Raw genomic sequence first — 115,343 nt, forward strand, 5'->3', positions numbered from 1 at the left:
GGTCACGTCACGGTCCAGCAGCACCAGGTCCGCCGCCCTGCCCGCTTCGACCGTGCCCGTCAGGGCCTCCTGGCGCAGTTGCCACGCAGTCCCCGAGGTGTGCATCCGCAGCACCGTGTCCCGGCCGAGGCCCTCCAGCTTCCGGTACAGCTCGCCCGCGCCGTGGGCGCCCTGCCGGTCGATCGCGGTCCGCAGCTGGTTCCACACCTGGAGCGCGTCCACGGGCCAGTCGGAGCCGCCCGTCAGGCGGGCCCCCGCCCTCTCCAGGCTGCGCGCCGGGTACATCCACCGGTGCCGCTCGGGCCCGATGTACGGCAACAGGGCCTCCATGGTCCAGGTGTCCTTCGCGGCCCACTGGAGTTGCATGCAGGCGGCCACGCCGAGCCGCGCGAAGCGCCGCAGGTCCGCCGGGTCGACGAGTTGGAGGTGCGCGACGGCGTTCCGCGGGTCCCGCCGCCCGGTCGCCTTGAGGGCGTACTCGTACCCGTCCAGCGCGGTGCGCACCGCCCGGTCCCCGAGGCCGTGGGCGTGCATCTGCCACCCGGCGGTGTTGAAGGCCGCGGTCAGCCGGCCGTACTCGGCCGCGGAGGTGTACAGCTCGCCCCGGTTCGTCGTCGGCCGGCCGTTGCCGTCCAGGTACGGCTCCAACAGCGCGGCCGTCTGCGCCGGGTGCTCGATGACCCCGTCCAGGAACACCTTGACCATCCCGAACCGCAGGCCCGGCACGCCCTCGAACTCCCGGCGCAGCCCGCGCGCGTACGCCAGGGCCGCCGCGGGATCCTTGGTGTGCCCCACCTCCAGGCGGATGGCCGGCACGATGCGCTGCGGCAGCCTTCCGGCCGCGGACAGGGCCCGGTACAGCTCCAGCTCGTGCCGCCCGACGAGGGCGTCCATCATCGTCGTCACCCCGGAGGCCGCCGCCAGCCCCAGCACCTCGGCGCAGGCCGCCACCAGTTCCGCGCGGGAGGGCTCCGGCACGTGTCGTTTCACCAGTACCTGGGCGTCGTCCTTGAGGACGCCCGTCGGCTGCCCGTCGGGCCCCTTGACGATCCTGCCGCCCACCGGGTCGGGGGTGGCCGCCGTGATCCCCGCGATCTCCAGGGCCCGCTTGTTGGCCCACAGGTTGTGTCCGTCGCCGCCGACCAGCGCGATCGGCCGGCGGGTGGGCAGCGCGTCCAGCAGCGAGTGGTGCGGGGCGGTGCCGACGGGCAGCAGGCCGACCGGGTTCCAGTCCTCCACGACCAGCCAGCCGTCGGGCTCCGCGCCCGGGCCGCCGGTGTCGGCGAGGAATCCGCGCAGGATCTCCGAGAGTTCGGCCACGGTGGTCTCGGCCCCCTCCAGCGAGGGCCGCAGCGACCGTTCCCCGGCGCCCAGCGGGTGGGTGTGCCCGTCGTGGATGCCGCTCATCACGGTGTTCCCGCGCGCGTCGACGACCTCGGTGTCCCGGCCCACGTGACGCCGCACCACCGAACCGCTGCCGGTGGCCAGGATCCGCCCGTCCCGTCCGACGGCCACCGCCTCCACCGGCCGCCCGCCGGGCAGGCCGGTGAACACCCGGGCGTTGTGGAACACCAGGGCCGCCGAGCCGCGCCGGGCGGCCGGGGCGACGGCGGCCGAGGCCGGGCCGGCCCCCAGCAGGCCCGCGGCGCCGGCGGCCCCCACGGCGGAGAGGAGTCCCCGGCGGGACAGGGGTGAAGAGGTCATGGCCACTCCCAGAGTCGGTAGGTGGCCTGGAGACTCGGTGGTTAACCCCTTAACCGGAACCCGCCCCGGACAACGGAATCCGCAGCCGAGGCCCGTAGCCGTCACCCGCCCCCGGCACCCATGCCCGGCACCCGCGCGCCCGGCCCCCGTCCCCGGCGCCCAAGCCCGGCACCCAAGCCCGGCACCCATCCCCGGCACCCGCGTGCCCGGCCTCCGTCCCCGGCGTCCGTCCCTGTACCCGCCGCGCCCCGCTCCGTACGATGTCCGCGTGCCAGGCCCCGGACCGACCCTCGCCGACATCGCGCGCGCCGCGGAGGTCTCCACCGCGACCGTCTCCCACGCGCTCGGCGGCACCGGCCGGCTCGGCGAGGGCACCCGCCGCCGGGTCCGCGAGGTCGCGGCGGCCCTCGGCTACGGCACCCGGCGCGGGCCGCTCACCCGCAGCCTCGGCATCGCCGTCACCACGTACGCCGGCTCGCCCTGGGACTTCGCCGGGGTCGCCTACTTCTCCCGGCTGCTCACCGCCGCCACCTCGGCCGCGCACACCCGCGGCTACGCCCTGACCACCCTGCCCGCCGCCCGGGGCGGCGATCCCCTCTGGCACACCCTCGCCGTCGACGGCATGCTGCTGCTGGACAGCCCGGCCGGGGACCCGGTGCTCCGGGCCCTGCGGGCGCGCGGCCTGCCGGTGGTCTTCGACGGCCGGCCCGCCGACCCGTGGCCCGGGGACGCGTGGGTGGACAACGACCACGTCGCCACCACCCGTGAGGTGCTGGACCACCTCGCGTCCTCGGGGGCCCGCCGGATCGCCCTGCACGCCGCGTACGGCCGGGAGTTCTACACGGGGTCCGTCACCGCCGCCTACGCCCGGTGGTGCGCCGAGCGGGGCGTCCCCGAGCTGGTCGTCCCCTTCGATCCCGAGGACGCGCCGGGCCACGCCTTCGACGGCGCCTTCGCGGCGCGCGAGCGGCCCGACGCGGTCTACACGGTGTACGACCCGGGCGGCAGGCAGGTTCTCGCGGCGGCCGCGCGCCACGGCCTGCGCACCCCCGGAGACCTGTTGCTGGTCTGCGCGAGTGAGGATCCGGTGTACGGGGAGAAAGAACTCTCCGTGACCACCGTCACGCTGAATCCCGAACGGATCGCCGCATGTGCGGTGTCCTTGCTGGTCAAGTTGGTGGAATCCGGGCATGCGGAATCCCCCGGCCAACTGACCGTCCCGGCGGGCATGCGGGTGCGCGCCTCGTCCCTTCCCCCGGACATGTACTAGAGTTATCTCGACATCGAGATATCTGCCGAAGGCGTACCGCAGCCGCCCCCGCTGGTAAGGGTTACCTAACTTAGCCTTACCTTAGCGGATTGGCCAAGGGGCGTGGCGGCAGGATTGCGGTAATACGCGCGAATTCATGCATGAAGGAGACTGTCGTGTCGGCGAACAGCTTCGACGCCCGCAGCACGCTGCAGGTGGGCGACGAGTCGTACGAGATCTTCAAGCTGGACAAGGTCGAGGGCTCCGCCCGCCTTCCCTACAGCCTGAAGGTCCTGCTGGAGAACCTGCTCCGTACCGAGGACGGCGCGAACATCACCGCCGACCACATCCGGTCGCTCGGCAACTGGGACTCGCAGGCCCAGCCCAGCGAGGAGATCCAGTTCACGCCGGCCCGCGTGATCATGCAGGACTTCACCGGTGTGCCCTGTGTCGTCGACCTCGCCACCATGCGCGAAGCCGTCAAGGCCCTCGGTGGCGACCCGGCGAAGATCAACCCGCTCTCGCCCGCCGAGATGGTCATCGACCACTCGGTCATCGCCGACAAGTTCGGCACGAAGGAAGCCTTCGCGCAGAACGTCGAGCTGGAGTACGGCCGCAACAAGGAGCGCTACCAGTTCCTGCGCTGGGGCCAGACCGCCTTCGACGACTTCAAGGTCGTCCCCCCGGGCACCGGCATCGTCCACCAGGTCAACATCGAGCACCTGGCCCGCACGGTCATGGTTCGGGGCGGCCAGGCGTACCCCGACACCCTCGTCGGCACCGACTCGCACACCACCATGGTCAACGGCCTGGGCGTGCTGGGCTGGGGCGTCGGCGGCATCGAGGCCGAGGCCGCGATGCTCGGCCAGCCGGTCTCCATGCTGATCCCGCGCGTCGTCGGCTTCAAGCTGACCGGCGAGCTGCCGGCCGGCACCACCGCCACCGACCTGGTCCTCACGATCACCGAGATGCTGCGCAAGCACGGCGTCGTCGGCAAGTTCGTCGAGTTCTACGGCGAGGGCGTCGCCGCCACCTCGCTCGCCAACCGCGCCACCATCGGCAACATGTCGCCGGAGTTCGGCTCCACCGCCGCGATCTTCCCGATCGACGACGAGACGCTGAAGTACCTGCGCCTGACCGGCCGTGACGCCCAGCAGGTCGCCCTCGTCGAGGCGTACGCCAAGGCCCAGGGCCTGTGGCTGGACCCGGCCGCCGAGCCGGACTTCTCCGAGAAGCTGGAGCTCGACCTCTCCACGGTCGTCCCCTCCATCGCCGGCCCGAAGCGCCCGCAGGACCGCATCGTCCTCGCGAACGCCGCCGAGCAGTTCGCCGCGGACGTGCGCAACTACGTCAGCGACGACGAGGAGGCCGGCAAGGAGTCCTTCCCGGCGTCCGACGCCCCGGCGTCCTCCAACGGTGTGCCCACCAAGCCCACCCCGGTGACCCTGGCCGACGGCACCTCCTTCGAGATCGACCACGGCGCCGTCACGGTCGCCGCGATCACCTCCTGCACCAACACCTCGAACCCCTACGTCATGGTCGCCGCGGCGCTCGTGGCCAAGAAGGCGTCCGAGAAGGGCCTGACCCGCAAGCCGTGGGTCAAGACCACCCTGGCCCCGGGCTCGAAGGTCGTCACCGACTACTTCGACAAGGCCGGTCTGACCCCGTACCTCGACAAGATGGGCTTCAACCTCGTCGGGTACGGCTGCACCACCTGCATCGGCAACTCCGGTCCGCTGGACGAGGAGATCTCGAAGGCGATCAACGAGGCCGACCTCGCGGTCACCTCGGTGCTCTCGGGCAACCGCAACTTCGAGGGTCGCATCAACCCCGACGTCAAGATGAACTACCTGGCCTCCCCGCCGCTGGTCGTCGCGTACGCCATCGCGGGCTCCATGAAGGTGGACATCACCCAGGACGCCCTGGGCACCGACACCGACGGCAAGCCGGTCTTCCTGGCCGACATCTGGCCGTCGGAGGCCGAGGTCAACGACGTCGTGGCGAACGCCATCGGCGAGGACATGTTCAGCAAGTCCTACCAGGACGTCTTCGCGGGCGACGCCCAGTGGCAGGCGCTGGAGATCCCGACCGGCAACACGTTCGAGTGGGACCCCCAGTCCACCTACGTCCGCAAGCCCCCCTACTTCGAGGGCATGACGATGGAGACCACCCCGGTCTCGGACATCGCCGGCGCCCGCGTCCTGGCCAAGCTGGGCGACTCGGTCACCACCGACCACATCTCCCCGGCCGGTGCCATCAAGGCCGACACCCCGGCCGGCAAGTACCTCACGGAGCACGGCGTCGAGCGCCGCGACTTCAACTCGTACGGTTCCCGCCGAGGCAACCACGAGGTCATGATCCGCGGCACGTTCGCGAACATTCGCCTGCGCAACCAGATCGCCGCGGGCACCGAGGGCGGCTTCACCCGCGACTTCACCGTCGACGGCGCGCCGGTCGCCTTCATCTACGACGCCTCGCAGAACTACCAGGCCGCCGGCATCCCGCTGGTCATCCTGGCGGGCAAGGAGTACGGCTCCGGCTCGTCCCGCGACTGGGCGGCCAAGGGCACCGCGCTGCTCGGCGTCAAGGCCGTCATCGCCGAGTCCTACGAGCGCATCCACCGCTCGAACCTGATCGGCATGGGCGTCCTGCCCCTGCAGTTCCCCGAGGGCGCCACGGCCGCCTCGCTGGGCCTCACCGGCGAGGAGACCTTCGCCTTCACCGGTGTGGAGGAGCTGAACAACGGCACCACCCCGCGCACCGTCAAGGTGACCACCGACACCGGTGTGGAGTTCGACGCGGTCGTCCGCATCGACACGCCGGGCGAGGCGGATTACTACCGCAACGGCGGCATCATGCAGTACGTGCTCCGGAACCTCATCCGAGGCTGATAGCGCGCCGGGCGGAGCGATCCGCCGGCAGTCGGCACCATAGGGCCGTACCCCCGTCAAGGGGGTGCGGCCCTTCCGCTTGTCCGGGCGGTCGGGTATCGGCCAGGCAGGTGACGGTGAGGTCTCAACTCGGAAAAGCCGGGGCAGATACTTGTGCACGATCTTGCTCACCCGAGCGGAAGTGGACTATACCTGTGCCCGTCCGGACCACCGCGAAACGAGCGGCCCCGGACCGGGGGACGGCGGGGACCTGCGGCGATGTCCGCATGCGCGGCTACCGCTTGCGGCTGTCGTTTTCCCTTCCTCCTTCACACTCCTGACGAAGGCGAGGACTTGAGCATGGGATCCACCTCCGCCCACGGCGAGAACAGCACCGATGAGGGCCTCGGCCGCCGAGACCTGATCAAGCGCTCCGCGGCACTCGGCCTGATCGCCGTACCGACGATGAGCTTCCTGTCCGCCTGCGCCTCCGGCGGTGAGGAGGCCCCCAAGGGCGGCGCCCCCAAGGGCGCGGTCACCAAGGAGAACCCCTTCGGCGTGGCCAAGGGCAGCAAGATGGACGTCGTCGTCTTCAAGGGCGGATTCGGTGACGACTACGCGAAGGCCTGGGAAGCGGCCTTCGACAAGAAGTGGGGCACCACCAGCACCCACCTCGGCACCCAGGAGATCACCGCGAAGCTCCAGCCGCGCTTCAACGTCGGCAACCCGCCGGACGTCGTCGACGACTCCGGCGCCCAGCAGATCAAGATCGACGTGCTCGCCAAGGGCGGTCAGCTCGCCGACCTCACCCAGGTCCTCGACTCGCCCTCGCTCGACGACCCGAGCAAGAAGGTGCGCGACGTCCTCATCGCCGGCACCGTCGAACAGGGCACCCAGGGCGGCAAGTTCGTCGCCCTCAACTACGTCTACACCGTGTTCGGCCTCTGGTACTCCGGCAAGCTCTTCAAGGAGAAGGGCTGGACCGAGCCGAAGACCTGGGACGAGTTCCTCGCGGTCTGCGCCAAGGCCAAGGAGGCCGGCATCGGCGGCCTCGCCCACCAGGGCAAGTTCCCCTACTACATCAACGTCGTCATCATGGACCTGATCGCCAAGAAGGGCGGCCTGGACGCCATGAAGGCGATCGACAACCTCGAACCGAACGCCTTCGAGGGCAACCCGGCCGCCCTCGCCGCGGTCGAGGCCGTGTACGAGGTGGTGGAGAAGGGCCTCCTGATGCCGGGCACCAACGGCCTCACCCACACGGAGTCCCAGACGGCCTGGAACCAGTACAAGGCCGCCTTCATCCCCTCCGGCTCCTGGCTGGAGAACGAGCAGCTCAAGCAGACCCCCGAGGACTTCGACATGAAGTTCCTCCCGGTCCCGGTGCTCGCGGACAGCAAACTGCCCTTCGAGGCGATCCGCGCCGGCGCCGGCGAACCGTTCATCGTCCCGGAGAAGGCCGCCAACAAGGCCGGCGGCCTGGAGTTCCTCCGCTCGATGCTGTCCCGCGAGTGGTCCACCCTCTTCGCCCAGCAGGCCAACTCCCTCACCGTCGTCAAGGACGGCGTGGACCCGAACGTCAAACTGCGTCCGGGCACGCAGTCGGCCGTCACCGCCCTCAAGGGAGCCGGCACGAACACGTTCAACTACCTGTACCCCGACTGGTACAGCGAGATGGACGCCGACATCCAGAACGCGTCCAACGAGCTGATGGCCAAGCGCATCCAGCCCAAGGAATGGATCAAGCGGGCCCAGGCCGCGGTCGACAAGGCCGCCAAGAGCCCGAACGCCAAGAACAACAAGCGCAGCTGACACCGCGTCCACCGGTCACCCGGCACCTCCAGGGACGGACACCATGAGCCAAGTAGCCCAGAGCAGGGGAAGGCTCGGTTTCATCACCGGCTTCCTCGTCCTGCCTCTCGCGCTGTACCTGACCTTCGTCATCTGGCCGTACATCCAGACGTTCGGCTACTCCTTCACCGACTGGTCGGGCCAGTCGCCGACGTTCCGGTTCGTCGGCGTCGAGAACTACACGGCCCTGATGAAGGACGAGGTCTTCCGAGGCGCCCTGTGGCACAACCTGCTGCTCCTGGTGTTCGTCCCCACGATCACCATCCTGCTGTCCCTGTTCTTCGCCTTCATGCTGAACGCGGGCGGACGCGGCGGGGCCGGCGGGGTCAAGGGCGTCCGCGGATCCGCCCTCTACAAGGTCGTCTACTTCTTCCCGCAGGTCCTCTCCCTCGCCATCCTCGCGGTGCTCTTCGGCGCCGTGTACCGAAGTGACGAGGGGGGCCTGCTCAACGGCTTCCTCACCAAGGTCGGCCTCGTCGACGCGGACCACCCCGTCGAGTGGCTCAACGAACCCGACCTGGTGCTCTGGTGCCTGCTGATGGTGGTCGTCTGGCACGGCGTGGGCTTCTACCTGGTGCTCTTCTCCGCGGCCATGCAGTCCGTGCCGAAGGACATCTACGAGGCCGCGCTGCTCGACGGGGCGGGACGCGCCCAGACCTTCTTCAAGGTCACCCTGCCCCTGCTGTGGGACTCCGTGCAGACCTCCGCGGTCTACCTGGGCATCGCCGCCATGGACATGTTCGTCCTCGTGTCCACCATGACCTCGGGCCAGTTCGGCGGTGGACCCGACCACCACAGCGAGGTCATGGCCACGGTGCTGATGCGCAACTTCCTCTACTTCGGCAAGAGCGGATACGCCTGCGCCATGGGCGTGGTCATGCTGATCCTCACCATGATTCTTTCCCTCGTCACGCTGCGCGCCACCCGCCGCGAGCGCATCGAGTTCTGAGCGGGAGACACGATGACCACAGTGACCAAGAGCGCCGGCACGACCGAGGCCGAGCGGTCCGGCGGAGGCCGGCGCGTCAAGAAGGACGGCGGGAGCCCCCCGTCCGAGGGCGTGGCGCTCAATGTCTTCTCGCACGGCTTCCTGGCCGTCTGGGCGGTGCTGATCGTCCTGCCGCTGGGCTGGCTGATGCTCGGCTCCTTCAAGACCGACTCCCAGATCGGCGGCTCGGCACTCAGTTGGCCCTCCAACTGGCACCTCGACGCCTTCTCCCGCGCCTGGGACAAGGGCATCGGCGACTACTTCGCCAACACGGTGATCGTGATGGTGTTCTCGGTCCCGCTGACCATGCTGCTCGGTTCGATGGCGGCGTACGTACTGGCCCGGTACCCCTTCCGGGGGAACCGGGTCATTTACTACTTCTTCGTGTCCGGAGCGATGTTCCCCGTGTTCCTGGCGCTGGTACCGCTGTTCTTCATGGTCAAGCGCCTTGACATGCTCAACACGTACCAGGGCCTGATCATGGTGTACGTCGCCTACTCGATGCCCTTCACCGTCTTCTTCATGTACTCGTTCTTCCGCACCCTGCCGACGGCGGTGCACGAGGCGGCGGTCATCGACGGGGCGTCCGACACCCGGATCTTCTTCCAGGTGATGCTGCCCATGGCCAAGCCCGGCCTGATCAGCGTCGGGATATTCAATGTCCTGGGCCAGTGGAACCAGTACATCCTGCCCTCGGTGCTCATGCAGCCCCAGAGCGGATCGGACCCCGAGCGCTACATGCTCACCCAGGGCCTGATCCAACTCCAGTACCAGATGGGCTACGAGACGGACCTGCCGGTGCTGTTCGCCGGCGTGACCATCGCGATGATCCCGATGCTGGTGGTCTACCTGTCCTTCCAGCGACAGATCCAGGCCGGCCTGACCTCCGCCACCCTCAAGTAGCGCCGCGTCAGAAGGAGGACGTCGGCACCACCGACCAGCCGGCCGCCGAGACCGAGGGGTCGAGCGAGAGGGTGCTGACCGCGTCCTCCAACGCGCGGCCCCCCTCGCCCTCGGCGGTCAGCAGCGCCGACACCGTCACCCGACCCGGCACCGGGCCGTCCTGGCTGCGGATCGAGCGCAGCTGGTGGCCGGGTCGGGCGAGGGCGTCGACCAATCGGCGCCGGATGCGGGCCTCGTCCTCCTCCAGGCACACGGCCTCGAAGTGGAAGTCGGTGGCCACCTCCGCGCCGCCGCGCGGCTCCCGGTCCAGGCGCCGGCCCAGCGGGCGCAGCAGGAGGTTGGCCCCCACCACGCCCACCGTGCCGCAGGCGGCCAGGACGAACATCCCGGTACCGGCCAGGCAGCCCACCGCCGCCGAACACCACAGGGTGGCGGCCGTGTTCAAGCCCCGAACGCTCAGCCCGTCGCGCATGATCACGCCGGCGCCGAGGAAGCCGATGCCCGACACGATCTGGGCCGCGACCCGGGAGCCGTCGTACTGCACCTCGGAGACGGTGCCCATGAACCCGTACTGCGAGAGCAGCACGAAGAGCGCCGCCCCGCCCGCCACGAGGGCGTTGGTCCGCAAGCCCGCCATCCGGGCCCGCCACTGACGTTCCAGGCCGATCGCCGCCCCGAATCCGAGCGCGGCGGCCAGGTGCCCGGCCATCGCCCATTCGTCGAGCGCCATGTGCCCGCCCCTCCCTTGGTCGTGCGGATTCCCGCGGTCGTGTCGAGTCCCGCGCTCGTGTCGATCAGAGCCAGGTGCCGAACCGGCGGATGTACCAGGTCTTCACGACCTGAGTGAGCGTGCAGTACGCGAGGAGTACGCCGATCAGCCAAGGGAAGTACCCCGCCGGCAGGGCCACGAAGCCCAGCGAGCCGGCCAGCGGCGAGAAGGGCAGCCAGAGCCCGGTCAGTACCGCGAGGACGGTCATCACCATCACCGGCCACGAGGCGCGGGACTGGATGAAGGGGATCTTCCGGGTGCGGATCATGTGGACGATCAGGGTCTGCGACAGCAGTCCCTCGATGAACCAGCCGGACTGGAAGAGCGCCTGCCCGGCCTCGCTGTTCGCGCCGAAGACGTGCCACATGATCAGGAACATCGAGATGTCGAAGATCGAGCTGACGGGGCCGATGGTCACCATGAAGCGGCCGATGCCCTTGGCGTCCCAGTTGCGGGGCTTGCGCAGGTACTCCTCGTCCATCCGGTCCCACGGGGTCGCCAGCTGCGAGATGTCGTAGACCAGGTTCTGCACCAGCAGCATGATCGCGAGCATCGGCTGGAACGGGATGAACGCGCTCGCCACCAGCACGGAGAAGACGTTGCCGAAGTTCGAGGACGCGGTCATCTTGATGTACTTGATCGTGTTGCCGAAGGTGGTCCGGCCCTGGATCACACCCTGCTCCAGGACGGTCAGGTCCTTCTCCAGCAGGATGATGTCCGCGGACTCCTTCGCGATGTCGACGGCGGTGTCCACCGAGATGCCGACGTCGGCGTCGCGCAGCGCGGCGGCGTCGTTGATGCCGTCCCCGAGGAAGCCGACGGTGTGACCGTCCGTCTGCAGGGCCCGTACGATCCGGGCCTTCTGGACCGGGTTGACCTTCGCGAAGACGGTCGTGCGGGCGGCCGTCGCGCGCAGGCCGGTGTCGGCCAGGGCGTCGATCTCGGTACCGAGCACCACGCGTCCGACGTCGAGGCCGACGTCCGCGCAGACCCGCGCCGCGACCAGGTCGTTGTCCCCGGTGACCACTTTGACCTCGATGCCCTTGTCGGCGAGGGCCCGCAGGGCCCGGGCCGCGTCGGCCTTCGGCGGGTCGAGGAAGGCGAGGAAGCCGACCAGGGTCAACCCGTCCTCGTCGGCGACCGTGTAGGTGTCGCGCGGTCCGGCGAACGTACGGGTGGCGACGGCGAGGACGCGCAGGCCCCGACGGTTGTTGTCCTCGGCGATCCGGGTGACGTGACCGCGCAGCCGCTCGGTCAGCTCGACCCTCTCGCCGCGGTCCGTCATGTGGGTGCACAGGGAGAGGACTTCCTCGACCGCGCCCTTGGTGACCATGACGTGCTCGGCGCGACCGCCGGCCACGATGCCGTTGCGGTTCAGCACCACGGACATCCGGCGCCTGGCGAAGTCGAAGGGGATCTCGTCGACCATCGAGAACCGTGCGTCGACGACAACCTCCTCGGCCTCGTCGACGCGGTCGATGACCGCCCGGTCCATGAGGTTGCGCAGGCCCGTCTGGAAGTGCGCGTTGAGGTAGCCGTACTCCAGCACCTCGTCGTCCTCGTCGCCGTGCACGTCGAGGTAGCGGTCCAGGACGATCCGGTCCTCGGTGAGGGTGCCTGTCTTGTCCGTGCAGAGCACGTCCATCGCGCCCAGGTTCTGGATCGCGTTGAGCCGCTTGACGACCACCTTGCGCCGGGACATGGCGACCGCGCCGCGCGCCAGGTTGGCGGAGACGACCATCGGCAGCATCTCGGGGGTCAGGCCCACCGCGACGGCGATGCCGAACAGGAACGCCTCGTCCCAGTCGCCCTTGGTGAAGCCGTTGATCATGAACACCACGGGGACCATGACCAGCATGAAGCGGATCAGCAGGAAGCTGACCTTGCGCACCCCGGTGTCGAAGTTGGTCTGCGGGCGCTCGCCGACGAGCGAGCCGGCCATCGAGCCGAACCAGGTGTCGGCGCCGGTGGCGACGACGACCCCGGTGGCGGTGCCGGAGGTGACCGAGGTGCCCATCAGGACCAGGTTGTCGGCCTCGACGGGGTCGCGCGTCAGCGTCTGCCCCGGGTCGTCCGCGCGGGTGTCGGCCTTGGCCACCGGCAACGACTCCCCGGACAGGGCGGCCTGAGAGACCATCAGGTCCTTGGAGGTGACGAGCCGCAGGTCGGCGGGGATGAGGTCGCCGGCCGCCAGCCTGACCAGGTCGCCCGGGACCACCCGGTCCATGGGCATCTCGAAGGTGGTCGGAGCCGATCCCCCGCCGGCGCGACGCTGTACCGCGCAGGTGGTGGTGACGAGCCTCTTCAGCGCGTCGGCGGCCCGGCCCGAGCGGAACTCCTGCCAGAACCGCAGCAGTCCGCTGATGCCGATCATCACGGAGAGGATGACGACGCCCGGGTCGGCCGGGTCCTGCCAGTACATGATCCCGGCCAGGAAGACCAGGACGCCGATGAAGGGGTTGGCGTACGCCTTCGCCAACTGCGCGTACCAGCGCGGGGCGCGCTCCCGGGCGACCACGTTGGGGCCGTGTCGCTCCAGGCGCAGGGCCGCCTCGTCGTGGGTGAGGCCGTGGCGGCCGGCGGACAGGTCCCGCAGGACCTGGTCGCCGGGGCGGGCGCTGAGGTCGGCGAGCCGCTCACCGACGAGTCGGGTGCGCGCCTCCAGCTCGGCGGCCTTGCGTTCGCGGCGGGCCCGGCCCGGCGGTGCGAGCTTCGTCGGGGTGCGCGGGGTGAGCATGGTCATGGCAAATACCTCCCTCCACGGCGTCCGGGCAGCGCGAAGCCGCGCGGTCACGTGGAGTGATCACAGGTCGGCGCGAGGCGGCGCGAAGCGGCCACGGGTACGCCGACGGGCATGGATGACGCACATCCGTCGAGGGATCGGGGGGATCCGGGACGTGCGGAGGGGAAGGGATGGCGGGCCCGAGGGGCCGCCGGACGCACGGTGACGGCGTGGGGCCGCGACGGTGCGTGCGCGAGGAGGTGGATCAGTCGATGGACTGGTCAGCCGGCGAGGGCGCGGCAAGGACTTCGATCGGGACTCATCCCGAACACCTCCTTGCGTAGCGCCGTCACATGAGGCGCCCGGTCCGGCCGGAAAGGCCGCAGAGGATCGGCGCCTCAGCGACCGTAGCATGATGTTGAGGGGGTTCTTTCATACTTATGACCGGTAGTGGCCGTTTCGTGCCGCGTCAGCCTCTTGACGTGTGGAGGGCCAAAGGCTCGACTTAAGGTTCACAAGTTGGAGAGACGCCGGTGTCTCGGAGCACACAGCCGCGACTGCCGGCCGGGGGGCGACGGCTCGCCGTCGCTAAAGGGCAGGAGTGGATGAGTCGTGCAGACTCCCGGATCGCAGTCCTCGCTGCATCGCGCGAATCTTGAACGGGTCGTGCGGGCGGTGCGCCTCGCGGGTTCACTGACCCAGGCGGAGATCGCCCGTACCACCGGACTGTCGGCGGCCACGGTCTCCAACATCGTCCGCGAGCTCAAGGAGGCCGGGACCGTCGAGGTCACCGACACCTCGGCCGGTGGCCGGCGGGCGCGCAGCGTCTCGCTCAGCGGCGACGCGGGCATCGTGATCGGCGTGGACTTCGGCCACACCCACCTGCGGGTGGCCGTCGGGAACCTCGCGCACCAGGTGCTGGCCGAGGAATCCGAGCCGCTGGACGTGGACGCGTCCTGGGTGGAGGGCTTCGACCGGGCCGAGGCGCTGGTCGGGCGGCTGATCGAGGGCATCGGGGTGGGTCGGGACAAGGTCATCGGGGTCGGGCTCGGCGTGCCCGGCCCGATCGACGTAGAGTCCGGAACCCTGGGCTCCACCGCGATCCTGCCGGGCTGGGCGGGCATCAACCCCCGCCAGGAGCTCTCGCAGCGGCTGGGTGTACCCGTGTACGTGGACAACGACGCGAACCTCGGAGCCCTCGGGGAGCTGGTCTGGGGGAGTGGCCGCGGGGTCAAGGACCTCGCGTACATCAAGGTCGCGAGCGGCGTCGGCGCGGGCCTGGTGATCAATGGTCAGATCTACCGGGGCCCCGGCGGCACGGCCGGCGAGATCGGGCACATCACCCTCGACGAGTCGGGCCCGGTCTGCCGCTGCGGCAACCGCGGCTGCCTGGAGACCTTCGCCGCGGCCCGGTACGTGCTGCCCCTCCTCCAGGGCACCCACGGCCCGGAGCTGACGATGGAGCGGGTGGTGGAGCTGGCCCGCGAGGGCGACCCGGGCTGCCGTCGGGTCATCACCGACGTGGGCCGGCACATCGGCAGCGGTGTGGCGAGCCTGTGCAATCTCCTGAACCCGAGCCGGGTGGTCCTCGGCGGCTCCCTCGCCGACGCCGGTGAACTGGTGCTGGCCCCCATCCGTGAATCAGTGGGGAGGTACGCGATCCCCAGCGCCGCCCGGCAGTTGTCGGTCCTCACGGGGTCGCTCGGCGGGCGTGCGGAGGTGCTGGGGGCGCTGGCCCTCGTCCTCAGTGAGATGGGCGATTCGACGCTTTTGGCGGAGAACGGGGTAGGCCTGCGCACGCTGACGGCCATGTCTTCAGTTAGATAACGGATGGCACCGTTGTCATCTCGTTAAGGATTCACTCCTTGACGGCAAATCGCGGCCGGGGTTGACTCACATCCACCTCGGCCGCAGTGTTGCGGCCTCGTCAGGGAGGTTCAAGTAATGAACACTCGTATGCGTAGAGCCGCCGTAGCCGTCGCCGCCGGTGCCATGGCCGTATCGCTTGCCGCTTGTGGCAGTGCGAAGGAGGCCGGCGACAAGCCGAAGGACTCGGGCGCCGCCAAGGGCGACGCGATAAAGATCGGTCTGCTCCTCCCGGAGAACCAGACCGCGCGCTACGAGAAGTTCGACAAGCCGCTGATCGAGAAGAAGGTCGCCGACCTCACGGGCGGCAAGGCCGAGGTCGTCTACGCGAACGCCAAGCAGGACGCGACCACGCAGAACTCGCAGGTCGACACGATGATCACCAACAAGGTGAACGTCCTGATCATCGACGCCGTGGACGCCAAGGCCATCGCCGGTTCGGTCAAGCGGGCCAAGGACGCCGGCATTCCGGTCGTGGCCTACGACCGCCTCGCCGAGGGCCCGATCGACGCTTACACCTCCTTCGACAACGAAGAGGTCGGCAAGGTCCAGGGCAAGGCGCTCCTGGAGGCGCTGGGCGACAAGGCCAAGGACGGCCAGATCGTCATGATGAACGGCTCCGTCACCGACCCGAACGCCGCCCTGTTCAAGAAGGGCGCTCACTCCGTCCTCGACGGCAAGGTGAACGTCGGCAAGGAGTACGACACCAAGGAGTGGAAGCCGGAGAACGCCAACACCAACATGGCGGGCGCGCTCTCCGCGATCGGCAAGGACAAGGTCGTCGGCGTCTACTCCGCCAACGACGGCATGGCCGGCGGCATCATCACCGCCCTCAAGGCGGCCGGCCTGTCCCCCCTGCCCCCGGTCACCGGTCAGGACGCCGAACTCGCCGGTGTGCAGCGCATCGTCGCCGGTGAGCAGTTCATGAGCGTGTACAAGCCGTACGCCCCCGAGGCCGCCGCCGCGGCCGAGATGGCCGTCGCCCTCGCCAAGGGCGAGAAGATCGACGGAATCATCAACCAGAAGGTCGACAGCCCGACCACCAAGGGTGTTCCGTCCGTGCTGATCCCGGTCGTCTCGCTCACCAAGAACAACATCAAGGACACCGTCATCAAGGACGGCGTCTACACGGCCGACGAGATCTGCACCGACAAGTACGCGGCCAACTGCACCACCCTCGGCCTGAAGTAAGGCCCCGTCGCTCCCTCTTCGAGCCGTCGAGGCGAGCAGACCCCCACGCCTGTCCGGCGCCCCGCCCCTCTCTTCCCCGCCACCGCGGGGCGCCGGGCAGAAACGTTTCCCCAACGCTCCACCCCAACGCTTCACCCCCACGCTCCACCCCCCCATTCGCGTTCCTGCTCTTTTGCACGACATCCCCGCCGGTCAGGCGGCGAAGGAGATGGTTCATGTGTCCGCTGCGCCCGTGCTGGCGTTGCGAGGGGTCTCGAAGCGGTTCGGCGCCGTTCAGGCCCTGACCGACGTAGAACTCGAGATCCACTCCGGCGAGGTGGTCGCCCTCGTCGGCGACAACGGCGCCGGCAAGTCCACGCTGGTCAAGACCATCGCCGGCGTGCACCCCATCGATGACGGGGTCATCGAGTGGGAGGGCCGCCCGGTCTCCATCGGCAAGCCCCACGACGCCCAGAACCTGGGCATCGCGACGGTCTACCAGGACCTCGCGCTGTGCGACAACATCGATGTCGTCGGCAACCTCTTCCTGGGCCGCGAGCTCAAGCGCCGCGGCATCCTCGACGAGGTGGAGATGGAGCGGCGTGCCCGCGAGCTCCTGACCACCCTGTCGATTCGGATCCCCAGTGTCCGTATCCCGATCGCCTCGCTCTCCGGCGGTCAGCGCCAGACCGTGGCCATCGCCCGCTCGATGCTCGGCGAGCCCAAGCTGGTCATCCTCGACGAGCCGACCGCCGCCCTCGGCGTCGAGCAGACCGCGCAGGTCCTCGACCTGGTGGAGCGGCTGCGCGAACGCGGTCACGCCGTCATCCTCATCAGCCACAACATGGCCGATGTGAAGGCCGTCGCCGACAAGGTCGCGGTCCTGCGGCTCGGCCGCAACAACGGCGTCTTCAGTGTCGCCGACACCTCGCAGGAAGAGATCATCTCCGCCATCACCGGTGCCACGGACAACGCCGTGACCCGCCGGGCGGCCCGCACCGGGGAGGCCCGCAAGTGAGCACCCAGAACCCTGCCGCCGGACCGCTGGACAAGGGCCCGACCGACCGCGTCGGGCACGTGGACCCGGTCAACCCGGCGGCTGCGGCCGACGCCATCCCGGCCGTCGACCCCCGTCTGCTCGTGCGCGAGCAGGGCTTCGCCGGCTACCTGAGCGAGTTCGGCCGCAAGATGAAGGCCGGTGACCTGGGATCCCTCCCGGTCGTCGTCGGCCTGATCGTCATCTGGAGCATCTTCCAGAGCCTGAACTCGAACTTCCTCGGCCCCGAGAACCTGACCAACATCGCGATCACGATGGTCGCCACCGGCATGATGGCCGTCGGCATCATCTTCGTGCTGCTGCTCGGCGAGATCGACCTCTCGGTCGGCTCGGTCAGCGGTGTGTCGGGAGCGATCGTCGCCGTCCTCGCCGTCACCCACGGCGTGAACGAGTGGCTCGCGATCCTCGCCGCCGTCGCCGGCGGCGCCCTCATCGGCGCGATCCACGGCTTCTTCTTCGCCCGGATCGGCGCCCCGGCCTTCGCCGTCACCCTGTCGGGCCTGCTGTTCTGGTCCGGCGCCATGCTGCAGATCCTCGGCAGCAACGGCACCATCAACCTCGACTCCGAGGGCGTGGTCGGTCAGCTGACCACGTACTTCTTCTCGGACGTGGCGGTCGGCTACGGCCTCGCGGCCCTGGCCGTGGCCGGATACTTCCTGGCCACCTACTTCGACAACCGGCGCCGACAGGCGGCGGGCGTCCCCGCCCGGCCGCTCACCGAGATCCTGCTGCGCACCGGCGTCCTCGCGGTGTTCACCTTCGGTCCCGCCGTCGTGTTCAACCAGTACAAGGGTCTGCCGCTCGCGGTGGTGCTCTTCCTGCTGGCCCTCGTCGGCACGGACTTCCTCCTGCGCCGCACCTCCTTCGGCCGTCAGGTGTTCGCGCTCGGCGGCAGCGTCGAGGCGTCCCGTCGCGCCGGCATCAACGTGAACCGGGTGCGGATCACGGTCTTCGCCATCGCCGGCACCTTCGCCGCCGTCGGCGGGCTCTTCTGGGCCTCCAAGATCGCGGCCGCCAACCAGAGCGCCGGCGCCGGCGACCTGCTGATGAACGTGATCGCCGCGGCCGTCATCGGCGGCACCAGCCTCTTCGGTGGCCGGGGCCGGACCTGGAACGCCCTCCTGGGCGTCATGGTCATCACCTCCATCCAGTACGGTCTGGCCCTGGAGGGCATCGCCACCCCGATCCAGTACATGATCACGGGTGCGGTCCTGCTGGCCACGGTCGTGATCGACTCGGTCACCCGCAAGACCCAGAAGACGGCCGGACGCGCCTGACCTCTGTCCCAGGCAGTACCCGGCGGTAAGACCCGTCACAGTGCCCGGTGCCACTTCCAGTGGTGCCGGGCGCTCGTGCGTACATTCGTGGGTACAACTGTGCGGGTATACACCCGTTTGGGATGTGTGATTTGGCGATCAGGTGTACAGGTATGACAAAGGCGTGACCCTCCCGGTACCGCCCGATGACGCTCGTCGCGAGCGGAACATTAGACTCGACAGACCAGCAAGCAACTGCAAGGAGGCACGGGTGCTGCTGACCCGCATCAAGGGACCGCGCGATCTGGACCGGCTCAGCCAGGAGGAGCTCGAACAGCTCGCCGCCGAGATCAGGTCCTTCCTCGTCGACGCCGTCTCCAAGACCGGCGGGCACCTCGGCCCCAACCTCGGTGTCGTCGAGCTGACGATCGCCCTGCACCGGGTCTTCGACTCGCCCAAGGACAAGGTCCTCTTCGACACGGGCCACCAGGCCTACGTCCACAAGCTGCTCACGGGCCGCCAGGACTTCGGCGGCCTGCGCACCAAGGGCGGCCTGTCCGGCTACCCCTCCCGCGCCGAGTCCGAGCACGACGTCATCGAGAACTCCCACGCCTCCACTGTGCTGGGCTGGGCCGACGGCCTGGCCAAGGCCAACGAGGTGCTGGGCCGCGAGGACCACCACGTCGCCGCCGTCATCGGCGACGGCGCGCTGACCGGAGGCATGGCCTGGGAGGCGCTGAACAACATCGCCGCCGCCAAGGACCGCCCGCTGGTCATCGTGGTGAACGACAACGAGCGCTCGTACGGTCCCACGATCGGCGGCCTCGCCAACCACCTGGCCACCCTGCGCACCACGGACGGATACGAGCGCTTCCTGGCCCGCGGCAAGGACCTCCTGGAGCGTACGCCGGTCGTCGGCAAGCCGCTCTACGAGACCCTGCACGGCGCCAAGAAGGGCCTCAAGGACTTCATCGCCCCGCAGGGCATGTTCGAGGACCTCGGCCTGAAGTACGTCGGCCCCATCGACGGCCACGACATCGAGGCCCTGGAGTCCGCGCTCCAGCGCGCGAAGCGCTTCGGCGGCCCGGTCATCGTGCACTGCCTCACCCAGAAGGGCCGCGGCTACCAGCCGGCCGTCCAGGACGAGGCCGACCGCTTCCACGCGGTCGGCGTCATCCACCCGGACACCGGCCTCCCGGTCAAGACGGCGGCCGCCAGCTGGACCTCCGTCTTCGCCGACGAGATGGTCAAGCTCGGCCGGGAGCGCGCGGACATCGTCGCGATCACTGCGGCCATGCTCCAGCCCGTCGGCCTGAAGAAGTTCGCGGACGCCTTCCCGGAGCGCATCTTCGACGTGGGCATCGCCGAGCAGCACGGCGCCACCTCGGCCGCCGGACTGGCCACCGGAGGGGTCCACCCGGTCTTCGCCGTGTACGCGACCTTCCTCAACCGCGCCTTCGACCAGGTGCTGATGGACGTCGCCCTGCACAAGTGCGGGGTCACCTTCGTCCTGGACCGCGCGGGCGTCACCGGTGACGACGGCGCCTCCCACAACGGCATGTGGGACATGTCGATCCTCCAGGTCGTGCCCGGCCTGCGGCTCGCCGCCCCGCGCGACGCCGAGCAGCTGCGCGCCCAACTGCGCGAGGCCGTCGAGGTCAAGGACGCGCCGACCGTCGTGCGCTACTCCAAGGGAGTCGTCGGCCCGGCCGTGCCGGCCGTCGGCAGGATCGGCGGCATGGACGTGCTGCGCACCCCGGCCCCCGAGGTCACCCGTCCGGACGTACTGCTCGTATCCGTCGGCGCGCTCGCCCCGATGTGCCTGGAGATCGCCGATCTGCTCGACAAGCAGGGCATCTCCACGACCGTGGTGGACCCCCGTTGGGTCAAGCCCGTGGACGAGGCACTGGCCCCGCTCGCGGAGCGGCACCGGGTCGTCGTCACCGTCGAGGACAACGGCCGCACCGGCGGCGTGGGCGCCGCCGTCTCGCAGGCCCTGCGGGACGCGGGCGTCGACGTACCGCTGCGGGACTTCGGCATCCCGCAGCGCTTCCTCGACCACGCGCTGCGCAAGGAGATCCTGGCCGAGATCGGCCTGACCGCCCCGGACATCGCCCGTCAGGTGACCGGCCTCGTCGCCAAGCTGGACGGGCGCTACGACAGCGAGCCGGCCGCCACCGTCGACTAGTCGACGGGCCGTCGAGCCCCCGACGCGCGGTTGCGTCCCACGGGCCGGGAGATCACCCTTGAAGGGTGGGCCTCCCGGCCCGTTTCGCGTACGCGTCACCTTTCGGAGGTGCGTCGGTGAGCACGGATCGCAACAGTCCTTTCCGCACCAAGTCGGTGGAACAGTCCATCCGCGACACGGAGGAGCCCGAACACGCCCTCCGCAAGTCGCTCTCCTCCTGGGACCTGATGGTCTTCGGCGTCGGTGTCATCATCGGCACCGGCATCTTCGTCCTCACCGGCAAGGTCGCCAAGGAGAACGCCGGCCCGGCCACCGCCCTGGCGTTCGTGGCCGCCGGCATCGTGTGTGGGCTCGCCGCCCTGTGCTACGCCGAGTTCGCCTCGACCGTCCCGGTCGCCGGTTCGGCGTACACGTTCTCCTACGCCTCGATCGGTGAGCTTCCCGCCTGGATCATCGGCTGGGACCTGGTGCTGGAGTTCGCGCTGGGCACCGCGGTCGTCGCGGTCGGCTGGTCCGGGTACGTCCGTTCGTTGATGGACAACGCCGGCATCCATCTACCCGCGGCCCTGGAGGGGCCGGACGTGCCGGGCGGCACCTTCGACCTGCTCGCCTTCCTCCTGGTCCTGGTCCTGACGGTCGTCCTCGTCATCGGCGTGAAGCTGTCGGCGCGCATCACCGCGATCGTCGTCGCGATCAAGGTCACGGTGGTGCTCATCGTGATCATCGCGGGCCTGTTCTTCATCACGGGCAGCAACTACAAGCCGTTCATCCCCGAGGCGGTGCCCCAGGAGGGCGGAGCGGGATTCGACGCGCCACTGGTCCAGCTGATCTTCGGCTACGAGCCGACCAACTTCGGCGTCATGGGCATCTTCACCGCGGCCTCCGTCGTGTTCTTCGCCTTCATCGGCTTCGACGTGGTCGCCACCGCCGCCGAGGAGACCAAGATGCCGCAGCGCGACATGCCGCGCGGCATCCTCGGCTCGCTGCTGATCTGCACGGTGCTGTACGTGGCGGTCTCACTCGTGGTGACCGGCATGCAGCACTACACCGAGCTGTCGGTGAGCGCGCCGCTGGCCGACGCCTTCAAATCCGCCGGACATCCGGTCTACGGAGGCATCATCAGCTTCGGCGCCGCGGTGGGCCTGACCACCGTCTGCATGATCCTGTTGCTGGGTCAGACCCGTGTGTTCTTCGCGATGAGCCGTGACGGCCTGCTGCCGCGCTTCTTCTCGCGCACGCACCCGAGGTTCCGCACCCCGTACCGGCCGACGATCCTGCTCGGTGTGATCATCGCGATCGTCGCCGGATTCACCAGCATCAACGAACTCGCCACCCTGGTGAACATCGGCACGCTGTTCGCCTTCGTGGTCGTCGCCCTCGGCGTGATCATCCTGCGCCGGACCCGCCCGGACCTGCACCGGGCCTTCCGGACCCCGTGGGTGCCGTTCGTGCCGATCGTGTCGATCGCCGCCTCGGTGTGGCTGATGCTCAACCTCCCGGCCGAGACCTGGCTGCGGTTCGTCGTCTGGATGCTCATCGGCATCGCCGTGTACTACATGTACGGGCGCAAGCACAGCCGACTGGGCCGGGGCGAGGGAGTGGGCCTCGACCCGCACCACGAGGAGCAGCACTAGAGGCATCCCCGGACCGGGCCCCGGCGGGCAGCAGCCCCGCCGGGGCCCGGTCCGTACGTCCTCGCACGACCCTGTCCCGCGGCGCGTCCCGTGACTAGCCTGGGCGCCATGAAGATCACGTTGGAAGCCTGGGCGGAAGACGACCACTGGCTGCTGCTCCGCACGAACGAGCCGGTCATGACCGCACACCTCGGCGGTCCGGAGTCCGAGGCCAAGCTCCGGGACCGGCAGAGCCGTTACCTCGCCCTCAGCGCCCGGGAGCCGGCGGCCGGCCGGATGTTCCGCGTCGTCGCCGACGGCGAGAGCGTGGGCAGCATCGGCTTCTGGGAGCGCACCTGGAAGGACGAGGAGGTCTACGAGACGGGCTGGGGCATCCTGCCCGAACACCAGGGCCGCGGCGTGGCCGCGGCGGCGGCCCGCACCCTCGTCGCCCACGCGGCCGAGCACGGTACGCGCCGCCACCTGCACGCCTTCCCGCCCCTCGACCACGGGGCGTCGAACGCCGTCTGCCGCAAGGCCGGCTTCGTCCTGCTCGGCGAGGTCCCGTTCGAGTACCCCCCGGGCCACTGGGAGACGAGCAACGACTGGCGCACGGTGCTGCGCTAGCGGAGCGATTCGGCCTACGGCTTGGCGGCCGTGCCGCCCTTCGTGGCCGTGCCGCCCTTGGCGGGGGACTTCTTCGCCGATGCCGGGACCTTCTGGTCGGTGCGCAGGGCCTCCCACAGTTGGCCGGCCTGCGGTTCGGCGACGACCACGCGGTTCGGGTCGACCTTGTCGTAGGCCACCGGCAGCATGATGGTCTCCATCGTCGCCGGGTCCACGGCCTTCATGCTCCGCGCGAAGTCGGACAGCGCGGTGAGGGACGCCAGATCGGAGTCGGTGGTCAGCGACTTGGTCCCCGCGTCGGCCAGCTTGTACAGCCGGGTCGGGTTGCCGAGGGCGTCCTGCTTCTTGATCTCCGACAGCATGGCGAGCATGAACTGCTGCTGGAGGCCGATGCGCCCGAGGTCGCTGCCGTCGCCGTAGCCGTAGCGGGTCCGTACGAACTTCAGCGAGTCGGTGCCGTCCAGCCGGTGCGTGCCCGCGTCGAGCTTGAGGCCGCCCTTGGCGCCGCTCATCGGCTGGTCGAGGGTGACGGTGACCCCGCCGAGGGCGTCGACCAGACCCTTGAAGCCGGCGAAGTCCACCTCGACGAAGTGGTCCACGCGGACTCCGGACAGCTGCTCCACGGTCTTCACGACGCAGGCGGGGCCGCCGAGGGAGTAGACCGAGTTGAACATGACCCGCTTCGCGGCGGGCGCGGTGCCGCCGTCGTTGTCCTTGCACTCGGGCCGGCTGATCAGGGTGTCGCGGGGGATGCTCACCGCGGTGGCCCTGGAGCGGCCCTCGGGTATGTGCACCAGCATGGCGGTGTCGGAGCGGGCACCGCTGACGTCGCCGTGGTCGAGGTCGCCGTTGGCCCCGGCCCGTGAATCGGACCCGAGGACCAGGACGTTCTGGGCGTTCTCGACGACCTTCTTCGGGCGGTTGTCGCCGATCGCCTGGTTCAGGTCGACGCTGGAGATGTTCGAGTTGAGGTGGCTGTAGGTCCACCAGCCGGCGCCGCCGACCGCGAGGACGAGCAGGGCCGCCACCGAGAGCACGATCCACAGGACGCGCCTGCCACGCCGCGGCTTTCGCCGGGAGACAGGGGAGGAGGCCGGGGCCGGTGCCGAGGGCCGGTCAATCATGGAGGCGGAGCCCTTCTATTATAGATGGGGTGAATCATAGGACACGCTTTCGAGTGGCTGGTCCTTTTCGGTGAAAGGCCGTCGGAGGAACGACGGACAGCACTCGACGGAAGGGCGGATGGACGGCGTGATGCGAGGCAACAGCGCCGGTCGGACGGCTTTCTCCGCCCGCGGGGCGGCGTCCGGTGACCCGGGCGGACCGGCCCGTCCGCCGGTCCGACCCCCGGCCGGAACATGGTTGTTCACGGGCGGCGACGGCCGCCTGACGGCCTACGCCTGCGGGCCCGACGGACTGCTGCGCTGGACCGAGGCCGCCGCCCCCGCCTCGGGGTGGACGGGCCCGGAGAGGTTCGAGGTTCCCGGGTGGACCGGCTACGCGGCCATGGCCCGAAGCCGCGAGGGATACGTCCACTTCGCCGCGCCGGTCACCGCCCGGGACGGTTCGGGCCGACAGGAGATCGCCGTCTCCACCCAGTTCCAGTCCGGCCGCGCCCTCACCGATTGGCGTGGCCTCGGCGTTCCCCACGTCCGCGGCGGCCCCGACGACCTGCCGACCGGCCCGCCCCGCGTCGCCGTCAACCAGCGCTCCGGCTCCGTGCACGTGCTCGTGTCCCTGCGCCACGGGGGCATCCTGCGGTGCAGCCGCAACGCCGAGGGCGTCTGGGGTGGTTGGAAGCAACTGTCCTCGGACCCCTACGAGGGCGGGGTCACCCCGCTGATGCCCGCGGGCGGCCCGCTGGAACTCCTCGCCCTCGGCCCCGCCGGCGCCGACCGCTGGACGGGCGCGGGGCAGGGTCGGTTCCGGCACGCCGACCGGGTTCCGTCCCCCGTGGTCCCCGGCACGGTCGCCGTGTGCGAGACGGGCCCCCGCCGGGCGACGTACTTCTGGCGCTACCCGGGCGACGGCTCGCTGGTCGCCTGGCGGGCAGGTGAACAGGGGCTCCAGGGAACCCTGGTGGGCCTCGGCGACGCGGGCGGACGGGGCGCGCCGGGCGTGGTCCGCACGATGCTCGGCGGCTACGACTGCACGGTCCTCACGCACATCGGCGCGGACGGCGGAGTCGAACTCACCGCCTACGTCACCGAGAACGAGGGCTACGGCACCTGGAGGGCCTCCCTGGGCGGTCACGGCGCGCTGTCCCCGCAGCCCGCCGTCGACGCGGCCGGGCGGATCGTGGTGGCCGCCTTCGACCGGGACGGCGCGCTGATCCGCACGTCGCAGGACCCCGCCCAGGGGCTGGTCTTCGGCCCCTGGGACGCCGTCGGGTCCCCTCAGGCGCGACCCGGTACCGGGAACCGCTGAGAGACCTCGACGCACAACTCGCCCGACTCGGTGTAGAAGGGCGTCGCGACCAGCTCCGTCTCCGGGGCGTCGGGCGAGGGTGCGATGCGGACCGGCATCCGGGCCGTCGTGTCCACCTCGGCCGCCCGCTTCGGTCCGAGCCGCACCTCCCGGGACACGCCCTCGAAACTCACGGCGAGGTGCACCTCCCAGATGCCCGGCGGGAGCGGCCGGCCGATCGCGGTCTGCGCCAGGTTGATCCGGGCCGAGAAACGGCCCATCGCCCGCGCGTTGCCCTTGGCGTTGGTGAGGGTGTCGTCCCGCCGCGCGGTCACGGCGTGCGTCTCCTGGGCGCCGGTGGCCCGCTCCCGCAGCACCACGCGGGTGGCCCGCTCCTTCGTCGACAACTGCTCGAAGAACCCGTACCCGTCGAGCAGCAGCATCGCCCCGTCCCAGCGGAGCTTCTGCAACTCGTGACTGACCGTCATGTCATCGGTGATGTCGAAGAGTTCGTCCGGCAGGCCGACCTGCGGATCGCGGAAGAACGGCAGCCCGGTGTACACCCGGCCGCCCTCCACCGTCTTGCGGACGCTCGGCCGGTTCTTGTCCGCCTCGAAGGCGGCCATCGACCGGGCCTCGGCGATCCTGCCCTGCGCCAGCAGCGCGAACCGCACCGCGAGCGTGCGCGGCAGCAGCGCGAGCGCCCCCGCGCGGGCCTGGGTCCGCAGCACCTCGGCCGCCGCCCACAGGGCCTGCTCGGCCTCCGTCGGGTCCGTCGCGGACAACAGCGCGGCCGCGGTCGCCTTGCCGAGTTCCACCTCAAGGTGGCGGGAGTGCAGACGGTCCCGGCGCGGCCCCTGCGGCACCTGCGCGTCGACCAGCGCCAGCATGCGCGAGACCAGCGCCACCCGGTCCGCGAGCCCGGCCGGGGACGCGGGCGAGGCCCCCTTGACCACACAGGTCGCGTCGCCGACGACCGAGACGTTGTCCGCCCCGATGAACGCGGCGGCGGTGAAGGCCTGGTCGTCGCCGATCAGCATGTCGGTGGGGAACGCCAGCCCGCGCCGCTGGAGCATGCTGGTGCGGAACAGCTTGTCCGGGGTCAGCGACCAGTAGACGCGGGAGGCGTCCACGTCCGTGTAGGGCTGGTTCTTGCGGAACATCGACGTCGCGACGGTGTGCCGGCCCGAGCTCTCCAGCTTCCCGAGCACCACGTCGGCCTCGTTGGTGTCCGCCGCCGTGACCATCCGCTCCAAGGCGTCGGGCGTCAGCCGGTCGCAGGCCTCCAGGAAGATCACGTACCGTCCGCGCACCTGACTCAGCGCCCAGTTGCGGGCGGCCGCCGGGCTCTGCCCGTGGGCGATCAGGCCCATGCGCAGGAAGGGGTACTGGTGCGCGGCCCTGGCCAGGACGGATCCGCTGTCGTCCGTGGACCCGTCGTCGACGGCGATGATCTCCAGCCGGTCCGTGCCGATCGACTGGCCGACGAGGGAGGCCAGACAGGCGTCGAGTTCGGCGGCCTGATCGCGGACCCGGACGGCGACCGTCACGTCCGTGACGTTCACGACGGCTGTGTTCATGGTCGAGTGATCCTCTTCAGTTCTGCGGGGACCGCTGGGGCGCGGGCACGGGCCACGGCATCTCGCCGGTCAGCTCGGGCCACTGCCAGGGGCGGAAGGCGACGTCCGTCGTGTGTTCCGGGAACGCGCCCGGCGTGGCGGCGAGTCCGCCGACGAAGACGTTGACGTGCGAGGTCTGCTCGCCCGCCCCGGGGGTGCCCACCACGTACGCGAAGCGGTCGTACCCGACGAAGCCCGGGTCGGGCGTGTAGGTCACCCACCCGTCGTAGGACAGCTGCGCGTCTCCGTGCCCCGGCCGGGTCACGGAGATCGCCGCGGACCCGGCGGGCGCGCCCGACAGCACGTGTACCGCGCCGGGCGTGTTGGGCTCGGTCGCGATGCGCAGGCCGCGCGCGGCGGGCCGGCGCAACGGCAGGGCCTGGGTGTCGAGTCGGGCGGTGCGGACCATCTTGCGTCCGGTCGCGTCCGGGACGCCCACCATGATCTGGGGACGGATCCGGGGGGCCTTGGCGTTCTCGGCGGCCCGCAGCTGCAGGACACCGGTACCGGTCTCACCCGCCTCCGCGCGCACCCGGAACCAGCGCTGCCGGGGGAAGTACTCCAGCCCCTGGAGGCCGACGATCTCGCCGGCGGCGGTCAGCGGGGCGGCCAGGAGGTACGCGCAGCCGCGCGAGCCCGTCCGGTCCACCGCGACCGAGAGGCCGAACTGGACGACCTCGCCGGGGGCCACGCCGAGTCGCGGGTCCGCCGAGGAGTACAGGCCCGCGTAGGCGGCGCCCTGGGAGGGATCCGAGCCGAGGGCCCGGCCCCGACCGAGGAGGTGGTTCACGCGCCGGACTCCTTGTTCGCGGGGGCGCCGGCCGGGACCGCCGGCATCTTCGACACGCGGGTCTTGGTGCGGTGCCAGAAGGTCTCCTCGTCCAGCCAGCCCAGCTCCTCGTACGAGAAACGGGTCCGGTCGAGGTCGCGGCCCCAGTGCGCGGGGATCACGCCCTGCTCCAGCATGCTGCGGGCGATGAACCGCGCGCACTCGATCGCGCCCTCGGCCCGCAGGTGCACGTTGTCCCCGTCCAGCACGTGCTCCTGGAGGGGTTCGCCCGGCCGCAGGTAGGTGAAGACGGCCTTGGTGGCCTCCGACCCGAGCTCCTCCCACCACTGGAGGCTCTGCTCGTACAGGTCGACGACCGGTACGTGCTCGTCCTCGGCCAACTGCCGCGCGGCGACCGGATAGTCCCCGAGGAAGCGCGCGACGTTGCCGTGCCGGTCGATCCGCCGCCGCTCGTACGGCAGCAGGATCACCGGGTGCGCACCCCGCTCGCGGGTCCCGTGGACGTACGCCGTCATGTGCTCCAGGAAGGTGGAGAACGGCTCGGTGTGCAGGCCGGGGTCCGGCTTCCAGTCCGTCTGCCCGAAACCGAAGAGCAGGTAGTCACCCGGCCGCATGGTGTCCAGGATCCACTGGAGCCGGCCGCGCTCGCGGAAGCTCTTGGAGCTGGCTCGTGCCCGGGAGCAGTTCACCACCTCCACCGCGTCGTTGAGGAACAGCGGCAGCGCCTGGGTCCAGCCCGCCATCGGCAGGAAGCTGTAGGGCCGGTGGACCGAGTTCGACCCGCCCGCCACGAAGATCCTCGGGCGGTGCTCCTGGCCCGGTCCGGGTGCGTACGTCACGCCTAGACTCCCTCGTCCCCGGCCGTCTGCACCAGCACCGCCGCCAGCGCCGCCTCGAAGGCGGACCGCTGCGCCGCGTTCGTGGTCGGGTCCTGCCGGCGCACGTCGACGACGTGTCCGGTCATCGTGGACAGCAGGACGTCCAGCGAGGTCAGGGCCACCGCCTCGGAACTCAGCAGGGAACCGGTCGGCTCCTCGCCGAAGGCCTTGACGCGCATCGGGGTGGCGGTGCGCTCCGGGTTCACGCAGTTCACGCGGATGTGGTCCTCGGCCCACTCGTCGGCCAGCGCCTGCGTCAGATTGACCATGGCGGCCTTCGTCGACGAGTACAGGCTGTAGTTCGCGCGGCCCCGGGTGTAGCTGCTGGAGGTGAACAGCAGCAGTTGCCCCCGCGTCTCGCCGAGGTACTTGTGGGCGGCCCGCGCGATCTGCACGGGGGCCAGGTAGTTGACCTCCAGCGCCTGCCGGATCGTGTCGTCGTCCGTCTCGTCGAGCCGGCCGACCCGCAGCACGCCCGCGGTGTTCACCACGTGGTCGATCCGGCCGGTCTGCGCGTACGCCTCGGCCAGCGCCGCCTCGACGTGGTCGGGGTTCTCCACGTGGGTGCCGGTGGTGGAGCGCCCCAGTGCGAAGACCCGGGCACCGAAGCTCTCGGCGATCCGCGCGATGTCGGCGCCGATCCCGTACGAACCGCCGAACACCACCATCGTCTTGCCGGACAGCTGCTCGCGGTAGGCGGCCTCGTCGGCGTGGGCGGGCGCGGCGTGCGAGGCGAGCTGGAACAGCTTGTCGGCGATGAACACGTCGACCGGCTGGGTGACCTTCATGTTGTACTCGTCGCCCGTGACCACGTGGACCGGCACGTCGGGCAGGTACTTGACGACCACGGAGCAGTCGTCGGTCGCCTGGAAGAACGGGTCGGCGGCCGCCCGCTCGTAGGCGTTGCGGATCGTGGACAGCCGGAAGCCCTGGGGGGTCTGGCCCCGGCGCAGCCGGGAGCGGTCCGGCACCTCGGTGATGAACTCGCCGTCGTCCCCGTGGGTGCGCGTCACGATCACAGTGTCGGACGAGGGGATGGCCACGTCGACGGCCTGGTAGCGCTCCAGGGACTCGACGCACTCACGGACCACGCGCTGCGAGAGCAGCGGGCGCACGGCGTCGTGGAAGAGCAGGTTGATGTGCTCGTCGGCCTCCCGCCCCTGCGAGGCGGCGGCGATGGCGATGCGGGTGGTCTCGCTCCGCGTCGTTCCGCCGGCCAGCACCCGGGAGACCTTCGTCAGGCCCGCGTGCTCGACGATGCGGCGGGCCTCCGTCACGTGGTCGGGCGTCATGAGGAGGAGGACCTCGTCCACGTCGGCCGCGGACTCGAAGATGTGCAGCGTGTGCTCCAGGATCGACTTACCGGCGATCTTGAGCAGCTGCTTCGGTATCTCGAGCCCGATGCGTTGGCCGGTCCCCCCTGCGAGAACAACGGCGATGGTACGGCGGGGGGTGGTACTGGACGGCACGGTCTCCTTCTTCCTCTGAGCTGGGGATGGGGGCCACGGCCTGGCGGGTGTGATTCGGCCGTGGCAGGGTGCGCCGGCTAGGCGGGGAAGGGCGCCGGCTCCGGGTACTCGATCGGGAAGTCGGCGACTCCACGACGGTAGAGATCGTTCGCGGCGTCGTTGAAGCGAACGACCGACGGCGGGTACTCCGCGCCGAGGAGGTACTCCTTGAGCTGCTCCCGGTAGGGGGCCATGTGGTCCTCGGTCGGGTTCAGCATCGCCTCGATCGCCTCGGACAGGCCGTTGCAGTCGGCGTCGAGCAGGTACGAGGCGTACGCCGTGCGCTGCTCGTTGCGGAACTCCTGGTCCGGCAGACCGTCGAGGTTGAAGATCGCGTACGGCTTGAGGGTGGCGACGAAGTCGGACACCACGCTCGACATGTCGCCGATGAGCAGGTCGGAATGGTTGAAGCAGTCGTACAGCGCGGGGATCCGGTTCGTCACCACATGGTGCGCGGCGTCGGGCATCGCGCTCCAGTACAGGGTCCCGGCCTGGTTGCGGCTGCGCCGGATGCGGGCGGTCCGCTCCTCTTCGCTGAGGTCGGGGTACGGGGAACGGACACCGCGCTCGGAGAGGTCGGCGATGCGCTGGTCGAGGCGGGCCAGCTTGCGGCTCGCGGCCTTGGAGTCGCTCACGTTGCGGCCGAAGCGCCGGGCGTTGTCCTCCTCCAGGAGGGCGATGACGCGTCGGTGCGCGGCGGCGGCCTGCGGCGAGCGGGAACCGGTCAGCGGGTGCGGCTTGTAGATCACACGGATGTCGAGCTCGTGGTCGAGCAGCGCCTGGATCAGCTTCTCGCCGGCCGGCAGCACCGAGGTGTAGCAGGCGTCGTCGGTCCAGCCCTCCCAGGTGGGGGCGTAGATGACGGTGGGCACGGGGTTGACGGCCCGGCCCGTCCAGCGGTGCAGGGGCATCAGCTGGGGCCGGCCGACCTCGACGATCTGGTTGTGCGTCACCGCGTGCTTGATGCGCTCGTAGCGGTCGCGGCCTGCCCGGCCGGCCACCCAGATCTCGTCGAAGACCTTGCTGACGCGGTTGCTGCTGGCGAGCTTGTCGCTGTCGCCGTGGCCGATGAAGACGTGCTTGACCTCGGCGCGCTGGAGCATGTGCACGTTCTTGCCCGCGTTGCCGGGGTAGAGGGCGACGCGGAGTTCGTGCATCTCGATGCGCGCGAGGTTGTCCGCCTTGGGCACGCAGATGACGGGAACCGACGTGGCGTCCAGGTAGCGCAGGGTGGCCCGCTCGCGCAGCACGATGAGGGGCCGCAGGTCCAACGCCTCCAGGGCCTCCAACCACATGTTCACCTGGTACATGAAGTCTTTGGAGATGGCGGCGAAGGTGAAGTAAAGGGCGACCTGGGGGCGGTATTCAGCCAGCTGGTGGTTCAGCTCGTCGATGGCCTCGTCGGTGGTGGGCAGCTTGAGCGCGTTGCGCGCGTCGGGCAGCAGCACCAGGAGGGACAGGTAGGCGAGGAAGACCGTGATGATCATCCCGTACGTGACCCAGCGCCAGTTGTCGGTCGCGATGGTGGCGAGGGCCCCGGCCACCAGGGGGATGTCCAGGTGCAGCGTCTTGCGGACGTGCTTGTCCACCAGGAACGGGTGCGGCATGCGACGGATGCCCAGCGCGTCCAGGTCCAGCCCGCGGGTGGTGAAGGGCAGTTCGTTGCGCTGCTTGCGGACGTGCTTGAGGAGCGCGCCGTAGGCGAGTTGCAGGATGAACAGGAGGAGCAGGCCGATGGTCGTCATCTGTGCCACGAACGACTCGATGTCGGCGATGGCCCCGCACAGGCCCAGCAGCAGGAACTGCCGGATCAGGAAGCGCATGGTCAGGCCGAAGCGAGAGTCGCGCAGCCGCTCCAGGGTGGTCGACTCGGTGCTGTGCAGCATCAGGTCGGCCGCGTAGCTGAGGGCCGCGCAGTAGGCGAACATCGGCAGGGAGACGGTCGCGACCGCCGCCATCATCCCGAGGAAGCTGAGGATGAGCCCGGCGCTGATCAGAACGCCGGTGACGGCGTGCAGTCGTTTGGGGCCCATCGTGGGAGGCCTCCCCGTGGAGGTGTTGAGATTCGGCGGAAGTGTCGCAGTAGTATAAGCAGCCGTATGGACGAGTTAAGAACACGAGGTGACGCTCGGGCCAATGATTGGTGGCTCTTGTGGGCACACCTGTGGCCTTCGTCCCTCAAGGTCCGATTGTTCACCCCGTAAAGCGATACACCGTCAGCTCGCGCCGGTCTTCCGCCTTGATGGAAAAGCCCACGCACAATGCGGGGCGGGAATCCGCGGAACCGATCGCCATTCCCTCCGGCTCCCGGAAGGGCAGATCCGGTGCCACGGTGACCTTGTGTCGGCCCTGAGCGCGCCCCGTACGAATGTCGATCGCCGAGACGTGCGTGTTTCCGCCGGACTTCCGCGGATTGTTCCCGTCCTTGGTCGTGTACGGGCGGCCGGTGAGGATGTAGACGAAGTTCCCGTGCAGGGCGCAGCCCTGGAACCACTCCTCTTCCTTCACCTGGACACCGGCCCGCACGGCGTGCACGGGGTCGAAGCGACCGGCGAGGAAGTCCGCCATCCCGTACACGGACAGCCGGTGTTCCCCGTCCAACTCGTGGCTCACCAGCACGCGCCCACCCGCCAGGTCGAGCGCGGGGGACACGTCGGACGCGCCCGGGACCGGATCGTAGTGCGGGACCCGCCGGTCGGACCCGTCGACCACACCACCGTCGTCGAACAGCACACGGGCGACCTGCGTTCCGTAGCCGCTGTCCGCGTCGGGCCTGCTCTCCACCCATATGTAGGTGTGCTTGCCGGCGGGCTCGACACCGAAGGAAATTCCATGCCCGAAGCCGCGGAGATACATGTGCCCGAGAGATATCCCCGTACTGCTCAACCGGGTCAGGCACATATCGCCGGCGGTCTTTCGGTCGCCGGAAGCGAGTGGCTCCGACTCGTCTTCCAGTCGAATGCCGCTTTGCATGGTCTGAAGGGTGTAGACCAAACCGTTGGCATCGTCGAAGGCGAACGACTGCGGACCCGTCGTATTGAATAGCGGCGTCGGCGCCAGCAGTTCGGCGCCCGTCCGCATGTCGAAGTCCCCGGCCGTCGGCTGAGGGTCGGGCTCCTCCTGGTCGGGCTCGTCCGGTTCCGACGAGAGCGCCCACGTCAGACCGCTCGCGGCCAACCCGGCGGCGACCGCGCCGCCGCCGAACATCAGGGTCCGGCGGCTGAAAAGTGTCGTGTCATCCGCCATGCAGACATTCTGCCGGCCCCCGTACGAGCCGACGTCGCCGCCCCCGTGCAAGACCCCGCGGGGCCCCGCCACCGGCGGAAACGGCGGAGTCGGCGGAAACGGCGGACGCCCGCCCCCGCTCGGGGGACGGGCGTCCGTCACGCGCGTCGGGGACGCGACGGTCAGACCGGGACGCTCGCCAGACCCGGGGCGAGGAACTTCTTGCCGTTCACCCGCTCCGAGACACCCTCGCGGTCCAGGTACGGCGTCACGCCGCCCAGGTGGAAGGGCCAGCCGGCGCCGGTGATGAGGCAGAGGTCGATGTCCTGGGCCTCGGCCACGACACCCTCCTCCAGCATCAGACCGATCTCCTGCGCCACCGCGTCCAGGACGCGGTCACGGACCTGCTCCTCGGTCAGGACGCTGTCGCCCTGGACCAGGAGCGCGGCGACCTCGGGGTCGAGCTCCGGCTTGAAGCCGTTCTCCGCGTTGTAGACGTAGAAGCCGCGCTTGCCCGCCTCGACGACCCGCTTGAGGTTGGGGGAGACGGTGAAGCGCTCCGGGAAGGCGCGGTTCAGGGTCTCCGAGACGTGCAGGCCGATCGCCGGACCCACGAGCTCCAGGAGCACCAGCGGCGACATGGGCAGGCCGAGCGGCTCGATCGCCTTCTCGGCGGTGACCACCGGGGTGCCCTCGTCGATGACGTTCTGGATCTCGCCCATGAAGCGGGTCAGGATGCGGTTCACCACGAACGCCGGGGCGTCCTTGGTGAGGACCGCGGTCTTCTTCAGCTTCCGCGCGACACCGAAGGCCGTGGCCAGGGAGGCGTCGTCGGTCTGCTCACCGCGGACGATCTCCAGCAGCGGGAGGATCGCGACCGGGTTGAAGAAGTGGAAGCCGACCACGCGCTCCGGGTGCTGGAGCTTCGAGGCCATCTCGGAGACCGACAGCGAGGAGGTGTTGGTGGCGAGGATCGCGTGCGCCGGGGCGACCGCCTCGACCTCCGCGAACACCTTCTGCTTGACGGACATCTCCTCGAACACGGCCTCGATGATGAAGTCCGCGTCCGCGAAGCCCTCGGCCTTGTCCAGGACACCGCTCACCAGGGCGGTCAGGCGGTTGGCCTTGTCCTGGTTGATGCGGCCCTTGCCGAGCAGCTTCTGGATCTCGGCGTGGACGTAGCCCACACCCTTGTCCACGCGCTCCTGGTCGATGTCGGTGAGGACCACCGGCACTTCCAGGCGGCGCAGGAAGAGCAGCGCCAGCTGCGAGGCCATCAGGCCCGCGCCGACGACGCCGACCTTGGTGACCGGACGGGCCAGGGACTTGTCCGGGGCGCCGGCCGGGCGCTTGGCGCGCTTCTGGACCAGGTTGAAGGCGTAGATGCCGGAGCGCAGTTCGCCGCCCATGATGAGGTCGGCCAGGGCCGCGTCCTCGGCGTCGAAGCCCTTCTGCAGGTCGCCGTCCTTGGCCGCCTCGATGATCTCCAGCGCCCGGTAGGCGGCCGGGGCCGCACCGTGCACCTTGGAGTCCGCGATGGCGCGGCCGCGGGCGACGGCCGCGTCCCAGCCCTCGGCGCGGTCCACGTCGGCCCGTACGACCTCGGTGGCGCCGTTCAGGACGTTCGCCGTCCAGATCAGCGACTGCTCCAGGAAGTCGGCACCCTCGAACAGGGCGTCGGCGATGCCCAGTTCGAAGACCTGCTTGCCCTTGAGCTGGCGGTTCTGGTTCAGCGAGTTCTCGATGATCACCGAGACCGCGCGGTCCGCGCCGATCAGGTTCGGCAGCAGGGCGCAGCCGCCCCAGCCCGGTACCAGACCGAGGAAGACCTCGGGCAGCGAGAAGGCCGGGATGGCCTTGGAGACGGTGCGGTAGGTGCAGTGCAGGCCCACCTCGACACCGCCGCCCATGGCCGCGCCGTTGTAGTACGCGAAGGACGGGACGGCCAGCGCCGACAGGCGCTTGAACACGTCGTGGCCGCCCTTGCCGATGGCGAGCGCCTCGTCGTGCTTCTTCAGCAGCTCGACACCCTTGAGGTCGGCGCCGACCGCGAAGATGAACGGCTTGCCAGTGATGCCCGCGCCGACGATGGAGCCCGCGAGGGCCTCCTGCTCGACCTGGTCGATCGCCGCGTTCAGGTTGGCGAGGGACTGGGGGCCGAAGGTGGTCGGCTTGGTGTGGTCGAAGCCGTTGTCCAGCGTGATGAGCGCGAAGCGCCCGGCGCCGAACGGCAGGTCCAGGTGGCGGACGTGCGCGGACGTGACGACCTCGTCCGGGAACAGCTCGGCCGCGCCCTTCAGGAGCTCAGCGGTGGTGCTCACTTGGAGTCTCCCTCGGCGTTGAAGTTCGGGTTCTCCCAGATGACCGTGGCGCCCATGCCGAAGCCGACGCACATGGTGGTCAGGCCGTAGCGGACGTGCGGCTGCTCCTCGAACTGGCGGGCCAGCTGCGTCATCAGACGGACGCCGGAGGAGGCGAGCGGGTGACCGAAGGCGATGGCGCCGCCGTACTGGTTCACGCGGGAGTCGTCGTCGGCGATGCCGTAGTGCTCCAGGAACGCGAGGACCTGGACCGCGAACGCCTCGTTGACCTCGAAGAGACCGATGTCATCGATCGTCAGACCGGCCTGGGCCAGGGCCTTCTCGGTGGCGGGGATCGGGCCGTAGCCCATGACCTCCGGCTCGACACCGGCGAAGGAGTACGCGACCAGGCGCATCTTGACCGGGAGGTTGTTCTCCCGGGCGAAGTCCTCGGACGCGATGATCGCGGCGGTGGCACCGTCGTTGAGACCGGCGGCGTTGCCCGCGGTGACCCGGCCGTGGGTACGGAACGGGGTCTTCAGGCCGGCCAGGTTCTCCAGCGTGGTGCCCGGACGCATCGGCTCATCGGTGGTGACCAGGCCCCAGCCCGTCTCGCCGGCGGCCTCGTTGGTGTTGCGCACCGAGATCGGGACCAGGTCCTGCTGGATCTTGCCGTCGGCGTACGCCTTGGCGGCCTTCTCCTGCGAGCGCACGGCGTACTCGTCGGCGCGGAGCTTGGTGATCGTCGGGTACCGGTCGTGCAGGTTCTCGGCGGTCATGCCCATGAACAGGGCGGACTCGTCGACCAGCTTCTCGGAGACGAAGCGCGGGTTCGGGTCGACGCCCTCACCCATGGGGTGGCGGCCCATGTGCTCGACACCGCCCGCGAGGGCGACGTCGTACGCGCCGAAGGCCACGCCGCCCGCGACGGCGGTCACGGCGGTCAGCGCGCCGGCGCACATGCGGTCGATGGAGTAGCCGGGCACGGACTGCGGGAGGCCCGCCAGGATGCCGGCGGTGCGACCCAGGGTCAGACCCTGGTCACCGATCTGCGTGGTCGCGGCGATGGCGACCTCGTCGATCTTCGCGGGGTCCAGGTCCGGGTTGCGGCGCAGCAGCTCCCGGATCGCCTTGACGACGAGATCGTCGGCGCGGGTCCCGTTGTAGATGCCCTTCGGGCCCGCCTTGCCGAACGGGGTGCGGACGCCGTCGACGAAGACGACGTCCCTGACGGTACGAGGCACGTTGGCTCTCCTCCAGGTGCGGGTGTGCACTGCTGCGCGGGGGCGCGGTCGGCGTTGTTTGCTGAGCGCCCGCTCACCTGCCCCATGCTACTTGCGGGTAACCAATGTGCACACCCTCTCCGGGAGGAGCGGCGAAGGTCACACTCCCGCCGCCGGCTCTCATCGGCGGCGGTGACGAAGGAAGCCCCCCGGCCGGGGCCGGGGGGCTTCCTTCGTCGTCCAGGGGTCAGTCGGTGGCGGCGAGCGCCTCGACCAGCGCCGGGGTCACCTGCTCGATCTGCCAGGTCCGGGCTCCGTGGGCCGCCAGGGCCTCGGACACCGTGTCCGCCTCCAGGCGCTGCGGCGGCTCCCAGCACAGTCTGCGGACCGTGTCCGGGGTGATCAGGTTCTCCTGGGGCAGGTTCAGCCCCTCGGCGAGCGCCGTGACGGCGGCCCGGGCCGCCGAGAGCCTGGCGGCGGCGGCCGGGTCCTTGTCGGCCCAGGAACGCGGCGGCGGCGGGCCGGCCGGGGTCGCGCCCGGCTGAGGCAGTTCGTTCTCGGACAGCGCCTTGGCCCGGTCCACCGCGGCCATCCACTGTTCCAGCTGGCGCCGGCCCATCCGCTGCCCGTAGCCGGGAAGGGCGGACAGCGCGCTCGCGTTGAGCGGCATGGCCAGCGCGGCCTCGACGATCGCCGCGTCGCCCAGCACCTTGCCGGGGGACACGTCGCGCCGCTGCGCGATCCGGTCGCGGGACTCCCACAGCTCGCGCACGACGGCCATCTGCCGGCGGCGGCGCACCTTGTGCATGCCGGAGGTGCGGCGCCACGGGTCCTTGCGCGGGGGCGCGGGCGGGGCGGAGGCGATGGCGTCGAACTCCTGGTGGGCCCAGTCCAGCTTGCCCTGCCGGTCCAGTTCCTTCTCCAGCGCGTCCCGCAGGTCCACCAGCAGTTCCACGTCCAGGGCGGCGTAGCGCAGCCACGGCTCCGGGAGGGGGCGGGTGGACCAGTCGACGGCGGAGTGGCCCTTCTCCAGCGTGTAGCCGAGCACGCTCTCGACCATCGCGCCGAGTCCGACCCGCGGGAAGCCCGCCAGCCGGCCGGCCAGTTCGGTGTCGAACAAGGAGGTGGGGGCCATGCCTATTTCGCGCAGGCACGGCAGGTCCTGGGTGGCGGCGTGCAGGATCCACTCGGTGCCGGACAGCGCCTCGCCAAGGCTGGAGAGGTCGGGGCAGCCGACCGGGTCGATCAGCGCCGATCCCGCGCCTTCGCGGCGCAACTGCACCAGGTAGGCGCGTTGCCCGTAGCGGTAGCCGGAGGCGCGCTCGGCGTCGACGGCGACGGGGCCGGTGCCCGCGGCGAAGGCCGCGACCACCTCGGCGAGGGACTCCGCGTCGGCGACCACCGGGGGGATGCCCTCGCGGGGCTCCAGCAAGGGAACGGGCAACCCATCGGACGAAACCTCTTCGTCCGGGGGGCCGCCCCCGGTGGTGGTGCGCAGGTGTGCTGCGGTCTCTTGGGCGTCGGTCACCGGTCAAGGGTATCCGTGGATGTGGCGCGCCCGTCGCCGGAACGTTCCGGCGACGGGCGCGAGGGTGAGACCTGGTGAAGCGCGGGGGTGGGGACGGGGTGCGGCGGGAGGGAGAGGACGGGGTGGGCTCGAACGTGTCCCGGGGGTTTCCCCGGGACGTCCCCCGGGAGCCACCGGGCGGGGTCAGTGGATGATTCCGGTCCGCAGGGCGACGGCGACCATCCCGGCCCGGTCGCCGGTGCCCAGCTTGCGGGCGATCCGGGCGAGGTGGGACTTCACGGTCAGTGCGGACAGGCCCATCGAGACGCCGATGGCCTTGTTGGACTGGCCCTCCGCGACGAGGCGCAGGACCTCGACCTCGCGGCCGGAGAGCTCTCGGTAGCCGCCCGGGTGGCTCGGGGCACCCGGGGGGCGGCGGTGCATGCGGGCGGCGGCGGCACCGATGGGGGCGGCGCCGGGCCGGGTGGGGAGCCCGATGTTGGTCCGGGTGCCGGTGACGACGTAGCCCTTCACTCCGCCCGCGAGGGCGTTGCGGACGGCGCCGATGTCATCGGCGGCGGACAGGGCCAGGCCGTTCGGCCAGCCGGCGGCACGGGTCTCGGAGAGCAGGGTGAGACCGGAACCGTCGGGCAGGTGTACGTCGGCCACGCAGATGTCGCGCGGGCTGCCGACGCGGGGGCGGGCCTCCGCGATGGACGACGCCTCGATCACATCACGTACTCCGAGGGCCCACAGATGGCGGGTCACGGTGGAACGGACGCGCGGGTCGGCCACGACGACCATGGCCGTCGGCTTGTTCGGGCGGTAGGCGACCAGGCTTGCGGGCTGCTCGAGAAGAACGGACACCTAGGCCTCCTGGGGGAGTGGCGGAACGTCTCGGCCGGGGGAAGGGAAGCCGGTGCGCTCCGTGCTGATGGTCATTGACTCCTTCGGCACGTCACCCGCCCGGCTTTAGGGAATGATCACGATTTGGTGAGTAACAATTCGGGCAATTCGGACGCACGATCGATCAATGGATGATCAGAAGCCCGCAACGAATGCACGTTCTGGCACTCCGATGCGGGCTCGATCGGTCGACCCGACCCGGGGCGCCACCCCGGGGAGCCCCCGGACGGGGCCCGCGGTGCGGCCGAGCGGCCCCTTGACTACGGGTGGTGCGGACCGCGCCGCTGTGGCAGGGACACCACGCCGGTGACGGTGTCGGTGGGGCCGACCGGCGGCAGCCCCGCGATTTGACACAGCAGCTCGCACCAGGCCGACAGGTGAGCCGAGGTGTCCGGCACCCCGCCCACCCCCTCGCGCGGCGTCCACGAGGCCCTGATCTCGATCTGAGTGGCCGGCCGCCGCTCCGAGAGCCCGCCGAAATAGTGCGAGCTCGCCATGGTCACCGTCCCGCTGGGCTCGCCGTACGTCAGCCCGCGCGCCTCCAGCGCCCCCGTCAGCCAGGACCAGCACACCTCGGGGAGGAGCGGGTCCGCGGCCATCTCCGGCTCCAGTTCCGCCCGTACCAACGTCACCAGGCGGAAGGTGCCCTGCCATGCGTCGTGCCCGGACGGATCGTGCAGCAGGATCAGCCGGCCGTCGGCCAGGTCGTCCTCGCCGTCGACGACCGCCGCCTCCAGCGCGTAGGCGTACGGGGCGAGTCTCTGCGGCGGCTTGGTGGGGTCGATCTCGATCCCCTGCCGCAGCCGCGCCTTCTTCAAGCCGTCGACCGCCCGCCGGAACGGGAGCGGGACGGAGCTCTCCTTCGCGCTGTCCACACCGTCAGCGCCATCTGAAAATCGTCCCTGAGCCGCAGCCATGCGGGGAAGACTAGGCGGAACGAGCGGCCGGACTGCGCAGGGACACCCGCGCCGGGTCGGGCACTTCTTCGTACGTGCGAAGATTTGGGTCGTGAGCGCCAACGACCGCCCCAAGGGCCAGCCGAGTCAGACGTACGATTCCGCCTTCCTGAAGGCGTGCCGGCGGGAGCCGGTTCCGCACACCCCGGTGTGGTTCATGAGGCAGGCGGGACGCTCACTCCCGGAGTACCGCAAGCTGCGCGAGGGCACGCAGATGCTGGAGTCCTGCATGCGGCCCGACCTGGTCACCGAGATCACCATGCAGCCCGTGCGGCGGCACGGCGTGGACGCCGCGATCTTCTTCTCCGACATCGTGGTCCCCCTCAAGGCGATCGGCGTCGACCTCGACATCAAGCCGGGCATCGGCCCCGTCGTGGCCCAGCCGATCCGCCGCCGCGAGGACCTCGCACAGCTGCGCGACCTCACTCCGGAGGACGTCTCGTACGTCACCGAGGCGATCGGCATGCTCACGGGTGAATTGGGCTCCACGCCGTTGATCGGCTTCGCCGGCGCGCCTTTCACCCTCGCGAGCTACCTCGTCGAGGGCGGCCCCTCGAAGAACCACGAGCACACCAAGGCCCTCATGTACGGGGACCCGCAGCTCTGGGCCGACCTGCTGGACCGCCTCGCCGAGATCACCTCGGCCTTCCTCAAGGTCCAGATCGAGGCCGGTGCCTCGGCGATCCAGCTCTTCGACTCCTGGGTCGGCGCGCTCGCCCCCGCGGACTACCGCCGCTCGGTGATGCCGGCGTCGGCGAAGGTCCTGGAATCCGTGGCCTCGTACGGCGTCCCGCGCATCCACTTCGGCGTGGGCACGGGCGAGCTGCTCGGCCTGATGGGCGAGGCCGGCGCGGACGTCATGGGCGTCGACTACCGGGTCCCGCTCGACGAGGCCGTGCGCCGCGTCGGCCCCGGCAAGGCGCTCCAGGGCAACCTGGACCCGGCGGTCCTCTTCTCCACCACGGAGGCCGTGGAGGCCAAGACCCGCGAGGTCCTGGACGCCGCCGCCGGCCTGGAGGGCCACATCTTCAACCTCGGTCACGGCGTCCTGCCGACCACCGACCCCGACGCCCTGACCCGCCTGGTGGAGCACGTCCACACCAGCACCCGGCGCTGACGCGGAGCCCTTCACCGGGCCGCGTCGCCATCGAGTGACCACAGGAGCCCCGCCCGTCGACGACGGGCGGGGCTCCAGTGCGTGGCGGGGTCAGACGCCGGCCGAGCGGACCGCGGTGACCGCCTTGCGGGCCGCCACCAGGATCGGGTCCCAGACCGGGGAGAACGGCGGCGCGTAGCCCAGGTCCAGCGAGACGACCTGGTCCACCGTCATGCCGGCCGTGAGGGCCACGGCCGCGATGTCGACGCGCTTCGCGGCGCCGGCCCCGCCCACGATCTGGACGCCCAGCAGCCGGCCCGTGCGGCGCTCCGCCAGCATCTTCACCGTCATCTCGGTCGCGCCCGGGTAGTAGCCCGCCGTGTTCGTCGAGCGGATCGTCGCCGTCACGAAGCGCAGGCCCGCCTCCCGCGCGTCGCGTTCGCGCAGCCCCGTGCGGGCGATCTCCAGATCGCACACCTTGCTCACCGCGGTGCCGACCACTCCCGGGAAGGTCGCGTAACCGCCCCCCACGTTCGAGCCGATGACCTGGCCGTGCTTGTTGGCGTGCGTGCCCAGGGGGATGTGCCGCGGGCGGCCCGCCACCAGGTCCAGGACCTCCACGCAGTCGCCGCCCGCCCAGATGTCCTCGTGGCCCCGGACCCGCATCGAGAGGTCCGTCAACAGCCCGCCCGAGTCGCCCAGGGGAAGACCCGCCGCGCGGGCCAGGGCCGTCCGGGGCTCCACGCCCATGCCCAGCACCACCACGTCGGCCGGGTACTCGTCCCCCGCCGCCGTGGCCACCGCGCACGCGCGGCCGTCCTCGTCCGTGAGGATCCTCGTCACCTCGGCGCGGGACACCGTACGGATGCCCATGCCGTTCATCGCCGTGTGGACGAGGCCGCCCATGTCCGGGTCCAAGGTGGCCATCGGCTGCTCGCCCCGGTGCAGGACGGTGACCTCGAAGCCCCGGCCGACCAGCGCCTCCGCCATCTCCACGCCGATGTAGCCCGCGCCGACCACGACCGCCCTGCGGCCCTGCGTGCGCTCGAGTCCGTCCATCAGGCGCTGCCCGTCGTCCAGGGACTGGACCCCGTGGACCCCGTGCGCGCCGATGCCGGGCAGCCGGGGGCGGATCGGGCGGGCGCCCGTCGCCAGGACGAGCTTGTCGTACGCCGTCCAGGACTCGACGCCCGAATCCAGGTCCCGGGCGCGGACGCGCCGGCCCACGAGATCCAGCTCCACGACCTCGTTCCGGATGCGCAGGTCGATGTCCCGGGCGCGGTGCTCCTCGGGCGTGCGGGCGATCAGCTCGTCCCGGCCGGCGACCTGCCCGCCGATCCAGTACGGGATCCCGCACGCGGAGTACGAGGTGAAGTGCCCCCGCTCGAAAGCGGTGATCTCCAGCTCCGCCGGGCCCTTCAGCCGCCGGGCCTGTGACGCGGCGGACATGCCCGCCGCGTCACCGCCGATCACCACCAGTCGTTCCGCCGCCATCGTCCGCACCGTCCTCCACCGCCGCCGTCAGGTGGGGGACACGCTACGGGCCCTCGCCCGAAAGGGTGTTCCCTCAGCGGTCGGAGTCGGTCCCGGCGTCGGAGTCGGCCGTCTCGGGGGAGTCCGCGGCCCGCGACTGCTGCGCCGGCACCGTCACCCACTTGCGGGTCAGACCCGTCCTCGGCGTCGCCGGACGGAACCGGCGGTACACCCGGACGCCCACCGCCACCAGCGCCGCCGCCAGCGCGAACGGCAGCACGGCGCCCACGGCCAGGGCCAGGTACCGCACCAGGGTCGTGAAGACGTCCCAGCCGCCGCGCAGCGCGTCCATGAACGCCGGCTCGTCCTTCTCCTTCTTCTCGGGGGCCGCCCGCTTCGGGGCCGGCTCCGAGACCTCCAGGGTGATCGTGCCGAGCGCGGTCTGGTCCTTCAGCGCCGTCTGCTGGGCCAGCAGCGACTCCAGGTCGGACTGACGCCGGCTCAACTCGCTCTCCAGCATGACCACGTCGGAGAGCGCCGAGGCCTTGTCCATCATCTCCCGCACCCGCGCCACACTGGCCTGCTGCGACCGGACCCGGCTGTCGACGTCCGCGACCTTCTCCGTCACGTCCTGCGCCTCGACCTTGCGGTTCAACAGCTTCCCGCCGCCCTCCAGCGCGCCCAGGACGGAGTCGAAGCGCTCGCCCGGCACCCGCAGGGTCACCGTCGAGGTCATCCGGCCGTCGTCGTCGCGCCGGGTGGACTCGTTGCCGACGTACCCGCCCGCGTTCTCGGCCGCCGTACGGGCGGCGGAGAGCGCCTTCTGCGCGTTCGTCGTCTCGATCGCCAGGGTCGCCGTACGGATGATGTGCGGGCGGACCGTCACCGGCTTCTGACCCGCGTCCGCCCCCGCCGAGGGGGCCGCCGCCCCGGGCTTGCCCTGGGCCGCGCCCTGCTGCGGGGCGGCCTCGCGCGGTCCGACCGCGGCCTTGTCGGCGGACGACGAACGGGCCTCGTCGCCGGAGGAGGCCGAGCAGCCGGTGAGCGCGAGGGCCCCGGCCAGGGAGAGGGCGGCCAGGGCCGCCGCCGTGCGGTTTCCGTGGGTGGTCCCGCGTGTGGTGCCCATCAGTGATACCCCCGAGGTTCGGCCGTCGTTGCCCGTTCGACGTCCAGGGTCCGGTCGCGGGTTTCGCTTCCGCGGTCCCGAGGTGATCCCGATGCGGTCACGGTCCGGCCTCGTTGATCGATCTGAGACGATGTGTCCATGCACGAAGCGGACACGCGTACGGATCGACCGGCCCCCACCGGTCACGTCGTCGTCATCGGCGGCGGTATCGCGGGCCTCGCGGCCGCCCACCGACTCCTCGCCGACGGGCTCCGCGTCACCCTCCTGGAAGCCGGGCCGCGCCTCGGCGGCAAACTGCGCGCCGGTGAACTCGCGGGCCTGCCCGTCGACCTCGGCGCCGAATCGGTGCTCGCCCGCCGCCCCGAGGCGGTCGCCCTCGCCCAGGCCGTCGGGCTCGGGGACGCCCTCCAGCCGCCCGCCACCGCCACCGCCCACCTGTGGACCCGGGGCGCGCTGCGCCCCATGCCGCGCGGCCACGTCATGGGCGTGCCCGGCGACGTGGGCCCGCTCGCCGCCTCCGGTGTGCTGTCCGCCGAGGGCCTGGCCCGGATCGAGGCCGAACACGCGCTGCCGCCCGCCGAGATCGGCGAGGACGTCGCCGTCGGCGAGTACGTCGCCGCACGGCTGGGCCGCGAGGTCGTCGACCGTCTGGTGGAACCGCTGCTGGGCGGTGTCTACGCGGGCGACGCCTACCGCATCTCGATGCGCGCCGCCGTCCCCCAGCTCTTCGAGGCGGCCCGCGCCCACGCGCTGCTCGGCGACGGGGTACGGGAGATCCAGCGCCGGGCGGCGGCACAACCCGGCCCCGCCGGGCCGGTCTTCGCCGGCATCGCCGGCGGCATCGGGCGGCTCCCGCTCGCCGTGGCCGACGCGTGCCGCGCCGCCGGGGCGCGGATCTCGTCCGACACCCCCGTGCGCGAGATCGTCCGTACGGCCGAAGGCTGGCGGGTGATCGCCGGATCCGAGGTCATCGAGGCCGACGGGGTGGTCCTGGCCGTCCCGGCCGGGGCCGCGGCCCGGCTGCTCGACGACCTCGCGCCCACCGCGGCCGTCGAACTGCGCGACGTCGAGTACGCCTCGATGGCCCTGGTCACCATGGCCTTCCGGCGTTCCGACCTGCCCGCCGCCATCGCCGACGGTGGTGCCAGCGGATTCCTCGTACCGCCCGTGGACGGCCGGACCATCAAGGCGTCCACCTTCTCATCCAACAAGTGGGCGTGGGCCGGGGCCGACCCCGACCTGTTCCTGCTGCGGACCTCCGTGGGCCGGCACGGCGACGAGGGCGTCCTGACGCGCGACGACGCCGACCTGGTCGAGATCTCACTGGGGGACCTCGGCGCCGCCGTGGGCCTCGCGGCCCGGCCCGTCGCCTCCACCGTCACCCGCTGGAACGCGGGACTGCCGCAGTACCCGGTGGGCCACCTCGACCGCGTCGCCCGGATCCGGGCCGCCGTCGGCGCCCTGCCGGGCCTCGCGGTGTGCGGAGCACTGTACGACGGGGTCGGCGTCCCGGCCTGTGTCGCGAGCGCCGGCAAGGCCGCGGACACGGTGCTCGCGGGACTTCGAACGCGTTCGGGACCCCTGGCCACGACCACTGATCAGCACACGGGACAATAGGCACATGACTGCACCAGAGAAGATTCCCAACGCGGGGAAGAAGGCGAAGGACCTGAACGAGGTCATTCGCTACACCCTGTGGTCCGTCTTCAAGCTGAAGGACGTCCTGCCCGAGAACCGCGCCGGCTTCGCCGACGAGGTCCAGGAACTGTTCGACCAGCTGGCCGCCAAGGACATCACCGTCCGCGGCACCTATGACGTCTCCGGCCTGCGCGCCGACGCGGACGTCATGATCTGGTGGCACGCGGAGACCTCCGACGAGCTGCAGACCGCCTACAACCTGTTCCGCCGCACCCGGCTGGGCCGCGCCCTGGAGCCGGTCTGGTCGAACATGGCCCTGCACCGCCCGGCCGAGTTCAACAAGTCGCACATCCCGGCCTTCCTGGCCGACGAGAACCCGCGCGACTACGTCAGCGTGTACCCGTTCGTGCGCTCGTACGACTGGTACCTCCTGCCCGACGAGGACCGTCGCCGCATGCTCAAGGACCACGGCATGATGGCGCGCGGCTACCCCGACGTGCGTGCCAACACCGTCGCGTCCTTCTCCCTGGGCGACTACGAGTGGATGCTGGCCTTCGAGGCCGACGAGCTGTACCGCATCGTCGACCTCATGCGTCACCTGCGTGCCTCCGAGGCCCGCATGCACGTCCGTGAGGAAGTCCCCTTCTACACCGGACGCCGCAAGTCCGTCGCCGATCTGGTGGCCGGACTCGCCTGAGACCTCCCCTGGGGGGAAGGAACCGGAGGAGCGCACCCCTGACACAGGGGCGGGCCTCCGGTGGATCGGGAGGCCCTGCCCCCGAAACGACGCAGCCGGAGATCCGCCCGGAAGTTCAGACGACAGGCGGCAGCAGGGCCCTGGGAGCATTCCCCGGGGCGCGTGTTGCCCCGTCGTCCAGCGACACCGGTGCGGGCTCCGGATGCGGCGCGCACGTCAGATGCCGCCCGCCGGTGTCACCCCTCACCCCTCGGCAAGTACCGCGCCACATGGGCGTCGACGCAGTCGTTGCCGCAGGGGGGTGCGGAGTCGATCGGCTCGTCAGGAGCTGCTGGAGCAACTGGACCCGGACGAGCTGCTGCAACTGGAACTCGACGAGGAACAGCTCGAACTCGACGACGAGCAGCTCGAACCCGACGAGGAACAGCTCGAACCGCCCCCGCCCCCGCCGCAGCCGGACCCGGAGGATCCGCAGCCGGACCCGCCGCCGGAGCAACTCGCCCCGCCGCCGCCACAACCCGACCCGGATCCGGAGGATCCACAGCCCGAGGTGCCGGTGGCGCTGCTCGCGCACCACACGAGGACGGGCAGTACGTCGTCCCCCGACCCGGACGAGGAGCGCGACCGGTGCGGGCCCGTCCCGGCCCGGGACTGGGCGGCGGCCAGGCGGGTGCCGCGGGCCGCCGGCACCAGTTGTTGGCGCAGGAACGGGTCGCGCAGGCCCCGCAGCCCGAACAGGGCGGTCTGGACGTGCGGGGTGTGGTCGTTGAGGTAGTGGGCCCGGAACTCGCCGAGCGCGGCCTGCCCCGAGGGGGTGATCCGCCGTCCGGCCCGCTTGGCCGCCACGCCACCGACCACGATCCCGCCCACCAGGGCCGGGAACACCAGCACGATGAACGGCACCTGAGGGCCGGTCGCCAGGGCCCAGGAGACGATGGTGAGGGGCAGCGACAGCACCAGCAGCAGGCCGCACACCGCGGCCTGAACGGTGCCCCGGCGTCGCCAGGTGCGTCCCGTACCGGGTGGGGAGAGGAGCCCCCGGTGGGCCAGGGCGTCCCCGATCTCCTGCACGGCCGGGTCCGACATGGCGGCGTACCGCACCTGGTACAGCCATCCGGACGGAGCCAGCCGCAGCGCCAGCAGGACCGCGCGCTCGGCGGCGTCGTTGGCGCGGGCGCCGGGCCGGGCTTGGACGATGCCCGGCCCGCCGACGACCAGACGGCCGTCGCCGAGCAGCGAGACGAGGGCGCTGTCCACGACCGCGCCGGGCCCGCCCGCCATGAACGCGGCCTCCGACAGGTCGTGCAGTCGCTCGGACGGAGCCGTCGCCGGGGGCCTTGAGGCCCGCAGCCCCCGCAGGAGCAGGACGGTGGAGACGATGACGCCGATCCAGACGGCGAGGGCGAGGATGTTCACGCGGCTCTCCCCACCAGGTTCCGTGCCCAGCGCACGATGCGCAGCGGCGGCCGTGCCCCGGCCCGGTCCCGCCACCAGAGGGTCAGCCGACGGCGGGCGGCCGGGTCGGCGGGAAGGTCCTGGATCAGCAGGTGTTCGGCGAAGTCCAGGGCGTCCCGGCGGTACCCGTCCGTCATGGGGCGGTGGCGCGCGTACCCGAGGAAGGCGGTGCGGTACGCCTCCTCCCCGCCCAGGATCGCGGGCAGTTCGGGCGCCACGTTCGCCACGACCGAGGCCCGCTTGGCGGCCAGTGCCCGCGCCTGCACCCGGATCCGCTGCCGGTCGAAGCCCTCGGGCACCGGCGTGCCGGCCACCAGCGCCGACAACAGCGCGGCCTGCTGCAACCCGACCCGCGTCCGCGCCTGCTCCGGCGGCGCCGGGGTAGGCACGGGGCGGGTGGAGGGGGTGCGCGCACCGGCGGGGCGCGGCCCGGCGGGGCCGGCGTCCAGCACGGCCCGGATCGCGGCGAGTTCGCCCTCCAGTTCGCCCTCGGGCGGGAAGTCGTCGTCCCGCTCCAGCAGTACGCCGGCCGGCTCGAACCGCCGGCGGAGCTCCGCCAGCACGTCCAGCACCACCGGCGGCACGGGGTGCGCGTGCGTGTCGTGCCACACGCCGCCCCGCTCCACGCCGCCGGCGACGTGCACGTACGCCAGGGCCTCCGGCGGGATCGCGTCCAGCACCGCCGCCGGGTCCTCGCCGCGGTTCACCCGGTTCGTGTGCAGGTTCGCGACGTCGATGAGCAGCCGTACGCCGGTGCGTTCCACCAGCTCCGTCAGGAACCGGGCCTCCGTCAGCTCCTCCCCGGGCCACGAGAACAGCGCGGCGATGTTCTCCAGCGCCAGCGGCACCGGCAGCGCGTCCTGGGCGATCCGGACGTTCTCGCACAGCACGTCCAGGGCGTCGCGGGTGCGCGGCACGGGCAGCAGGTGTCCGGCCTCCAACGCGGGCGAGGAGGTGCGTACGAAGGCGATGTGCTCCGTCACCAGCGGCGCCCCCAGGGTCACCGCCCGCTCCCCGAGCGCGGCGAGCTTCCCGGCGTCGGGGCGCTCGGCTCCGCCGAGCCCCAACGAGACGCCGTGCGGGACCACGCGGACGCCCCGGTCGAGCAGCCGCCGGAGCGACGCGGGCAGATGGCCCGGGCAGATGTTCTCGGCCACCACCTCGACCCAATCCAGGCCCGGCAGCCGTTCCACCGCGTCCGCGATCTCAGGCCGCCAGCCGATGCCCACTCCCAGGTGTGCCATGGGCTTCATGTCCCCCGCCCCCTTTCCTCGGTCCCTCTGCCCGTGTCATGGCCCCGACGCAGTCGCGCCAATCCGCAGGAGGGGACGTTCAGAGCAACATTTGAGGTTCCCCGCGGACGGCGGGAGTCCGGATGTCGGGACGGGTGACCCGCGGCGGATGCGCCCCTGCTGCCCGGCGGGTCCCTACAGCCGCGCCCGCAGGGCCGGGTGGTCGGAGACCACCGTGCAGGATCCCGGCGCGATCTCGGTGAAACCGGCGTCCCGGACCACCGGCAGCCCGCTGCCGCTCAGCTCGGCCCACCGCTCGCGCGGGGCGGTCCGTACGGCCAGCCGGAAACCGGAGTCGCGCCACGCGGCGCGTTCGGCGGGCTCCAGTTCCCACCACGCCAGCTGGGCGGCGTGCCCGGCCTGGGCCATCGCCTTGCCGGCCGACATGTCGAGGTCCGGGTTGAGCCACAGCACCGGTACGCCGGGCGCGGCCGGGGGGACCGGTTCCGGGTCGTCCAGGTCGGTGCCCGACACCTGGAGCTTGGCCAGTTCCTTGGGCCAGCCGTCGAGCGGCACCGGCGGGAAGACGCGCACCTCGACCTCGGGCGGCGTCTGCCCGGACGCCTGCGCGGGAGCCCCCGGCGACGTTTCGACGGAGGCCTCCCCGTGTACCGTCACGCCCGGCAGGGTCCCCGCCTTGCGCCACTCCGCCCCGCGCGCCCGTCGGACCACCTTGCGGATCCGGGCGTCCTGCCAGTCCCGTACGGCCTCGGACCATTCGCCCTCGCCGTGCGCGCGTTCGTCCGTCAGCAACACCAGCACCGCGCGGGCCGCCGTCTCCAGCGCGGCGGTCCGGGCCGGCGGCGCCGCCTTCTCGATCCGCACGACCAACGGCAGCACGAACTGCCGGGCCTCGTCACGGGCGGCGTGCTCCCGCCGGAAGGGACTGTCGGCCCCGACCGCGGGCACGGGGGTGGGGGTGGGGTCCCGGAGGGTGTCCCGCGCGGCCTGGGTGTCGTCGGTGCTCATCCGGCCAAGTTTGCCGGCCTCCGACTCCAGGATGATGTCGCAGGGGTCCCCGGCGGGCGAGGATCGGGCGCATGAAGAGTGATCTTTTCGCGTCCGAGAACCTGGTCCAGTCCGCAGCCGCCCCCGGCATGACCCTGCAGAACGCCAAATCCGTCAAGTACGCCGTCAACGGCGAGATGCTCGCCCGTCAGGGCTCGATGGTCGCCTTCCGCGGCAACCTCCAGTTCGAGCGCAAGGGCCAGGGCATAGGCGGCATGCTCAAGCGCGCCGTCACCGGCGAGGGCCTCGCGTTGATGTCCGTGCGCGGCCAGGGCGAGGCCTGGTTCGCCCACCAGGCCGGCAACTGTTTCATCATCGACTTCGAGCCGGGTGACGCGCTCACCATCAACGGTCGCAACGTCCTGTGCTTCGACTCCGGCCTGTCCTACGAGATCAAGATGGTCAAGGGCGCCGGCATGACCGGCGGCGGCCTCTTCAACAGCCTCTTCACCGGCGTCGGCAAGCTCGCCGTCGTCTGCGACGGCAACCCGATCATCATCCCGGTCACCGCCCAGGCCCCGGTGTTCGTCGACACGGACGCGGTCGTCGGCTGGAGCGCCTCCCTCGACACCGGACTGCACCGTTCCCAGTCCGTCGGCTCGATGATCCGCGGCGGCTCCGGCGAGGCCGTCCAACTCAAGCTCAGCGGCGAGGGCTTCGTCATCGTCCGCCCGAGCGAGGTCACCGAGACGACCGCGGGACATTGAGGTTGACGGAGGTGGGCCGCCGCCACGGCCGGCGGCGGCCCTGGGTGCTGCGCGGCGTCTCGATGGAGCTGCCGCCCGGCGCCCTGATACGCGTCGAGGGCCGCAACGGTGACGGCAAGTCCACCCTGCTGCGGCTCGTCGCCGGCATCGACACCCCCACCGAGGGCCGGATCACCGGCCGCCCGCTCCGCACCGCGTACGTACCCGAGCGCTTCCCGGCCGCGCTGCCGCTCACGGCCGCCGCCTACCTGACCCGCATGGGCGCGGTGCACGGCCTGCCGCGCGCCACCGCGGCCGACCGGGCCGCCGGCTGGCTGGAGCGGTTCGGGGCGGCCGAGTACGCCCGCACCCCGCTCGTCGAACTGTCCAAGGGCTCCGCGCAGAAGGTGGCCGTCGCCCAGGCGCTGCTCGCCGATCCCGCCCTGCTCGTCCTCGACGAGGCCTGGACCGGACTGGACACCGCCGCCCGCGGCGAGCTCGACCGGGCCGTGCTGGAACGAACCGCCGCCGGGGGCACCGTGCTCTTCGTCGACCACGACCCGCGCCGGCTCGTGGGCGCCGCCGACGCGCGCCACCGGATCGAGGACGCCGCGTTGGTGCCCGCCCCGCCGGAGGCCGGCGGCGAGGGACCGTGCGTGCGCGTCCACGTGACGGGGCCGCCCGGCGCCACGCCCCCTCCCGGGCTGTCGACCGAACCCGCCCCGGACGGGGGCCTGCTGCTCACGGTGCCCGCCGCGCGGTCCGACGCCGCGCTGCGCGCCCTGCTCACCGCGGACCCGCCCTGGCACGTCCGCGGCGTGCGGGAGCTGCCGTGACCGCCCTGCTCCGCTACCAGGCGGAGCTGCTGCTGCGCTCCCAGCGCTGGCTCGCGCCCGTCCTGCTGTACGCGGCCCTGCTGGCGATCGGGGTCCGGCCCGGGGACCCGATGACCGACTCGCTCGGCCTCGCGTCGGCCGCGCTGGTCCCGGTGGCGGCCTGGCTCGTGCGGGTCTGCGTCACCGGCGAGCCCGACGCGGCCCGTGACTGCGCCGCCGCCGCGCGGGGGCCCGTGCGGGTCCACGCGGCCGTCCTGCTCACCGCCCTCGGCGGGGCAACGATCATCGGGTGCGCGGGGGCCGCGGTCGTCCTGGCGGTGTGCGCGCCGGCCGCGGCGGGCCGGGGCCCGGCCGCCCTCGCCGGAGCCGGCGCCGTGCTGGTGTGCGCGCTGACCGGCACGGCCGTCGGGGCGCTGAGTGGCCGGCCGCTGCTGCGCGGCCCCGGTCTCTCCGTGGCCGCGGCCGGGCTCGGCAGCCTCCTGGCCCTGGTCACGGCCGGTTCCCCGGCCCGCGCCGCGGTGACCGGGCTGGTCACCGGGTCGGTGGCCATCCCGGTCGGCGCCCTCGCGGTGGCTGCGGTCGCGGCCGGCTCGGCGGGCGCGGTGGCCTGCCGCGTCGCCGCGCGGCGCGGCTGAGTACGCTCGAAGGCATGGACCAGTCCCAGCAGGAGACCTCGTACTGCCCCGCCCCGGCCGCGCCCGCCGAGTCCGTCGTGGTGCCCGGACCGCCCTACGCGGACTGCCTGGAGTGCGGCAAGCCCACCGAGTACGGGGTCGCGACCCCGGGCGTGGTGCTGTGCCCGGTGTGCGAGTGGCAGGAAGCGCAGCGCACCGCCTGCTCGGGCTGACCCCGTACCCGGACACCCGGTCCGCGGACCGGGTCCCGCTCACTTCCCGATGAGCTCGGACACCTTCACGAAGCGGTAGCCGCGCTTGCGCAGCTCCGGGACGATCGTGTGGATGGCCTCCTCGGTGACCGGTGCGGCGCTGCGCGTGCAGTGCATGACCACCACGGAGCCGGGCTTGACCCCGGCGAGCACCTGCTCGGCCACCGCGTCGGGGTCCTTGGCGAAGGCGTCCCCGCTGACCACGTCCCACTGGACGGCCGTCACCTTGGCCGTGGCGATGGCCCGCAGCGCCTGGTCGTCGTAGCAGCCGCCGGGGAAGCGGAAGTACGGGACGGTGTTGACGGCGCCCGCCGTGCGGAAGGCGGCGAAGGCCCGGTCCACGTCGGCGCGGGCGGCGGCGCCGTCGAGCGTGGGCAGTCCGTAGCAGGGGGACTTGAAGGCGTGGTGGCTGTACGAGTGGTTCGCGATCTCGAAGTTCGGGTCGGTGCCGATCGCCTTCGCCTGGTCCGGGTACTCCTCGGCCCAGCGCCCCGTCATGAAGATCGTCGAGGGCACCTTGAGGGTGCGCAGGGTGGAGATCAGCTCGGGGTTGTCGAAACGTTCCCCCGAGGCGGCACGCGGCCCCTGATCGGAGGTCATGTCGGCGTCGAAGGTCAACGCCACCGTTTTTTCGGCCTGCCGCTTCGCCCGTTCGAAGACCGGGGTCAGGCCGTTCGGGCCGGGGGCGATGGTGGGGGCCTTGCCGGGCGCGCCGGGCCGCGGGGCCGCCGAGGGGCCCGGGGTGCCGGGGGAGGTGGAGGGGGACGCGGGGGTCGATGCCGCGGGGGTGCCCATACGGGCCTCGCCGCCGGCCTTCGACGTGCCGGTGCCGCCCGCGCATCCTGCGAGGGCGGCACCGAGGGCGGTCACGACCGCGACGTTGCGCACTGAGGCTGAAATGGTCACATGAGCAAAATATATGACTATGTGGCAAGTAGTCGTTTGCGGCACTCGTCCACGTCGAAGTCACCCTTCGGGTACCGGGGCGCCAAGCCCTCCAGATGCTCCAGCAGCAGGGTGCTGATCGCCCAGTCGCGGTACCACTTGCGGTCGGCGGGGACGACGAACCACGGCGCGGCGTCGGTGGAGCAGCGCTCCAGGGCCAGCTCGTAGGCGTGCCGGTACTCGCGCCACAGCGCTCGCTCCTCGATGTCGCCCTGGTTGAACTTCCAGTGCTTGTCGGGGTTGTCGAGACGCGCCAGGAGCCGCTTGCGCTGCTCCTCGTAACCGATGTGGAGGAACACCTTCACCACCGTCACCCCGTCCTCCGCGAGGGACTGCTCGAACCGGTTGATCTGGGTGTAGCGGCGGCCCAGTTGGCTGCGCGGCACCAGCTCGCGGACCCGGGCGATCAGCACGTCCTCGTAGTGCGAACGGTCGAAGATGCCGATCTCGCCCGGCAGCGGCAGGGCCTGCGTGACGCGCCAAAGGAACGGGTGGCTCAGCTCCTCGGGAGTCGGTGCCTTGAACGCCCTGATCCGGCAGCCGGACGGGTTGAACTGGCCGATCACGTGCTTGACCGTGCCGCCCTTGCCACTGGTGTCCATGCCCTGGAGCACGAGCAGCACCCGCCGACGGTCCCCGGCCGTCGACGACGCGTACAGCCGCTCCTGCAGGGAGGCCAGCGGCTCGGCCATCCGGGCGATGGCCTCCCGACCGGCCGCCTTGCCGGCGGGACCGGCCGGGGTGCCGGAGGGGTCGAAACGGCGGAGGTCGAGCCGCTCACCCGCGGGGACCCGCAGGACCTCCCGCAGCGGTGGGGCGCTCCTGGCCCTCGTCCCGTCCCCGCGCCCGGCCTTCCCCTTCCCTTTCTCCTTCCCGTTCCTCTCCTTCTCCTTCTCCTTCTTCCTGCCCCTGGTCCCGGTCTCGTCCTCGGCTTCGGGCGTGCTGTGCTTCCTCGCCACCTCTACCCCAATCGCGTCGGCTCCGTCCGATGGTGCAACACATCGAACGCGCTCGCGATGCGAGGTGGGTGGCTCAGTGCCAGGGGCCGGTCACCGCGAACGTCGTCCCCGGGGCATAGGCGTTGACGTACATCGTCCGCCGGTCGGGCGAGAAGGTGACCCCGGCGAACTCCCCCCACGCAGGGGCGCCGGGCCCGCCGATGTCGTCGGCGTTGCGGGCCACCGGGTAGACCTCCCCGCCGAGGGTCACGCCGAACACGTACTGGGCGCCGCCGCCGTCCTCGCACACCATCAGGCCGCCGTCCGGCGCCAGACAGATGTTGTCGGGGGAGTCCCCGGGCAGTTCCACGTCCGAGGCCGGTCCGAAGAGCACGTCGAGCCGGAGCCGGGCCCGCAGCGGGTCGTAGAACCAGACCTGTCCGTGGTGTTCGGCGCCGGCGCCCTCCCCGGTGCGGGCGTAGCTGGACACGAAGTGGACCCCGCTGCCGCCCCAGTAACAGCCCTCCAGCTTCTGGGCGTGGGTGATCCCGCCCCGGCCGAAGTCCTGGAGGCGGATCGGCGTGTCGGCCGCCGAGGGATCCGGTACGGGAACCCACTCGACCGGGAACTCGGCCCCGGGCTCGTCCACCACGGCCAGGTCCGGAAGCCCCCGGACCCGCAGGGCCTCCAGGGTCCCGCCGGCCCGCAGGGACCCGGGGCCGGCGAGGGGGCGGGCGGGCCGGAAGCGGTAGAACAACCCGAAGGGTCGGACGAAGGCGTCCTCGGTCTCGTAGACCACCCCGGTGTACGGGTCCACGGCGACGGCCTCGTGCGCGAAGCGGCCCATCGCGGTCAGGGGGACCGCGCCCGAGCGGAGCGGGTCGACGGGGTCCACCTCGAAGACGAACCCGTGGTCCTCGGTGTACCCGGAGGTACCGGCCCTGTCCTCGGTCTCCTCGCAGCTGAGCCAGGTGTTCCAGGGGGTGCGGCCCCCCGCGCAGTTGACGGCGGTGCCGGCGAGGGCGACGCGTTCGGCGGTCACCCGGCCGGTGCGGTCGAGCTCCAGGACGGTGCAGCCCCCGAGCGCCCGGGGATCGTAGGTCAGCCCCTCGACGGCGGGGACCCGGAGCGCGGCCGTGGTCCGGTTCTCGTGGTTGCGCACCAGGCGTACGGCTCCGCCGGGGCCCGCGGCGAAGGCGGCCATGCCGTCGCAGTTGGCGGGGACGGGGCCCTCGCCGGAACGGAGGGGGTCGCCGGCGCGCGAGAGGACCCGGTACGAGAATCCGGCGGGCAGGTCGAGCAGCCGGCGGGGGTCGGGCACCAGCGGCCCGTACCCCCGGGTCACCGGCTCCGCGTCGGCCGCCCCGGCGAACAGCGCGCCGAGGGATCCGCCGAAGGCGATGCCGATGCCGCCGGCGGTGAGCAGGCTGCGGCGGGTGACGGACATCGGCAACTCCCGGCGGTGGCGTCTGACATGTGACCGGGCCGTGTTACCACGCGGCCCGCCCCGCATCCGCCCGCCGCCGCTCCGACCGGCGGAGCGTCACCCCACCGGGTGCCCGCCGCGCTCCCGTCGACGCCCATGACGCGCCCCGGTGCGGGGCGTCGGTCGGGGTGAGCCGGTCGGACGGATCCGGGGGCGGCCCGCTCGGGCCGCGCCCCGGGGCGCCGGGGTCAGAGCAGCTCGGCGGAGAGGGTGATCGTCGTACCCGTCAGGGCCTGGCTCACCGGGCAGTTCTTCTTGGCGTCCTCGGCCGCGGCGGCGAAGCCCTCGGCGTCCAGACCCGGAACCTCGGCCCGCACCGTCAGGTGGATGCCGGTGATGCCCTCGCCGGGCTGGAACGTCACGTCGGCCTTGGTCTCCACCCGGGTGGGGGGAGTGCCCGCGCCGTCCAGGCCGTGCGAGAGCGCCATCGAGTAGCAGCTGGAGTGCGCGGCCGCGATCAGCTCCTCCGGGCTGGTCTTGCCGTTCGCGGCCTCGGCGCGCGAGGGCCAGGAGACGTCGAACGAGCCCTGGCCGGAGGAGTCGAGGGTGACGACGCCGGTGCCCTTGAGGAGGCTGCCCTGCCAGTCGGTGTGGGCGGTACGCGTGGTGGCCATGATGGATCCCTTCGCAGAGGTGGCAACGACCGGGCCGACCCGCACGGGGATCCGCGGACGGATCGGTGCGGGAGGGGCCCGGCGTTCCCCAACCTACTGGGCCACCAGTGGCTTCGCGTCGCGCGCCAGGGCGGTGAGCCGGGATATGGCCCGGAAGTACTTCTTCCGATAGCCGCCGTTGAGCATTTCTTCACTGAACAGCCGGTCGAAGGGCAGTCCCGAGGCGAGTACCGGGACCTCCCGGTCGTACAGCCGGTCGGCCAGGACGACCAGGCGCAGGGCCGTCGACTGGTCGGGGATCGGGCCGACATCGGTCAGGCAGACGGCCGACACCCCGTCCGTGAGCGCCCCGTAGCGGCTCGGGTGCACCTTCGCCAGGTGTTCCAGGAGCCCCGGGAAGTCGTCGAGGCTCGCGCCCGGGGTCGCGTACGCCGCCTTGGTGACCTGCTCGTCCGAGAACGGCGCGGGCGCCTCGGGCAGGCCCCGGTGCCGGTAGTCCTGGCCGTCGATGCGCAGCGGCCGGAAGTGCGAGGACAGACCCTGGATCTCCCGCAGGAAGTCGGCGGCGGCGAACCGGCCCTCGCCGAGCTTGCCGGGCAGCGTGTTGGAGGTGGCGGCCAGCGCCACGCCCTGCTCCACCAGGCGGCTCAGCAGCGAGGACACCAGCACGGTGTCGCCCGGGTCGTCGAGCTCGAACTCGTCGATGCACAGGAGCCGGTGCCCGCCCAGCGTCCGCACGGTCTGCTGGAAGCCCAGGGCGCCGACCAGGTTGGTCAGCTCCACGAAGGTGCCGAAGGCCTTCAGCGCCGGTTCCGCGGGGGTGGCGTGCCACAGGGAGGCGAGGAGGTGGGTCTTGCCGACGCCGTAGCCGCCGTCGAGGTACACCCCGCGCGGCGCGGCGGCGGGCGCGGCGGGCTTCTTCGCGAACCAGCGCCGCTTGCCGGAGCCGCTCGCGTGGGCCCCGCCCAGACCGGCCGCGAAGCCGGCGAGGACGGTGACGGCCTCGGACTGGCTCGGCTGCGTCGGGTCCGGGTCGTACGTCTCGAAGCGCACCGAGTCGAAGCGCGGCGGCGGCACCATCTCGGCGACGAGCCGTTCGGCGGGCACGTGCGGGGCGCGGGCGCACAGCGCCTGGGGGCCCTCGTCGGCTATCGGCGGCTGCCCGGCGGCGGCGGAACCAGAGGTCGAGACAGAGGTGGACACAGCCCTTAACTCTACGGGGCGTGCCACACTGCACCGATGCGACGCCTGTTCCCTGTGACCGATCAGACATCAGCAGCCCGGAGCGACCGCGAATGGTCGTTCGACGAGCTCGCGGAGGCGTACGCGTACCCCGTGCTCGACGCCGACGCCCACTGGCTGCGCGCCAACATGGTCTCCACACTGGACGGGGCCGCCCAGCACGACGGCCGCTCGCAGCCCATCTCGGGCGAGACCGACATGCGGATCTTCGGCACCCTGCGGGCCCTGGCGGACGTGGTGGTCGTGGGCGCGGAAACGGTTCGCCAGGAGGGGTACCGGCCCGCCCGCGCCCGCGAGGCGTTCGCGGCCCGCCGCAGCGCCGCCGGCCAGGGCCCGGCCGCCGCCATCGCGGTGATCACCGCCTCCATGGACCTGGACTTCTCGCTGCCGCTCTTCACCTCCCCCCTGGTGCCCACGCTCGTGCTGACCGGCGCCGGGGCGCCCGCGGAGCGGGTGGCCGCGGCCGTGGAGGCCGGGGCCGAGGTCGTGGTGGCGGGCGACGGGAGCGCCGTGGACCCCGCCCGGGCGGTACGGGAGCTCGCGGCCCGGGGGCTGCGCCGCCAGCTGACCGAGGGCGGGCCGAGGCTGCTGGGCCAGTTCGTGGCCGCCGACGTGCTGGACGAGCTGTGTCTGACGATCTCCCCGACGATGACCGCGGGGGGCGCCCAGCGGATCTCCGGAGGGCCTTCCGTCACGGTTCCGCACCGGCTCGCGCCCGCGTGCGTACTGGAGGAGGCCGGGTTCCTCTTCACCAGTTACCGTCGGATCTGACAAGGGGCGGAATTTGTCGTTCCGCTTAGCTTCCGCTGGGCACACTACCTGCGCGGCCCCGTGTGACAGCGGGGCAGGATGGTTTCCGCAGGGGCCGGCCCGACCGGCCTCGGCCCATGAAGGAGAGGGCGTCCGTGTTCACGAGCGTATTGATGATCGAGCAGCCGCTGACCACGGTGGACGTGGACTTCGTCACCACCCTGCACGGAGACGACCAGGTCTCCTTCGTCGTCCTCATGCAACCCCGAGGTGACCAGGACCGCCTGCTCCGCGCCATCGACGACGTCGCGCTCGGCGAACTTCCCGAGGCCGTCCACGAGGGCGAGGAGCCCGAGGGGGACGCCGCCCAAGGGCCCGCCGCGCAGGCCCTGGCGCACTCCCTGAACGCCCTGCGCCACAAGGGCGCCAACGCCACCGGGCAGATCATCGGGGCCCACCCCCTGGACAAGCTGAAGGCCGTCGTGGAGGAGACGAACGCCGACGAGGTGATCGTCCTGACCGCGCCGCATTTCGTCGAGGAGTTCTTCCACCGGGACTGGGCCTCCCGCGCCCGGCACAAGGTCGGCGTTCCGGTGCTCAAGCTCTTCGCCCACAACGAATAGGCTGGGCCCGGTTCACCCCTCGTACTCGATTCCTGGAGCGACCTGAATGAAGCCCGGCCTGCCGACCGCCATGGAACGGCCCCACTTCATCGGCATCGGCGGCGCCGGCATGTCCGGCATCGCGAAGATCCTCGCCCAGCGCGGGGCCGAGGTGGCCGGAAGCGACTCCCGTGACTCCGAGACCGCCCGGGCGCTGCGCGCCCACGGCGCCACGGTCCACATCGGGCACGCGGCCGAGCACCTCGCCGACGACTCCACCTGCGTGGTCGTCTCCAGCGCCATCCGGGCCGACAACCCGGAGCTGGTCCGCGCCGCCGAACTGGGCATCCCCGTCGTGCACCGCTCCGACGCCCTCGCCGGCCTGATGGACGGCCCGCGCGCCATCGCCGTCGCCGGCACGCACGGCAAGACCACCACCACCTCCATGCTGGCGGTGTCCCTCTCGGCCCTGGGCCTGGACCCCTCGTACGCCATCGGCGGCGACCTCGACGTCCCCGGCTCCAACGCCCACCACGGCGCGGGCGACATCTTCGTGGCCGAGGCGGACGAGAGCGACCGCAGCTTCCACAAGTACACCCCGCAGGTCGCGATCATCCTCAACGCGGAACTCGACCACCACGCGAACTACGCGTCGATGGAGGAGATCCACGAGTCCTTCGAGACCTTCGTCGGCAAGATCGTCCCCGGTGGCACCCTCGTCATCGCCCACGGTCAGGAGGGCGCCGCCGAGATCGCCCGCCGGGTCGCCGACCGGGACGGCCTCACCGTCGTCACCTACGGCGAGGAGCCCGAGGCCGACGTCCGGATCACGAAGATCACCCCGCGCGGCCTGACCAGCGAGGTCACCGTCGTCATCGACGGGCGGATGCTCACCTTCACCGTCTCCGTGCCCGGCCGCCACTACGCGCACAACGCCGTCGCGGCCCTCGCCGCCGGTGTCGCGCTCGGTATCCCCGCGCACAACCTGGCCTCCGCCCTCGGCAAGTACACCGGGGTCAAGCGCCGCCTCCAGCTCAAGGGCGAGGAGGCCGGCGTCCAGGTCATCGACTCCTACGCGCACCACCCGACGGAGATGACCGCCGACCTGGAGGCCATCCGCGGCGCCGCCGGGGATTCCCGCATCCTGGTGGTCTTCCAGCCCCACCTCTTCTCCCGCACCCAGGAACTCGGCAAGGAGATGGGCCGTGCCCTGGCCCTCGCCGACGCCTCCGTGGTCCTGGACATCTACCCGGCCCGCGAGGACCCGATCCCCGGCATCACCAGCGAGCTGATCATCGCCGCCGCCCGCACCGCGGGCGCCGACGTCAGCGCCGAGCACGACAAGGCCGCCGTCGCCGACGTCATCGCGGGAATGGCGAAGCCCGGTGATCTCGTTCTCACCATGGGCGCGGGCGACGTCACGGACCTGGGTCCCCAGATCCTCGCCCGGCTGTCGAACTGAGGGAGCGGGAACGTCATGGCGTACGAGGTCGAGAAGACGGACGAGCAGTGGCAGGCGGAGCTGACCCCGTCCGAGTACCAGGTGCTGCGCCTCGCCGGCACCGAGCCCGCCTTCCGCGGTGAGTACACCGACACCAAGACGGAAGGCGTCTACTCCTGCCGGGGCTGCGGCTCCGAGCTGTTCCGCTCGTCGGAGAAGTTCGAGTCGCACTGCGGCTGGCCGTCCTTCTTCGACCCGAAGGACACCGACGCGGTCGAGCTGATCGCCGACACCTCGCACGGCATGGTCCGCACCGAGGTCCGCTGCGCGAAGTGCGGCTCGCACCTGGGCCACGTCTTCGAGGGCGAGGGATACCCCACCCCGACCGACCAGCGGTACTGCATCAACAGCATCTCCCTGCGGCTGTCCCCCGACGCGTCCTGACGCACCGCGCCCCCGTGCCCGTGTCGACACCCCGGTGACGGCACGGGCACCGGCGCGCGGGAACGACCGATCGGATCCGTCACGCCGGCCCGCCCGCCGCCGTTCCGTCCACGCGGTCGTCGTCGTGGCGGGCGGGGACGTCGGGCGGGGGCGACGGGGCCGGGCCGGCCGGCCCGGGCGGCGGCCGCCGGCGTCGGGAGGACGGCCTCAGCCGGTCGCGCAGTCGGCCGAACGCGCCCGGGCGCTGCCAGGCGCGGAACTCCTCGACCCAGCGGCCGCCCAGCCGGTTCAGCTCCTCCTCGACCGCGGCCGACTCCGCGGGCGCCAGCCCCCGCACGACGGGCCGCAGCACCCGATCGAGCAGGTCCGTACGGGTCTCCTGCCAGACCGGGCCCGCCTGCGGCTGGGAGGACCAGGCGGCGAAGCAGCCCGCGAGCCGGCGCGGGGAGCGCCGCAACCGGTCCGGCAGCGCCGGATCGCCGGCCAGCCTCCGGTACGCGGCCAACAGCTCGACGTCGTTGCTCTCGATCAGCGCCCGCAGCTCGCCCTCGGGCCGGTCGTCGCCGAGCAGCCGCTCCGCCACCGCCGCGTACGCGTGGTCCCTCGGCCCCGGTTCCGGGTCCAGGCTCCGCAGGTCCAGTGCCGTCCGGACCCAGCCGGGACCGGCCGTGCCCGCCCGCAGGTTCCGGGCCAGCTCCAACAGCAGCAGCGACGGCCGCAGCGGCTCGGGCAGCTCCGCCCGGAACTGCTCCAGCAGTCTCGGCGCGAGCTCCTCCGCCGCCGCGTCGTCCGCCGGCGCCCGCACCGCGGCCCGCGCCAGCGTCCCGCAGGTGCCGGCCTCGACGTGCGGCGCGGCCCCGGTCGTCGACAGCAGCAGCGACGCCTCGGCCGCGCTCGGCGGCTCCCCGTCCCACACCAGCCGCATCGCCGTCCGCAGCACCAACGGGTCGGCGTGGACGGTGGATCCGCTCCGTTCCACCAGGGCGGACAGGGCCGCGACCCGGTCCGGCACCGAGGCCAGCACCTCGGGGGCCGCCGCGCACATGTGCAGGTACCGCACCGGGTCCGCCGCCCGCAGCCGCAACCCGGTCCGGGTGAACACCCGCACCCCCGCCGCCGGATCGCCCACCACGAAGGCGTTCAGCCGGTTGAGGAGCAGGTGCCGCAGCGCGGGCAGCTCCGTCAGTGCGGCCCGCGCATCCTCCCCGTACGCCCGTTGCGGCTCGGCGAGCAGGGCCAGCGCCAGCCCGCGCGCCACCTCGGGCACCAGCTCGGTGGCGTCCACCCCGATCGCGGCGGCCACCCGTAACAGTCCGGCCCGCTCGCCCGGTTCGCGCTCCGGGTCGGCCAGTGCCGCCCGCAGTTCCGGTCCGAGTTCCGTCGCGAGCCGGCCACGCGTGGCCGCGCCCAGCGCGCCGACCGGCGGCGGGGGACCGGCGCCGCGGACCGCCTCGGTCAGGGCCAGGGCCACCAGCGACTCGTACGCGGCGGGTCGGCCCCAGGCGGCCGGCGCCGCCGGCAGTCGTCCGCGGGCGGCGGCCTCGGCGGGCGACCGGTCCCGGGCCGGGCGCGCCAGGGCCTCGGTCAGCGCGTGCAGGCGTCCCTCGTCCAGCGCCGCCCCGTGCTCCGCCGCCCACTCGGTCGCCGCCGTCCTGCCCGCGGAGTCCAGGGTGATCCCGGCGGCCAGGGCCAGCGCCGCCAGCGGGCCCGCGTCGTAGGGCCGGCCCGGTGGCAACGGGCGTACCTCCGCCAACAGTGCCTGACGGCCCGCCGACCACACCCGTGCCGCGGTGTCGGCCCACACGTCCCCCGAACCGGTGCCCGGCTCCGCGTCCGTGCCGAGTGCGCGCGTGGCGTCGTACAGCCGGTACCGGTGGTCCTGCCCGCCCAGGCCGGCGGCGTCCTCGGGCAGCACGCCGATGATCCGCTGCCGGGCGAGCAGGGGCCGCCGGGTGTACGTGGTGAAGGTCAGCCACTGTCCCCGTTGATGCGGCAGCACGCTGCACGCCAGCATGATCCAACGGGCGACGGCCGTGCTGTCCCGCTCCACCGGCACCACCCGCGGGGCCGCCGGGTCCTCCGCGAGCCGCCGTACGTCGGCGAAGAAGCCGGCGAGCCAGGGCCCGCGCGCGGCGACGAACTCCGCCAGCCCGGCCGCGTCGTGGCGGCCCGGCGCGGGAACCCGCTCCAGCGGCGCGGGCGGGCCGCCCGGCGGGGTGTCCGAGGCCCACTGCGACGAACCCCAGGAGGTGATCGGCAGCGCGCCCTTCGTGGGGCCGGAATCGGCGGGCTGTGGCAGGTGCACCGCGTGCGTGTGGAAGTTGCCCCACCGGCCGTCGTGGTCCGCGCCCGTGTACACCGAGCGGGCCAACAGTCGGCTGCCGTCCGACAGCACGCTCAGGCTCAACGACTCGGGGAAGGAGGCCAGTTGCTCGGCCGTCGGATGGTCGGGCGCGTCCCGGGGCGGCTCGTACCCGATCAACCGCCTGGCTTCGCGCAACAGGGATACGGGCGCTCCCGGACTGACCGCGGTGAAGCGGAAGCCGGAGCCGTCGGGCCCGGGCGGGGCGCAGGTGTAGTGGAGCTGTACGAGCTTCACGCGCCCGCCTCCGAGCCGGCCGGCGGGCCCGCCGGGGCGGTCGAACCACCCGGGGGCCGCGCTCCGTCCGACCGGTGGGTGCGCACCGGGCCGCGGATCGGGCGCGGGCCGCCGGGCGGGGTCGGTAATGCGTCCAGGTGTCGTAAGTCCGGGCCCTGTCGCGCGGCGAGCGGTTCCCCGTACCGTGCCACCAGGGGAGCCGGTGGGAGGCCGAGCAGGGTGTGGGAGGGCCCGAGGGCATGCCAGAACTCGGTCCCCGCCATCAGTCCGCGTCCCCCCGTGCAGTGTGTGGAGGTCATTTCAGCAGATGTACGGCTGCTTCGGGAGCTTTCCGCAGGGCTTTCCGTTCGCCGGCTGTACGGCGCAAGGTCAGACAGGGATCTCCATCCGGTACCCCGGGACCGCTGTTCTTGGGGCGCCCCTCGCCTTCCCCTCACCCCCAGAGGACCTCACCCCATGGCTGAACTCAACCGTCGCAGGTTCCTGCAGATCGCGGGCGGTACGGCCGCCGCCACGATGCTGAACGAGAGCATCGCCCGCGCCGCCGCCATCCCGGCGCAGGGCAGCACCGGAACGATCCGGGACATCGAGCACATCGTCGTCCTCATGCAGGAGAACCGTTCCTTCGACCAGTACTTCGGTTCGATGAAGGGCGTCAGGGGCTTCGGCGACCCGCGCCCCGTCCTCCAGGACAACGGAAAGTCGGTCTTCCACCAGTCCAACGGGACGAGGGACATCCTCCCCTTCAACCCGCAGGTCGACGACCTGGGCATGCAGTTCGTCGAGGGCCTCAACCACGACTGGGCCGGCGGCCACGCGGCGTACAACAACGGCAAGTACGACAAGTGGGTCCCGGCCAAGACGGCCACGACCATGTCGTACATGACGCGGAACGACATTCCGTTCCACTACGCCCTCGCCGACGCGTTCACCGTCTGCGACGCCTACCACTGCTCCTTCATCGGAGCCACCGACCCGAACCGCTACTACCTGTGGTCGGGCCACACGGGCAACGACGGCACCGGGGGCGGACCGGTCCTCGGCAACCAGGAGGCCGGCTACGGCTGGAGGACCTACCCCGAGCGGCTGGAGGCGGCCGGGGTCTCCTGGAAGATCTACCAGGACGTCGGCGACGGCCTGAACGCCGCGGGCCACTGGGGCTGGATCGGCGACGCCTTCCGCGGCAACTACGGCGACAACTCGCTGCTGTACTTCAACTCCTACCGCAACGCCCAACCCGGCAGCGCCCTGTACGAGAAGGCCCGCACCGGCACCGACGCCAAGGCCGGCGAAGGGTACTTCGACCGGCTGCGCGCCGACGTCGTGAACGGCACCCTGCCCCAGGTCTCCTGGATCGCCGCGCCCGAGGCCTTCAGCGAGCACCCGAACTGGCCGGTCAACTTCGGCGCCTGGTACATCTCGCAGGTGCTCGACGCGCTGACCGCGAACCCGGCGGTGTGGGCGAAGACGGCCTTCTTCATCACGTACGACGAGAACGACGGCTTCTTCGACCACGTGGTGCCCCCGTACCCGCCCACCTCGGCCGCCTGGGGCCTGTCCACGGCGGACGTCACGAAGGACCTGTACGCGGGCGGCGGGGGCTATGCCGCCGGTCCCTACGGGCTGGGCCCCCGCGTCCCGATGATCGTCGTCTCCCCGTGGAGCAAGGGCGGCTACGTCTGCTCCGAGACCTTCGACCACACCTCGGTGATCCGCTTCATGGAGCAGCGCTTCGGCGTCCGGGAACCCAACATCTCGCCGTGGCGCCGCGCCGTCTGCGGCGACCTGACCTCGGCCTTCGACTTCGGCAGGGCCGACGCGTCCCCCGCGTCCCTGCCCTCCACGGCCGGCTACCTCCCGCCGGACCACGACGCGCACCCGTCCTACCACCCCGTACCGCCGGCCACCGGCGCCCTGCCGAAGCAGGAGGCGGGCTCCAAGCCGACGCGCGCGCTGGGCTACCAGCCGTACGTGGACGGCAAGGCCACCGTCTCGACGGGCAAGTTCACCCTGACCTTCGCCTCCGGACCCACCCTGGGGGCCCACTTCCACAGCACCTCCGGCAACCGCACGGACGGGCCCTGGCCCTACACGGTCGAGGCGGGCAAGACCCTCTCGGACACCTGGAGCACCAGCGCCTCCACCAGGAACCAGGTCAACCTCACGGTCTGGGGGCCGAACGGCTTCCTGCGCACCTGGAAGGGTCCCGCCAAGAAGGCCGGCCCCGAGGTCACGGCCCGCCACGACGCGACCGCCGGCAACCTCGTGCTGACCCTCGCCAACGCGGGCACGGCGGCCGTGAACCTCACCGTGACCAATACCTACGGTGGCGCTCCGCAGACCTTCAAGGTCAACCCCGGCGCGACGGTGACCCACCCGGTCGACCTGCGCGCCACGGGCCGCTGGTACGACGTGAAGGTCGTCTCGGACGCCGACGCGGGCTTCCTGCGCCGCTTCGCGGGCCACGTCGAGACGGGAGCCCCGGGCGTCTCCGACCCGGCGATCAAGACCGTGTGACGCGCTCGCCCGCCGCGTGCGGCCGTCGCCGCCCCGGGACCGGAAGGTCTCGGGGCCGGTGGCCGCGCACCGTGCGGGATGTCGACTTCACGGTGTGATGGTAGGCCCGGTGGGCAGAACGTAGGGCGTCGACGTCCTCACGTTCCGTCACCGAGGGAGAACGCATGGCCATCGCCCACCGCAGGATCGGCGCCGGACCCGTCCGCGCGATCGTGTTGCACGACTGGTTCGGCACGTCCGCCAACTGGGGTTCGGTACTGGACCACTTGGACCCGCGGGAGTTCAGCTACGCCTTCCTCGACTACCGCGGCTACGGCGACCGCCGCGACGTCGTCGGCCGGTACGACCTCGCCGAGATCGCCGACGACGTCCTCGAACTGGCCGACCAGCTCGGCTGGGACACCTTCTCGCTCCTCGGCCACTCCATGGGCGGCAAGGCCGCCCAGCAGGTGCTGGTCCGGGCGTCCGAGCGGATCGAGAGGCTGATCGGCGTCAATCCGGTCCCGGCCGGCCCCTACCCGATGGACGACGCCACCCACGCGCTCTTCCACGGCGCCGCCGCGAACGAGGACAACCGGCGCGCCATCCTCGACCTGGTGACCGGCAACCGCGCGACCCGTCACTGGATCGACCGGATGGCCGCCCACTCGATGGCCGTCTCCCTGCCCGAGGCCTTCGCCGCCTACCTCGCGAGCTGGGAGTCCCTCGACCTGTCCGCGGCGGTCAAGGGCAACACCGTGCCGGTGCTGGTCCTCGTCGGGGAGTACGACCCGGCACTGGGTGTCGAGGTGATGCGCGCCACCTGGCAGGCCTGGTACCCGCACTGTCGGATCCAACCGCTCCCCGGCGCCGGCCACTACCCGCCGCACGAGACGCCGGTCGCGTTCACCGCGGCGATCGAGGCCTTTCTGCGCGGCTGAGGGAGGGCGGTCGGCGGCCGTCCCCGACCCGGAAACGCCCGTGAGGGGTACGAGGAAACCTCGTACCCCTCACGGGATCCAACAGGGTGAGTGACGGGACTTGAACCCGCGGCCACCTGGACCACAACCAGGTGCTCTACCAACTGAGCTACACCCACCACGAAGGGCGGCGGACCACCCGTTCGATGTGCAAGCACAGCATAGCCGATCAGAGGGGTGCTCCCGCGACGCCATATTCCGGGCCGCCGCCCGCCGGCCGGCCTCGCCCCGGCGGGTTTCGTGCGGCGCGGCCCCTGCCGCCAGCGCGGGCCGCACGGCAGGATCCCCGTATGGACCTCGACCCGCTCCTCGCCGACACCGAGCCCTTCACCGCCGCCGACTACGCCGCCCGGATGGCCGCCGCCGCGCGGGCCGCCGCCGAGGCGGGGCTGGCCGGGCTGCTGATCGCCCCCGGGCCCGACCTCACCCACCTCACCGGGTACCGGCCCGTCGACACCGAGCGGCTGACCCTGCTCGTGCTCGCCGCCGACCGGGAAGCGGTGCTCGTCGTGCCCGCGCTGGAGGCCCCCGACGCCGCGAAGGCACCCGGCGCGGGAGCCCTGACCCTGCGCGACTGGGCCGACGGGAAGAACCCGTACGACGCCACCGCACCCCTGCTCGACGCGACGGGCCGCTTCGGCGTGAGCGACAACACCTGGGCCCTGCACCTGCTCGGTCTCCAACGCGAGTTGCCCGGGACCGCCTACGCCCCGCTCACCGACGCCCTGCCGATGCTCCGCGCCGTGAAGGACCGGCGGGAACTGGCCCGGCTGGCGGCGGCCGGGGCGGCGGCCGACGCCGCGTACGCGCAGATCCTGCACGTCCCCTTCGCCGACCGCAGGGAGAGTGACGTGGCCGCCGACCTGGCCGCGCTGCTGCGCGTGCACGGCCACTCGCAGGTGGACTTCACCGTCGTCGGCTCCGGCCCGAACGGCGCCAACCCGCACCACGAGGCCGGCGACCGCGTCATCCGGCACGGGGACATGGTCGTCCTCGATTTCGGCGGCCTCCTGCACGGATACGGCTCCGACATCTCCCGCACCGTGCACGTCGGCGAGCCCACCGCCGAGGAGCGGCGGGTCCACGACGTCGTCCGGGAGGCGCAGCGGGCGGGCGTGGCGGCGGTCCGGCCCGGTATCGCCTGCCAGGACGTGGACCGGGCGGCCCGCGCGGTGATCACCGAGTTCGGCTACGGGGACCGTTTCATCCACCGCACCGGCCACGGCATCGGCGTCACCACCCACGAACCGCCGTACATGATCGAGGGCGAGGAGCAGCCGCTGCTGCCCGGCATGTGCTTCTCCGTCGAGCCGGGCGTCTACCTGCCCGGCCGCTTCGGCGTCCGCATCGAGGACATCGTGACGGTGACCGACGACGGCGTCCGCCGCCTCAACAACGCCCCGCGCGAGATGGCGATCGTCGAGTAGCCGGCCGCCGCTTCGACGACAGGGCCTACGGGCCCAGCACCACCGCCGACTCGCCCGGCACGTGGATCCGGCCGTCGGGGCCCGGGTGGTCGACGGGCTCCCAGGCGGCCAGCACCCGCACCCCGTTGCGGCCCAGCGCGATGGTCACAGGCTCCCGCGAGAAGTTCACCGCCACCCGGACCTCACCGCGCCGGAACGTCACCCAGCGGCGCTCCTCGTCGTGGGCGACCCGTACCGCCGCGAGGTCCGGGTCGCGCAGGTCCGGATGGGTGCGGCGCAGTGCGATCAGGGTCCGGTACCAGTCCAACAGGCGGGCGTGCGCGGGCTGTTCGGGCTCCTCCCAGTTCAGGCAGGACCGGTCGCGGGTCGCCGGGTCCTGCGGGTCCGGGATCTCCTCGGCCTTCCAGCCGTGCGCCGCGAACTCCCGCCGCCGGCCCGTCCGCACGGCCTCCGCGAGCTCCGGGTCGGGGTGGTCGGTGAAGTACTGCCACGGCGTGCCCGCGCCCCACTCCTCGCCCATGAACAGCATCGGGACGAAGGGGCCGGTCAGCGCCACCGTCGCGGCGCAGGCCAGCAGGCCCGGTGACAGGGAGGCCGACAGTCGGTCGCCCAGCGCCCGGTTGCCGATCTGGTCGTGGGTCTGGGTGTAGCCCAGGAAGCGGTGCGCCGGGGTACGGCGGCGGTCCACGGGCCGGCCGTGCGTGCGGCCCCGGAAGGAGGACCACGTGCCGTCGTGGAAGAAGGCCCGCGTCAGCGTCTTGGCGAGGGCGCCGATCGGGGCCTCGGCGAAATCGGCGTAGTACCCCTGGGACTCACCGGTCAGCGTGCAGTGCAGGGCGTGGTGGAAGTCGTCGTTCCACTGGGCGTGCAGCCCCAGGCCGCCGACGGACCGCCTGGTCGTGACGCGCGGGTCGCACTGGTCGGTCTCGGCGATCAGGAACAGCGGGCGGGCGGTCTCCGCCGCCAGTTCGTCCACCGCCGCCGCCAGCTCCTCCAGGAAGGTGAGGGCCCGACCGTCGGCCAGCGCGTGCACGGCGTCGAGGCGCAGACCGTCGATCCGGTAGTCCCGCAGCCAGGCCAGGGCACTGCCGATGAAGTACGCGCGGACCTCGTCGGAACCGGGCGCGTCCAGGTTCACCGCCGCGCCCCAGGGCGTGTGGTGGGACTCCGTGAAGTACGGGCCGAAGACGGGGAGGTGGTTCCCGGAGGGCCCGAGGTGGTTGTGGACCACGTCCAGGACCACGCCCAGCCCGGCGGTGTGCGCCGCGTCCACGAACCGGGCCAGACCCGCCGGGCCGCCGTACGGCTCGTGCACCGCCCAGGGGGCCACCCCGTCGTACCCCCAGCCGTGCCGGCCCGGGAACGGGCACACCGGCATCAGCTCGACGTGCGTGACGCCGAGCCCCACCAGGTACGGCAGGCGCCCCGCGGCGGCGTCGAAGGTGCCCTCCGGGGTGAACGTCCCGACGTGCAGCTCGTACAGGACCGCGTCCTGGAGCGGGACACGGGGCGCCGGCGCGCCCGGGTGCAGCGCGGCGACGTCGACGACCGCGCTGTGGCCGTCCGGACCGTGGGGCAGCCGGCGCCCGCGCGGGTCCGGGCGCACCACCGGATCGTCACCCAGCAGGAACCCGTACTCGTCCCCGTCGGCGGCCGGCGCGTCGACCACCCACCAACCGTCCCGGCCCGTTTCCGGGTCGGGTGTCATCTCGTAGGCGGTGTCGTTCAGTCGCATGGCGACCCGACCTGTCAGCGGTGCCCACACCTCGAACTGCACGGACGGTCCCCTCGTCTCCGGCGGTACTCAGCCTGCGTCTCGCGCCCATCATCCCGGCCCCGGCGGGGGAGTTCTGGACACTTCGTCCCCGACGGGCCGACAATCACCCTGTGACGTCGAGTTTCGAGTACCCCGGCTTCCCCGCGCCCCGCCTCTCCGACGCCGAGCGCGACCAGGCGCTGGGCCGGCTCAGAGAGGGCGCGGCCCTGGGAAAGCTGTCCCATGACACCTTCCTGCGACGCATGGAGCTGGCCCTGGTGGCCCGCCGCGCCGAGGACCTCGCGGTGCTCACCGCCGACCTCCAGAGCCGGCGTGCCACCGAAAGCTCCTGGACCCGTCGGCTGTTCGGCTGGGTGGGCCGGGCCTCGGCGGTGAGCGTCGGCGTCCGCAAGGCCTGGTATGCCGAGCGGCTGCCCAAGCTGCTGCTGCCGCACCCGAGCGCCCTGCCCCTCGCGATCGGACGCGACCCCGGCAACGGGCTGCGACTCACCCACGAGACGGTGTCCCGGGCGCACGCCGAGCTGAGCCTGCGCGACGGCCTGTGGGTGCTCAAGGACCTCGGCTCCGCCAACGGCACCACCGTCAACGGCCGCCGGGTGACGGGCTCGGCCGTGGTCCGGGAGGGCGACGAGATCGGCTTCGGCCGGATGACCTTCCGGCTGTCCCTGGACTGAGCGGTTCGGACGGGGGCGGAGCGGCGGGGCCGGGTCAAGCGGGGTCAGCGCTGGTGCCTGGCGAGCACCACCAAGCCGGCGAACCCGTTGCGGGTCAAGGACAGGTGCGAGCCGCCCGGATTCTTGCTGTCGCGAACCAGTACGGCACCGAGAACGCCGGCGAGCGCGTCGGCGACTTCCACGCAAGCGCCGCCGTTGTCGCTGTAGCTGGACTTGAACCAACGGGGGGTCTCGGTCTCGGTCACGACATGCCCTCTCGTATCTGCCTGATCACGGCCACGGAGTCCGGTTGCGACAATGCGTGGGCCTGCAACTGATAGTAGGTACTCAGTTATGGGCGCCACGCGAACTTGCTGTCTGTTGGTCAATGCGAGCGGATGAAATCCAGTGGGCCAGGCAGGCTGGTCTGGCGCGAGAGCCCGCCGCCTGCCGGATGCACGGCGAGGCCCCGCCGCTCGCAAGGCTGAGTGGCGGGGCATGGAGTTGGGGTGTCAATCCCGGCGCTTGACGAGATCGACGAGATCGCCGAACACCTCGCCAGTGAAGGAAAGGCGGGGTCCGCTCGGATCCTTGCTGTCGCGAATCAGCACCTCACCGCGGGCCGTGGCGACCTCGACACAGTTGCCGCCGTTGTTGCTGTAGCTGGACTTGAACCAGCGGGGAGAGTCGGTCACGGGGTGCCCTTTCGTACCTCTTCGATCATGGCCACGGAGTCCGCCTGCGAGAGTGCTTCGGCCTGTAGCTGATGGTAGGCCGCGAGCATCGGCAGCACCGAGGTGGTTTCGCGGTCCAGATGCCCTTGCGTCTGAGACTCGGCGTACGCGACCACGGAGCGATCCGGCAGCGTGAGAAGGTTCACCGGTAGATCGAAAGGGCGACGCTCGCCTATGTCGAACGCCGCAACCTGGAGCACGGTCGTCGGCAGCTCAGCGAAATCGATCAGCTGTTGCAACTGGCGGGCCATCACCTCGGCGCCTCCGATCGGACGGCGAATGCAGCTCTCATCCATGACTGCGATCACCACCGGTGGTTTGGCACGCGTGAGCGCGGCTTGTCGCGCTGCCAGAAAGGCGACTCGGGCGTCCGCCTGCTCAGTGGTGATGGTGCCCCGCCGAACGGCACTGTTCGCCAATACTCGGGCGTACTCCGGTGTCTGTATCAAGCCGGGGATGATCCCGATCTCGTACAGACGGATCTCCTCCGCGATTCCTTCGAAAGCGACGTACTCCGGGAACCCGTCCAGCAAGGCGGTCGTCCTGGCCGCCCGAGCCCGCCGCGCGAACTGGTCCCCTGTTCCCAGTGCCTTGTCAGCGCTGTTCGCAAAGTGAGGAGTTGGCGACCGCCGGCCAGTTTCGACGGCGGAAACATGCGTGCCCGAGTAACCCATCCGGTCCGCGAGATCATCCTGCGTCCAGCCATGCTCGTCCCTTGACGTGCGCAGAAGCTGCCCGAAGGCCGCACCTGGTGACTGAGTGGGGTCCAGCTCTTTGCGATTCAACGTTCACCGCCAACTCTTCGTGCAGACACAGCAAGTTGAAGACCTCTCGACCCTAGGCCACGCTGAAGCCTCTTGGTAGTGGAACGACTACAGAGAGGAGTGGCGGTGCCCGAGAACGTAGAGCCGGCGTCGCCGGAACCGTGCCCGCGCGCCGTGGTGGTCATGGGAGACGCGTTGGCGGAGTTGGCTGCCGCCATCGAGCGCGACGAACCGCGTCCGGACTGGGGTGACATGCCCCTCATCCATTGCTGTCCCGAGGCGCTCGCGCTGGCCACCGCGGTGATGCAGAGGCGCGCGAGGGAGCGCGATCGGTGACCGATGACAACGAGCACCGGGACCACGCGCGAAGGACCAGGAGGGGTGCGCTCGCCGCCACCCTCGGGGCCGTCGCGTGGATTGCCGCCGTGGCGTTCATCGTCGCTCGGGGGTGGGGCGCGTGACGCCCGGGCGGTACGTGTGCGACGCGCGCATCCACGTGCGCGTTCCGGGGCTGCTGATGCTCCTGCTTCGGATCGGCGTCGATGACGACACCGTCCGAGACGTGGCGTCGAACAGCGGTGATCTGCGGTGCACGTTGGAGACGCATGAAGGTCCCCATGCCGAGATTCTGTGCGAGAACGAAGAGGGGTCGGCCCTCTGGGCCCGCTGGACGGACCAAGGTCCGCTCGACGAACTGATGTGGCTGCCGGACTGCCCCGCCAGTGATGACACCCCGGGCGGGACCGGTGACGGTTGTTGCCAGTTCCTCGGCCACCAGGGGGGCCACACCTGGGAAGTCACCGACCCGGAGCTGGAGAGGTGTCGGGCGGCCGTCATGTCCAGGCTCGACGCGATGACGTTCGGCGACGGGTGGCCACTCGTCCCCTGACCGGGTCCGGTCCGCGGGCCGCCACGGCCCGCCCGGCCATCGGGCGTGCTTCATCCCCTGTGCGCGAAGCGCTGGAAGGCATCCGACTGGGGGGTCTACGCCTGTCCGCGGTGCCGCTTCGCGTAGGACCAGGTCACCGCGGTCATCAGGGCCGGGATGGCGAACAGGGGGGCGAAGATGAAGGCCCATACGGTCTGTGCCGTGTCACTCGTCATGTACGTCTGGCTCTCGACGGTGAAGGCGACCACGAGTTGCCACAGCGCCACCAGGACCAGGACCACCGAGGCGGTCCAGGCCACTGCGGTCATGGCCCGGGGGCGCAGCGGGCGCCACCGCTCGCTGACGAGTAACAGCGGGAATAGTGCGGCCAGTTCGGCAAGGACGGAGAGGCCGACGACGTAGGCGATGCCCCAGCCCGGTATGTCGAAGACATCGCGCAGTACCTGTTCGCTGTAGCCCACGTAGACACCGGATGCCATGGCGATGCGCCACAGGCCGGAGGGGACCGCGCACAGGGCGATGGCGTGGGCGCCGCGACGAGCCCAAACCGGGGCGGGAGCAGCGACGGGGAGGAGGGGAGCGGGTGCTGTGTTCATGACGTACATGCTGGTTCTGGACACGGCAGCCGCGCGTCAACCGCCACGGCGGATCATGTACGCCCAACGGAGGATCGCGCGACCGCCGGAGAAGACCTGAGGAGGACTCGACACGGCGCACCCGGGGACCGCGCGGACGGCATGGTCACGTCGTCATCGACCGTATGGCCGCGGAGCCGTGTGGCCGCGGAGTCGTGTGGCCGCGCTGCCACGTCCTTCGCTTCGGCACCCCGTCCGGTGTGACGCGGGAGCCCGAGGACGTTGCGAGCGTGACCCTCGGGCCCGTGCCGGGTGAACCGGGTCGGCGGCCCGGTGCGGCCCGCTACCGGTTGACCGCCGTGAGCCGTTCGTAGGTGGCCAGCACCGTGCGGGTCTGGTGTTCCACCTGCGTGGCCACCGGGATCCAGCGCGCCTGGAAACGGGCCGCGAACTCCTCGCACCACCCCGTCACCAGGCGGTCCAGCCCCTGCGCCGCCGGATGCCCCTGCGCCCGCAGCACGCGCAGCAGCATCGCGGCGGCGCGCAGCGACAGTCGCCGCCCGAACGCGTCGATGCTGCCGATGTGCGCCGTGGTGGCCTCGGCGGGGGCCCCGGGGCCGGTCCACTCGACGGTGATCCGGGGGATCAGGGCGAGTGTCCAGTCCACCGCCCGCAGCAGCGGCGCGGCGTCCGGGTCCGCCGTGTACACCCCCTCGCGTACGGCGGCCACCCGGTCGGCGTCCCCGGTGAGCCGTCCGGCCAGCATGCGCAGCGCGCGCCGCGGGTCGGGGTGCGGGGCCGGGTCGTCCACCAGGTCGGACGCCCACATGGGCACTTCGACGATCGCGGTGGTACCCGCGTACCGGTGGGCGTGGTACCAGGTGCTCAGCCGGGTGTCCTCCGGGTGGAAGGCCCCGGCCGCCTCGGTGCCCGGTTCGGGCATCACGAAGATGCCGGGCCCGGGGGAGGGCCACCCGGTGGCGTCGGAGGCACCCGTCTCCACCGGGATCCGCAGCTCGGCCGCCGACTTGGTGAAGGGCTCCGAGAGTCCGGGTATGTCCCGTGTGAGCTGGACCCAGGAGCCGCCCAGGTCGGTGCCGTGCAGGGAGATCTGGAGTACGGGGCGCAGTTCGTCGATGAGCGCGGTCAGGGCCAGGGTCTCGGGCGGCAGTCGGTCCGGGGGCAGTAAGGACGGTGCCCACTCGGGCTGTTCGGGCCCGGGGGGTCGGAAGAAGTTCCGGTGGTAGTCGAGGAGGGAGTACGGGCGGGGAGTGAGGTGCAGGGCCGCCCCGTCGGGGTCCGCGCAGAGCAGGAAGTGCCAGCCGCAACCGGCCCGGGGGGCGAGGTCGCGGATGACGCGCCGGGCCAGGGAGAGGGCCGTCGGGCCGCCGACGGGTTCGTTGGCGTGCGCCCCGGCGACGACGAGGACGTTGCGGTCCGGTGCGCCCGCCCCGGCGGGCTCCCCGCCGACGGAGAGCAGCCACAGCGGCCTGCCGGCCCGGGAGGCGCCGACCTGGCGCAGTCGTACCAGGGCCGGATGCTCGTCCGCCAGGGCGCGTGCGGCCAGGGCGAGTTCGTGCGGAGTGGGGTAGCACATGTCTCGTAGGAGGGTCACATGTCATGCCATGCCCGCCGCGCACGCCCCCTACTGCTCCGGGCGCCCCGCACTTCCCCGAATCCCGAGGAAAACCCCTGGCCAACGCCTCGCCCCCGGCATGCTCGCGTCGGTCAGTCCATTCCGACCAGGCAGTAGACGTACTCGTTGAGGGGGATCCCGTTGCGGGTGTAGCTGTAGGAGAAGGCGTACTCCGTCTTCGGGTTGTCGTTGCAGCGGTCCAGGTCGGAGGTCATCGGGATGCTCTCGATCACCCGGTAGTGCGCGTCGGACGCCGAGCAGGGGACCTCCCGGACCCCGGTGACCCGTTGGGCGGTCGTCGAGTCCGGCAGCGTCCCGTTGAGGCAGGTGCCCCGGTCGAACGGGCTCGGGGCGGCCTCCGACGGCGACGGCGTGGGGTCGGGTGCGGACGTCCCCGTGGACGTGGTCGACGTGGGGAGGACCACCGGGGGTGGGGCCGGCGCGGGGGACCAGACGCTGATCGTGGGGGAGGGCGTCGGGGAGGTCTCGACCTTGTCGTCGTCCCCGTTGTTCAGCAGGACCACGCCGACGATCACGGCGGCGAGGAGCCCGACCGCCACCAGGCATCCCTTCGCGCCCGACTTGCCCGGGGCCGCGGGTTGCCCCGGGGCCGCGCCGGCGACCTGGCCCACCCGGATGCGCAGCAGTACGTCGGTGTCGCCGACGCGGGCCCGGACGAGTTGGCCGTCCGTGCAGGAGGGGATCCGCAGGCGGGCGGGCCCCGACGCCAGGGCCACCGTGAGGATCACGCCGTGGGCGGCCTGCTGCGGGGTGATCGTGAGGGGGATCTCCTGAGGCGACACCGGCTGCTCCCAGAGTGGTGGTGGTGCGGACGCTGTCTGACGAACCCGAGAGATTCTGCCCACCCCGCACACGGTGACGCAGGCATTCCGCGCGAAGTCCCCCCGAACGTACGTCCGTTGATCAGCCACCGCAGGGGCGCACGACCTGCCCTCCCGGGGGCGCCCGGGAGGGCAGGGGGGCCGCGCTACCCGGCCGACTCCGACCGGAGCACCACCGCCGGCCGGTCCGCCAGCAGCGCCGACAGGGCGATCTCGCCCTCGTGCGCGTCCCCGTACGGCAGGGACGTCCAGCGCCCCGCCGGCAGGGTCAGCGCGGTGTCGCGCCAGCCGCCCGCGCCCGCGAGCCGGTGCGAGAGCCGGGTGGCCACCGCGATCAGGCCGGTCGAGCGGACGAAGGCCACGCAGTGGTCCGCCGCCGGGCCCCGGGCGGCCAGCGGCGCGTACCCGGTGAACAGGTCGGGGCGGGAACGCCGCAGCCGCAGCAGCGCGGTGGTCAGGGCGAGCTTCTCCTGCGCGACGCCCCGCGGGGTCATGCCCGCGTCGAGCAGGGCCGCGGCCTCGCGCGGGTGGACGGCGGGACGCCGGTTGTCGGGGTCGACCAGGGCCCGGTACTCGCTCTCCTCGCCCTGGTACACCTCCGGAACCCCGGGCATCGCCAGGTGAAGCAGGGTCATCCCGAGGAGGTTGGCCCGGGCGGCCTCCCGCAGTTCCGGCGGGAGGTCCGCGGGGAGCGCGCCGGGCCGGGACGCCGCCTCGGTGATCCCCGCCTCGTACCTCTCGTCCGGTTCCGTCCAACTGGTGTGCAGCCCGGCCTCGCGGGCTCCCTTCAGCAGGGCCGCCGACAGGCGGGGCCCGCGTTCCGGGACCTCCCCGAGGCCCAGGGCGGTCTGCCGCGCCACCCACGCGGCCCGGGGGTCCGGGCCCCCGTCGCCCGGTCCGGCCATGTGCCCCGGAGCCTGCGAGAGGGTCGAGATCCGCGCCCGGACGTCCGCGCTCCGCTTGGTGTCGTGGGTGGACAGCACCGTGCCCGAGGCGGGCCAGTCCCGTTCCAGGTCGGCGCAGTACGCGTGGAACCCGGCCACCGACACCGCCGGCCGGCCGGGCTCCCCGCCGACCTCCGTGGCCGACAGCAGCGGGGCCCAGCGGTAGAAGGCCCGGTCCTCCAGCGACTTCGCCCGCAGGGCGGCCGAGGTCTGGGCGAAGCGGGCGGCGAAGGCGGGGTCCCGCGCCACCAGGTCCCGCACGCCGGCCACCGCGTGGGCCCCGGCCCGGGAGGCGGCCCGCTCCAGTGCCTGCGGCGGCATGTCCGGCTCGCCGGGGTACGGCCGGTACACCGGATACTCGATGAGCAACTCCCGTACCGCAGAGGCCAGATCGGGGCCCGCGAACCGCTGGAGCGTCGCCAGCTCGGCCGCCAGATCGCCGGTCAGCACCTCACGCGTCGCCGCCGCCGCGGTCTCCTCCCAGGAGGGCGCCCCGGTGGACTCCCGGTACAGGCGCGCCAGTTCGTCGACGCCGGCCGGATCGGTGAAGACCCCGTCCAGCCGGTGCAGCGCGTCGTAGCCCGTGGTGCCGGCGACCGGCCAGCCGGGAGGCAGCCGCTCCTGGGGGGCCAGGATCTTCTCCACCACGATCCAGCACTCCTCGCCGACCTCCGCGCGCAGCCGCCGCAGGTACTCCCGCGGATCCGCCAGTCCGTCCACGTGGTCGATCCGCAGCCCCGACACCACCCCGTCGCGGACCAGCTCCAGCACCTTGACGTGCGTGGCCGCGAAGACCTCCGGGTCCTCCACCCGAACCCCGATCAGATCCGAAATGGTGAAGAAACGGCGGTAGTTCAGGGCGGTCCGGGCCTCGCGCCAGCACGCCGGCCGGTACCACTGCGCGGCCAGGAGCTCCGTCGTCGGCAGTGCGGCCGTTCCCTCCCGCAGCGGGAACTCGTGCTCCCCGCAGCGCAGCACCCCGCCGACGACCTTCACCTCGCCCGGGTCGAGCGGTTCGGCGAGCACCGGCAGCAGCACCTGCCCGTCGCCCGCCTCCCAGTCGATGTCGAACCAGGCCGCGTACGAGGACTCCGGCCCCTCCCGCAGCACCTCCCACAGCGGCCGGTTCAGCCGCAGCGGCGACGGCACCGCCATGTGGTTCGGCACGATGTCGAGCACCACGCCCAGCCCGTGTTCCCGCGCGGTCGCGGCGAGGGCCCGCAGCCCCCGCTCCCCGCCGAGCTCGGCCCGCACCCGGGTGTGGTCGGTGACGTCGTACCCGTGCGTGGAACCGGGCACGGCCTCCAGCACCGGCGACAGGTGCAGGTGGGACACGCCGAGCGAGGCGAGGTACGGAACCACCGCCCCGGCCGCCGCGAACGGGAACTCGGGACACAGCTGGAGACGGTAGGTGGACGCCGGAGTGACGGATGTCGGAACATCGGTTTCCGCTTGGCTGCTCAAGTACTCCTGGGTCATGAGAACGTACGTACCCAGCCTGCGGGATTCCGTGCCATGACCCAATGCATCCGGGTGACTGCACCGGGTTAACGTTCCTCGGGTGTTTGGAACCGTCGACACCTATCGCAAAGTCATCGCCCTGACCGGGCCCCTCCTGCCGCTCGTCTCCTTCCTTGCCCGACTTCCCGTCGCGATGTGCCAGTTCGGCAGCGTGCTGCTGATCGCGGAGACCACCGGCTCCCTCGCCACCGCCGGGATCGTCGGGTTCGCCCTCTCCGCCGGACAGGTGGCCTTCGGGCCCGTCCTGGGCCGGCTCGCCGACCGCCGAGGGCAGCGTCCCGTCGTCCTGGGCGCCGTCGCCGTCAACGCGGTCGCCACCGGCGCCCTGGTCGCCGGGGCCCTCGGACACCTCGACACGGTTCCGCTCGCCTCGATCGCGGTGGTCGCCGGCGCCTCCATCCCGCTGATCGGGCCCCTCGCCCGCAGCCGCTCCGTGGCCCTGGCCCGCCGCGCCGAGGCCGACGAGAGCGTGGTGGGCGCCGTCCACTCGCTCGAAGGCACCCTGGACGAGGTGTCGTTCGTCATCGGACCGGCCCTCGTCGGCACGGCCACGCTCGTCGCGCACCCGGCCGCCGCCCTCGCGGGCGCCGCCTGCCTCGTCGCCGTCTTCGGCGGTGCCTACGCGCTCCACCCGACGGCCTCCGTCACCGCCGGTTCGCCCGCCCCGGACCGCCCCGAGGGCGGCCGGTCCCGGCCGCCGGGCGTCGTGTACTCGGTGAGGGCCTCCCTCGCCCTCCAGGGAGCCGTGTTCGGCGCCTGCCAGGCAGGGATCGCGGCCCTGACCCTGCGCCTGGGCGTCCCGGGACAGGCGGGCATCGTCTACGCCTGCATGGGCGTGGTCAGCGCCGTCGTGGGCCTGGCCATGGGCGCGCTGCCGGCCCGCTTCGGACTGCGGCTGCGCTGGAGGCTGGCCACCGCCGCGGGGCTGGCCTTCTCGGCGCCGCTGGTGTTCACCGACGGCCTGCTGCCGCTGTACGCGGTCGTCACCGTGCTCGGCGCCGCCTGCGCACCGCACCTGATCACCGCGTTCGCGCTCACCGAGCGGCACGTGCAGCCCGCCCGGCTCGCCGAGGCGATGGCCTTCGCCGCCAGCTCGCTCGTCGCCGGCCAGGCCCTCGCGCTCGGGGTCAGCGGCCAACTCGCCGAGTGGTACGGGCCCGCGGGCCCCTTCGCGCTCGCCGTGGGCGCGGCGGCGCTGTGCCTGGTCCTGGCCCTGGCCACCCGGGTGCCCGCGGCCCGCCCGCACCCCGGGGTCGTCATCCCCGCACAGGCGACCGCGCCGCGGATCGGGGCGGCCGGCGAGAAGGGGCCGACCGCCGCCGGACGGACCTCCTACGCCGGCCGCTGAAGCACCACCATGCACCGACCCGTCAACGCCACCCGGTCACCCGCCGCGAACTGCGGCCCGGTGCCGGGTGGCAGTACGTCCGAACGGGCCGTGTCCACGATCAGGCGCCACTGGGCCCCGTGCCCGGCCGGCACGGTGAACTCCTGCGCCTCCGAACCCGCGTTGAACATCAGCAGGAAGGAGTCGTCGGTGATCCGCTCACCCCGGGTGCCCGGTTCGGAGATCGCCTCGCCGTTGAGGAACACCGTCAACGCGCGTGCGTGCTGCGCCTGCCAGTCACGGGCCCGCATCTCCTCGCCGTGCGGGGTGAACCAGGCGATGTCCGAGAGTTCGTCGTGGGTGCCCTCCACCGGCCGGCCGTGGAAGAACCGGCGCCGCCGGAACACCGGGTGGTCCCGGCGCAACCACACCATCTGCCGGGTGAACTCCAGCAACCCGGGCGCCGGTTTGCCCGGCTCCGGCCAGTCCACCCAGGACAGCGCGTTGTCCTGGCAGTAGGCGTTGTTGTTGCCGCCCTGGGTGCGGGCGAACTCGTCGCCGTGGCTCAGCATCGGCACGCCCTGCGACAGCATCAACGTGGCCGTGAAGTTGCGCATCTGGCGCGCGCGCAGTTCCAGCACCTCCGGGTCCTCCGTCGGACCCTCCACCCCGCAGTTCCAGGACCGGTTGTGGGTCTCCCCGTCCCGGTTGCCCTCCCGATTCGCCTCGTTGTGCTTCTCGTTGTAGGAGACCAGGTCGTTCAGGGTGAAACCGTCGTGGCACGTGGTGAAGTTGATGGAGGCCAGCGGGCGCCGCCCGTCGTCCTGGTAGAGGTCGGAGGAGCCCGTCAGCCGTCCCGCGAACTCCGCCAGCGTGCGCGGCTGCCCGCGCCACATGTCCCGCACGGTGTCGCGGTACTTGCCGTTCCATTCCGTCCACAGGGGCGGGAAGTTGCCCACCTGGTAGCCGCCCTCGCCCAGGTCCCAGGGCTCGGCGATCAGCTTCACCTGGCTGACCACCGGGTCCTGCTGGACCAGGTCGAAGAACGACGACAGCCGGTCCACCTCGTGGAACTGCCGGGCCAGGGTGGCCGCGAGGTCGAAGCGGAAACCGTCGACGTGCATCTCCGTGACCCAGTAGCGCAACGAGTCCATGATCAGCTGGAGCACGTGGGGGGACCGCATCAGCAGGGAGTTCCCGGTGCCGGTGGTGTCCATGTAGTGCCGGGGGTCCTCCGCCAGCCGGTAGTACGAGGCGTTGTCCAGCCCCCGGAAGGACAGCGTCGGCCCCAGGTGGTTCCCCTCCGCCGTGTGGTTGTAGACCACGTCGAGGATCACCTCGATCCCGGCCTCGTGCAGGGCCCGCACCGCGGACTTGAACTCCAGCACCTGCTGGCCGCGGTCGCCGGAGGCGTAGCCGTTGTGCGGAGCGAAGAAGCCGATGGTGTTGTAGCCCCAGTAGTTGCTGAGCCCGTCGTCCACCAGCCGGTGGTCGTTGACGTACTGGTGCACCGGCATCAGCTCCAGCGCGGTCACCCCGAGCTTGGTCAGGTGCCCGATGACCGCCGGGTGCGCGAGGGCCCCGTAGGTGCCGCGGAGCTCCTCCGGGAGGTCCGGGTGCCGCATCGTCAGACCCTTGACGTGCGCCTCGTACAGCACGGTGTGGTGGTACTCGTGGCGCGGCGGTCGGTCGTTGGCCCAGTCGAAGTACGGGTTCACCACGACCGAACTCATCGTGCGCGGGGCCGAGTCCAGGTCGTTGCGGGAGTCCGGCCGACCGAAGTGGTAGCCGTACACCTGTTCGCCCCAGTCGACGCTGCCGCTGATGGCGCGCGCGTACGGGTCGAGCAGCAGCTTCGCCGCGTTGCACCGGAGGCCGTGCTCGGGTTCGTACGGGCCGTGGACCCGGAACCCGTAGCGCTGGCCCGGCATCACCCCGGGCAGGTAGGCGTGTCGGACGAAGGCGTCCGTCTCGCGCAGTTCGACGGCGGTCTCCGAGCCGTCGTCGTGCAACAGACACAGCTCGATCCGTCGGGCGGCCTCGGAGTAGACCGCGAAATTGGTGCCGGCGCCGTCGTACGTGGCACCCAGCGGATACGCCTGTCCCGGCCAGATCTGCATGGATAACGACTCTTCCCTCGATGTCGGTGGATGCCCCTGGCGATCCGGCGTACACCACGTCACTGCCAGATCTTCCCCGAAAGAGCGCCCCCAAGCGGGGACTTGGGATGCTCCTACCGGGTGACCCGGAGAGCTGATATGCGGGTCAGTGGACTGTGTGGGCATCGGATAATGGGTCAACGGGCAGCCGGTGTAAGGGCCATCGGGCTGCATCCGGCCGCGCGCGCGGAGTACCCTTCCGTGATCACTGGAGACGGGCGTCCAGACGCAGAAGGCGGTGCACGGGTGAGCTCGGGAGGTCTGGAGCTGCCCCCTGGTGACAGCGGTCACGAGGGTGGCCCGGCGGACACCGCGGGGGGCGGGCCCGCGGGAGTGCCGGCCGGAGCGGTCTCGCTGGCCCCGCCGGAGACCGGAGGAACCCGGGCCGGAGCCGAACTGGACTGGAGCGCGGACGCCTGGAGCGAGGTCCGGACCCGGGCCCAGCGGGCGGGACGCGCGTACATCTGGCTGAACCTCATCGAACAGCGGCTGCGCTCGGTGGTCGGGGCGGTGCTGCGGCCGATCTACGAGCCGGCGCACGGCGGGGACGACTGGGTGGTCGCCGCCGCCGGGCCCGCCGGTCAGGAGTGGGTGCAGCGGGCGGTGGCCGTGCGCGAGGTCAGCCGGCGCAAGGGCTACCTCCTGGACTCGGCCGACGACAACGTCCTGAGCTTCCTGACGCTGCCGCAGTTGCGGGAGCTGATGGTCCAGCACTGGCCCTGCTTCGAACCGTACTTCGACGACCGGCGCGAGATCGAGCTGGCCCTCGACGAGCTGGAGGTCACCCGGAACGTCGTCTCCCGCAACCGGGCCCTGTCGCGGGCGGTGCTGGAGCAGGCCGAGCGGGCCTCGGCGCGACTGCTGGAGGTGCTCGGCGGCGGCTCGGGCTCCCCGTCGGCCGACCGGCTGCCGATCGACGCCGTCGAGGACCTGGTCGGGGACCGGTACGCGGACGTCATCTCGGTCCACCCGGACCGGGTGCGGCTCCAGCGGCAACTGCCGGCGGAGGACCTGTTCGGCGGGGCGCGCCGGCTCGACGCCATCGGCATAGGCCTCAACCTGCTGGTCCAGAACTTCTCCGGGCGAAGACTCGTACGGCTCACCGAGGCGGGCTGCCGGGTCCGACTGCTCTTCCTGAACCCGGCCAGCAGCGCCGTCAAACGCCGCGAACGGGAACTGGGGCTGCGCAAGGGGGAGCTCAGCCGCTCGGTCGAGATGAACATCCTGCACGTGCGGCGGGTCCGGGCCGGCCTGCGCGACCCCTCGCGCTTCGACATCCACGTCTTCGACGAGACCCCGCGCTTCACCGCGTACCTGGTGGAGGGCGAGTCCTCGGGGATCGCCGTGGTCCAGTCGTACCTGCGCCGGGCCCGCGGCATGGAGGCCCCCGTGCTCGTGCTGCGCGGGGGCGGGCGGGGCGTGCCCAAGGACGCCGACCACGGGCTGTTCACGACGTACCGGGAGGAATTCGAATCGGTGTGGGAGGACTCCCGGCCGGTGTCGTGACCCGCGCGCCGCCGGACGACGGCCCGACCCGGCGACCGGGCTGTCAGTACCCCGTGGCAGGCTGAAAGTCATTGACCGGAAGTTCGTACGGGGGAGGGGCGCGTCATGGCGGCGTGGCACGGGGGAACGTTGGTCGGGCTCGACCTGGAGACGACCGGCACGGAACCGGGGGAGTCGCGGATCGTGACCGCCGCTGCGGTCGAGGTGCGCGACGGCGAAGCGCGGAGCCGGCCGGCGACCCACGCCGGAACGAGGGCCGCGTGATGAGCTGGATCAGTGGACCGTTGGTGGCCTTCGACCTGGAGACCACGGGCACCGACGTCGAGACCGACCGCATCGTCACGGCGGCGGTCGTGCGGCTGGATTCGGCCGGGGCCGTATCGGCCGAGCGGACCTGGTTGCTGGATCCAGGGGTGGCGATACCGGAGCAGGCATCGGCGATCCACGGCATCTCGACGGAACACGCCCGCGAGCACGGGGTGCCGGCCGCTTCCGCCATAGAGGAGATCGCACAGGCAGTCGCCGAGGGGCTGCGGCTCGGCACGCCGCTGGTGGTGATGAACGCACGCTACGACCTGTCACTGCTGGACCGTGAGTGTCGGCGGCACGAGGTCGAGTCGATCAGCGAGCGGCTGGGCAGTGTGCCTTCGCCCGTCATCGATCCGCTGGTGATCGACAAGCACGTCGACAAGTACCGGAGGGGCAAGCGGGCCCTCCACGCACTGTGTGACCACTACGGGGTGTCGCTCGACGACGCGCACGACGCGAGGGCCGATGCCGTGGCCGCAGCCCGGGTGGTGCGACGCATGGGCGAGAAGCACCGTCCCGTCGCCGCGATGCCGTTGGCGGATCTGCATGACCTTCAGGTGCGCGCGGCGGCCGAGCAGTCGGTCTCCTTGCAGGCGTATCTGCGGCGTACCGCGGATCCGACGACGGTCGTCGAGCCGGCCTGGCCACTCATTCCCCGGAGACGATGACGGCGCCGCTCAGCGCTCTCCGGAGGGGAGCGCCTGTAGGTGGGAGAGAGTGATCCGGCGCCGTGGAACGTCGACGTCCATGATGTTCACGAGCAGGCCGTCTCCGACCCGAACCACGTCCTCGGGCCGGTCCACGTGTCAAGGCCCAGTTCCGGTCACTCGGCGTCGGCTCGGTCCGCCACCGGGCGCGCAGGACGCCGTCGCTGTCGGGCAGGACCGCGGTGAACAGCGGGTGGCGTTCGTCGAGGGTCAAGGACAGGGCCGTGGCGGCACGGGCGCCCGCCACCCGGGCGGCCAGTTCGCCGTACTCCGACTCGTCGACCGTCGTGCTGGAGATGACCCCGTTCTCGTCCTCCCACACGAACTCCACCGGACCCTCGTCGGGAAGCGAGGCGAGGACCGCGTCGACATCGGCGGACAGGTCGGGCCAGACGGTCAACTGGGCACGCGGGGTCAGTCGGGCGCGTACCGCATCGATCGTGTCCTCGGTGAGGCGGTGCCAATGGGAGACATTGTGTAGGTACCCCTCCTCCAGCATCGCCGCGTGCCGCATGGCGACGGACCAGCGCACACGCGCTTAGAAGTCCTCGTCGGCGGGCCGCTGCACACCGGGCTCGTCGAAGTCCGCGTCGTAGGGCGAGGCCTCCAGCCGCTCCGGGCCCGGCGAGGCCGTGGCCGTCGATCGTCGGCTCCAGGCCGAAGCGGACAAGGAAGGAGATCTCCGGCTCGCGAACGGCCAGACGGTCGATGCCGGTGTCCTCGGCGAAGGCGGCAATCGCTCGCAGATACGCGCCCTCGACCGGTCCGTGGTCGCTGATCGTGTCCTCGGCGCCGATGTAACCGCCGCGCTCGTCGCGATCGGCAGGGTCGTACTTGGTGATCCGGTGGACGAAGGACGGCACGCTGCTCCCCGTGGTTGTCGACGATGCCCGCTCGGCGGTCGATCTCGTGATCGGGAGCATGGGGCGGGTGGGCCGGCGCATCGCCGCCTTCGAGGATGGCGACCGGGATCACCTTCCGCAAGCGGGACATCGTGCGCATCCGGCCGCGGCGGGGTGTGTGCGCGCGGTCGAACTCCCGCGGCTCAGAAGGGATGCCAGCGCGTCGCGGTGTCGCCGTCCCGCAGCGAGGCGACCCGGCGGCGGAACTCCGCCAGCGCCTTCGGGTTGTCCGGCGCGTGCTGGGAGACCCAGGCGCAACTCGCCGTCTCCCGGGCGCCGCGCAGGACCGCGCAGCCCTCCCACTCGCGCACGTCCCATCCGTACGCCGTCACGAACGCCTCGTACGAGGCGGTGGGCAGCCCGTAGCGGTCGCGGGACAGGGCCATCACCACCAGGTCGTGTTCGCGAAGGTCGCTCGACACGGTCTCCAGGTCCACCAGTACCGGCCCGTCCGGCCCCACGTGGACGTTGCGGGGCAGGGCGTCGCCGTGGATCGGGCCGAGGGGGAGGCGCGGGGTCAGCGCGGCGACCTCGGTCGCGTACGCGTCGCGGCGGGCCCTCAGGTACGCGGCGTCCGCCGGGTCGACGGCCCCGCCGGCGAACCGCAGCCAGCGTTCCACTCCGCCCAGCAGGTCGCGCGCCGGCAGGGTGAACGGCGGCGCGGGCAACGCGTGGATCAGGCGCAGCAGGGCCGCGAGGTCCTCGGGTCCCGCCGGTCGGACCGCGGCGGGCAATCGGTGCCACAGGGTCACGGGGTGCCCGGCCACCAGCCTGGCCGACGGCTCGGCGGCGCGCACGGCGGGGACTCCGGCCTGCGCGAGCCAGCCCGCCACGGCCAACTCGCGCTCGGCGCGCTCCAACAGCGCCGCCTCGCGGCCCACCTTGGCCACCAGGTCGTCGCCGACCGCGAAGACGGCGTTCTCGCCGAAGGTCAGCAGATCGGCCCGGCCGGTGAGGCCCGCCGCTGTGAGTACGTCCCTGGCCCGCGCCTCGTCCATGCCTGCTGTCCGCCGTCTCTCCGGATCGTGGTGAATCCGCCAAGTCTGTCATCCCGGCGTGATCGGCCCGGCACCCCGGCGCGCGGCACCCCCGGGGGGCGGCGGGGAGAAACCCGTTGCACGAGACGTCTCGTCTCGTTATGGTCGGAACATGACCCCAGTCAAGCCCGCGCACATCGCCATGTTCTCCATCGCCGCGCACGGACACGTGAACCCGAGCATCGAGGTGATCCGGGAGCTCGTCGCCCGCGGCCACCGCGTCAGCTACGCCATTCCCGCCTCCTTCGCCGAGAAGGTCGCGGCGACCGGCGCCACCCCGGTGATCTGGGAATCCACCCTCCCCACCGAGGACAACCCCGAGGCCTGGGGCACCGAACTCATCGACAACATCGAGCCCTTCCTCGACGACGCCATCCAGGCGCTGCCCCGACTCGCCGCCGCCTTCGAAGGGGACGAGCCCGACCTCGTCATCCACGACATCACCTCCTACCCGGCGATCGTCCTGGCCCGCCGCTGGGGCGTCCCCGACGTCTCCCTCTCCCCGAACCTGGTCGCCTGGACCGGCTACGAGGAGGAGGTCGCCGCACCCATGACCGCGCAACTGCGCGCCGGCGAACGCGGCAGGGCCTACTACGCCCGCTTTCGCGCCTGGCTCGACGAGAACGGCATCGCCGAGGACTCCGACCATCTGATCGGCCGCCCCCGGCGCAGCATCGTGCTCATCCCCAAGGCGCTGCAACCGCACGCCGACCGGGTCGACGAGTCCGTGTACACCTTCGTCGGCGCCTGCCAGGGCGACCGGGCCGCCGACCAGGGCACCTGGACCCGCCCCGCCGACGCCGCCGGGAAGAAGGTGCTCCTGGTCTCGCTCGGCTCCGCCTTCACGGACCGGCCCGACTTCTACCGGGCGTGCGTCGAGGCCTTCGGCGACCTGCCCGACTGGCACGTCGTCCTCCAGATCGGCAAGAAGACCGACATCGCCGCACTCGGCGCCATCCCCGACCACATCGAGGTGCACCGCTGGGTGCCCCAACTCGACGTCCTGCGCCAGGCCGACGCCTTCATCACCCACGCGGGCGCCGGCGGCAGCCAGGAAGGCATGGCCACCGCCACCCCGATGGTCGCGGTCCCGCAGGCCGTGGACCAGTTCGGCAACGCCGACGTGCTCCAGGCGCTCGGCATCGCCCGCCACGTCCCCATGGAGGAGGCCGACGCCACGACCCTGCGCGAGGCGGTCCTCGCACTCGTCGCCGACCCCGAGGTCGCCGCCCGCGCCGAGGCCGTCCGCGCCGCGATGGCCGCGGAGGGCGGCACGCGCCGGGCCGCCGACCTCATCGAGGCCGAACTGTCCGACCCCCGCCCTATCGTTCGGGCATGACACCTCGGAAGTACGCCGCACTGCTGCGCGGCATCAACGTCGGCGGCCACAAGAAGGTCCCCATGGCCGAACTGCGCCAGGTCCTGGAGGGCCTCGGCCACCAAGACGTACGGACGTACCTGCAGAGCGGCAACGCCGTCTTCGGCAGCGCGGAACGGGACACCACCATTCTCGCCCGCGCGCTGGAGGCGGCCATCGAGGCCCACTTCGGCTTCACGGTGCCCTGCCTGGTGGTCGACGGCGACCACCTGCGGGCCGTCGCCGACGCCTGCCCCTTCCCCGCCGCCGAGCTGGAGGGCAGGCAACTGCACGCCACCTTCTGCTCCGAGCAACCCGGCGAGGAGCGCTTCGCCGCCATCGACGCACCCGCCTTCCTCCCCGAGGAGTTCCGGGTCGGCGACCGGGTCGTCTACCTCCACACCCCGGACGGCCTCGGCCGATCGAAGCTGGCCGAGGTCCTGGCCAGGCCCGCCGTCGTGAAGGGGCTCGACGTGACCACCCGGAACTGGAACACGGTCGTCAAGCTCGTCGAACTCACCCGGGACTGAGCCGGAGCGGACCCGCCGCACGGCCGCCGGCCATGCGGCGCGCCACGCGCTACGCCACCAGGGCGTCCAGCAGGGCGAGTTCCCGCGGGGCGAGCGGGATCGTCGCCGCGGCCAGGTTCTCCGCGAGATGCGCGGGAGATCCGGTACCCGGCGTGGGGCACAGGTTCGGGGAGTGGTGCAACAGCCAGGCCAGGGCGATCTGCCCCGGACCCGCCCCGTGCCCGCCCGCGACCGCGGTGACCGCGGCCGCGCTCTCGCGGGTCAGGGTCCCGCTGCCCAGCGGGTAGTAGGGCAGGAAGGCGACCCCGTGCGCCTCGCACAACGCCAGCACGTCGGCCGAGGAACGGTCCAGCAGGTTGTACGGGTTCTGCACCGACGCGATCGGCATCAGCTCCACCGCCGACGCCAACTGCGCCGCCGTCACCGTGTCCAGGCCGACGTGCCGGATCTTGCCCTCGGCCTGCAACTGGGCCAGCAGGCCGAGCTGTTCCACCGCGGGGAGGGCCGGATCCAGGCGGTGCAACTGGTACAGGTCGATCCGCTCCACCCGCAGCCGGCGCAGGCTCGCCTCGCACTGCTCCCGCAGCCGCTCCGGACGGCCCGACACGTGCCAGAGGTCCGGACCGGTACGCACCACCCCGCCCTTGGTGGCGATCACCAGCCGCTCGTCGTACGGGTACAGGGCCTCCGCGATCAGCTCCTCCGCCAGATCGGGCCCGTAGTTGTCGGCCGTGTCGATCAGGGTCACCCCGAGTTCCACGGCCGTGCGCAGCAGGGCCAGGGCCTCGGCCGGGTCCCCGCGCGGACCCCAGTAGCCGGGGCCGACCAGACCACCCGTACCGAGCCCGAGGCGGCGCACGGGCAGGTCCCCACCGAGTCTGAACATCGTGTCCGTCATGGCCCGACGGTAACCCGGGACGCCGGATGTGCCAGGCTCTGCGGATGCGTTACATCATCATCGGCGCCGGGGCGATCGGCGCGACCATCGGCGGCCGGCTCGCACGGACGGGCCGGGAGGTCGTCCTGTCCGCACGCGGCGCGCACGCCGAGGCGCTGCGGGCCGACGGGCTGCGGCTCACGACCACCGACGGGACGCAGGTGCACCGGCTGCCCGTCGTCACCGGCCCGGCGGAACTCGGCGAGCTGCGCCCGGACGACGTGCTGCTGCTGTCCGTGAAGACGCAGGACGCCATCGCGGCACTGGACGCGTGGGGCGACGCGGAGGTCACGGGCGGCGGCACGGCCGCGCAGCGACTGCCCGTGCTGTGTCTGCAGAACGGCGTGGAGAGCGAACGGCTGGCGCTGCGCCGCTTCGCCCGGGTGTACGGGGTGTGCGTCTGGCTGCCCGCGACCTTCCTGGAGCCGGGCGTGGTCTCCGCGCTGTGCGCGCCCCTGACCGGGATCCTGCACCTGGGCCGGGCGGCCGGCGGCAGCGACGCACGGATCCGGGCCGTCGCCGCCGACCTGGAGGAGTCCGGGTTCGAGGCGCCCGTCGTCGAGGACGTGACGCGGTGGAAGTACGCGAAGCTGCTCGGCAACCTCGGCAACGCGATCCAGGCGACGACCGGCCCCGAACCGGATCCCGCGAAGGCGGCGTTGCTGCTCCGGGCGATCCGCGAGGCGAAGGCGGCCTTCGAGTCCGCCGGCATCGCGTATGCGTCCGAGGCGGAGCAGACGGCGGCGCGCGCGGGGAAGGTGGACCAGCCGCCGGGGGTGCGGGGCGGGTCGTCCTGGCAGAGCCTGGCGCGCGGCACGGGATCGGTCGAGGCGGACTACCTCAACGGGGAGATCTCCCTGCTCGGCCGGCTGCACGGCGTGGCCACCCCGGTGAACGACACCCTGCGGCACGCGGCGAACATCTTCGCCCGGGAGAACCTCCCGCCGGGCGCCATGTCCATCACGGACCTGACGGCCCTCGCCGACGAGGCGGCGGCCCGCGCCTGACGGGGTGGGACCGGCCGCTCAGGCCGACAGCGCCGAGAGGCGGGCGGGAGCCAGGGCGGCCGCGTCGTAGCGGCGTAGCAGCAGCCGGGCCAACTCGGGGGCGGCGCCCAGGACATCGGCGAGCACGTCCGCGCCCGCGGCCTCGGCGCCCGCCGCGATCCGGTCCGGGAGCCGGCCGGGGGCGATGACGTACGGGGCCACGGCCACCCGCCGCACGCCCTCGGCGCGCAGCGCCCGCACCGCGTCCTCCGTACGGGGCAGTGCCGCGGAGGCGAACGCGGGCCGCACGGCGCACCAACCGGTGTGCCGCCACTCCCGCGCGATTTCAGCGATCACCGCGCTCGCCTCCGGGTCCGAGGAACCGGCGGACGCGAGCACCACACCGGTGCCGGCGCGATCCGCCGGGGTGAGGCCGGCTTCGAGGAGCCGGCGCTCCAGGGCCGCCGTCAGCAGGGGCGACGGCCCGAGTACGTCCGCGACCCGGACCGCGAGTCCCGGGAGGCGCACGCAGGCCTCCGACAACACGGCCGGGATGTCGGTCTTGGCGTGGAAGGCCCGGGTCAGCAGCAGCGGGAGGGCCACCACGTCCCGGACACCGGACGCGTACAGGGAGGACAGCACCTGGTCCACGCGGGGGGCGTTGAAGTCCAGGTACGCCGTCTCCACCCGCAGTCCGGGCCGCAGCGCCCGCGCACGCCGGGTGAGGGCGTGCACGGTCGCCGCGTGCCGCGGATCACGGCTGCCGTGGGCGATGACGAGGAGTGCGGGGGCGGCGTGCACGGGACTCAGCTCTTGACCAGCAGGCCGCGGCTGCGCAGCACGTACCGCTCGACGGGGCTGAAGATCAGCAGGTCGATCGCGATGCCGACGACCAGGATCAGGATGATCGCGAGGAACACGCCCGGCAGGTCGATGTTGTTGCGGCCGTTCTCCAACAGCTGGCCCAGCCCGAGGCCCAGGTCGGGCGAGCTGGCGATGATCTCGGCGGCCATCAGGGAACGCCAGGAGAAGGCCCAGCCCTGCTTGAGACCGGCCAGGTAGCCGGGCAGCGCGGCCGGCATGACGATGTGTCGGGCCCCACGCAGGCCGGTGGCCCCGAGGGTGCGGCCGGCCCGCAGGTACAGCGGCGGGACCTGGTCGATGCCGGACACGAGTCCGTTGGCGATCGAGGGGACCGCGCCGAGCAGGATCACGGTGTACATCATGGCGTCGTTGAGGCCGAACCAGAGGACGGCCGGGGGCACCCAGGCGACCGAGGGCAGGGACTGGAGACCCTGGAGGATCGGGCCTATCGCGGCGCGGACGAACTTCACCCGGGCGACGAGCAGGCCGAGCGGGGTGCCGATGGCCAGGGCCAGCAGGAAGCCGAGCAGACCACGGGAGACGCTGGTCCAGACGACCTCCAGCAGCGTGCCCTGGAGCCACATGGCGGACAGGCTGTCCCACACCGCGGACAGCGACGGCAGCTTCGTCTCGTCGGTGATCTTCGTCGCGACGAGGACCTGCCAGACGACGAGGACCAGACCGACGGCGACGACCGGCGGCAGGACCTTCTTGACGAGGACCTCGCCGATCGGGGTGCGGTGCGTCTGGACCGCGTCGAGGGCGTCCAGGCCGGCCTCCAGGCCCGCCAGATCGTCCGTGCCCTTGGCCGTGCCCTTGAGCTTGGTGTCAGTGCTGGCCATGGCGGCGGATCTCCCCACGCAGGTGTTCAGTGATCTCGACGGACAGCTCCGCGACGTCCGCGTCCTCGATGCGGCGCGGCTGCGGGATGCCCACGGTCCATTCCTTCGCGATCCGTCCGGGACGCGAGGAGAGCAGGACCACGCGCTGGGCGAGGCGGACGGCCTCGCGCACGTTGTGCGTGACGAACAGGACGGAGACGTTGGTCTCCTCCCAGATGCGGGTGAGTTCGCCGTGCAGGACGTCCCGGGTGATGGCGTCCAGGGCCGCGAACGGCTCGTCCATCAGCAGGAGTTCACTGTCCTGCGCCAGGGCCCGGGCGAGCGCCACGCGCTGGCGCATGCCGCCCGACAGTTCGTGGACGCGCTTGCCGTACGCGCCGCCGAGCCGCACCAGTTCCAGCAGCCGCTCGGCCTCCGGGCGGCGCTCCGTCTTCGCCACCCCGCGCAGACGCAGGGCGAGCTCGATGTTCTTGCCCGCCGTCAACCACGGGAAGAGCGCGTGCTCCTGGAACATCAGGGCCGGGCGGCCGGAGGTCTCGATGGTGCCCACGCTGGGCTTGTCGAGACCGGCGACGAGGTTGAGCAGGGTGGACTTGCCACACCCCGACGCCCCCAGGATGGTGACGAACTCGCCGGGAGCGACATCGAGACTGATGTCGTCCAGGACGAGCTGCGATCCGGCCGGGCCGGAGAAGGACTTCGAAACGTTTTCGATGCGGGCGGCGTGCCCGTGCTCGGCCGCGGTGCCCTCGGCAGCCTTGGCAAGTGTGGTGGCCATGGTCGTCACCTCCTGGGGATTCTCTGCTGACCGGGGGTTACTTGGCGCCGAGGCCGGCGTCGGAGACCTCGGGCTTGCCGGCGGTCTTGAGGACCTTGTTGAGGAGTTTCAGGTCGTAGATGCCGGTGAGGTGTAGATGCCGGTGAGGTCGGGTTCCTGGATGAGCTTGGCTTTGACGGCCCAGTCGGATTCGGTCTTGAGGGTGCCGGCGAGGGGGTCGTCGGTGACGAGGATGCTCGGCCAGGCGGGGTCGATGACCTTGGCGTCGAGTGCCTTGCCGCTGAGGGTTTTGAGGGCGGCGTTGGCGGAGGCTTTGGCCTTGTCGGGGTTGGTGTTGATCCAGTCGTTGGTCTTGACGGTGCCGGTCAGGACGGCTTCGACGACGTCGGGGTGCTCTTTGAGGAACTTCTGGGACACGATGATGTTGGTGATGACGAACTTCTTGTCGGGCCAGAGGTCGGTTTCGTCGAGGAGGACCTTGGCGCCTTCGGAGACGAGTTTGGAGGCGGTGGGTTCGGGGACCCAGGCGCCGTCGATGGAGCCTTGTTTGTAGGCGTCGGGGGTGACCTTGTTGTCGGTGCGGACGACGGAGACGTCGCCCTTGCCGGATTCGGGGTCGACGTTCCAGCCCTTGGTGCCGATCCAGTTGAGGAAGGCGACGTCTTGGGTGTTGCCCTTTTGGGGGGTGGCGATCTTCTTGCCCTTGATGTCGTCGAGGGTTTTGATCTTGTCGGGGTTGACGACGAGCTTGACGCCGCCGGAGGCGGAGCCGGAGATGATGCGCAGGTTGGTGCTCTTGGATTTGACGTAGCCGTTGATGGAGGGGGAGGGGCCGATGAAGCCGATGTCGAGGGAGCCGCCGTTGAGGGCTTCGATTTCGGAGGGGCCGGCGTTGAAGGTCTGCGGCTTGATGGTGGTGGTGCCGAGTTCCTTGGCGATGAGGCCTTCGTGGATGCCGACGAGGGCGGTGGCGTGGGTGAGGTTGGGGAAGTAGCCGATGCGGACCTCGGGGGCGGAGAGCTTCTTGCCCTCGGCGCCGGCGGGTGCGGGCTTGTCGGCGGACTTGTCCTTCTCGGCGTCCGAGCCGTAACCGCAGGAGGCGAGCGCGCCGATCAACAGCGGCAGGGCGGCGGCGACGACAACGCTGCGGCGCGGGGTCTTACGGGCGGTACCGGTGGCAGGCACGGGAGAGCTTCCTCTCAAGGCGTCGATTCACGACGCACGTCTTCGTCTACGGAGCGGGGGCGACGCGTGGGGGGTGAGGGCGCGCGAGCGGTGCGCGTACGTCATCACGCACATCGCGCCACGCCTCCCTGGCCGCTGCCGAGGGAGCCGCTGCCGACGCGGCCGCCCTCCTTCGCGAACGTCGCGTAGATGTCGAGCACGTCAGAAATCCCACCCTTCCTCATCCGCCTGCACGGTGGTGTGGGCCTGGGAGGCGAAGGACTCGCCCGCCATGCCCGCGGCCAGGGTGGTTCCGTCGGCCGGGTCGATCAGCAGGAAGGACCCGGTACGACGCGAGGCCGCGTACGCGTCCAGCGCCAGCGGCTCGGCCGTGCGCACGACGACGCGGCCGATGTCGTTCGCGACGAGCTGCCCCGGGTTCGGGTGCTGGGACAGGTCGTCCAGGGTGAGCCGCGAGGGGATCTCCTTGACGATCGCCTTCACCGTGCGCGTCGTGTGCTTGAGCAGCACCCGGGCGCCCACGGCCAGCGGCTGGTCGGCCACGTGGCAGACCGTCGCCTCGACGTCCTGGGTCGTGGCCGGCGCGCTCGCGGACGGCGCGATCAGGTCGCCGCGCGAGATGTCGATGTCGTCCCGCAGCCGCAGCGTCACCGACTGAGGCGCCCAGGCGATGTCCACGCTCTCGCCGAGCGCGTCGATCCCCTCGATCACCGAGGTGCGGCCCGACGGGAGGACCGTGACGGCCTCGCCGACACGCAGCACGCCGGAGGCGATCTGACCCGCGTAGCCGCGGTAGTCGGGGTGCTCCGCCGACTGGGGGCGGATCACGTACTGCACGGGGAAGCGGGCCGGGCAGGCGGTCAGGTCGTGGCTGACCGGGACCGTCTCCAGGTGCTCCAGCACGGTCGGGCCGCCGTACCAGTCCATGTTCGCGGAGGGCTCCACCACGTTGTCGCCGGCCAGCGCCGAGATCGGGATGGCGGTGATCTCCGGGACGCCCAGGTCGGAGGCGTACGCGGTGAACTCCTCGGCGATCCTCGCGAAGGCCTTCTCCTCGTAGCCCACCAGGTCCATCTTGTTGACGGCCAGGACCACGTGCGGGACCCGCAGCAGGGCCGCGACGGCCGCGTGCCGCCGGGTCTGCTCGATCACGCCGTTGCGGGCGTCGACCAGGACGACCGCCAGGTCGGCGGTGGAGGCACCGGTGACCATGTTCCGGGTGTACTGCACGTGCCCGGGGGTGTCCGCGAGGATGAACCGGCGCCGGGTCGTCGCGAAGTAGCGGTACGCCACGTCGATCGTGATGCCCTGCTCCCGCTCGGCCCGCAGGCCGTCGGTCAGCAGCGCGAGGTCGGGGGTGTCCTGGCCGCGCTGGGCGGAGACGGCCTCGACGGCCTCCAGCTGGTCGGTCAGGATCGACTTGGAGTCGTGCAACAGCCGCCCGACCAGGGTGGACTTGCCGTCGTCGACGGAACCGGCGGTCGCGAAGCGCAGCAGCGTGGTCGCTGAAGGGTCGACGAAGCCGGCGACCTGCTCGGTGGTGGAGGTCATGTCTAGAAGTACCCTTCGCGCTTGCGGTCTTCCATCGCGGCCTCGGACATCTTGTCGTCGGCGCGGGTCGCGCCCCGCTCGGTGAGCCGGGAGGCGGCGATCTCGGTGATCACGGCGTCCAGCGTGGTGGCGTCGGAGTCGACGGCACCCGTGCAGGACATGTCACCGACGGTCCGGTAGCGGATGAGACGCGTCTCGGTGGACTCGTCCCGCTTCGGGCCGCCCCATTCGCCGGCCGTCAACCACATGCCGTTGCGCCGGAACACCTCGCGCTCGTGGGCGAAGTAGATCTCCGGGAGCTCGATGCCCTCGCGGGCGATGTACTGCCACACGTCCAGCTCGGTCCAGTTGGAGAGCGGGAAGACGCGCACGTGCTCGCCGGGGGCGTGGCGGCCGTTGTAGAGCTGCCACAGTTCGGGCCGCTGGCGGCGCGGGTCCCACTGGGAGAACTCGTCGCGCAGGGAGAACACCCGCTCCTTGGCGCGGGCCTTCTCCTCGTCACGGCGGCCACCGCCGAAGACCGCGTCGAACCTCAGCCGCTGGATCGCCTCCGTGAGGGGGACGGTCTGCAGCGGGTTGCGGACGCCGTCCGGGCGCTCGCGGAGCTTGCCCGCGTCGATGTACTCCTGGACGGAGGCCACGTGCAGGCGCAGGTTGTGCTTCTCCACGGCCCGGTCGCGGTACGCGAGGACCTCGGGGAAGTTGTGGCCGGTGTCCACGTGCAGCAGCGTGAAGGGGACCGGCGCCGGGGCGAAGGCCTTCAGCGCCAGGTGCAGCATGACGATGGAGTCCTTGCCGCCGGAGAACAGCACCACCGGCTTCTCGAACTCGCCCGCCACCTCGCGGAAGATGTGCACGGCCTCCGATTCGAGGGCGTCGAGGTGCGACAGCGCGTAGGGCGCGTCCGTCCCTTCGTGGACGTGTGCGACGGTGGCCGTCATGCCAGACCCCTCTCGGTGAGCAGCGCGTGCAGGGCCGAGGCCGACTCGTGCACGGACTGCGTGTGCGACTCGATGCGGAGGTCCGGGGACTCCGGCGCCTCGTACGGGTCGTCGACGCCGGTCAGACCGGATATCTCGCCCGCCGCCTGCTTGGCGTACAGGCCCTTCACGTCGCGCTCGGAGCAGACCTCGACCGGGGTGGCCACATGGACCTCCAGGTACGTGGTGCCCTCGGCGGCGTGCCGCTTGCGGACGGCCTCCCGGCTGTCCGCGAACGGCGCGATCACCGGCACGAGCGCCTTGACGCCGTTGCTCGCGAGGAGTTCGGCGACGAACCCGATGCGCTGCACGTTGGTGTGCCGGTCCTCGCGGCCGAAGCCGAGGCCGGCGGAGAGGAACTCGCGGATCTCGTCACCGTCGAGGACCTCCACCCGGTGGCCGTCGGCGCGCAGCCGCTCGGCCAGCGCGTAGGCGATCGTGGTCTTGCCCGCGCTCGGCAGCCCGGTCAGCCACACGGTGGCGCCCTGGTCGCTCACGCTCATCGTTCTCGTCTCCGTCGGTTCTTCGTTCGCTTGGCGTTCGGTCATCAGCCGTGCAGCCCACACTCGGTCTTGGCGCGCCCGGCCCACCGGCCGGCCCTGGCGTCCTCGCCCTCGACCACCCGGCGGGTGCAGGGGGCGCAGCCGACGGAGGCGTAACCGTCCGTCAGCAGCGGGTTGGTGAGCACGCCGTGCTCGGTGACGTACGCGTCCACGTCGTCCTGCGTCCAGCGGGCGATCGGCGAGACCTTCACCTTGCGGCGCTTCTCGTCCCAGCCGACGACCGGGGTGTTCGCCCGGGTCGGGGACTCGTCGCGGCGCAGACCCGTCGCCCAGGCCTCGTACGCGACCAGGCCCTCTTCGAGGGGCTTGACCTTGCGCAGCGCGCAGCACAGGTCGGGGTCCCGGTCGTGCAGCCGGGGGCCGTGCTCGGCGTCCTGCTCGGCCACCGTGCGCCGCGGGGTGAGGGTGATGACGTTGACGTCCATCACGGCCTCGACCGCGTCCCGGGTGCCGATGGTCTCCTCGAAGTGGTAGCCCGTGTCGAGGAAGACCACGTCCAGGCCGGGGGAGACCCGGGACGCGAGGTGGGCCACGACGGCGTCCTCCATGGAGGAGGTCACCGCGAACTTCTCGCCGAAGGTCTCGGTGGCCCAGCGCAGGATCTCCAGCGCGGAGGCGTCCTCCAGGTCACGGCCCGCCTGCTCGGCCAGCGCCTTGAGGTCGCGCGTCTCCTGAACGGTCGTCATGTCTCTTCGCCTCCACCGGAGTTGGACTGAACGCCTCGGGACAGCAGCCCGAGGTACTTCAGCTGGAAGGCTCGGTTGCAGGCCCTGCATTCCCAGGCGCCGTGACCCGTCTCGTTGGGGAACAGGTCCTCGTCGCCGCAGTACGGGCAGTAGAAGGGGGCCGCTCGCTCGCTCACGACAGGGCCTCGTCACTCGCTCGGGTCACCCAGGCGGCGAAGCGCTCGCCCTCCTCGCGCTGCTCCTGGAAGCGCGTGACGACCCGCTCGACGTAGTCGGGCAGACCGGCCGCGGTGACCTTCAGACCGCGGACCTTGCGGCCGAAGCCGGCCTCCAGGCCGAGCGCGCCACCGAGGTGGACCTGGTAGCCCTCGACCTGGTTGCCGTCGTCGTCCAGGACCAGTTGGCCCTTGAGACCGATGTCCGCGACCTGGATGCGGGCGCAGGCGTTCGGGCAGCCGTTGATGTTGATGGTCAGCGGTTCGGCGAAGTCAGGCAGGCGCCGCTCCAGCTCGTCGATCAGCGAGGCGCCGCGCGCCTTGGTCTCGACGATGGCGAGCTTGCAGAACTCGATGCCGGTGCAGGCCATGGTGCCGCGGCGGAAGGGGGAGGGCTTGACCCGCAGGTCCAGTGCCTCCAGGGCGGCCACGACCGAGTCGACCTGGTCGGGCTCGATGTCGAGGACGATCATCTTCTGCTCGGCGGTGGTGCGCAGCCGGTCGGAGCCGTGCTGCCGGGCCACGTCCGCGATCTTGGTCAGGGTGGCCCCGTCCACGCGTCCCACGCGGGGCGCGAAACCGACGTAGAAACGGCCGTCCTTCTGCTCGTGCACGCCGACGTGGTCGCGCCACTCGCCCGAGGGCTGCTCGGGGGCGGGGCCGTCCGTCAGCTCGCGCTTCAGGTACTCGTCCTCCAGTACCTGGCGGAACCGGGCCGGGCCCCAGTCGGCGACGAGGAACTTCAGGCGGGCGCGGTTGCGCAGCCGGCGGTAGCCGTAGTCGCGGAAGATCGAGATGACGCCCTCGTAGACGTCCGGGACCTCGTCGAGCGAGACCCAGGTGCCCAGGCGCACACCCAGCTTGGGGTTGGTGGAGAGGCCACCGCCGACCCACACGTCGAAACCGGGGCCGTGCTCGGGGTGGTTCACGCCGACGAAGGCGATGTCGTTGATCTCGTGCGCCACGTCGAGCAGCGGCGAGCCGGAGATCGCGGACTTGAACTTGCGGGGCAGGTTGGAGAAGTCCGGGTTGCCGACGATCCGGCGGTAGATCTCGTCGATCGCGGGGCTGCCGTCGATGATCTCGTCCCGGGCGATGCCGGCGACGGGAGAACCGAGGATCACGCGGGGCGTGTCACCGCAGGCCTCGGTGGTCGAGAGGCCGACGGCCTCCAGGCGGCGCCAGATCTCCGGGACGTCCTCGATCCGGATCCAGTGGTACTGCACGTTCTGACGGTCCGTGAGGTCGGCGGTGCCGCGGGCGAACTCCTCGGAGATCTCGCCGATGACGCGCAACTGCTCGGTGGTCAGCCGGCCGCCGTCGATGCGGACGCGCAGCATGAAGTACTTGTCGTCCAGCTCCTCCGGCTCCAGGATCGCGGTCTTGCCGCCGTCGATCCCGGGCTTGCGCTGGGTGTAGAGGCCCCACCAGCGCATGCGGCCGCGCAGGTCGTTGGGGTCGATCGAGTCGAAGCCCGCCTTGGAGTAGATCGTCTCAATGCGTGTCCGCACATTGAGACCGTCGTCGTCCTTCTTGAACTGCTCGTTGCCGTTGAGGGGCGTGTGGTGTCCGACGGCCCACTGACCCTCGCCGCGGTGACGGCCGGTCTTGCGGCGCGCGGCTGCGGCCGCGGGGGCTGCGGCTGCGGGCGTTTCGGGGGTGGCGGCCATGGCGGTACGTCCTTCTCGGGCGGCTCGGGGCAGGGGCAGGGGGCGCGGCGGGGTGCGCCCCGACGGTGCGCCCGCCGCTGAGCGGGTGCGGCGCAGTGCCACTCCTCACCGGGATTGCCGGTGGTCGGAGCGGTGTTCGGCCTTCAGGGGGCGGGCGGTCCTACGGATGGTCGACGGGTCCGCGGCGGCGGGGACGGCGTCGACGTGCGGCGGTGGCTGGTTCCGTCAGCGCGCCGGACAGATGGCGCTGGACATGCGGCCGAGGTCGACGTGCCGCCGACTCACCAAGGCAATTCCAGCTGCATCCATGGCGGAAGCGTGGCACGGGCCGATTGGAGGAGTCCACTACTGTCCATCATGCGGACGAACTCGTCTCGGATCATGGGATGGCGTGATCCGGATCACCCCGGTCCGGCCATCACCGGGGGTCGGGTGGGACCGGGGCGGACCGGGGCGATCCCGGGGGGACGGTCAGGCGCCCGGCCAGGGGCCGGGGGTCGGGGTCTCCTCCTTGGACTCCGTCTCCGTCCTGAAGACCTTGAAGCCGCGCCGCTCGTAGTTGGCCATGGCCGTCGGCCCGTCCTGGCTGCACGTGTGGACCCAGACCCGTCGGGTCCCCTCGCGGCCCGGCCAGCGGTCGGCCAGCGACCAGGCGGCGGCCGCGCCCACCGACAGCAGGTGACCGCCGATGCGCCGGCCGCGGAAGTCCGGCAGCAGCCCGAAGTACATGATCTCCACGACACCGTCGTCCTGGGGGTCGAGCTCGCAGTACCCCGCCGGGGTGCCCCGGTCGTACGCGACCCACGTCTCCACGCCCGGCCGCCCCAACTGCTCCACCCACTGCGCGCGGGTCAGCGCGAGCCGGTCCGTCCAGTGGATGTCCCCGCCCACCGAGGCGTAGAGGAACCGGCTGAACTCGGGGGACGGCACCTCCGCCCGTGAGACGGTGATCTCGGGGCCGGGGACGGCCGCGGCGACCAGTTCCTCGGGCGAGGTCATTTCCAGGGACCAGGTGGTGAGTGTGATGGTGCTCATGGACGTCAGGGAATCACATCGCCCGACCGGCTCCGGGGTGGCCCCCAGGGCCCCGCGGCGTCGAGCCGGGCCCTGATCACCGCAGGCGCCGTGGAGTGCGGCAGCAGGTCCCCGGGGCGCTCCGGGCGGATCAGCTCCACCTCCACGTCCCGCGCGAAACGGTACGGGCGGTGGGTCAGGACCCCCGCGAGCCGGCGCCGCACCCGGGACAGCTCCGCGCGGACGGTGACCGTACGGGTCGGGTCCCCGAACAGTTCGGCGGACAGTTGCGCCGCCGAGCGGCCGCCGGGGGACTCGGCCAGCAGGAACAGCAGCTCCGCGTGGCGCGGGCTCAGCTCCTGCGACCAGCTGCCCGCGGCCCCGTACACGGTCGCCGTCCAGGACCCGGCCCGGCTCAGGTCGAGGACCACCCGGCTCGCGGCCGTCGACGCGGGACCGGACGCGGTGATCCGCAGCAGCCAGCCGCCGGGCAGCGGCTCCGCCACGCATTCGCCGAGCTGCGGCAGCCACACGTGCCCCGGGCCGAGCCCCTTGGGCAGCGGGATCCGGTCGGCGGGCGCCAGTCCCGTCACGGCCGCCGTCCAGCCGTGCGGGTCGACGGCCACCGCCCTGCCGGTCAGGCGGGCCAGCAGCGGGGCCGCCACGGACCGCAGCCGCTCCAGGGACTCCAGGTGGCGGACCCGCAGCTCCCGCTCGGCGAGCCGGGCCACCGCGCCGACCCACGTCAGCGTGGCCGGGTGCATCGTGGCCAATGGCCCGCTGACGTCGACCACGCCCAGCAGCCGCCCGTCGCGGGGGTCGCACACGGGAGCCCCGGCGCAGGTCCAGTCGTGGTGGGTGGAGACGAAGTGTTCCGCCGAGAACACCTGGATCGGCCTGCGGGCCACCAGGGTCGTGCCGACCCCGTTCGTGCCGACCACGGCCTCCGTCCAGTCGGCGCCCACCGCGAAGCCCAGCCGGTCCGCCTTCCGCAGGATCGAGGCGTGCCCCTCCCGCCACAGCAGCCGCCCGTCCGCGTCGGCGACGACCATGATGTGCAGGGACTCGTCCAGGGCGGGCAGCAGGCCCTCGCGGAGCACCGGCAGGACCTCCCGCAGGGGCGAGACCTGGCGTCGCTCCTCGGTCTCGGCGGCCGACAGCAGCCGCGAGCGCGCGTCCCGGTCCGGGTGCACCCCGCAGGCCAGCATCCGGCGCCAGGACTCGGCGATCTCCGGCCGGGGAGCGGCCGGGGGCCGGTCGCCGGCCAGCGCGGCCGCCCGCACCCCCTTGAGCAGACGCGCGGCCTGCCGCGCGTCCATGGCCGAGACGCGTGCCGCGTCGACCGCGCTGCCTGCGGTGTGGGTCACCGGAACCTCCCCGTGCGGAACGGACGTGCGAGGGAAGCCGCCCGGCGGTCCGCGCCGCCGAACTCCCCGTGGCGCGCGCGGCGGGCGATCCCCGACTCGATGGGACGACTGGGGTGCAGCGTTGCAACGGTATGCAACTCTCGCCAAGCCCCGGTCGCCCGACCGAAACTATCGGGACGTCGCCGAGCGGCGTGACAGCTCCTTCCTCGGGGCTTCTCGGATCCGGGGTGGTGCCGAGTCGGCGCGGCGCCATTCCCGGTCTTCCGGCCGACGGGCCCGGATCACGGCAGCGAGCGGTTTGGGGACCACTCCTAGGTCGCGATCCGTGCCCGTGCCACGATCGAACCCAGGTCCAGACTGTGCGGCAGCGTGCCGAACGCCGTGCCCCAGTCGCCGCCGAGCCGCGAGGCGCAGAACGCGTCCGCGACCTCCGGCGGGGCCCACCGCACCAGCAGTGACCCCTGCAACACCAGTGCCATGCGCTCCACGACCCGGCGGGCCCGGGCCTCGATGCCCTCCAGGTCCGCGAGGTCGGTCAGCAGGTCCTTGACGGCGGCGTCCAGCCGGTGGTCGGCGCCCCTGGCCAGCCCGACCTCCCGCAGGAAGGCGTTCAGCGCCTGCGGTTCGCGTTGCAGTGCCCGCAGTACGTCCAGGGCCTGGACGTTGCCCGAGCCCTCCCAGATGGAGTTCAGCGGGGATTCGCGCAACAGTCGCGGCAGTCCGGACTCCTCGACGTAGCCGTTGCCCCCCAGACATTCGAGGGCCTCGGCGACCATCGGCGTACACCGCTTGGTCACCCAGTACTTCGCCGCGGGCACCGCGAGCCGCAGGAAGGCCTTCTCCTCGTCGGTGCCGGCGTCGTACGCGGCGGCGAGGCGCAGGGTGAGGACGGTGGCGGCCTCCGACTCCAGGGCCAGGTCGGCCAGCACGTTGCGCATCAACGGCTGCTTGATGAGCGGTGCTCCGAAAGCAGAGCGGTGCTCCGTGTGGTGGAGGGCCTGGGTCAACGCCTGACGCATCAGCGAGGCCGAGCCGATCACGCAGTCCAGCCGGGTCGCCGCGACCATCTCGATGATGGTCCGCACCCCCCGGCCCTCCTCGCCCACCCGGCGGGCCCAGGTGCCGTCGAACTCGACCTCGCTCGACGCGTTCGACCTGTTCCCCAGCTTGTCCTTCAGCCGCTGGATCGCGAAGACGTTGCGGGTCCCGTCCGGCAGCACCCGCGGCACCAGGAAGCAGGTGAGCCCGCCCGGAGCCTGCGCCAGCACCAGGAACCCGTCGCACATGGGAGCGGAACAGAACCACTTGTGCCCGGTCAGCAGGTACTCGCCGGAGGCGTCCAGCGGCACCGCCGCCGTCGTGTTCGCCCGTACGTCGCTGCCCCCCTGCTTCTCCGTCATCCCCATCCCGAAGAGCACGCCGCCCTTCTCCGCGGCCGGCCGCAGGCCCTGCTCGTACACGTGCGAGGTCAGCCGCGGCTCCCACTCGGCGGCCAGCTCCGGATCGGTGCGCAGCGCCGGCACCGCGGCGTGCGTCATCGACACCGGGCAGCCGTGCCCGGCCTCGGCCTGCGACCACAGGAAGAACCCGGCCGCCCGGCGCAGGTGCCCGGCCGGGCGTCCCCACGCGTCGGTCAGCCCGGAGGTCACCGCGTGCCCCAGCAGCCGGTGCCAGGCCGGGTGGAACTCCACCTCGTCGATGCGGTGCCCGTACCGGTCGTGCGTGCGCAACTTCGGCGGATTCTCGTTCGCCTGCGCACCCCAGTCCTGGGCCTGTCCCGAGCCCGCGGCCCGTCCGAGCGTGGTGAGCTCCTCCCGTACCTCGTCGCGCAGTTCGGGGGAGGCGTCGGCGAGGTGCCGCTCCACCCCCTCGGTGAGGGCCCGGTCGCCGGTGAACGCCTCGTAGCCCACAAGGGGCGGGGCCTGGTTGTTGACTGTGTGGGTGGTGGCTGCCATGCGGATACCGTAAGGACGTGCAGCCAGCAAAAGAAACACCCCAGCGGATCCCAGGGCGGCTCCACCGGGCCCGCGCCCTCTACCGCAACGTCTCCAAGCGCAAAATGGGCTGGCTGCTGCTCAAGGACACCGTCAACTCGTGCATCGAGTACCGGATCCTGGGTCTCGCGGCCGAGGCGGCGTTCTTCACCCTCCTCTCGCTCCCGCCGCTCTTCCTGGGCCTGCTGGGCCTGCTCGGCTACGTGGACGGCTGGACGGGCGGCACGTTCGTCGCCAGCATCGAGGAGAACATCCTGCGCGCGGTCGGCACGGTGCTCTCCGACCGGGGCGTCAACGACATCGCCAAACCCATGCTGGACGACGTGACCAGCCGCGGCCGACCGGACCTGATCTCCCTCGGTTTCGCCTTCGCCCTGTGGTCCGGTTCCCGGGCGGTCAACGTCTTCATCGACACCATCACCGTCATGTACGGCCTCGACGGTCAGCGCGGCATCGTCAAGACCCGACTGCTGGCCTTCCTGCTGTACGTCATCGCGCTGCTGATCGGTGCGGTCGTGCTGCCGCTGATGGTCGCCGGCCCGGACGCGGTGGTGAGCCTGCTGCCCTGGAGCACGGAGGTGATCGCGGTGCTCTACTGGCCCACGGTCACCCTTCTCTCCATCGCCTTCCTGACCACGCTCTACCACGTGTCCGTGCCCGTGCGCTCGCCGTGGATCGAGGACGTGCCGGGCGCCCTGGTGGCCCTGGCGATGTGGGTGCTCGGCTCGTTCCTGCTGCGGATCTACCTCACCAACACCGTGGAGGGGCCGACGATCTACGGTTCGCTGGCCGCGCCGGTCGCGATCCTGCTGTGGATCGGCATCTCGGCCTTCGCCGTGCTCGTCGGGGCCGCCGTCAACGCCGCCATCGACCGGGTCTGGCCGTCGGTGGCCACCGCCGCGGCCCGCGAGGCCAACGAGCGGGTACGGGAGGCGGAGGCGGCCCGGCTCATCGCCCGCGCCGCCGCCTGGCGGGCGCTGGCCGAGGGGGAGTCCGAGGACGACGAGGACGCGGGGATGCCCTCGGAGTTCCCCGAGCGCTGGTCGAGGTTCCTGCCGCCCGAGGACTACCACTCCCGGCTGCGCAAGCACTGAGGAGCCGTCCCGGCGGCGCGGACCCCGGGTTCCCGGCCGCGACCGGCGCCGGGCGCGGACGTAGCCTGGCCCCGTGTACGAGGAGCGACCTTCCCCGCTGGTGCCGGGCGCCGTGCTGTGGCGCTCCGACGGGCCCGGCGCCGTGGTGTTGCCCGACGGTTGCATGGACCTGCTGTGGACCGGCGGGCGGTTGCTGGTGGCCGGCCCGGACACCGGCCCGCACCCCGCCGGCGAGGTTCCGGGCGAGGACCTCGGCGGAACCCTCTGGGGGCTGCGGCTCGCCCCCGGCACGGCGCCCGCGCTCCTCGGCGTACCGGCGCACGAGCTGCGCGACCGGCGGGTGGACCTGGCCGGACTGTGGCCCGGCGCCGAGGTGCGCCGCCTCGCCGAGCGGACGGGCGCGTACCCGGACCCGCGCGACGGCCTGGAGGAGCTGGCCCGGGCCCGCGCCGCCGCCGGCGGGCCGCCCGACCCGGTCGCCGTCGCGGTACGGGCCGGAGTGCGCAGCGGCCGGTCGGTGGCCGCCATCGCCCGGGACGTCGGGCTCGGGGAACGACAGCTGCACCGTCGCTCCCTCGACGCGTTCGGGTACGGCCCCCGCACCCTGGGGCGGGTCCTGCGGCTCCAACGGGCGCTGGCCCTGCTCCGCGCCGGGACCCCGCAGGCGGAGGTGGCGTACGCGGCGGGGTACGCCGACCAGGCCCACCTGGGCCGGGAGGTCCGCGCCCTGACCGGGCGCACGCCCGGGGCCCACGCCCCGCCCCCGGACCGGGCGCCGGGGGGCTGATCGGGGGATCCGCGAGGGCGGGCGGGTCGGGCCGGGGGAACAGGCGCGGGTCAGGCGCCGGATCAGGCGCCGGGTCGCGGCTGCGCGGCGGGCGCGAACAGGGAGACGCCGGAGCCGTCCGGGTCCAGTACGACGGCGTAGCGCTGCCCCCAGAAGGCGTCCCAGGGCTTCAGGTGCCCGGGGTGTCCCGCCGCGGTCAGTTCGGCGTAGAGGGCGTCCACCTCGTCGGGGGAGTCGCACAGGAAGGCCAGGCCGACCCGGCCCTCGCCGGAGGGCCGGGTCCAGGACGGGTCGAAGGAGCGGATGACCTCCTCGGTGTCCCAGCCGATCCGCGTGCCGCCCGGCAGCACGGTCTCCACGTGCGGTTGGCCGTCCGCCTCGGGCGGGAGGTCCAGGCCCAGGCGGCGGTAGAAGGCGAGCGAGGCGGCCATGTCGGTGACGACGAGGCCGATCATGTCGAGTCGGGGAGTCATGTGCCCAGTGTCGGGCGCGCGCCGATCGCGGGTCTTGAACGAATCGGACACGCGCCGAATGGTTCCACCATCGCCCGGCATCAAGAACGCGTAAAGACTGCCGGGAACCGGCAATGAACCCGAGGGCGTTGCTGCGGCAGACTGGGGCTTGCCGGGGTGCTCGTACCGGCCCGGTGCCGGGGCACGGAAGCGGAAGGGGGGCTACCGGTGGAAGAGTTCATCGCCGCCGCGTTCGGGTTCCCCGCCGTGGTGTTCACCTTCGCCCTCGGCGTGGTCGTCGCCTACTGGCTGCTCGTCCTGCTCGGCGCCGCCGAACACGACACCCTCGACACCGACTCCGGATCCGCCGCCCTGGGGACCGCCGGGGTCCCGTTCTCCGTCTCCGTCTCGATGTTCACCGCGTTCGCCTGGTTCACCGCCCTCGCCGGGACCGTGTACCTCGACCGGGCCGGCCTCGGCGGTGGAACCGCCGTCCCCGTCCTGCTCGCCGCGTTGATCGTGGCCAGGGTGGCCACCAGGATCTGCGTGGCACCGCTGCGCGGGTTCTTCCAACCCGACGAGCCGCCGCCCTCGCGGCAGGACTTCATCGGCCTCGTCTGCGTCATCCGCACGGGTCGGGTCGACGACCGGTTCGGCCAGGCCGAGGTGGCCGCCGCCGACGGCTCGACCGCGATCGTGCAGGTCCGCCAGACCGGGGACGATCCGCTCTCCCACGGGAGTGCCGGCCTGCTCTACGCGTACGACGAACCCGGCGAGTTCTTCTGGGTCGCCCCGTACGACAGCGCGCTCGACCCCCGCGCCTGAACCTCACGGAACCTCCCTTACCGCTCCATTCGAAGGGGCCCCTGCATGGATGCCATCTCCTTGGGCGTCGGCGTGCTCGTCGGCGTCATCCTCCTCGTCGTCTTCGTCCTGTTGTTCGTCCTCAGCCGGCTGTTCCGGAAGGTCGAACAGGGCAAGGCGTTGATCGTGTCGCGGATGCGCAAGGTCGACGTGACCTTCACCGGGCAGGTCGTCCTGCCCGTGCTGCACAAGGCCGAGATCATGGACATCTCGGTGAAGACCATCGAGATCTCCCGAACCGGGCGCGACGGCCTGATCTGCCAGGACAACATCCGCGCGGACATCCGCATCTCGTTCTTCGTGCGCGTCAACAAGACCACCGAGGACGTCATCAAGGTCGCCCAGGCGATCGGCACCGCGCGGGCCAGCGACAAGGCCACCCTCCAGGAACTGTTCAACGCGAAGTTCTCCGAGGCGCTCAAGACCGTCGGAAAGCAACTCGACTTCACCGACCTCTACACCAAGCGCGACGAGTTCCGGGACCGGATCATCGCCGTCATCGGCACCGACCTCAACGGCTACAGCCTGGAGGACGCGGCGATCGACTACCTGGAGCAGACCCCGCTCAGCCAGCTCGACGCGTCCAACATCCTCGACGCGCAGGGCATCCGGAAGATCACCGAGCTGACCGCCATCGAGCACGTGCGCACCAACGAGTTCCAGCGCACGGAGGAGAAGGAGATCACCCGGCAGAACGTCGACGCCCGCGAGGCCATCCTCGAACTCGAACGCCGCCAGGCCGACGCCGAGATCAAGCAGCGCCGCGAGATCGAGACCGTGCGAGCCAAGGAAGAGGCGGAGACCGCCAAGGTCGTCGAGGAGGAGCGGCTGCGCGCACAGGGCGCCTTCCTGCGCACCGAGGAACAGCTCGGCGTCCAACGCGAGAACCAGGCCCGCGAGGTGGCCGTCGCGGCGAAGAACCGCGAGCGCGTCATCGCCGTGGAGAGCGAGCGCATCGAGAAGGACCGCCAGTTGGAGGTCATCGCCCGCGAGCGCGAGACCCAGCTGAGCCGGATCGCCGCCGACAAGGAGGTGGAGACCGAGAAGCGCGACATCGCCGAAGTCGTGCGCGAGCGCGTCGCGGTCGACCGCACGGTCGCCGAGCAGGAGGAGTCGATCAAGCGGCTCCGCATGGTCGAGGAGGCCGAGCGGACCCGGCAGGCCGTGGTCATCGCCGCCGAGGCGGAGGCCCAGGAGCGCCTGGTCAAGGACATCAAGGCGGCCGAGGCGGCCGAAGCCGCGGCCGTCCACCACGCCGCCGAACAGGTGACGTTGGCCGAGGCCCGGGTCAAGACGGCCGACCTCGACGCGCGGGCCAAACTGCGGCTCGCGGAGGGCGTGCAGGCCGAGGCCGCCGCGCCCGGGCTGGCCGCCGTACAGGTCCGCGAGAAGGAGGCCGACGCGATCGAGAAGTCGGGTCTCGCGGAGGCGCACGCCACCGAGGCACGGCTGCGGGCGCAGGCCGAGGGCACCAGGGCGCAGGCCCTGGCGGACGCCGAGGCCATCGGCGGGAAGCTGAAGGCGGAGGCCGCCGGCCTCACCGAGAAGGCCGCGGCGATGGCCGCTTTGGACGACGCCTCGCGGGGCCACGAGGAGTACCGGCTCCGCCTGCAGGCGGAGAAGGAGGTCCGGCTCGCCGGCCTGGACGTGCAGCGGCAGGTCGCCGAGGCCCAGGCCACGGTGGTCGCGGCCGGGTTGGAGAACGCCGACATCAACATCGTCGGCGGGGACTCGGTCTTCTTCGACCGGCTCGTCTCCTCGATCTCGATGGGAAAGGGCGTGGACGCCTTCGTCGAGAACTCGGCCACCGCGCGGACCCTCGCGAAGCCGTGGCTGGACGGCTCGTCCGACTTCACCGCCGACCTGACCCGGATGCTCGGCAGCGTCGGTACGGCCGACGTGCGGGACCTGACGGTGTCCGCGCTGCTGATGAAACTGATGCGGGGCGGCGGCGCGAGCGCCGGACCACTTGCCGAACTGCTGTCCCAGGCGGAGCGGTTGGGCCTCTCGGACCTGCCGCTCACGGCCCTCGCGGGCGCCGCCGCCGGCGTCCCCGCCGCCCGGGCGAACGGCTCGGCCGCCGCCGGCCGGCAGGCGTAGGCACAACCCCGGCGGCCCCGGCCGCCGGTGACACACACGGGGCCGCCGGCCGGTCGTGGCCGGCTGCCCCGGCCCCTCTCCCCTCGCGTCAGGAGTGAAGACGACCCATGGGTACGGACATCGACGCCGGAACGTACGAGGTCCTGCGCGACCGCCTCGGCGCGCGGGCCGCCGAGCTGGCCCGACGGGCCGAGGCACTCAACGCGCGGCGCGTCGAGGTGTTCGGCTCCACCGGGCTGACCCTCACCGGCACCGCCCCCGTGCACACCCCCGAACCCTGCGTGGCCCGCGACCTCGTCGCCGTCGGCGAGTGGCTGCTGCTCGGCCACGGCGTGCCCGTCGGGCACACCGGGGACGTCCGCCCCGGCGAGGTGTTCGGGCTGTACGACCGGGACCTGAACCCGGCGCCCGAGGACGCCGTCCCCGGCCTGCTCGACGACCCCGGTTTCCTGCGCGAGTTCGCCGCCCTCTTCCGCTACTACCGGCAGGCCCGGCTGCTGCGGCTGCGCCACGTCGAGGGCGGGTTGCTGGCCGTCTTCCGGACCGGCGAGACGGCCGCCGACATCCGGGTGCTGCGCTGGCGGCTCGCCGGCGGCGGCGTCCGCTTCCTCGACGCGCGCGGCGAACGGGACCACGTACGGCCCGCCCCGCACGACGTCGAGTGGACGGCCGCCACCCGCGAGGACCAGATCCTCGGCCGCCACCCGCACCTGTCCGTCGGCGGGGACCTGTACGTCTCCACGGTCGGCGGCCGGCTCACCGTCAAGACCGAGAACGACACCGAGACCGGCGAGGGCGTCTTCACCGAACCGGTCGCCGAGCCGCTCCAGGCCCTCGCCGACGCCGAGGTCGCGCACGCCCGGGTGGGGCCGCTGATCCTGCTGCGCGTGCGCCCCTACAAGGAGGACACCCGCCGCCACCTCGTCTTCAACACCGTCACACGGGAAGTCGTACGCCTCGACGGCATCGGCCGGGGCTGCCGACGACTGCCCGAGGACCAGGGCATCGTCTTCCCCGGCGGATACTGCCTGGCCGGCGGGGCCCACAAGACCTTCGACGTGGACACCGACGGTCTGACGTACGAGCGGACCGTGCGCTCGCCCAACGGCGAGGACGTGCTCCACGTCTTCGCCGGGGACGAGGGCCGGACCCTGCTGATGCCGTACAACGTCATCCGCAAGGCCGCCGCGACCCCCATCCCCTGCCACGGCCACGCCCTCTTCGAGGACGGCACCCTCACCGTGCTGCGCGGTCCCGCCGACCGGGACGCGGGCGGCGCCACACGCGTCCACCCCGTCCAGGTGTGGCAGTCCCCGTACGTCTCCGACACCCACGCCGCCGCCCGCCCCGCCGGCACCGGACCGCTCGCCCGGATCGGCAACGCCGACCTGGTGCGCGCCATCGCGGACTGCCTCGAACTCGCCGGCGCCGTACGCGACGCCGGCGAGCCGACCGCCGAACTGTACGAGTCCCTCACCGCGGCCTCCGTCCGCGCCGCCGACCAGTACCACTGGCTCGGCGACCCCGAAGTCGGCGACCTGGCGTCCCCGTTGGGCGAGCTGCGGGACACCGCCGAACAGGTCCTCGTCGAGTTCGAGACCGTACGGAACCTGACCCGACAGGCCACCGAGGCCCTGGAGGAGGCCGCCGCCTCCCTGGCGGGCCTGGTCCGCCGGGTCCGCGGCTCCGCCCCGCGCACCGCGGGCGCCTGGGTGGAACAACTCACCGCGCTGCGCCGCGCCCAGGGCCGGTTGGTCTCGCTGACCGGGATGCGGTACGTCGACACCGGACGGATCGAGTCGCTGGCCGCCGAGGTGTCCGCCGACATCGACGCGGCCGGTCGCCGGGCGGTGGAGTTCCTGCGCGGCGAGGACGCGTTCACCGACTACCGGGCCGCGATCGACGCCCTGGCGGCGGAAGCGGCGACGATCACCGTCGCAGCCGAGGCCGAACCCCTCGCACGCCGGCTCGCCGAACACTCCGAGGGGCTCGGGACGGTCACCGACGTCGTCGCCGCCCTGGACATCGGCGACGCCACCGTGCGCACCTCCATCCTGGAACGGATCGCGGACGTGCTGGGCGGCGCCAACCGGGCCCGCGCCGTCCTCGACGCGCGCCGCCGGGAGTTGGTCGGCGCGGAGGGGCGGGCCGAGTTCGCCGCCGAGTTCGCCCTGCTCGGCCAGGCCGTCACCGGCGCCCTCGCCGCCGCCGACACCCCGCCGGCGTGCGACGAACAACTGGCGCGGCTGTTGCTGCGCGTCGAGGACCTCGAAGCCCGGTTCAGCGAGTCCGAGGAGTTCCTCGGCCGCCTCGAAGCCCGCCGCACCGAGGTCCACGACGCTTTCTCGGCCCGCAAGCAGACCCTCCAGGACACCCGCGCCCGGCACGCCGAACGACTCGCCGCCTCCGCGGGCCGCGTTCTCGACACCATCACCCGGCGGATCGCCGCGCTGGAGGACATCGACGCCGTCCACACCTACTTCGCCTCGGACCCGATGGTGGCCAAGATCCGGCGCACCGCCGAGGAACTGCGCGCCCTTGACGACCGGGTCCGGGCCGAGGAACTCGACGGACGGCTGGGGGCCGCCCGCGAGGCGGCCGGCCGGTCCCTGCGTGACCGCACCGACCTCTACACCGAGGGCGGCTCCGTCATCCGGCTCGGGCAACACGCCTTCGCCGTCAACGCCCAGCCGCCCGAACTCGCCCTGGTGCCGCACGGGGACGGGATCGGCTTCGCCATCGCCGGCACCGACTACCGTTCCCCGGTCACCGACCCGGACTTCGCCGCGACCCGGCCCTTCTGGGAGCAGACGCTGCCCTCGGAGAACCCGGCCGTCTACCGCGCCGAGTACCTGGCCGTCCGGCTGTTGCGCGCGCACGGACCGGCCGCCCTCGCGGACGCGGACCTGCCCGCCCTCGTACGGGAGGCCGCCGACACCGCGTACGACGAGGGGCACCAGCGCGGGGTCCACGACCACGACGCCACGCTGATCCTGGCGGCCCTGCTGCGGCTGCACACCTCGGCGGGGCTGCTGCGCCACCCGGCCGCGGACCGGGCCGCGGCGCAACTGTTCTGGGCGTACGGAGCCACCGAGGAGGCCCGGGCGACCTGGACCCGGCGGGTCCGGTCGATGGCGCGGGCCCGGGAGACCTTCGGCCCGACCCCGGCCATCGACGACTTCCGGGCGGAACTGACCGCCTCGATGGGGGAGTTCGGCGGACACGGGGGTGTCGCCGAATACCTCTTCGAGGAGCTGGCGGGCGGGGCGGGCTTCGTGGTCGCCCCGCCCGTACGGGCCCTGCTGGCCAAGTTCGCCGCGCTGGACGGGATCGCCGCCTACCGGGCCGATCTGGCCGCGCTCGGCGACGACCTGCCCGCCCGCCGCCAACTGGCCGAGAGCTGGCTGTCCGGGTTCGCCGCCTCGCGCGGGGAGACGCCCACACGCGGGGAGTTGGCGGAGGCCGTCGCCGTGGAACTGTGCGGCGCACTGCCGCACCGCGACCCCGGTGAGGGGTGCGCCACCACCGAGACGGTCACCGGGCTGCTCGGCTCCCACCCGCGGGTGGGCGAGGGCGGACGCATCCTGCTCGACCTTCCGGAACTCCTGTCCAGGGTCGGCGAGTTCGAGACATCGGTGGTGCCGTCCTTCCGTGCCTACCAGCAGCGGCGCACCGAACTCGTCGCCGCCGAACGGCAGCGGCTGCGGCTGCGGCTGGACGAGCACCGCCCCCGGGTGCTGTCCGGCTTCGTCCGCGGGCGTCTGGTCGACGAGGTGTACCTGCCGCTGATCGGGGACAACCTCGCCCGACAGATCGGCACCGTCGGCGCCGCCAAGCGCACCGACCACAGCGGCCTGCTGCTGCTCGTCTCGCCCCCCGGCTACGGCAAGACCACGCTGGTGGAGTACGTCGCGGACCGGCTCGGCATGGTGCTGGTGAAGATCAGCGGGCCGGCGCTGGGGCACGCGGTGACCTCGCTCGACCCCGCGCAGGCGCCCGACGCGAGTGCCCGCCGAGAGGTGGAGAAGATCAATTTCGCGCTGGCCTCGGGCAACAACACCCTGCTCCACCTCGACGACATCCAGCACACCTCGCCCGAACTGCTCCAGAAGTTCATCTCGCTCTGTGACGACACCCGCCGCGTCGAGGGGGTCCACGACGGGGTGGCGCGCACCTACGACCTGCGGGGCAAGCGGTTCGCGGTGTGCATGGCCGGCAACCCGTACACGGAGAGCGGGGAGCGGTTCAAGATCCCCGACATGCTCGCCAACCGCGCCGACGTCCGGAACCTGGGCGACGTACTGACCGGCAAGGAGGACGCCTTCGCCCTCAGCTTCGTCGAGAACGCCCTCACCTCGCACCCCGTCCTCGCACCCCTGGCCGCGCGGGGCCGGGCCGACCTCGACCTGTTCGTCCGGCTCGCCTCGGGGGACGCGGCGGCGCACGCCGACCGCCTGGTCCACCCGTACGCCCCGGCGGAACGCGAGCGGATCGTGGCGGTACTGCGGCACCTGCTGGCCGCGCGGGACGTGGTCGTCACCGTCAACGCGGCCTACATCGCCTCGGCCGCCCGCACGGACGCCACCCGCACGGAACCCCCCTTCCGGCTCCAGGGCTCGTACCGCGACATGAACAAGATCGCGACGAGGATCGATCCGGTGATGAACGCGGCCGAACTGTCCGCGCTGATCGACGACCACTACCGTGCGCAGGCGCAGACCCTGACCACGGGAGCCGAGGCCGACCTGCTCAAACTCGCCGAGCTGCGGGGCCTGCTGACGGCCGATCAGGCAGAACGCTGGGTCGCGCTCAGGGCCTCGTACGTGCGCGAGCAGGCACTCGGCGGCCCCGAGGGCGACCCGGTCACCCGGGTGGTCGCCGCCCTCGGCCTGCTGGCCGACCGCCTCACCGCGGTGGAGACGGCGATCCGGGGGAGGGCCGGGACGGCCGGGAACTGAACCGGCCGGAAAAAGAGTTGGCGCGGCCCCGAGGGGGCTTGTTACGGTGAGGCCGTTCCGCCGATCGGCGCGGAGCATCGGCTCGTGAAGGACCCGGAGGTGAGCTCGTTGATGACTGTCGTCGCGCAGGGCGCTGCCCGCACTCAGAAGATCATCAATGTCACCCCCGTGGTCTCCGGCTGACCTCACACCTTCTTCGCGCGCCGCCGAGCGCGCGCCGCCGGGGCCACCCTGTGAAGGGTTCCCCTTGTCTTTCTCCTCTTTCTCGCAGGCTCCGCTCGCGCACGCCCTCACCCCCTTCGGTTGGGACGGGGCGTGGGCATCCGAGTTCGCCCCGTACCTCGCGCAGGGCCTCGTGCCCGGCCGGGTCGTACGGGTCGACCGGGGCCAGTGCGACGTCATGACCGCGGACGGGATCGTCCGCGCCGACACCGCCTTCGTCACCCCGCACGACCCGCTGCGGGTCATCTGCACCGGTGACTGGGCCGCCGTCGAGGCGGCCGGCAACCCGCGGTACGTCAAGGCCTACCTGCCGCGCCGGACCGCCTTCGTGCGGTCCACCTCCTCGCAGCGCTCCGAAGGACAGATCCTCGCCGCCAACGTGGACCACGCCGTCATCGCGGTCTCGCTCGCCGCCGAGCTCGACCTCGGGCGCATCGAACGCTTCCTGGCCCTGGCCTGGGAGTCGGGGGCACAGCCGCTGGTCGTCCTGACCAAGGCGGACCTGGTCCCGGACCCGACCGCGCTGTCCTACCTGGTGGAGGACGTCGAGACCGCCGCGCCGGGCGTACAGGTGCTGACCGTCTCCTCCGTGACGGGCGAGGGCACGGACGTCCTCGCCGCGGTCGTCGCGGACGGTACGAGCGTGCTCCTCGGCACCTCCGGAGCCGGCAAGTCCACGCTCGCCAACACCCTGCTCGGCGTCGACGTCATGGAGGTGCAGGCAGCCCGCGAGGTCGACGGCAAGGGCCGCCACACG

Annotated in this window: 96 protein-coding genes, 1 tRNA gene and 2 pseudogenes (2 of these 99 only partly in view); 44 read left to right on the top strand and 55 right to left on the bottom strand. The window is 71.9% G+C overall.

Annotation, left to right across the window (positions count from 1 at the left end; all coding sequences use genetic code 11):
• Positions 1-1,704: the 5' portion of an amidohydrolase gene (locus tag ADK55_RS34245; RefSeq protein ID WP_199826703.1), read on the bottom strand. 189 nt of this gene lie to the left of the window's left edge; 1,704 of the gene's 1,893 nt are visible here — the first part of the coding sequence; it begins with the start codon at positions 1,702-1,704; its stop codon lies beyond the left edge, outside the window.
• A 268-nt stretch (positions 1,705-1,972) separates the two neighbouring features.
• Here ADK55_RS34245 and ADK55_RS34250 point away from each other — a divergent pair, with 268 nt between their 5' ends.
• The 5 genes from ADK55_RS34250 (at position 1,973) to ADK55_RS34270 (ending at position 9,565) form a co-directional block, all read left to right on the top strand.
• Positions 1,973-2,974, top strand: coding sequence for a LacI family DNA-binding transcriptional regulator (locus ADK55_RS34250; protein WP_053684681.1), 1,002 nt, complete (start codon positions 1,973-1,975; stop codon positions 2,972-2,974).
• Between the two features lie 155 nt (positions 2,975-3,129).
• Complete coding sequence (gene acnA, locus ADK55_RS34255; protein WP_053684683.1) at positions 3,130-5,844, top strand: aconitate hydratase AcnA; 2,715 nt, start codon at positions 3,130-3,132, stop codon at positions 5,842-5,844.
• Between the two features lie 339 nt (positions 5,845-6,183).
• A complete protein-coding gene (gene ngcE, locus ADK55_RS34260; protein WP_053684685.1) occupies positions 6,184-7,635 on the top strand; it encodes an N-acetylglucosamine/diacetylchitobiose ABC transporter substrate-binding protein in 1,452 nt (483 codons plus the stop codon).
• Between the two features lie 43 nt (positions 7,636-7,678).
• Positions 7,679-8,623, top strand: a complete 945-nt coding sequence (locus tag ADK55_RS34265) for a carbohydrate ABC transporter permease (RefSeq protein WP_053684687.1) — start codon at positions 7,679-7,681, stop codon at positions 8,621-8,623.
• Between the two features lie 12 nt (positions 8,624-8,635).
• Positions 8,636-9,565: a carbohydrate ABC transporter permease gene (locus ADK55_RS34270; protein ID WP_053684689.1), complete on the top strand. Its 930-nt coding sequence runs from the start codon at positions 8,636-8,638 to the stop codon at positions 9,563-9,565.
• A gap of 7 nt (positions 9,566-9,572) precedes the next feature.
• On the opposite strand, the gene ADK55_RS34275 is transcribed toward ADK55_RS34270, so the two are convergent.
• Positions 9,573-10,295: an MgtC/SapB family protein gene (locus tag ADK55_RS34275; RefSeq protein ID WP_078999766.1), complete on the bottom strand. Its 723-nt coding sequence runs from the start codon at positions 10,293-10,295 to the stop codon at positions 9,573-9,575.
• Positions 10,296-10,359: 64 nt separating this feature from the next.
• Entirely contained in the window at positions 10,360-13,077 is a 2,718-nt protein-coding gene (gene mgtA / locus ADK55_RS34280) for a magnesium-translocating P-type ATPase (protein ID WP_107089388.1), read from the bottom strand.
• Positions 13,078-13,668: 591 nt separating this feature from the next.
• On the opposite strand from mgtA, the gene ADK55_RS34285 reads away from it, so the two are divergent.
• From ADK55_RS34285 to ADK55_RS34315, 7 genes are all read left to right on the top strand, one after another.
• A complete protein-coding gene (locus ADK55_RS34285; RefSeq protein WP_053684691.1) occupies positions 13,669-14,883 on the top strand; it encodes an ROK family transcriptional regulator in 1,215 nt (404 codons plus the stop codon).
• A gap of 117 nt (positions 14,884-15,000) precedes the next feature.
• Positions 15,001-16,113 (top strand): sugar ABC transporter substrate-binding protein, encoded by a 1,113-nt coding sequence (locus ADK55_RS34290; RefSeq protein ID WP_199826705.1) that lies wholly within the window; start codon positions 15,001-15,003, stop codon positions 16,111-16,113.
• A 208-nt stretch (positions 16,114-16,321) separates the two neighbouring features.
• Positions 16,322-17,110 (top strand): ATP-binding cassette domain-containing protein, encoded by a 789-nt coding sequence (locus ADK55_RS34295; RefSeq protein ID WP_053684862.1) that lies wholly within the window; start codon positions 16,322-16,324, stop codon positions 17,108-17,110.
• 26 nt (positions 17,111-17,136) lie between these two features.
• Positions 17,137-18,426: a sugar ABC transporter permease gene (locus ADK55_RS34300; protein ID WP_053684864.1), complete on the top strand. Its 1,290-nt coding sequence runs from the start codon at positions 17,137-17,139 to the stop codon at positions 18,424-18,426.
• A gap of 250 nt (positions 18,427-18,676) precedes the next feature.
• Entirely contained in the window at positions 18,677-20,593 is a 1,917-nt protein-coding gene (gene dxs, locus ADK55_RS34305; RefSeq protein WP_053684695.1) for a 1-deoxy-D-xylulose-5-phosphate synthase, read from the top strand.
• 116 nt (positions 20,594-20,709) lie between these two features.
• Entirely contained in the window at positions 20,710-22,227 is a 1,518-nt protein-coding gene (locus ADK55_RS34310; RefSeq protein ID WP_053684697.1) for an amino acid permease, read from the top strand.
• A gap of 108 nt (positions 22,228-22,335) precedes the next feature.
• Positions 22,336-22,833, top strand: a complete 498-nt coding sequence (locus ADK55_RS34315) for a GNAT family N-acetyltransferase (RefSeq protein ID WP_053684699.1) — start codon at positions 22,336-22,338, stop codon at positions 22,831-22,833.
• 14 nt (positions 22,834-22,847) lie between these two features.
• On the opposite strand, the gene ADK55_RS34320 is transcribed toward ADK55_RS34315, so the two are convergent.
• Positions 22,848-23,957 carry an LCP family protein gene (locus ADK55_RS34320; protein ID WP_053684700.1) on the bottom strand — a complete coding sequence of 370 codons (1,110 nt, stop codon included), beginning with the start codon at positions 23,955-23,957 and terminating at the stop codon, positions 22,848-22,850.
• 130 nt (positions 23,958-24,087) lie between these two features.
• Between ADK55_RS34320 and ADK55_RS34325 the strand changes: the two genes are divergently transcribed.
• Positions 24,088-25,260, top strand: coding sequence for a hypothetical protein (locus ADK55_RS34325; protein ID WP_159041638.1), 1,173 nt, complete (start codon positions 24,088-24,090; stop codon positions 25,258-25,260).
• Here the strand turns inward: ADK55_RS34325 and ADK55_RS34330 are convergent.
• The 11 genes from ADK55_RS34330 to ADK55_RS34380 form a co-directional block, all read right to left on the bottom strand.
• Entirely contained in the window at positions 25,230-26,819 is a 1,590-nt protein-coding gene (locus ADK55_RS34330) for a glycosyltransferase family 2 protein (protein ID WP_053684704.1), read from the bottom strand. The two genes, ADK55_RS34325 and ADK55_RS34330, sit on opposite strands and share 31 nt — an antisense overlap.
• Before the next feature lie 16 nt (positions 26,820-26,835).
• Positions 26,836-27,648, bottom strand: a complete 813-nt coding sequence (locus tag ADK55_RS34335; protein WP_053684706.1) for an Ig-like domain-containing protein — start codon at positions 27,646-27,648, stop codon at positions 26,836-26,838.
• On the bottom strand, positions 27,645-28,487 hold the full coding sequence (locus ADK55_RS34340) for a rhamnogalacturonan acetylesterase (protein WP_053684708.1): 843 nt from the start codon (positions 28,485-28,487) through the stop codon (positions 27,645-27,647). Before ADK55_RS34340 ends, ADK55_RS34335 begins: the two co-directional genes overlap by 4 nt.
• Positions 28,488-28,489: 2 nt before the next feature.
• Positions 28,490-29,995, bottom strand: a complete 1,506-nt coding sequence (locus ADK55_RS34345) for a bifunctional cytidylyltransferase/SDR family oxidoreductase (RefSeq protein WP_053684710.1) — start codon at positions 29,993-29,995, stop codon at positions 28,490-28,492.
• 77 nt (positions 29,996-30,072) lie between these two features.
• The gene (locus ADK55_RS34350) at positions 30,073-32,067 is read right to left on the bottom strand and encodes a hypothetical protein (RefSeq protein WP_053684712.1); all 1,995 of its coding nucleotides are present in this window, start codon (positions 32,065-32,067) and stop codon (positions 30,073-30,075) included.
• Between the two features lie 160 nt (positions 32,068-32,227).
• A complete protein-coding gene (locus ADK55_RS34355) occupies positions 32,228-33,280 on the bottom strand; it encodes a signaling protein (RefSeq protein ID WP_159041639.1) in 1,053 nt (350 codons plus the stop codon).
• Positions 33,281-33,441: 161 nt separating this feature from the next.
• Positions 33,442-35,580 carry a 3-hydroxyacyl-CoA dehydrogenase NAD-binding domain-containing protein gene (locus ADK55_RS34360; protein WP_053684716.1) on the bottom strand — a complete coding sequence of 713 codons (2,139 nt, stop codon included), beginning with the start codon at positions 35,578-35,580 and terminating at the stop codon, positions 33,442-33,444.
• Positions 35,577-36,803 (bottom strand): thiolase family protein, encoded by a 1,227-nt coding sequence (locus ADK55_RS34365; RefSeq protein WP_053684718.1) that lies wholly within the window; start codon positions 36,801-36,803, stop codon positions 35,577-35,579. The genes ADK55_RS34360 and ADK55_RS34365 overlap by 4 nt, the downstream gene beginning before the upstream one ends.
• A 226-nt stretch (positions 36,804-37,029) precedes the next feature.
• Complete coding sequence (locus ADK55_RS34370) at positions 37,030-38,310, bottom strand: ribonuclease D (RefSeq protein ID WP_053684720.1); 1,281 nt, start codon at positions 38,308-38,310, stop codon at positions 37,030-37,032.
• A gap of 183 nt (positions 38,311-38,493) precedes the next feature.
• Positions 38,494-39,156 (bottom strand): helix-turn-helix transcriptional regulator, encoded by a 663-nt coding sequence (locus ADK55_RS34375; RefSeq protein ID WP_007267191.1) that lies wholly within the window; start codon positions 39,154-39,156, stop codon positions 38,494-38,496.
• Between the two features lie 299 nt (positions 39,157-39,455).
• Positions 39,456-40,112 carry a DUF3000 domain-containing protein gene (locus ADK55_RS34380; protein WP_053684722.1) on the bottom strand — a complete coding sequence of 219 codons (657 nt, stop codon included), beginning with the start codon at positions 40,110-40,112 and terminating at the stop codon, positions 39,456-39,458.
• A gap of 91 nt (positions 40,113-40,203) precedes the next feature.
• On the opposite strand from ADK55_RS34380, the gene hemE reads away from it, so the two are divergent.
• Positions 40,204-41,268 carry a uroporphyrinogen decarboxylase gene (gene hemE, locus ADK55_RS34385; RefSeq protein ID WP_053684724.1) on the top strand — a complete coding sequence of 355 codons (1,065 nt, stop codon included), beginning with the start codon at positions 40,204-40,206 and terminating at the stop codon, positions 41,266-41,268.
• Between the two features lie 90 nt (positions 41,269-41,358).
• Here hemE and ADK55_RS34390 read toward each other — a convergent pair whose 3' ends face one another.
• Entirely contained in the window at positions 41,359-42,741 is a 1,383-nt protein-coding gene (locus ADK55_RS34390) for an FAD-dependent oxidoreductase (protein WP_053684726.1), read from the bottom strand.
• 73 nt (positions 42,742-42,814) lie between these two features.
• A complete protein-coding gene (locus tag ADK55_RS34395) occupies positions 42,815-43,846 on the bottom strand; it encodes a DUF4349 domain-containing protein (RefSeq protein ID WP_053684728.1) in 1,032 nt (343 codons plus the stop codon).
• Between the two features lie 138 nt (positions 43,847-43,984).
• On the opposite strand from ADK55_RS34395, the gene hemG reads away from it, so the two are divergent.
• Both hemG and hemQ read left to right on the top strand, forming a co-directional pair.
• Positions 43,985-45,463 (top strand): protoporphyrinogen oxidase, encoded by a 1,479-nt coding sequence (gene hemG, locus ADK55_RS34400; protein ID WP_053684730.1) that lies wholly within the window; start codon positions 43,985-43,987, stop codon positions 45,461-45,463.
• A 4-nt stretch (positions 45,464-45,467) separates the two neighbouring features.
• Positions 45,468-46,181: a hydrogen peroxide-dependent heme synthase gene (hemQ, locus tag ADK55_RS34405; RefSeq protein ID WP_053684732.1), complete on the top strand. Its 714-nt coding sequence runs from the start codon at positions 45,468-45,470 to the stop codon at positions 46,179-46,181.
• A gap of 321 nt (positions 46,182-46,502) precedes the next feature.
• Here the strand turns inward: hemQ and ADK55_RS34410 are convergent, their stop codons facing one another.
• The 3 genes from ADK55_RS34410 to ADK55_RS34420 form a co-directional block, all read right to left on the bottom strand.
• The gene (locus ADK55_RS34410) at positions 46,503-47,597 is read right to left on the bottom strand and encodes a TIGR04222 domain-containing membrane protein (protein ID WP_053684734.1); all 1,095 of its coding nucleotides are present in this window, start codon (positions 47,595-47,597) and stop codon (positions 46,503-46,505) included.
• On the bottom strand, positions 47,594-48,880 hold the full coding sequence (locus ADK55_RS34415; RefSeq protein WP_107089390.1) for a DUF692 domain-containing protein: 1,287 nt from the start codon (positions 48,878-48,880) through the stop codon (positions 47,594-47,596). Before ADK55_RS34415 ends, ADK55_RS34410 begins: the two co-directional genes overlap by 4 nt.
• Positions 48,881-49,063: 183 nt before the next feature.
• Positions 49,064-49,897 (bottom strand): aminoacyl-tRNA hydrolase, encoded by an 834-nt coding sequence (locus ADK55_RS34420; protein WP_053684738.1) that lies wholly within the window; start codon positions 49,895-49,897, stop codon positions 49,064-49,066.
• Positions 49,898-49,968: 71 nt separating this feature from the next.
• Here ADK55_RS34420 and ADK55_RS34425 point away from each other — a divergent pair, with 71 nt between their 5' ends.
• Genes ADK55_RS34425 through ADK55_RS34440 form a run of 4 tightly spaced genes read left to right on the top strand, consistent with a single transcriptional unit; the run spans position 49,969 to position 52,305 of the window.
• Positions 49,969-50,643 carry an AIM24 family protein gene (locus ADK55_RS34425; protein WP_053684740.1) on the top strand — a complete coding sequence of 225 codons (675 nt, stop codon included), beginning with the start codon at positions 49,969-49,971 and terminating at the stop codon, positions 50,641-50,643.
• Positions 50,640-51,458: an ATP-binding cassette domain-containing protein gene (locus tag ADK55_RS34430; protein WP_234350371.1), complete on the top strand. Its 819-nt coding sequence runs from the start codon at positions 50,640-50,642 to the stop codon at positions 51,456-51,458. Before ADK55_RS34425 ends, ADK55_RS34430 begins: the two co-directional genes overlap by 4 nt.
• Positions 51,455-52,093, top strand: a complete 639-nt coding sequence (locus ADK55_RS34435) for a hypothetical protein (protein ID WP_053684742.1) — start codon at positions 51,455-51,457, stop codon at positions 52,091-52,093. Before ADK55_RS34430 ends, ADK55_RS34435 begins: the two co-directional genes overlap by 4 nt.
• A gap of 14 nt (positions 52,094-52,107) precedes the next feature.
• Positions 52,108-52,305, top strand: coding sequence for a hypothetical protein (locus tag ADK55_RS34440; protein WP_053684745.1), 198 nt, complete (start codon positions 52,108-52,110; stop codon positions 52,303-52,305).
• A gap of 39 nt (positions 52,306-52,344) precedes the next feature.
• Here the strand turns inward: ADK55_RS34440 and ADK55_RS34445 are convergent, their stop codons facing one another.
• From ADK55_RS34445 to zapE, 5 genes are all read right to left on the bottom strand, one after another.
• The gene (locus ADK55_RS34445; protein WP_053684868.1) at positions 52,345-53,244 is read right to left on the bottom strand and encodes a polysaccharide deacetylase family protein; all 900 of its coding nucleotides are present in this window, start codon (positions 53,242-53,244) and stop codon (positions 52,345-52,347) included.
• Positions 53,245-53,267: 23 nt separating this feature from the next.
• On the bottom strand, positions 53,268-54,098 hold the full coding sequence (locus tag ADK55_RS34450; protein ID WP_053684870.1) for a PPK2 family polyphosphate kinase: 831 nt from the start codon (positions 54,096-54,098) through the stop codon (positions 53,268-53,270).
• A 223-nt stretch (positions 54,099-54,321) separates the two neighbouring features.
• On the bottom strand, positions 54,322-55,674 hold the full coding sequence (locus tag ADK55_RS34455; protein WP_053684747.1) for an alkaline phosphatase PhoX: 1,353 nt from the start codon (positions 55,672-55,674) through the stop codon (positions 54,322-54,324).
• Positions 55,675-55,901: 227 nt separating this feature from the next.
• Entirely contained in the window at positions 55,902-56,327 is a 426-nt protein-coding gene (locus ADK55_RS34460) for an OsmC family protein (protein WP_053684749.1), read from the bottom strand.
• Between the two features lie 93 nt (positions 56,328-56,420).
• Complete coding sequence (gene zapE, locus ADK55_RS34465; RefSeq protein ID WP_053684751.1) at positions 56,421-57,530, bottom strand: cell division protein ZapE; 1,110 nt, start codon at positions 57,528-57,530, stop codon at positions 56,421-56,423.
• A 36-nt stretch (positions 57,531-57,566) separates the two neighbouring features.
• On the opposite strand from zapE, the gene ADK55_RS34470 reads away from it, so the two are divergent.
• The 4 genes from ADK55_RS34470 (at position 57,567) to msrB (ending at position 60,806) form a co-directional block, all read left to right on the top strand.
• Positions 57,567-58,340 (top strand): pyrimidine reductase family protein, encoded by a 774-nt coding sequence (locus ADK55_RS34470; protein WP_053684753.1) that lies wholly within the window; start codon positions 57,567-57,569, stop codon positions 58,338-58,340.
• A gap of 134 nt (positions 58,341-58,474) precedes the next feature.
• Complete coding sequence (locus ADK55_RS34475) at positions 58,475-58,942, top strand: hypothetical protein (protein WP_053684755.1); 468 nt, start codon at positions 58,475-58,477, stop codon at positions 58,940-58,942.
• 46 nt (positions 58,943-58,988) lie between these two features.
• Positions 58,989-60,383 (top strand): UDP-N-acetylmuramate--L-alanine ligase, encoded by a 1,395-nt coding sequence (gene murC / locus ADK55_RS34480; protein ID WP_053684757.1) that lies wholly within the window; start codon positions 58,989-58,991, stop codon positions 60,381-60,383.
• 15 nt (positions 60,384-60,398) lie between these two features.
• Positions 60,399-60,806, top strand: a complete 408-nt coding sequence (gene msrB / locus ADK55_RS34485) for a peptide-methionine (R)-S-oxide reductase MsrB (protein ID WP_053684759.1) — start codon at positions 60,399-60,401, stop codon at positions 60,804-60,806.
• A 79-nt stretch (positions 60,807-60,885) separates the two neighbouring features.
• Here msrB and ADK55_RS34490 read toward each other — a convergent pair whose 3' ends face one another.
• Complete coding sequence (locus ADK55_RS34490; RefSeq protein WP_063839693.1) at positions 60,886-63,405, bottom strand: GTPase-associated protein 1-related protein; 2,520 nt, start codon at positions 63,403-63,405, stop codon at positions 60,886-60,888.
• 456 nt (positions 63,406-63,861) lie between these two features.
• Between ADK55_RS34490 and ADK55_RS34495 the strand changes: the two genes are divergently transcribed.
• Both ADK55_RS34495 and ADK55_RS34500 read left to right on the top strand, forming a co-directional pair.
• Complete coding sequence (locus ADK55_RS34495) at positions 63,862-65,922, top strand: phosphocholine-specific phospholipase C (protein WP_053684761.1); 2,061 nt, start codon at positions 63,862-63,864, stop codon at positions 65,920-65,922.
• Between the two features lie 164 nt (positions 65,923-66,086).
• The gene (locus tag ADK55_RS34500; RefSeq protein ID WP_053684763.1) at positions 66,087-66,842 is read left to right on the top strand and encodes an alpha/beta fold hydrolase; all 756 of its coding nucleotides are present in this window, start codon (positions 66,087-66,089) and stop codon (positions 66,840-66,842) included.
• 85 nt (positions 66,843-66,927) lie between these two features.
• Here the strand turns inward: ADK55_RS34500 and ADK55_RS34505 are convergent.
• Positions 66,928-67,000 (bottom strand) — tRNA-His (locus tag ADK55_RS34505).
• Positions 67,001-67,171: 171 nt separating this feature from the next.
• On the opposite strand from ADK55_RS34505, the gene ADK55_RS34510 reads away from it, so the two are divergent.
• Positions 67,172-68,308: an aminopeptidase P family protein gene (locus tag ADK55_RS34510; RefSeq protein ID WP_053684765.1), complete on the top strand. Its 1,137-nt coding sequence runs from the start codon at positions 67,172-67,174 to the stop codon at positions 68,306-68,308.
• Between the two features lie 25 nt (positions 68,309-68,333).
• Here the strand turns inward: ADK55_RS34510 and treZ are convergent, their stop codons facing one another.
• Entirely contained in the window at positions 68,334-70,085 is a 1,752-nt protein-coding gene (gene treZ, locus ADK55_RS34515; RefSeq protein WP_053684766.1) for a malto-oligosyltrehalose trehalohydrolase, read from the bottom strand.
• A 110-nt stretch (positions 70,086-70,195) separates the two neighbouring features.
• On the opposite strand from treZ, the gene ADK55_RS34520 reads away from it, so the two are divergent.
• On the top strand, positions 70,196-70,759 hold the full coding sequence (locus tag ADK55_RS34520; protein WP_053684768.1) for a DUF1707 and FHA domain-containing protein: 564 nt from the start codon (positions 70,196-70,198) through the stop codon (positions 70,757-70,759).
• Between the two features lie 44 nt (positions 70,760-70,803).
• On the opposite strand, the gene ADK55_RS40345 is transcribed toward ADK55_RS34520, so the two are convergent.
• The 3 genes from ADK55_RS40345 to ADK55_RS34535 all read right to left on the bottom strand — a co-directional run bounded on the left by ADK55_RS40345 (position 70,804) and on the right by ADK55_RS34535 (position 72,257).
• Positions 70,804-71,004: a DUF397 domain-containing protein gene (locus ADK55_RS40345; protein WP_053684770.1), complete on the bottom strand. Its 201-nt coding sequence runs from the start codon at positions 71,002-71,004 to the stop codon at positions 70,804-70,806.
• A gap of 246 nt (positions 71,005-71,250) precedes the next feature.
• Positions 71,251-71,433 (bottom strand): DUF397 domain-containing protein, encoded by a 183-nt coding sequence (locus tag ADK55_RS34530; protein WP_053684772.1) that lies wholly within the window; start codon positions 71,431-71,433, stop codon positions 71,251-71,253.
• Positions 71,430-72,257 (bottom strand): helix-turn-helix domain-containing protein, encoded by an 828-nt coding sequence (locus tag ADK55_RS34535; RefSeq protein ID WP_053684774.1) that lies wholly within the window; start codon positions 72,255-72,257, stop codon positions 71,430-71,432. The genes ADK55_RS34530 and ADK55_RS34535 overlap by 4 nt, the downstream gene beginning before the upstream one ends.
• A gap of 105 nt (positions 72,258-72,362) precedes the next feature.
• Between ADK55_RS34535 and ADK55_RS38960 the strand changes: the two genes are divergently transcribed.
• From ADK55_RS38960 to ADK55_RS34540, 3 genes are read left to right on the top strand one after another with little or no spacing between them, the layout of a single operon-like run.
• The gene (locus ADK55_RS38960; RefSeq protein ID WP_159041640.1) at positions 72,363-72,572 is read left to right on the top strand and encodes a hypothetical protein; all 210 of its coding nucleotides are present in this window, start codon (positions 72,363-72,365) and stop codon (positions 72,570-72,572) included.
• Positions 72,569-72,697: a hypothetical protein gene (locus tag ADK55_RS40610; protein ID WP_267887374.1), complete on the top strand. Its 129-nt coding sequence runs from the start codon at positions 72,569-72,571 to the stop codon at positions 72,695-72,697. The genes ADK55_RS38960 and ADK55_RS40610 overlap by 4 nt, the downstream gene beginning before the upstream one ends.
• Positions 72,694-73,125 (top strand): hypothetical protein, encoded by a 432-nt coding sequence (locus tag ADK55_RS34540; protein WP_159041641.1) that lies wholly within the window; start codon positions 72,694-72,696, stop codon positions 73,123-73,125. The genes ADK55_RS40610 and ADK55_RS34540 overlap by 4 nt, the downstream gene beginning before the upstream one ends.
• A gap of 95 nt (positions 73,126-73,220) precedes the next feature.
• Here the strand turns inward: ADK55_RS34540 and ADK55_RS34545 are convergent, their stop codons facing one another.
• From ADK55_RS34545 to treY, 4 genes are all read right to left on the bottom strand, one after another.
• The gene (locus tag ADK55_RS34545; RefSeq protein ID WP_053684778.1) at positions 73,221-73,730 is read right to left on the bottom strand and encodes a hypothetical protein; all 510 of its coding nucleotides are present in this window, start codon (positions 73,728-73,730) and stop codon (positions 73,221-73,223) included.
• 313 nt (positions 73,731-74,043) lie between these two features.
• Positions 74,044-75,315 (bottom strand): M14 family zinc carboxypeptidase, encoded by a 1,272-nt coding sequence (locus tag ADK55_RS34550; RefSeq protein ID WP_053684780.1) that lies wholly within the window; start codon positions 75,313-75,315, stop codon positions 74,044-74,046.
• 113 nt (positions 75,316-75,428) lie between these two features.
• Positions 75,429-76,139, bottom strand: a complete 711-nt coding sequence (locus ADK55_RS34555; protein ID WP_053684782.1) for an LppU/SCO3897 family protein — start codon at positions 76,137-76,139, stop codon at positions 75,429-75,431.
• A 185-nt stretch (positions 76,140-76,324) separates the two neighbouring features.
• Positions 76,325-78,601 carry a malto-oligosyltrehalose synthase gene (treY, locus tag ADK55_RS34560; RefSeq protein ID WP_053684784.1) on the bottom strand — a complete coding sequence of 759 codons (2,277 nt, stop codon included), beginning with the start codon at positions 78,599-78,601 and terminating at the stop codon, positions 76,325-76,327.
• Between the two features lie 82 nt (positions 78,602-78,683).
• Between treY and ADK55_RS34565 the strand changes: the two genes are divergently transcribed.
• On the top strand, positions 78,684-79,991 hold the full coding sequence (locus tag ADK55_RS34565; RefSeq protein WP_053684786.1) for an MFS transporter: 1,308 nt from the start codon (positions 78,684-78,686) through the stop codon (positions 79,989-79,991).
• Here the strand turns inward: ADK55_RS34565 and glgX are convergent.
• Positions 79,976-82,090 (bottom strand): glycogen debranching protein GlgX, encoded by a 2,115-nt coding sequence (glgX, locus tag ADK55_RS34570; RefSeq protein ID WP_053684788.1) that lies wholly within the window; start codon positions 82,088-82,090, stop codon positions 79,976-79,978. The two genes, ADK55_RS34565 and glgX, sit on opposite strands and share 16 nt — an antisense overlap.
• A gap of 285 nt (positions 82,091-82,375) precedes the next feature.
• Between glgX and ADK55_RS34575 the strand changes: the two genes are divergently transcribed.
• The 3 genes from ADK55_RS34575 to ADK55_RS34580 all read left to right on the top strand — a co-directional run bounded on the left by ADK55_RS34575 (position 82,376) and on the right by ADK55_RS34580 (position 84,612).
• Positions 82,376-83,635 carry an SAV2148 family HEPN domain-containing protein gene (locus ADK55_RS34575; RefSeq protein WP_053684790.1) on the top strand — a complete coding sequence of 420 codons (1,260 nt, stop codon included), beginning with the start codon at positions 82,376-82,378 and terminating at the stop codon, positions 83,633-83,635.
• Between the two features lie 105 nt (positions 83,636-83,740).
• Complete coding sequence (locus ADK55_RS38195; protein WP_371591461.1) at positions 83,741-83,899, top strand: hypothetical protein; 159 nt, start codon at positions 83,741-83,743, stop codon at positions 83,897-83,899.
• A complete protein-coding gene (locus ADK55_RS34580) occupies positions 83,899-84,612 on the top strand; it encodes a 3'-5' exonuclease (RefSeq protein WP_053684792.1) in 714 nt (237 codons plus the stop codon). The genes ADK55_RS38195 and ADK55_RS34580 overlap by 1 nt, the downstream gene beginning before the upstream one ends.
• On the opposite strand, the gene ADK55_RS40350 is transcribed toward ADK55_RS34580, so the two are convergent.
• The 3 genes from ADK55_RS40350 to ADK55_RS34590 form a co-directional block, all read right to left on the bottom strand.
• A complete protein-coding gene (locus tag ADK55_RS40350; RefSeq protein WP_053684794.1) occupies positions 84,593-85,183 on the bottom strand; it encodes a hypothetical protein in 591 nt (196 codons plus the stop codon). The two genes, ADK55_RS34580 and ADK55_RS40350, sit on opposite strands and share 20 nt — an antisense overlap.
• Before the next feature lie 6 nt (positions 85,184-85,189).
• On the bottom strand, positions 85,190-85,321 hold the full coding sequence (locus ADK55_RS40615; RefSeq protein ID WP_267887375.1) for a hypothetical protein: 132 nt from the start codon (positions 85,319-85,321) through the stop codon (positions 85,190-85,192).
• 375 nt (positions 85,322-85,696) lie between these two features.
• On the bottom strand, positions 85,697-86,551 hold the full coding sequence (locus ADK55_RS34590; RefSeq protein WP_053684796.1) for a phosphotransferase enzyme family protein: 855 nt from the start codon (positions 86,549-86,551) through the stop codon (positions 85,697-85,699).
• A 116-nt stretch (positions 86,552-86,667) separates the two neighbouring features.
• On the opposite strand from ADK55_RS34590, the pseudogene mgt reads away from it, so the two are divergent.
• A pseudogene (gene mgt / locus ADK55_RS34595) lies at positions 86,668-87,929 on the top strand (macrolide-inactivating glycosyltransferase).
• Positions 87,926-88,477 carry a DUF1697 domain-containing protein gene (locus ADK55_RS34600; RefSeq protein ID WP_053684799.1) on the top strand — a complete coding sequence of 184 codons (552 nt, stop codon included), beginning with the start codon at positions 87,926-87,928 and terminating at the stop codon, positions 88,475-88,477. The pseudogene mgt and the gene ADK55_RS34600 overlap by 4 nt, the downstream one beginning before the upstream one ends.
• Before the next feature lie 49 nt (positions 88,478-88,526).
• Here the strand turns inward: ADK55_RS34600 and ADK55_RS34605 are convergent, their stop codons facing one another.
• Positions 88,527-89,375, bottom strand: a complete 849-nt coding sequence (locus ADK55_RS34605) for an aldo/keto reductase (protein ID WP_053684801.1) — start codon at positions 89,373-89,375, stop codon at positions 88,527-88,529.
• 44 nt (positions 89,376-89,419) lie between these two features.
• Here ADK55_RS34605 and ADK55_RS34610 point away from each other — a divergent pair, with 44 nt between their 5' ends.
• The gene (locus ADK55_RS34610) at positions 89,420-90,421 is read left to right on the top strand and encodes a ketopantoate reductase family protein (RefSeq protein WP_053684803.1); all 1,002 of its coding nucleotides are present in this window, start codon (positions 89,420-89,422) and stop codon (positions 90,419-90,421) included.
• A gap of 18 nt (positions 90,422-90,439) precedes the next feature.
• On the opposite strand, the gene ADK55_RS34615 is transcribed toward ADK55_RS34610, so the two are convergent.
• The 14 genes and pseudogenes from ADK55_RS34615 to ADK55_RS34680 form a co-directional block, all read right to left on the bottom strand.
• Positions 90,440-91,201: a sirohydrochlorin chelatase gene (locus ADK55_RS34615; protein WP_053684804.1), complete on the bottom strand. Its 762-nt coding sequence runs from the start codon at positions 91,199-91,201 to the stop codon at positions 90,440-90,442.
• 5 nt (positions 91,202-91,206) lie between these two features.
• Positions 91,207-92,106 (bottom strand): ABC transporter permease, encoded by a 900-nt coding sequence (locus ADK55_RS34620; protein ID WP_053684806.1) that lies wholly within the window; start codon positions 92,104-92,106, stop codon positions 91,207-91,209.
• Entirely contained in the window at positions 92,093-92,884 is a 792-nt protein-coding gene (locus tag ADK55_RS34625; protein WP_053684808.1) for an ABC transporter ATP-binding protein, read from the bottom strand. The genes ADK55_RS34620 and ADK55_RS34625 overlap by 14 nt, the downstream gene beginning before the upstream one ends.
• A gap of 37 nt (positions 92,885-92,921) precedes the next feature.
• Positions 92,922-94,069: pseudogene (locus tag ADK55_RS34630) on the bottom strand (aliphatic sulfonate ABC transporter substrate-binding protein).
• Positions 94,070-94,270: 201 nt separating this feature from the next.
• Entirely contained in the window at positions 94,271-95,620 is a 1,350-nt protein-coding gene (locus ADK55_RS34640) for a sulfate adenylyltransferase subunit 1 (protein ID WP_053684812.1), read from the bottom strand.
• A gap of 2 nt (positions 95,621-95,622) precedes the next feature.
• On the bottom strand, positions 95,623-96,561 hold the full coding sequence (gene cysD, locus ADK55_RS34645) for a sulfate adenylyltransferase subunit CysD (RefSeq protein WP_053684814.1): 939 nt from the start codon (positions 96,559-96,561) through the stop codon (positions 95,623-95,625).
• Positions 96,558-97,103 (bottom strand): adenylyl-sulfate kinase, encoded by a 546-nt coding sequence (gene cysC / locus ADK55_RS34650; protein WP_053684816.1) that lies wholly within the window; start codon positions 97,101-97,103, stop codon positions 96,558-96,560. The genes cysD and cysC overlap by 4 nt, the downstream gene beginning before the upstream one ends.
• Before the next feature lie 44 nt (positions 97,104-97,147).
• Complete coding sequence (locus ADK55_RS34655) at positions 97,148-97,849, bottom strand: phosphoadenylyl-sulfate reductase (RefSeq protein WP_053684817.1); 702 nt, start codon at positions 97,847-97,849, stop codon at positions 97,148-97,150.
• On the bottom strand, positions 97,846-98,025 hold the full coding sequence (locus ADK55_RS34660; protein ID WP_053684819.1) for a hypothetical protein: 180 nt from the start codon (positions 98,023-98,025) through the stop codon (positions 97,846-97,848). The genes ADK55_RS34655 and ADK55_RS34660 overlap by 4 nt, the downstream gene beginning before the upstream one ends.
• Entirely contained in the window at positions 98,022-99,734 is a 1,713-nt protein-coding gene (locus ADK55_RS34665; RefSeq protein ID WP_053684821.1) for a nitrite/sulfite reductase, read from the bottom strand. The genes ADK55_RS34660 and ADK55_RS34665 overlap by 4 nt, the downstream gene beginning before the upstream one ends.
• A gap of 225 nt (positions 99,735-99,959) precedes the next feature.
• Complete coding sequence (locus tag ADK55_RS40820; RefSeq protein WP_323178918.1) at positions 99,960-100,043, bottom strand: putative leader peptide; 84 nt, start codon at positions 100,041-100,043, stop codon at positions 99,960-99,962.
• A 162-nt stretch (positions 100,044-100,205) separates the two neighbouring features.
• Positions 100,206-100,769, bottom strand: a complete 564-nt coding sequence (locus ADK55_RS34670; RefSeq protein ID WP_053684823.1) for a GNAT family N-acetyltransferase — start codon at positions 100,767-100,769, stop codon at positions 100,206-100,208.
• Positions 100,770-100,774: 5 nt separating this feature from the next.
• Complete coding sequence (locus ADK55_RS34675; RefSeq protein WP_053684872.1) at positions 100,775-102,067, bottom strand: GAF domain-containing protein; 1,293 nt, start codon at positions 102,065-102,067, stop codon at positions 100,775-100,777.
• Positions 102,068-102,426: 359 nt separating this feature from the next.
• Complete coding sequence (locus ADK55_RS34680) at positions 102,427-104,070, bottom strand: acyl-CoA dehydrogenase family protein (protein WP_053684825.1); 1,644 nt, start codon at positions 104,068-104,070, stop codon at positions 102,427-102,429.
• Positions 104,071-104,087: 17 nt separating this feature from the next.
• Between ADK55_RS34680 and ADK55_RS34685 the strand changes: the two genes are divergently transcribed.
• Both ADK55_RS34685 and ADK55_RS34690 read left to right on the top strand, forming a co-directional pair.
• A complete protein-coding gene (locus tag ADK55_RS34685; RefSeq protein WP_078999771.1) occupies positions 104,088-105,203 on the top strand; it encodes a YihY/virulence factor BrkB family protein in 1,116 nt (371 codons plus the stop codon).
• 73 nt (positions 105,204-105,276) lie between these two features.
• The gene (locus ADK55_RS34690) at positions 105,277-105,990 is read left to right on the top strand and encodes a helix-turn-helix domain-containing protein (protein ID WP_053684829.1); all 714 of its coding nucleotides are present in this window, start codon (positions 105,277-105,279) and stop codon (positions 105,988-105,990) included.
• Positions 105,991-106,052: 62 nt separating this feature from the next.
• Here ADK55_RS34690 and ADK55_RS34695 read toward each other — a convergent pair whose 3' ends face one another.
• Positions 106,053-106,463, bottom strand: coding sequence for a VOC family protein (locus tag ADK55_RS34695; protein WP_053684875.1), 411 nt, complete (start codon positions 106,461-106,463; stop codon positions 106,053-106,055).
• Positions 106,464-106,670: 207 nt separating this feature from the next.
• Between ADK55_RS34695 and ADK55_RS34700 the strand changes: the two genes are divergently transcribed.
• The 4 genes from ADK55_RS34700 to rsgA all read left to right on the top strand — a co-directional run.
• Positions 106,671-107,267, top strand: a complete 597-nt coding sequence (locus tag ADK55_RS34700) for a hypothetical protein (protein ID WP_053684831.1) — start codon at positions 106,671-106,673, stop codon at positions 107,265-107,267.
• A gap of 45 nt (positions 107,268-107,312) precedes the next feature.
• The gene (locus tag ADK55_RS34705; RefSeq protein ID WP_053684833.1) at positions 107,313-109,406 is read left to right on the top strand and encodes a hypothetical protein; all 2,094 of its coding nucleotides are present in this window, start codon (positions 107,313-107,315) and stop codon (positions 109,404-109,406) included.
• Positions 109,407-109,513: 107 nt separating this feature from the next.
• On the top strand, positions 109,514-114,364 hold the full coding sequence (locus tag ADK55_RS34710) for a DNA repair ATPase (RefSeq protein WP_053684834.1): 4,851 nt from the start codon (positions 109,514-109,516) through the stop codon (positions 114,362-114,364).
• Between the two features lie 247 nt (positions 114,365-114,611).
• Positions 114,612-115,343, top strand: partial view of a ribosome small subunit-dependent GTPase A gene (gene rsgA / locus ADK55_RS34715; RefSeq protein WP_053684836.1) — the 5' portion only. Its footprint extends 375 nt past the window's final position; the window shows 732 of its 1,107 coding nt (coding positions 1-732); it begins with the start codon at positions 114,612-114,614; its stop codon lies beyond the right edge, outside the window.

Source organism: Streptomyces sp. WM4235, assembly GCF_001279725.1.
Taxonomy (GTDB): Bacteria; Actinomycetota; Actinomycetes; order Streptomycetales; family Streptomycetaceae; genus Streptomyces.

What these genes read in the sequence shown, in the direction of transcription:
- ngcE (WP_053684685.1), top strand. Translation starts at nt 6,184, where the DNA reads ATGGGATCCACCTCCGCCCACGGCGAGAACAGCACCGATGAGGGCCTC.
- ADK55_RS34265 (WP_053684687.1), top strand. Translation starts at nt 7,679, where the DNA reads ATGAGCCAAGTAGCCCAGAGCAGGGGAAGGCTCGGTTTCATCACCGGC.
- ADK55_RS34270 (WP_053684689.1), top strand. Translation starts at nt 8,636, where the DNA reads ATGACCACAGTGACCAAGAGCGCCGGCACGACCGAGGCCGAGCGGTCC.
- ADK55_RS34275 (WP_078999766.1), bottom strand. Translation starts at nt 10,295, where the DNA reads ATGGCGCTCGACGAATGGGCGATGGCCGGGCACCTGGCCGCCGCGCTC.
- mgtA (WP_107089388.1), bottom strand. Translation starts at nt 13,077, where the DNA reads ATGACCATGCTCACCCCGCGCACCCCGACGAAGCTCGCACCGCCGGGC.
- ADK55_RS34290 (WP_199826705.1), top strand. Translation starts at nt 15,001, where the DNA reads ATGAACACTCGTATGCGTAGAGCCGCCGTAGCCGTCGCCGCCGGTGCC.
- ADK55_RS34295 (WP_053684862.1), top strand. Translation starts at nt 16,322, where the DNA reads ATGGTTCATGTGTCCGCTGCGCCCGTGCTGGCGTTGCGAGGGGTCTCG.
- ADK55_RS34315 (WP_053684699.1), top strand. Translation starts at nt 22,336, where the DNA reads ATGAAGATCACGTTGGAAGCCTGGGCGGAAGACGACCACTGGCTGCTG.
- ADK55_RS34320 (WP_053684700.1), bottom strand. Translation starts at nt 23,957, where the DNA reads ATGATTGACCGGCCCTCGGCACCGGCCCCGGCCTCCTCCCCTGTCTCC.
- ADK55_RS34325 (WP_159041638.1), top strand. Translation starts at nt 24,088, where the DNA reads ATGCGAGGCAACAGCGCCGGTCGGACGGCTTTCTCCGCCCGCGGGGCG.
- ADK55_RS34330 (WP_053684704.1), bottom strand. Translation starts at nt 26,819, where the DNA reads ATGAACACAGCCGTCGTGAACGTCACGGACGTGACGGTCGCCGTCCGG.
- ADK55_RS34350 (WP_053684712.1), bottom strand. Translation starts at nt 32,067, where the DNA reads ATGGGCCCCAAACGACTGCACGCCGTCACCGGCGTTCTGATCAGCGCC.
- ADK55_RS34355 (WP_159041639.1), bottom strand. Translation starts at nt 33,280, where the DNA reads ATGGCGGATGACACGACACTTTTCAGCCGCCGGACCCTGATGTTCGGC.
- ADK55_RS34380 (WP_053684722.1), bottom strand. Translation starts at nt 40,112, where the DNA reads ATGGCTGCGGCTCAGGGACGATTTTCAGATGGCGCTGACGGTGTGGAC.
- ADK55_RS34390 (WP_053684726.1), bottom strand. Translation starts at nt 42,741, where the DNA reads ATGGCGGCGGAACGACTGGTGGTGATCGGCGGTGACGCGGCGGGCATG.
- ADK55_RS34395 (WP_053684728.1), bottom strand. Translation starts at nt 43,846, where the DNA reads ATGGGCACCACACGCGGGACCACCCACGGAAACCGCACGGCGGCGGCC.
- hemG (WP_053684730.1), top strand. Translation starts at nt 43,985, where the DNA reads ATGCACGAAGCGGACACGCGTACGGATCGACCGGCCCCCACCGGTCAC.
- hemQ (WP_053684732.1), top strand. Translation starts at nt 45,468, where the DNA reads ATGACTGCACCAGAGAAGATTCCCAACGCGGGGAAGAAGGCGAAGGAC.
- ADK55_RS34415 (WP_107089390.1), bottom strand. Translation starts at nt 48,880, where the DNA reads ATGGCACACCTGGGAGTGGGCATCGGCTGGCGGCCTGAGATCGCGGAC.
- ADK55_RS34420 (WP_053684738.1), bottom strand. Translation starts at nt 49,897, where the DNA reads ATGAGCACCGACGACACCCAGGCCGCGCGGGACACCCTCCGGGACCCC.
- ADK55_RS34425 (WP_053684740.1), top strand. Translation starts at nt 49,969, where the DNA reads ATGAAGAGTGATCTTTTCGCGTCCGAGAACCTGGTCCAGTCCGCAGCC.
- ADK55_RS34440 (WP_053684745.1), top strand. Translation starts at nt 52,108, where the DNA reads ATGGACCAGTCCCAGCAGGAGACCTCGTACTGCCCCGCCCCGGCCGCG.
- ADK55_RS34455 (WP_053684747.1), bottom strand. Translation starts at nt 55,674, where the DNA reads ATGTCCGTCACCCGCCGCAGCCTGCTCACCGCCGGCGGCATCGGCATC.
- ADK55_RS34460 (WP_053684749.1), bottom strand. Translation starts at nt 56,327, where the DNA reads ATGGCCACCACGCGTACCGCCCACACCGACTGGCAGGGCAGCCTCCTC.
- ADK55_RS34470 (WP_053684753.1), top strand. Translation starts at nt 57,567, where the DNA reads ATGCGACGCCTGTTCCCTGTGACCGATCAGACATCAGCAGCCCGGAGC.
- murC (WP_053684757.1), top strand. Translation starts at nt 58,989, where the DNA reads ATGAAGCCCGGCCTGCCGACCGCCATGGAACGGCCCCACTTCATCGGC.
- msrB (WP_053684759.1), top strand. Translation starts at nt 60,399, where the DNA reads ATGGCGTACGAGGTCGAGAAGACGGACGAGCAGTGGCAGGCGGAGCTG.
- ADK55_RS34495 (WP_053684761.1), top strand. Translation starts at nt 63,862, where the DNA reads ATGGCTGAACTCAACCGTCGCAGGTTCCTGCAGATCGCGGGCGGTACG.
- ADK55_RS34500 (WP_053684763.1), top strand. Translation starts at nt 66,087, where the DNA reads ATGGCCATCGCCCACCGCAGGATCGGCGCCGGACCCGTCCGCGCGATC.
- ADK55_RS34510 (WP_053684765.1), top strand. Translation starts at nt 67,172, where the DNA reads ATGGACCTCGACCCGCTCCTCGCCGACACCGAGCCCTTCACCGCCGCC.
- ADK55_RS34545 (WP_053684778.1), bottom strand. Translation starts at nt 73,730, where the DNA reads ATGTACGTCATGAACACAGCACCCGCTCCCCTCCTCCCCGTCGCTGCT.
- treY (WP_053684784.1), bottom strand. Translation starts at nt 78,601, where the DNA reads ATGACCCAGGAGTACTTGAGCAGCCAAGCGGAAACCGATGTTCCGACA.
- glgX (WP_053684788.1), bottom strand. Translation starts at nt 82,090, where the DNA reads ATGCAGATCTGGCCGGGACAGGCGTATCCGCTGGGTGCCACGTACGAC.
- ADK55_RS38195 (WP_371591461.1), top strand. Translation starts at nt 83,741, where the DNA reads ATGGCGGCGTGGCACGGGGGAACGTTGGTCGGGCTCGACCTGGAGACG.
- ADK55_RS34580 (WP_053684792.1), top strand. Translation starts at nt 83,899, where the DNA reads ATGAGCTGGATCAGTGGACCGTTGGTGGCCTTCGACCTGGAGACCACG.
- ADK55_RS34590 (WP_053684796.1), bottom strand. Translation starts at nt 86,551, where the DNA reads ATGGACGAGGCGCGGGCCAGGGACGTACTCACAGCGGCGGGCCTCACC.
- ADK55_RS34600 (WP_053684799.1), top strand. Translation starts at nt 87,926, where the DNA reads ATGACACCTCGGAAGTACGCCGCACTGCTGCGCGGCATCAACGTCGGC.
- ADK55_RS34605 (WP_053684801.1), bottom strand. Translation starts at nt 89,375, where the DNA reads ATGACGGACACGATGTTCAGACTCGGTGGGGACCTGCCCGTGCGCCGC.
- ADK55_RS34610 (WP_053684803.1), top strand. Translation starts at nt 89,420, where the DNA reads ATGCGTTACATCATCATCGGCGCCGGGGCGATCGGCGCGACCATCGGC.
- ADK55_RS34620 (WP_053684806.1), bottom strand. Translation starts at nt 92,106, where the DNA reads ATGGCCAGCACTGACACCAAGCTCAAGGGCACGGCCAAGGGCACGGAC.
- ADK55_RS34625 (WP_053684808.1), bottom strand. Translation starts at nt 92,884, where the DNA reads ATGGCCACCACACTTGCCAAGGCTGCCGAGGGCACCGCGGCCGAGCAC.
- ADK55_RS34640 (WP_053684812.1), bottom strand. Translation starts at nt 95,620, where the DNA reads ATGACCTCCACCACCGAGCAGGTCGCCGGCTTCGTCGACCCTTCAGCG.
- cysD (WP_053684814.1), bottom strand. Translation starts at nt 96,561, where the DNA reads ATGACGGCCACCGTCGCACACGTCCACGAAGGGACGGACGCGCCCTAC.
- cysC (WP_053684816.1), bottom strand. Translation starts at nt 97,103, where the DNA reads ATGAGCGTGAGCGACCAGGGCGCCACCGTGTGGCTGACCGGGCTGCCG.
- ADK55_RS34655 (WP_053684817.1), bottom strand. Translation starts at nt 97,849, where the DNA reads ATGACGACCGTTCAGGAGACGCGCGACCTCAAGGCGCTGGCCGAGCAG.
- ADK55_RS34665 (WP_053684821.1), bottom strand. Translation starts at nt 99,734, where the DNA reads ATGGCCGCCACCCCCGAAACGCCCGCAGCCGCAGCCCCCGCGGCCGCA.
- ADK55_RS40820 (WP_323178918.1), bottom strand. Translation starts at nt 100,043, where the DNA reads ATGGATGCAGCTGGAATTGCCTTGGTGAGTCGGCGGCACGTCGACCTC.
- ADK55_RS34670 (WP_053684823.1), bottom strand. Translation starts at nt 100,769, where the DNA reads ATGAGCACCATCACACTCACCACCTGGTCCCTGGAAATGACCTCGCCC.
- ADK55_RS34675 (WP_053684872.1), bottom strand. Translation starts at nt 102,067, where the DNA reads ATGGACGCGCGGCAGGCCGCGCGTCTGCTCAAGGGGGTGCGGGCGGCC.
- ADK55_RS34680 (WP_053684825.1), bottom strand. Translation starts at nt 104,070, where the DNA reads ATGGCAGCCACCACCCACACAGTCAACAACCAGGCCCCGCCCCTTGTG.
- ADK55_RS34695 (WP_053684875.1), bottom strand. Translation starts at nt 106,463, where the DNA reads ATGACTCCCCGACTCGACATGATCGGCCTCGTCGTCACCGACATGGCC.
- ADK55_RS34705 (WP_053684833.1), top strand. Translation starts at nt 107,313, where the DNA reads ATGGATGCCATCTCCTTGGGCGTCGGCGTGCTCGTCGGCGTCATCCTC.
- ADK55_RS34710 (WP_053684834.1), top strand. Translation starts at nt 109,514, where the DNA reads ATGGGTACGGACATCGACGCCGGAACGTACGAGGTCCTGCGCGACCGC.